A 108755-nucleotide genomic window follows, 5' to 3' on the forward strand; every position below is an offset into this window, starting at 1 on the left:
CTGACAGCAACCCGATCGCGGCGAACTCCGACGCCTGCGCCAGGCGCAGCTGGCGGCGACTGCCACCGATGGCGCGCATCACGCCGCCTTCCAGCAAACGCTCGTCCTGGCTGGCGCTGACCGCGGCCATCAGCACCAGCAGGCCTGCGGCCAGCGAGAACACGAACACCACCTCGACCACCGTCGACACCTGGTCGGCGGTGCTGCGCACCTGCTTGAGCACGGCATCGATGTCGATCACCGACAGGTTCGGGAAACGCCCGACCAGATCGGCGGTGAAGCGCGTGCGCGCCGGCGGCACGCTCACGGCGGTGATGTGGCTGGCCGGGAATCCATCGAGCGAACCGGGCGAGGCGACGACGAAGAAGTTCGGCCGGAAGCTTTCCCAGTCGACGCTGCGCAGGCTGGTGATCGTCCCTTCGAACGGTTGTCCGGCGATGTCGAAGGCGATGCGGTCGCCGATCTTCCAGCCCAATCTCTCTGCGAAGTCCTCCTCGACCGACACTTCCGGCTTGGCCGGCTTGCGCTGGCCCCAGAAGGTGCCGGAGGTGATGCGGTTGTCCTCGCGCAGGTGATCGGTGACCGAGAGGTTGAACTCGCGCTCGGCCAGGCGCTGCGCGCGTTCGCCCTGCGCCTCGTAGTCGGCGCCGGTGACGGCCTTGCCGTTGTGCGAGACGAGGCGGCCGCGGATCATCGGGTACAGCGCAGGTTCGGCGATACCCTGCCGGGCGATGAAGGCGCGCACATCGGCGACCTGGTCGTCCTGGACGTTGATGATGAAACGATTGGGCGCATCGGCCGACAGCGCCACCTGCCAGCGGTCGAGCAGATCGGTGCGGACGAAGGTCAGCAGCAGCAGGGCCATCAACCCCAGTCCCAGCGCCGACACCTGGGCGATACTGGCGCCGGCACGCCGGCTGACATTGGCCAACCCGTAACGCAGGCTTCCACGCAGGCGCGAGCGCACGCGGCGAACGACCAGGATCATCAACCACGCCAGCAGCGCGAGCACGACCAGCGTCGCCGCGATGCCGAGCAGCATCGACAGCCCCAGCGCTGCAGAACCTGCCTTCCACCACAGCAATGCGGCGAGGCCGGCGAATCCGGCAATGGTCACCAGCCACGCACTCGGCTCGGTCGGGTCGAGGTCGCGCCGCAGCACGCGCAATGCCGGCACCCGGCGCAGCGCCAGCACCGGCGGTGCACCGAAGGCGAGCAGCACGATCAGGCCGACACCGTAGCCCTGCAACGCCGGCAGCAGGCCCGCGGGCGGAATCGACAGCTTCAGCGCCTGCTCGAGCCAGCCACCGATCAGCCATTGCAGACCGAAGGCGAGCAGCACGCCGACCGTGCTGGCGATCAGGCCCAGCATCACCAGCTCGCCGACCTGGATCACGACCAGCGTGCGCTGGCTGGCGCCCAGGCAACGCATCACCGCGGTGCCGGACAGGTGACGCTCGCTATGCCGCCGCGCCGCCATCGCCACCGCGACCGCCGCCAGCACCACCGATACCAGCGCGGCCAGGCCGAGGAAGCGACCGGCGCGATCGAGCGCGGAACGAATCTCCGGGCGCGCATCGGCGATGGTCTCCAGGCGCTGGCCGCGACCGAGTGCCGGGCGCGCGCGCGCGACGAAACGCTCGACCGCCGCGGCAGGACCGGCGATGACAAGCCGGTAGCGGATGCGGCTGCCTTCCTGCACCAAACCGGTCGACGGCACGTCAGCCAGATTGAGGAACACCTTGGGCGCGACGTTGAAGTAATCCAGCGCGGCGTCGGGCTCCTGCATCACCAGCGCAGCCAGCCTGAATTGCGCATCGCCAATGGCGATCTCGTCGCCGAGGCGGGCACCGAGCGTGTCGGCGCCGGCTCGGCTCATCCAGATGGTGCCCTTGGCGGGCACCGCGCCGGCATCGCGTTCGACGCCACTGGCGTCGGCGATGCGGAAGCTGCCACGCAGGGGAAAGCCCTCTCCGAGACCGCGCAGGTCGCCGAGCTGCAGACGCTCGCCGACGCGGATCATCGTCTGCAGCTCCTGCGTCTGGGTCTGCTGCAGCTGCGGGTCGTTGGCCGCCTCGCGCACGACGCCGGTGATCGGCGTGTCGGCGCGCACCACGGCGTCGCCGCCGAGCAGCCGGTTGGCTTCGATGGCCAACGCGCGTTCTGCGCGGTCGGTGACGAAGCCCACCGCGGTCACCGCCAGCACCGCCAGCACGAGCGCGGCGATCAGGATGCGGACATCGCCGGCGGCGAGGTCGCGGCGCAGTTGCCGCCAGGCCAGCCCGATCTGTCTCATGACGCCACCAGGCGGCCGCTGTCGAGGCGCAGCATGCGGCTGCAGCGCGAGGCCAGGTGTTCGTCGTGGGTCACCAGCACCAGCGTGGTGCCGGCATCGGCATTGAGCTCGAACAGCAGCTCGATGATCGCCTGGCCGGTATGGGTATCGAGGTTGCCGGTGGGCTCGTCGGCGAACAGCAGGCCGGGACGGGTCACGAACGCGCGCGCCAGTGCGACGCGCTGCTGCTCGCCGCCGGACAGCTGTCGCGGGTAGTGTCCCAGGCGCTGGGCCAGGCCGACCTTTTCCAGGATCGTGCGCGCGGCCGACTCGACTTCGCGATCGCCGCGCAGCTCCAGCGGCAGCATCACGTTCTCGATCGCGGTCAGCGACGGCAGCAGCTGGAAGTTCTGGAAGACGAAGCCGACCTTCTCGCCGCGCACGCGCGCACGGCCGTCCTCGTCGAGCGTCGACAGCACTTCACCGTCCAGCGCCACGCGGCCCGTGCTGGGGGTATCGAGCCCGGCGAGCAGCGACAACAACGTGCTCTTGCCCGAACCGGAGGCGCCCACGATCGCCACCGTGTCGCCCCGCGCGATCTCGAAGCCGACGTCCTCGAGGATGACGAGCTCGCCCGAGGGCAGCATCACGCGCTTGCCCAGGCCTTCGACCTGAAGCGTGGCCGAAGTCGTGGCCGGTGGCGTGGCGCGCAGTTCCATTGAATCGGCCATGATCGTCTCTATGCTTGAAGGGGAAATCACTTTTTCAGCCGGAGCCCGGGTCACGATGTTCACCAAGTCATTCGCTGCCATGAACGAAGGATATGCGGCATCGCGGCGGCGCGTTCAATGTGCCATCGGATGGGGTGTCGCCCTCATGCTGGCGCTCGCCCTCGCAACGCCAGCATTGGCACAGTCGACCGCGCGCGCCACGCCCGCGGCGGCACCGGCGCGCACGGTGCTGGTCATGGGCGATTCACTCTCGGCCGGCTATGGCCTGGCCGCATCGCAGGGTTGGGTGGCGCTGACCGCCGACCGCGTCGCCAAGGATCGACCGGGCTGGCGCGTCGTCAATGCCAGCATCAGCGGCGAGACCACGGCAGGCGGTGCGGCCCGCATCGGCAGCGAGATCAAACGCACCAGGCCGGCGGTGGTGGTGATCGAGCTGGGCGCCAATGACGGCCTGCGCGGCCTGCCGCTTGCGCAGTCGCGCGCGAACCTTGAGCGCATGGTGCGAGCATCGAAGGACGCCGGTGCCAAGGTGCTGCTGATCGGCATGCGCATGCCGCCAAACCTCGGTCGCGAGTACACGCAGGGTTTCGCCGACAACTACAGTTCGCTGGCGAAGCAGTACGACGTGTCGCTGCTGCCGTTCCTGCTGGAACCGATCGCACTGGACCGCAATGCGTTCCAGGCCGACAACCTGCATCCGGTGGCGAGCGCACAGCCGAAGCTTCGCGATCATGTGTGGACGCAGCTGGGGCCGTTGTTGAAGTAGGCCCGTCTTCACGGCGCAGGTACGGACCAGGCCCGCGGTGCTTCACTACCCTCACCGTCATCCCGGCGTTCGCCGGGATGACGGTGATTGGGTGATGACGCCGCTCGCGGCATGACCGCTCGTCTTCCCCGACCAGCGGTATTGCATTCATTCAATCACCGGCGTAACGTGCGCGCCCTTCGCTCCCTGCGAGCGTTCTTCCGATCATCGCCTCGTCATGAAATCCAATTTCGACATTGCAAAGCGTCACGCGCTGCGGCCATACGGCCACGGCCTGTGCGCGCTCGCGCTGTCGCCGCGAATTGGCGACGAAACCGGTCCCATCGACTGACCTCCTGACACATGGGAGATCGGTCACCCCGATCTCCCGAGGCAAGCGAACGCCCTCGGGTTCCAGCACCCGGGGGCGTTTTTTTTGCCGTTCGCAAAGTGGTTCAAGCGAAAGGAGACACGGTTAACGCGGTGCATCGCGTCCCGAAGCATCCGGACATGCTGGTCCGAGGAAGGGAACACTGCTCAGGCGCAACAGCGCTGTGCCGGGATGCTTCGGCACGGGTGGTGGGGATGCATTGCCAATGAATTGGCGCCTGGCGACAGGCGGCAATGCGAAGCGTCGACGAATGGATTTCCAGCGGTACGGGTTCGCGGCTTGAAGGTCGCACCCGTCCGGTGCGCGCGGCTGTGCCGTGGCGTATGCCGGGAACCAGGAGACGGCGCTTCGAGCGGACGGTAGCTCAGAGGGAGAGTAGCGGCGCCATGCCGTTGGCCACCGGTTCGATTCCGGTTCGTCCACCACTGGATAGCTCAGATGGGTAGAGCATCAGCTTAGGGAGCTGAGAGTCGCGGGTTCGAATCCCGCTCCAAAACGACCTGTTACGTCGTTCACACCGGGCGCAAGCCCAACCAGGAAACGCCCCGTGCGGTGTTCCGCCAGGCGTCGCGCCACGTGCGCGGCGTGCAACGAACGCCGCAGCGGTGGTGTCGCCGGGCCCACGTCCTCGAGACGGGCCAGTCGCCGGTCACACCGTGCAGCGTGCTGCATGCGCGACCTGCGACCACCCCGTGGACAGCGCGCGGGCTTCGCGGCATCGGCGTCAAGGGGCGCTTCCAACTTGTTCCATGACGCCGCGAGAACCGATCCATCGCGCGTGCCATCAAAGCGGATCGGACCACCAGAGCCAACAAGGAGAGACACCCATGTTCTGGACCAAGAGGGTCGTGATCGGAGACGGCGAGCGCGGCCTGGTGTATCGCAACCGTCAGTTTGAAGGCGTGCTCACGCCGGGCGTGTACCGCTGGTTCGACCCGTTAGCGCGGGTCGAGGTCAACGTGCACAACATCGCCCGCAGCGAGTACGGCGGCAATGACACCGACGTGCTGGTCGCAGCGCTCGGCGACAGGCTGTCGGCGCACTTCGTCCTGGCCAACCTCGGCATGAACGAGGTCGGCCTGGTGCTGAAGAACGGCAAGCTCGAGGACGTGCTCGCACCGGGCAGCCGCAAGCTGTACTGGAAGGGCCTGGTCGCGATCGAAGTGCAGGCAGTGTCGATCGACGAAAGCCTGCAGGTCGATGCCGGCGTCGCCAGGCGCCTGCGTCAGCTCGGCTCGCTCGAGCGCGTCGCGGTGTCGCTGGTCGTGCCGGAAGAGTCGGCCGGCCTGGTGTTCGTCGACGGCCGTCTGCAGCGCACGCTGGGCGCCGGTGCCTACGCCTTCTGGAACTTCCAGAAGAACGTCGGCGTCGAGACCATCGAGCTGCGCGTGCAGTCGCTGGAAGTGTCGGGCCAGGAGTTGCTGACCCGCGACAAGGTCAGCCTGCGCGTGAACCTCGCCGCCAGCGTCCGCGTCACCGATCCGGTGGCCGCGCGTACCAAGGTGGCCAAGTACGGCGACTACGTGTACCGCGAGCTGCAGTACGGCCTGCGCAAGGCGATTTCGGCCAAGACGCTGGACGAACTGCTCGGCGACAAGGCCTCGCTCGACGCCGACATCTTCGGCTACGTGCGCGGCCAGGTCGGCGAGCTCGGTGTCGAGGTGCTCGGTGTCGGCGTCAAGGACGTGATCCTGCCGGGCGAGATGAAGGACATCCTCAACTCGGTCGTGCAGGCGGAAAAGTCGGCCCAGGCCAACGTGATCCGTCGTCGCGAGGAGGCGAACGCCACGCGTTCCCTGCTCAACACCGCGCGCCTGATCGAGGAGAGCCCGGTGCTGATGCGCCTGAAGGAGCTCGAAGCGCTGGAGAAGGTGACCGAGAAGGTCGACAAGCTGACGGTGTTCGGTGGCCTGGATGGCGTGCTGAAGCAGTTGGTCAGCATCAAGCAGTAAGCTCCATGCGGGCGGAAGGATCCGCCCGCATGGATCCCGGAAAGTCTGGATACACAGGAAGGAACCATGAACACGCAACACGATTACGAACTGCTGCACGCGCCCGGATCGGCCACGCCGATCAAGGGCTGGGTGCGAGGCGTGCCGGTCGAGGACCAGGCGCGCCAGCAACTGCGCAACATCGCCACCCTGCCCTTCGTCGGGCCGTGGGTCGCGGTGATGCCCGACGTCCACCTGGGCATCGGCGCCACCGTCGGCTCGGTCGTGCCCACGCGCGGCGCCATCATCCCGGCCGCGGTCGGCGTCGACATCGGCTGCGGCATGGCCGCGGTGCGGACCACGCTGCGCGCCGACGACCTGCCCGACGATCTTGCCCAGCTGCGCAGCTCGATCGAACGCGGCGTCCCGGTCGGCAACGGTCCCGGTGGCGAGCACCGCCGCCTGCCCGACAGCATCGAGAGCAAGCTGGTGCAGTCGCAGCTGATGGCGCGGCTGGCGCGGATCCGCGAGCGTCATCCGAAGATCCGTCCCGACAAGGTCGAGCGCCAGACCGGCACGCTCGGCGGCGGCAACCACTTCATCGAGATCTGCCTGGACGAGTCCGATCGGGTGTGGGTGATGCTGCACTCCGGCTCGCGCGGCACCGGCAACCTGGTCGGCACGTACTTCATCGAGCTGGCACGCCGCCAGCTGGAGAAGCGCGTGCTGGGCTTCCACTTGCCAGACCGCGACCTGGCGTTCTTCCTCGAGGGCGAGCCGCTGTTCGACGACTACGTCGAGGCGGTGTCGTGGGCGCAGGACTACGCCCGCGCCAACCGCGAGGCGATGATGGCGCGGGTGCTGCACGAGATGCGCCATCGCCTGCCGAAGTTCCAGCTCGATGCGCAGGCGGTCAACTGCCACCACAACTACGTGCAGCGCGAGCAGCACCACGGCGAGTCGCTATTGGTGACCCGCAAGGGTGCGGTCAGCGCGCGCGAGGGCGAGCTGGGGATCATTCCCGGCAGCATGGGCGCGCGCAGCTTCATTGTCCGCGGCAAGGGCAATGCCGACAGCTTCCACAGCTGCAGCCACGGCGCCGGTCGCGTCATGAGCCGTACCGCGGCGCGTGCGCAGATCACCCTCAAGCAGCACCGCGAGGCGACCGCGCACGTGGAGTGCCGCAAGGACGCGGGCGTGATCGACGAGTCGCCGGCCGCCTACAAGGACATCGAGGCGGTGATGGCGGCGCAGGGAGCGCTGGTGGAGGTGGTGCACACGTTGCGGCAGGTGGTGTGCGTGAAGGGGTAAAGGCTCCCTCCCCTGCGAATGCAGGGGAGGGTTGGGGAGGGGTGACGTTGCTGCTCGCAACTCGGCCTTCGGCCTCGCCCCCTCCCAACCTCCCCCCGCAAGCAGGGAGAGGGGCAGAATCATCAGAGCTTCAGCACGCCCTTCTCGACGATGGGCTTGCCATCCAGCGTGACCGTGCTGCCGGGCAGGAAGGCGATGACGCCGTACGGCACCGAGTTGTCGCCGCCGGCCCAGGTGTTGCTGCCCGTGCCCACCGTGACCGCACCGGCCGGCACCCACGTGCCGATCGTGCTGTTGGCGGGCAGCGTGACGTTCGGGTTGATGCCGAAGTCGACGAAGGCGAACTGGTCCTTGCGCGGATCTTCGACCGCGTCGTACTCGGCCTTGAAACCGGCATAGCCCGGGCCGTCGCCGGTCATCGAGGTGATCTTGCCGCCCTCGACGGTCAGGGTCAGGTTGTCGATGGGCTTGCCGCGGAAGTAGGTGCGGGTGTGCACGACCTTGCCCGCCGCCGTGCCCGGCACCGGCGTGGTGTACACCTCGCCCGCCGGCAGGAACGCCGCCAACGACGGGCCGCCCGCCTTCTGGTCGTCAGGCGAAATGATGCCGTCGCTGACCAGGACTCGGCGATTTTTCACCTGCATCGTCAGGTCGGTGCCATTGGGATTGGTGATGTGGATTTCGTTGCCGGCCGCTATCGCCGCCTTGATCTGCTCGCCGCGGGTCTGCAGCTGCGCATAGTCGATGTTGAGCCCCTTCCAGAACGCGTCAGCCAATTGCGCTTCGGTCATGCCGTAGCGTTCGGCGCGCCATGGTGTCGGATAGAGGTTGTTGCCCACTTCCACTATCCGCACGCCTTCGTTGAGGAAGGCCTGGCTGACCGCCTCGTCGGCCTTGCCGCGGGCCGCCATCCGCTTGGGATCGGCGCCTTCGAACAGGTTCTCGCTGGTGCCGTTGTTGAGGCCGATGGCGACATCGGCGATGTCGGCCAACTCCAGGCCGAGCTTGTCGGTCTGCGCGTCGAACTTGTCCGACACGTCGAAGAACAACCGCCGCGACATGCGGTCGCTGCCATAGGTCACCAGCGGGAAGGCACCCAACTTGCGCACCTGCACGGCGATGTTCTCGATCAGTTCGGCATCCTGCGAGCGGCCGCTGATGAGCACGACTTCGCCTTCCTTGACCGCGGCCGATTGCGTGACGAGGCGCTCGGCGAGCTGTTCGAGCTCGGTCGCCGAAGGCTTGGGCACGGCCGCCGCCGCAGCGGCGGGTGCCGCGGCGTCTCCAGCGGGAGCGGAGGCTGCCGGGGCGGCCGGCGCATTGGCCGCCTCCTCCGGGGGCTGCTTCTGGCAGGCCGCAAGCGCGGTGCAGACAGCGACCGCGAGCGCGGCCGTGACGAGGAAACGGTTCATGGCGAGCCTCGCATTCCCGGGTGAAGGCCGGGCTGGGAGAGCCAACGCCAACCGCCGGGTTCAACGGTCACCGTACGTCGGCCACCGTCTGTCGGCAACGGCCGTCAGGCAGGGTGTCCATGGTCGTGGTGCAGCAGACGCCCACCCCATTTCTGCCAAGCGAGCGACAGCCCCAGGCAGCCCAGCAGCAGGCCCGCCCAGCCGGTCGCCTGCGGCGACGGCTGCGGCCACAGGGCGACGAAGGCCGATACCCAGCCTGCCCCGTAGATCGCAACGGCACCGACGGCCACCACCGCCAGGACCGCGATGAGGATCCGCAGCAGCCAGCCCTCGACGCGCTCGCCCAGCGTCTGCGCGGCCTCGACACGACGCAATATCTGCTCGGCCAGGTCGAAGGGCACCGGCTCCATCGCCGGGGCACGCAGCGCGCGGGCGATCAGGCGGTACTCGCCGACGCGTGGGTCGGCCGGATCGAGCGGCACGCCGCGGCGCTCCTGCTCCATGGCGCGCTCCTGTGCCTGCCACTCGCGCTCCAGGCGCTGGGCGTCGGCTGGCTGCTTGCCGGGGGAGGTGCGGTCGTCGGGTGTGTTCATGCGATGGCTCCCATCCGGGCCTGCAGGCGCTCACGCAGGCGCGCCCGGCTCCGGAACAGATGGCTCTTGATCGTGCCTTCGGCGAGACCGGTGATGCGGGCGATCTCGACGATGGGTACTTCATCCAGGTGATACAGCGTCAGCAAGGTCCGCTGCAAGGGCGGCAGCGCCTCGATTTCCTCGTGCAGGCCGGCGGCGATCTCGGCGTCGGCGCAGGCGCCCTCCAGGTCGAAGCCGTCGCTGACCTGGTCCAGCAGCGACAGGCCGTCCTCATCGTCGCCGCTGTCGGCGATGGCGATGCGGCGCTTCTCCAGGTGGCGCTTGGCCACCGAATAGGCGACCTGGCCGATCCACGACTTCAGCGCGCTCTCGCCGCGGTACTGGTGCAGGCACTGGTGCACGCGCAGGAACGCCTCCTGACACAGCTCGCGGGTGTCCTCGGGCTGGCGGACCATGCGCTGGATGATGTGCCAGCACAGACCCTGGTACTCGCGCACGAGCCGTTCGAACGCGCCGGGCACGTTGCCCAGCACGTCCTCGACCAGCTTGCGGTCGTCCGGTGTCACAGCGATCCATCCGTCATGGCTATGTGGATACGCGCAGGGCCGGGATGGTTGCAATCGACTACGCGCGGGCCGGTGCAACCGGTCCTGGCCTGGCCGTATCTGATGGCCTGAACCCGGAGCATTTCCCGGACCACCGAGCCAAGAGAGCCGCCATGAACTTCGAGCTGCTGATCCCGATCACCCTGTTCATCTGCATCACCTACGCCATCAAGGTCGTGGTCGACGCCCGCACCCGCGCCAAGCTGATCGCCGGCAACGGCTCGGAAGAGCTGATCCGCTCGCTGGTGCAGGCCGAAGCGCAGCAGCGCCGCCACGCCTCGCTGCGCTGGGGCATCCTGTTCGTCGCCCTGGGCCTGGGCTTTGCCCTGATCGAAGCCTTCGGCTGGCGCGAGATCACCCCCGGCGTGGTCGCCGTGCTGCTGGGCATGACCGGCCTGGGCAACCTGCTGTCGTATGCGGCGGCGCGCAAGCTGGGTTGATCGCAACGTCGCCAGGTGCCGTAGGAGCGAGCTTGCTCGCGAGCGGCTGCGGACGGGGTGATCGCGAGCAAGCTCGCTCCTACGGGCTGCCCTCACCCTGGCCCTCTCCCGCAAGCGGGAGAGGGGACAAGGCGCTTGCTTACTTGCGCTTGCTTACTTGCGGTCGTTTGCGGTCGCGTCACGCGCCGCGCGGAACTCCGATGCGGAATCCCAGTTCGGCCAGCGGTCCGAGTCGGCGAGGTCGTGGCCGACCGTGTACAGCAGTTGCAGGTCGCGGGCCATGCCGGTGAAGGTCCAGCTCGCTTCCCACTGGTCGGCCGGCTGGTGGTAGCGGTCGGCGACGTAGGCGTCTTCGATCTTCTTGCCAGCTTCCAGGCCACCGTCGACCAGGTCGTTGCCGGAACCGAACGAGATCGCCGGCACGCCGCGCTTGGCGAACGGGAAATGATCGGAGCGGAAGAAGTGGCCGGCTTCCGGCTTCGGATCGGTCACGTAGGCCAGGTTCCACTGCTGGGCCGTGGTCACCAGTTCGTCCAGCAGCTCCTGTTTGGCGCTGCCGGAAGTGGTGAAGTTGCGCGCCGGGCCGTGCGGGTCGAGCGCGTCCATGTTGATCACGGCCACGGTCTTGCCGAGCGGGTACAGCGGCTTGGAGGCGTAGTACTCCGAACCCAGCAGGCCCTTCTCTTCGGCGGTCACGGCCAGGAACACGATCGAGCGGTCCGGCGCCGGTGCCTTGGCGAAGCCGCGCGCGAGTTCGAGCATTGCCGCTATACCGGTGGCGTTGTCGACCGCGCCGTTGTAGATGCGGTCGCCCTTGGCATCGGGCTGGCCGACGCCGAGGTGGTCCCAGTGGCCGCTGTAGATCACCGTCTCGTCCGGACGCTTGGCGCCGTCGATGCGACCAACGATGTTGTGCGAGGTGATGACTTCGCGGTTGACGTCGTACCTGGCCGACAGCGTCGCGCCCTTGAGCTCGACCGGCTTGAAATCTCGCGTGGCGGCCTGTGCCTTGAGCGCGTCGAAGTCCTGGCCGGCGCCCTTGAACAACGCGGCGGCGAAGTCGCGCTGGATCCAGCCTTCCATGGTCGGATGGACCGAGGCCGGGTCGTCGCGGACGACGTCGAACATGGTGTTGGTGTTGGAGTTCTTCACCGTTGCCCAGCCGTAGGAGGCCGGCGCGGTCTCGTGGACGATCAGCAGGCCGAGGGCGCCCTGGCGCGCGGCCTCCTCGTACTTGTAGGTCCAGCGGCCGTAGTAGGTCATGGCCTTGCCGCCGAAATCCCCCTGGCCGCTTTCGAAGTCCGGATCGTTGATCAGGACCACGGCGATCTTGCCCTTGAGGTCGACGCCCTTGAAGTCGTCCCAGTTGCGCTCCGGCGCCTTGACGCCGTAGCCGACGAACACCAGCGGTGCATTGGCGATATCGATGGCGGTGGCGCCGTTCTGCGCGGCGCGCACGGCGATCTGCTCGCCCTGGGTCAGCGCCTGCGCCTTGCCGGCGACGTTCACCGACAGCTGAGGCGTACCTGTGATCTCCGCGCGTGCCAGCGGCACGGCCTGGGTCCATTCGCGCTGGCCGTCCTTGAAGTCGCCACCGGGCTCGAGGCCGGCTGCCTTCATCTGCGCGATCACGTAATCGACGGTCTTGACCTCGCCTTCGGTGGCGGGGCCGCGGCCTTCAAACGCGTCGGAGGACAGCACCTTGACGTCGTTGGACAGACGCTTGGGATCGAAGGTCGGGGCGGTCGGCTTGGCCGCCGACGCGGGCTGGACTGCCAGCGCCAACGTCAGGGTGACCGACAGCGCCAGCAGGGAAACGGCAGGAAACTTCATGGACGCTCAACCAGATGGAGTCCGCCGATCTTAGGCAGGGCGGGCGGTTACGGCCAGCATGACCAACGGCCCGGGCGCTGGGCTGGCGCTTGGGCCTTGCCTCGGCTCCACTCGCCTTCGGCTTCGCACCCCCTCCCAACCTCCCCCTGCCAGCCGGGGGAGGAGCTCAGTGCGCGTGCAACGTTGCCGGATGTGTCGACATGCTTCGCAGCGCCCGTGTCGATGCGGGTCGCGATTACCATGGAACCCAGCGTTGCCCGATCGCGGCTGGTTTCGCCCGCAGGCGGCGCGCACACTTTCATTGCCACGGCTGTCCCTTCGCCGCTGTCCCTTCGCCACTGTCCCTTAGTTCCGGGGGACCTCGCATTCCTCCCCCGCCTGTCGTCGCAGGCACGAACAGGTGCTCCACGTGACTGCTTACTCCGCCGTATTGCCGATCGCGCGCCCGCTGTGGCGCGACCGCACGCTGGTGCTCGCCGGCATCGTGCTGTCGGCGTTCAACCTGCGCACGGCGGTGACCTCGCTGACGCCACTGCTCGACACCCTCGGGCAGACGCTTGGCTTTGGATCTACCATGACCGGCGTGCTCGGCATGGTGCCGACCGCGGCATTCGCGGTGTTCGGCGTGGCAACGCCCGGCATCGCCCACCGCCTCGGCCTGGAGCGCACCGCGCTGCTGGCGATGGTGCTGGCGACGCTGGGCCTGCTCGCGCGCGCCTTCGTCGGCGATACCTGGATGCTGCTGCTGACCTCGGCCGTGGCGCTGTCGGGCATGGGCATGGGCAACGTGGTGCTGCCGCCGCTGGTGAAGCGCTATTTCGCCGACCGCGTCGGCACGGTCAGCACCTTCTACATCACGGTACTGCAGTTGGGCACGATCCTGCCGGCGCTGCTGGCCGTGCCGCTGGCGCAAAGCGTGGGCTGGCGCGCCTCGCTGGGCGGCTGGTCGCTGGTCGCGGCAGCAGCGTCGTTGCCGTGGATCGCGGTGCTGTGGATGGAGCGCTATGGCCATTCGCGCCAGGCACAGGCTCTGGCGCATGCGCACGACTGCGCGGTGAAGGTCGGCGACGAAGCGCCCGAGTTGGCCGAGCCTGCCGCACCGGGCCGGGTGTCGCGCTCGCCGGTGGCATGGGGGCTGGCGCTGATGTTCGGCATGACCTCGCTGATCACCTATTCGATGTTCACCTGGTTGCCGAAGCTGCTGGTCGAGGCCGGCGGTAGCCCGGCACTGGGCGGCAGCATGGTCGCGCTGTTCTCGACGCTCGGACTGATCAGCGCTTTGGTGTTGCCGGCGGTGGCGGTGCGGGTGAGCAATCCCTATCCGATCGTGATCGCGTGCGCCGTCGCCTACGTCGCCGCATTCGCCGGCCTGCTGCTGGCGCCGATGGCGGCGCCGCTGCTGTGGGTCGCGCTGCTGGGCCTGGGACCGAGCACGTTCCCGCTGTCGCTGACGCTGATCAACCTGCGCACGCGTTCGCAGGTCGGCTCGGCCAAGCTGTCGGGTTTCATGCAGGGCGTGGGTTACAGCCTCAGCTGCCTGGGTCCGTTGCTGTTCGGCCTGCTGCACGAGATGACGCACGGCTGGGCGTGGCCATTCGCCTTCCTGCTGGTCTGCCTGGCGGTGCTGCTGACCGGGGGCTGGCTCGCCTGCCGCCCGCGCATGCTCGAAGACACCTGGTAAGGCATCCGACGCCAAGACCTTGGGTTGCAGGTAACCTGTCGCGGCTTTTCATTGGCCGTGCCCATGTCCCTGCGTTCCATCACTGCCGCCCGCTACGTCACGCCGCTGCGCGAAGGCGGGTCGCTGCCTGCCGTCATCGAGGGTGACGACGACGGCCTGTATGTATTGAAGTTCCGCGGTGCCGGGCAAGGGCCCAAGGCGCTGGTCGCCGAGCTCGTCGCCGGCGAGATCGCGCGCGCGCTGGGGCTGCCGATTCCGGAGCTGGTGTTCGTCGATCTCGATCCGGAGCTGGCCCGCACCGAGCCCGATCCCGAGATCCAGCAGCTGATCCGCGACAGCGCCGGACTCAATCTCGCCCTCGATTATCTGCCCGGCTCGATCAACTTCGATCCCGTCGCCGAGCAGGTCGATGGCGCCCTGGCCTCTGAGGTGGTCTGGTTCGATGCCTTCGTCAGCAATGTCGACCGAAGCTTCCGCAATCCCAACCTGCTGATCTGGCACCGCAAGCCGTGGCTGATCGACCACGGCGCGGCGCTGTACTTCCATCACGGCTGGGACGGCTCGCCGAGCCATGCCGGCAGCGCGTTCCCGATGATCCGCGAGCACGTGCTGCTGGCCCGCGCCGACGACATCGCCGGCGCCGACGCGCGGCTGGCCCCGAAGCTGGCGCGCGAGGACTTCGCCGCGATCATGGCGATGGTGCCCGATGCCTGGCTGGTGGGTGCCGACACCCCGGCCGACCCGGCCGAGCACCGAGCTGCCTACGTCGAACACTTCATGCAACGCCTGGCGCAGCGCCAGCGCTTCGTCGAGGAGGCCGTCAATGCACGCGCCTGACCCGCAACGCCACGACACCTACGACTACGCGGTGATCCGCGTGGTCCCGCGCGTGGAGCGCGAGGAGTTCGTCAACGTCGGCATCATCCTGTCGTGCGCCGGCGCGAAGTTCCTGGAAGCGCGCATCGAACTGGACGAAGCACGCCTGCTCGCAATCGATCCGCAGGTGGACCTGGAAACCGTGCGTCGCCACCTGGCCGCGATCGAGGTGATCTGCGCCGGCGGCCCCGGCAGCGGCCCCATCGGCCAGCTGCCGCAGCGCGCGCGCTTCCACTGGCTCACCGCCAAGCGCAGCTCGATCATCCAGACCTCGCCGGTGCACATGGGCCGCTGCCCTGCGGTCGGTTCGGCGATCGACCATCTGATGGCGAAGATGGTGCGGGTGGCCAGGTCCTGAGCACGCGCGTGAGCCGCAAGGTGCTTTTCATCTGCAGCCAGAACCGGCTGCGCAGCCCGACGGCCGAACAGGTCTTTGCCGACTGGCCTGGCATCGAGACGTCTTCGGCCGGGCTGAACCACGGCGCGGAGAATCCGCTGACGCCGGAACTGCTGGAGTGGGCGGACATCATCTTCGTGATGGAGCGCGCGCATCGCAGCAAGCTTGCGGCCACCTTCAAGCGCCACCTGGCCAACAAGCGGGTGATCTGCCTGGAGATCCCGGACAACTACGAGTTCATGGATCCAGACCTGATCCGCATACTCCGGGACAAGGTCCCACGCCACCTGCCCTCTCGCTAGCCACCGTAGAGGATCGGGTCCGCCACCTTCGGACAACTCACGATTCCGTGGCGCGTGTACGCGCGCGGCCATTTCGTCGGCAATAGCGCCGTTTCTGCCTGGGCGGAAGCCGCACGCCCGTGTCTGAGAAATTCCCGGGCTCGCGCAGCAAAAGCGATCGTCGCCTTTCGCATCTGGATGGCACTGGGGCGCTGGAGCCGTCTCTGGAATCGTTGTTGCGCGCCCACTCTTGGGGAAGACAGGCGATGCCGACGGCTGAGGGACAGCCGCGACAGGGAACTCCACACAACTCTCCATCCGTGCGTCGTGCATCCACGGCGACGCTGACGTTGTCGTTCACTGAAATGGGAACTCCTGCATGTCGAAACGACTGATTCCATGGTCGATAGGTGCAGCCGTGTGCGGTCTGGCTGCCTTCGTGGCGACCGCACTGGGCGCCACATCCGCCAGTACATCCAATAGCGGCATCGAACACGCGCCACGCAGGTTCATCGTGGTGTATCGCGATGCGCCCCTGGCCAGCTACAAGGGCGAGTTGCAGGGCTTGCCGGCGCCATCGCGCCTGCAACGTCGCACACCGACCGGCGCCGCGCAGACGGGCGCTCGCATGGACGTTGGCGGCAGCGCTGCCAAGGCGTACGTGCGCCACCTGGAAAGCCAGCAGAGCCAGAACGAATCGCGCATCTTCGCCAGCATCGGGCATCGCCTGGACGTGGAGAGGCGCATGACGCACGCACTCAACGGCGTGGTGGCGCGGATGACCGACGCCGAAGCGGCAACCGTCCGCGCGCTGCCCGAAGTGCGGCTGGTCGAGGAATACCGCGAGTACGAGCAGGACACGGACGTAGGCCCGACCCTGATCGGCGCGTCGCAACTGTGGAACGCGCCGTCCAGCCCGGTGAAGGGCGAAGGCATCGTGTTCGGCATCATCGACTCGGGCATCAACTTCGGCAGCCCATCGTTCGCCGCCACTGACGAAACCGGCTACACCCACGTCAATCCGCGCGGCAACGGCAACTACCTTGGTAGCTGCACCGCCGACGGCGTGGACAAGGGGCGCTGCAACAGCAAGCTGATCGGCGGCTACGACTTCGTCTGCCAGACGCCCGGAGACGCCTGCGCCAATCCCGGCTACCGCGAGGAGCCCGGATTCGGCGACACCAGCGGTCACGGCAGCCATACCGCATCAACCGCGGCCGGCAACGTCCGCACGGTGCAGTTCCGCGGCCGCGAGGTGAAGATCTCCGGCGTCGCGCCTCGGGCCAACATCGTCGCCTACGACGTGTGCTACACCAATATCGCCACCGGTCGCGGCCTGTGCCCGAACGTGTCGTCGGTGGCCGCGGTCGACCAGGCCATCGGCGATGGCGTGGACGTCATCAACTTCTCCATCGGCGGCGGTTCGCAGCCGTGGAGCGAGGCCGTGTCGCTGGCCTTCCTCAGCGCCACCGACGCGGGCATCTACGTGGCAACCTCGGCCGGCAACAGCGGCCCGGCCGCCAACTCGCTGGGTCACCTGGAGCCGTGGACGGGTTCGACCGCCGCCGCGCAACACGGGCGTGGCGACTATGGTTTCCTGTTGCAGGTCACGGGACCCGGGAAAGTCGTCGAAGCACTGCGCATCGTGCCACTGACCGAAGGCACCGGCGGCACCGAGTTCGTGCAGGCGCTGCCGAACTCGACGCCGTTGCGCATCAGCGACCGCATCGACGGCAGCGACGACGGCTGCGCGGCCTTCCCGGCCGACGCCTTACGTGGCGCCATCGCGGTGGTTCGCCGCGGCGGGTGTCCGTTCACGATCAAGGGCACCAACGCCGCCGCGGCAGGGGCGGTGGCGGTGATCATCGCCAACGATCGCGTCGGCAAACTCACGCCGTCGGTTCCTGGCGTGACGATTCCCGCGTTCGCAATGAGTCAGGGTGACGCGGATGCCGTGCGCGACTTCGCACGCGGCAATGCCAATGCCGCCACCGCGGGTATCGGCTACCCGCCCGTGCCGATCCCGAACCTGCACGATGTCCTGGGCGATTTCAGCTCGCGTGGGCCGGCCGGCACGTTCGACCTGGTCAAGCCTGACGTGACCGCGCCGGGCGTGAGCGTCCTGGCGGCCTACTCGGGCACGACGATCACCGGATTCGAAGACGTCGTGGCCGTGATCAACGGCACCTCGATGGCATCGCCCCACCACGCCGGCGCAGCCGGTCTGCTGCGTCAGGCACGGCCGACATGGAAGGTGCCCGAGATCAAGTCGGCGCTGCTCATGACGGCCTCCCAGGAGGTCTACAAGGAGGATTCGGTCACGCCGGGTACGCCGTTCGACCGGGGCGGCGGGCGCATCCAGGTCGACCAGGCACTGCGTGCGGGCCTGGTGCTCAACGAGACCACCGCCAATTTCCTCAATGCCAACCCGGCTCAACGCGGTGACGTCTCCGCGCTGAACCTGCCCAGCCTGGCCAAGGCCGCGTGCGTGGAGCGTTGCGTGTTCACCCGCGTGTTCCGCAGCACGCAATCGGTTCGCCAAGCCTGGACGGTGAAGCTGCAGGGCATTGCCGGAACCGCATCGCCAGCGTTGTTCACGATCCGCCCGGGCGAGTCGAAGGCGGTGAAGATCACCATCAACGCCACGTCGCTGCCGGCCAACGGCTCGTGGAACTTCGGCACCGTGGTGCTCACGCCGCAGTCGGTCGGTACGGCCAACCAGCCGACCCTGCGGTTGCCCGTGGCCGTGTCGGCTCCGCCGCCACGCATCGCACTTGCTCCGGCACGGGTCTCGCTGAGTGTTCCCGCCGGCAGCAACACCATGGCGAAGCTGCGCATAAGCAGCATCGGCGGCGCGCGCCTGCAGTTCCAGCTGGACAACACCGGCAGCGGTTCGTCGACGATCCACGACGCCGCAGCAGGCGAAGTGACCAGCGGTTTTCGTTCCACGTTCTACACCGACCCTGTGACGGCGGGACGTCCTGGCCAGTTCGCATCCGACAACTTCACGGTCAGCGCCAACAACACTCGGATCACGCGCCTGTCCAGTGAAGGGTTCGCCGTCAGTGGTCAGTTGGCAACGACGGCAAGTCACCTCACCTGGCAGGTCTACCGCGATGCCGGCGGCAGACCGGAGGGCAATCCGCAAACCTCGCCGCAGCTGGCGCTATGGAGCTACACCGCCACACCCACTGCACCTGGCGTCGCGATCGATGACGGCAACGTCACCCTCGATCTTGCCGCTGCAGGCCAGGATGTCTCGCTCGCGCCCGGACGCTACTGGCTGGTGGTGTACGCGCGTACCTCCTTCGCCAATCGCTGGGTCTGGTATGGCTCCAATACCGGCGACAACGTGTCCGGCTCCATCAGCCCGGGCAACGATGGCACTGGCACCTGGGAAGCAGGTACCGGCGTCGCTGGCCTGGCCTGGTCGATGACCGCCGCCCAGCAATGCGGCGCGGCGTGGATCGGCGCACCGACAGTGGCACTTGGCACGCTCACACCCGGAAAGAGCCAGGACGTACAGGTGCAGCTCAACACTTCGGCGCTCGCAGCCGGCAGCCATGCCGGTCACGTCTGCGTGGCCAGCAACGACCCGGCACAGCCGAAGGTCGCCGTCGGCATCCAACTCACGGTCACGCCGTAATCCATTGCCATTGAAGACGACGGACCCGCATGGGTCCGTCGCATTAGAACCAATCAGGGGAAACAGATGAAGATCTCGAACAAATCCTTGCTGTCGGCAGCGCTGTCGATGGGTTTGGCCGTTTCGGCCTCGGCATGGGCTGGCGACAGCTGCGTGCTCGACGACGGACTCGGTGCCACCGGCACCGGCGGGGCCTCGGCATCGGGAAGCGCCGCCACGGCGTGCGGCACCGGCGCAAGCGCCGGCGGCGATGACGCCGTCGCGGTAGGGGCCAATGCCAGCGCGGCCGGCATCAGCGCCACGGCGCTGGGCGCGGGCAGCGTCGCCAATGGCGAGCAGTCCGTGGCCGTGGGCTCAGGCAGCCAGGCTACAGGACAGGGGGCAAGTGCGATGGGCAGCGGCGCCATCGCCTCGGGCGCGTTCGCCAGCGCGGGAGGCAATGCGGCCGAAGCCAGCGCGGACTTTTCCACGGCTTTTGGCGCCGGCGCCGTGGCGGACGAAGCCAACGCTGTAGCCATTGGCACCTTCAGCAGCGCCCACGCCACCGGCGCAACCGCCTTCGGTTTCGGCGCAATCGCCGGTGGTACCGGCGCCATCGCGTTCGGACAGAACTCGGCCGCATCCGCAAACCGGTCGATCGCCATCGGCGACAACGCGCACGCGACTGCGGCCAATGCCGTGGCACTGGGTGGCGGTTCGATTGGCGACCGCGCCAGTTCCGTTTCGGTGGGCGCCGCCGGCAACGAGCGTCAGATCGTCAACGTGGCCGCTGGCACGCAGACAGCGGATGCGGTGAACCTGGGCCAGTTGCAGGCAACCAACACGGCAACCTTGGCCACGGCCAACGCCCATGCCGACGCCGGTGATGCCGCAACGCTCAGCGCCGCCAACGCGCACGCAGATGCAGGTGACGCGGCGACGCTGGGCGCCGCCAACAGATACACCGACAGCCGCATCGAAGGCGTGGGATCGGCGACACTGGGCCTGGCACAAGCGCGTGCCGACGCCGGCGACGCCGCCACCCTCTCCACTGCTACGGCCCACGCCGACTCGGGCGACATCGCCACGCGCGAAGCGGCCTACGCGCATGCCGACGCCGGCGACTCGCGCACGCTGGCCTCCGCCAACGGCTACACCGATGCCCGCGTCAACCAGGCGCTTGCCGTCCCGATGGCCGCCATCGACGACCTGCGCGCGGACACGAACCAAGGCTTCAACCGGCTTGACCGCCGCGTCGACCGTGCCGGCGCGATGACCGCCGCGATGGTTCAGATGGCTTCATCCGCGGCCGGCGTCCATACCCGCAACCGGGTCGCCGTCGGTGCCGGCGTCCAGGGCAACGAGCAGGCGCTGGCGCTCGGCTACCAACGCGCGCTCAACTCCCGCGCGACACTTTCGCTAGGCGGAGCTTTCAGCGACTCGGAAAGCTCCGCGGGCGTTGGCCTGGGCTTTGGTTGGTAGGCCGCCAGGGCCATGGACCGTTGTGGCGTGAAACGCGCCACAGCGGTAAACCCATCGTCCAACCCCTGCATCCCAGCTGGCGCCGCATGAAACCGCGCGGCCATCCCACGGAGGCAGGAAGCATGTCCAACGAACCGCGCAGGACCCGCATCACGAGAGCCGGCGCCACGCTGCTGGCAATGGTTGGCTCGGCTACGACCGGTGCGCAGGCCTTCGCGGCCAAAGGCGCGCCACCGCTTCCGCCATTCGCCGCGGTCATCGAGCGCGAAGTGCCGGCGATCATGAAGTCCGCCAACGTCAAAGGTGTCGCCGTCGGACTGCTCGTCGATGGCGAACTGGTATACGCGAAGGGATTCGGTTATGCCGACCACGACGGCAACGTGGCGGTCACGCCCGATACCGTCTTTTCCGCGGCCTCGTTGTCGAAGCCGGTGGCGGCCTGGGTGGCGATGCGCCTGGTCGATGAGGATGTGATCGCACTCGACGAGCCAGTCGCCGACACGCTGTCGTCGTGGCCGCTTGCCGCCAGCGCGTTCGACTACCACGCCATCACCTTCCGCCACCTGCTCTCGCACACCGCCGGAACCACGCTCGGCGGTTACCAGGGCTGGCTCGACTTCAAGGAGTTGCCGACGCTGGAAGCATCCCTGGCCGGCAAGACCAACGGGCGCGGAGCGGTGGAGCTGTTCGCGCCGGCAGGCGACCGCTTCCAGTACTCCGGCGGCGGTTACACGTTGATGCAGCTGGCGATCGAACGCACCACCAAGCGCAGGTACTCCGCACTTGCCGATGAACTGGTGTTCCAGCCACTGCACATGAGCCACACCAGCGTGGCGATGACACCGGCGATCATGGCCCATGCGGCGCAGGGCCATGGCGACGACGGCAATCCGGTGCCGGTGCGCTACTACGTCGAGCAGGCGCCATCGACGCTGACCACCACCGTCAACGACTTCGCGAAATGGATGATCGCCGGGATGGTTGACGACGATGGCGAATCGAATGGCCCGCTATCTGGCGAAGAACTGGCGCAGCTGCGCGAACCGGCGGTTCTCACCACGCAGCGCGCGCCGGACGACGCCGTTTACGGGCTGGGTCATTTCATCGAGCGGCTGGGCGATGGCAGCACCGCGGTGGGTCACGATGGTCGCAACCAGGCCGGATTCCGGGCCCGGTTCCTGATGCGGCCGGAGCAACGCGACGGAATCGTCTTCCTCAGCAATTCCCGCTCGGGCCTGGCGCTGGACCGCATAGTCTGTCCGTGGGGCGCCGATGCGGCGCATGTCGACGCTGCGGCGACCTGCAAGGATCCTGGGTGACCCGGGGCAGAGTCACTGGGTTCCCGCCTTCGCGGGAATGACGGGCATGGAGCAACGACACTGGGTCCCCGCCTTCGCGGGGATGACGGTCTTTCAGTAACTGTGGGAGCCCCTCTCCCGCTTGCGGGAGAGGGGTTGGGGTGAGGGCCGCCGAAGACCATGCAACGACACGCCGAAGCGTCGTCCGCCGGGCCGAAGCCCGACACGAGCGCAAAAAAAAACCCGGCCGAAGCCGGGTTTTTCCTTCGTCAGCGCGTTAGCGCCGCGACGATGTCAGACTCAGACCGCCTGCACGGCGTCGGCCTGCAGGCCCTTCTGGCCCTGGACGACGGTGAAGGTGACCTTCTGGCCTTCCTGCAGGGACTTGAAGCCCGAGCCCTGGATCGAACGGAAGTGGACGAACACGTCCTCGCCGTTCTCGCGGCTGATGAAGCCGAAGCCCTTGGCATCGTTGAACCACTTGACGGTACCGGTTTCACGGTTCGACATTTTGTTTACTCCTTGGAACATGGTGAATTGCCGCTTTCGCGGCGTGAGGCTGGTTGCAAGGAGAAAACGAGGTGCAACGATGGAGTGAATCTTGATCTACATCGGGCCACATTCACGGTGACCCTTGGCTAACTCAGCGCGGCAAACGTTAGACGCTATTGCCCCGCAAAGCAATGGCATGGATGCAATTTTGTTCAGATAGCCCCCGAGCCCGCCCCCCAGAGGCCCCAGATGACCCCGGATTGCCTGCCATGACCGTCTACGTGGACGACGCTGTTCATCTTTGGCGCGGCCGGCGCTGGGCGCACCTGATGGCCGACACCCTGGACGAGCTGCACGCCATGGCCGCCCAACTCGACATCCCCAGGCGAGCGTTCCAGGACAAGACCTCCGGGGCCCATTACGACGTCCCGGCCGAGCTGCGCGAGCGCGCCATCGCCCTGGGCGCCGTCGCCATCTCCCGCCACACCGACCGCGACAAGGTCCGCGCCGTCATCCACGTGGCCAAGCTGCAGGGCCGCGGCGAGCATCCGTGACACTCTTGCGCGAGCTTCACGGCGCCTCATCGGCGCTTGGGCATACTCCGCCCGTCCCGTCCGGAGTCCCCCCGATGACCGCCCTGAGGAAAGTCCACGCCCTGGCCTGCCTGGTCCTCACAGCCGTGTTGATCCCGGCGCTGGCGCAGCAGGCTGCCCCACGCGCGGCAGCCGCGCGTGACATCGACCCCAACAGCCTGGCCACCGCCGCGATCCAGGCAGCGCAACTGATCGACGCCGGCCGCGCCGGCGAGGTCTGGGACGGCGCTTCGACCGTGGCCAAGCGCAGCGTCGACCGCAAGAAGTTCAGCGACTCCCTCGCCGCCCAGCGCAAGCCCCTGGGAGCGACGACAGCGCGACGCTGGACCCTGGTGAGCCGCCATTCGACCGCCGGCACCGAGCAGCTCCCGGCCGGCACCTACGCCAACGTCGAGTTCGACACCCAGTTCTCGGGCAACCGCACCGGGCACGAGCTGATCTCGTTCCGGCAGGACGAGGACGGGACCTGGCGCCTGGCCGGCTACGTCCTCAAATAGCTGTAGGAGCGAGCTTGCTCGCGATATCCCCCAATCGACTCGGCCAGGCCAGGTTCGCGAGCAAGCTCGCTCCTACCCGGTATCCTTGTGGCCCCGCGGCGCCAGGTCGCCGCGGCAGCAGCCATTACCGAGCACGACGACACCATGACCGACACCACCCCGCCCGACCGCCTCTCCAACGACCCGCGCAGCCCGCACTACAACGAAGCCCTGCTCGAGCGCGGCGTCGGCATCAAAGTCAACGGCGTGGAGCGCACCAATGTCGAGGAGTACTGCATCAGCGAAGGCTGGGTGCGGCTGCCGGTCGGCAAATCGCTCGACCGCCACGGCAATCCGATGACGATGAAGATGAAGGGCGCGATCGAGGCCTGGTTCCTGACCTGAACTGATCTGGTCCGGCACGACCTTCGACCTTCAGAAACCGCCGCTGTACGACCTCCGCGCCGCCCATGGCGGCTGCACAGGGGCAGGCGGACAATGGGCTCGTACCAGACCGGTACCCCTCCGGAGCCTGCCATGAACCTGCGGCCCGCCCTCATCGCCATCGCGCTGGCAATCGTCAGCGCAAGCGCGCCCGTCGATGCGCGCACACGCAACGTCACCGACCCCGATGCGCCGCGCGCCCTGCCCGAGCAGGGCCCGGTCAGCGTGCGCTGGGAAGATCCGTCCAAGTTCAGCGACATCCGCTACAGCGCCAATCGCTACGAAGCCCGTCGCGGCAACTGGGTCGAACAACTGGCCGAGCACATGCGCAAGAGCGCCGAGAAGCGCCTGCTGCCTGGCCAGCGCCTGGAGGTCGACATCCTCGACATCCGCCGGGCCGGTTCCTACGAGCCCTGGCACGGCCCGGACCTCGACGACACGCGCATCATCCGCGACTACTATCCGCCTCGGATGAAGGTGACCTTCCGCCATACCGACGCCGACGGCCGGGTGATTGCCGAAGGCGAGCGCAAGATCAGCGACACCGGATTCATGATGGGCTCCAGCCCGGTCTCGGACAGCGACTATCTGCGCTACGAGAAGAGCATGATCGACAGCTGGCTCAGGCGTGAGATCGGGTCTCCGCGGACCTAGGCCTCCAATGTCGTCCCGAGCGCAGCGAGGGACCTGCTGTTGCGCCGCGGAAAACAGATCCCTCGCTACGCTCGGGATGACAAAGCATGGCGTCCTAGTTCTTCAGTTTCCAGCCGGTGCGGAAGATCCACCACACGATCGCCAGGCACAGCGCCAGGAAGCCCAGGATCGCCGCCGCGCTGATGCCGACGTTGACGTCGGAGATGCCGTAGAAGCTCCAGCGGAAACCGCTGACCAGGTACACGACCGGGTTGAACAGCGCGATCTTCTGCCAGATCGGCGGCAGCATGTTGATCGAATAGAACGCGCCGCCGAGGAAGGTCAGCGGGGTGACGATCATCAGCGGCACGAGCTGCAACCGCTGGAAGCTGTCTGCCCACAGGCCGATGATGAAACCGAACAGGCTGAAGGTCACCGCGGTCAGCAGTAGGAAGCACAGCATCCACAAGGGATGGGCGATCTCGTAGGGAACGAAGAAGCGCGCGGTCACCAGGATCAGCGTACCCAGCATCAGCGACTTGGTCGCCGCCGCACCGACATAGCCGATGATTATCTCGAACGCCGACACCGGCGCCGACAGCAGCTCGTAGATGGTCCCGGCCCACTTGGGCATGTAGATGCCGAAGGACGCATTGGAAATGCTCTCGCTCAACAGCGACAGCATGATCAGGCCCGGGATGATGAAGGCGCCGTAGCTGACGCCGTCGACCTCGCCCATGCGCGCGCCGATCGCCGCGCCGAACACGACGAAGTAAAGGGAGGTCGACAGCACCGGCGAGACGATGCTCTCCATCAGCGTGCGGAAGGTGCGGGCCATCTCGAAGCGGTAGATGGCGCGGATCGCATGGAAGTTCATGCCCGTGCCTCCCGGCCCTGGCGCACCAGGCTGACGAAGATCTCCTCCAGCGAACTCTCGCTCGAATGCAGGTCGCGGAAGTCGATGCCCTGGTCGTGCAGGCGTCGCAACAGCGCGGCGATGCCGGTCTCCTGTGCCTGCACGTCGAAGGTGTAGACCAGCGTGGTGCCGTCGGCGGACAGTTCCAGCGGGTAGGACGACAGCGTTTCCGGGATCGTCTCCAGCGGCGCCTGCAACTGCAGCGTCAGCTGCTTCTTGCCGAGCTTGCGCATCAGCGTGGCCTTGTCCTCGACCAGGACCAGCTCGCCGTGGTTGATCACGCCGATGCGATCGGCCATGTCCTCGGCCTCTTCGATGTAGTGCGTGGTGAGGATGACGGTGGTGCCGTTCTCGCGCAGGCGCCGCACCATCTGCCACATGTCGTGGCGCAGCTCGACGTCGACGCCGGCGGTGGGCTCATCGAGGAACAGGATCTGCGGCTCGTGCGCCAATGCCTTGGCGATCAGCACGCGGCGCTTCATGCCGCCCGACAGCGCCATGATCTTGCTGTCCTTCTTGTCCCACAGCGACAGGTCGCGCAGCACCTTTTCCAGGTAGGCAGGATCGGGCGCCTTGCCGAACAGGCCGCGGCTGAACTTCACCGTCGCCCAGACGCTCTCGAACGCGTCGGTCGACAGCTCCTGCGGCACCAGGCCGATCTTGCTGCGCGCCAGGCGGTACTCGCGCACGATGTCATGGCCGTCGGCCAGCACCGTGCCGGAGCTGGCGTTGACGATGCCGCAGATGATGCTGATCAGCGTGGTCTTGCCGGCGCCGTTGGGCCCGAGCAGGGCGAAGATCTCGCCGCGGCGGATCTGCAGGTCGATGCCCTTGAGCGCCTGGTAACCCGACGCGTAGGTCTTGGTGAGGTTGCGGACATCGATGACCGGCGGCACGCGTGGATCCTTTTGCACGGATGGCAGCGCCGCATCGTAACCGAGGGCGCTGGCGTCCGAGCCGCCTTCAATGGTGCGATCGGCCCGGTTCAGCCCATCGCTCCGAAGCTGCGCACGGGCGCAGTGGCCAGCGCGCGGACCATGCGCGAAACCAGCGATGACAACCAGCTGACGAAAGCGGGGCGGACGAATGCGGGGCGGGCATTGGCGGGCGTCGACATTGGGGGGCGCTCGGTCGGGGGGTGTGGACAGAGTAGGCAGAGACTGCTGCCGCGATAAGTCACTGATCCGGGGAAGAATCATCCCGTGAGCGGGCGAATCACGCGTCTGTCGCCTTTGGCACATGAGACGGCGCTGCAATCGGCCACAATGCCGGTTCCGACGATCCAACCCCTGCCAGGAGGCCCCAGTGAAGTTTCTGCTGATGGTGTACATCGACCCCAAGCTGATGGATGCACTGCCGGAGGGCGAGTTCGACCGCATGATGCGCGGCTGCCTGCACAAGGCCGACGAACTGCGTGCCCGCGGCACCCTGCTCGATGCACAGCAGCTGGAGGCGCCGGTCACGGCCAAGTCGCTGCGCGCGCGCAACGGCAACACCACGATTTTCGACGGCCCGTTCGCCGAGGCCAAGGAAGTGTTCGCCGGGTTCAACCTGATCGAAGCCAGGGACATCGAGGAAGCGCTCGAGATCGCCCACTCGTTTCCGTGGATCCGCGTCGGCTCGATCGAAGTGCGGCCGGTACGCGACATGGAAGCAGTACGCGAGCGCGTGGGCGCCTGACAAAAGACTCGTCGGGCCATGCGCGTTGGCACCGGACGGGTCGTCTCGCCTGGTGCGACGGCCGCGGCCGACACTGGCCGCCTCCTCGTCAGGGAGATAGCGGGGCGGCGTGCGGACTGGGCCCTGCCCGCCGCCCCGGCTTTCAGCTGCGCTGAAAGCGCTTACCTAAAGGCCGTATGAAGGGAATCGCCAGCAAACAGCGACGGCGGTCATGGTTCGTGAATGGAGGCACTTGCCGCCGCCCGCAGCGACGTAGGATCGCAGCGCACCGGCACTCCACAAGTGCAATCTGCAATCCACAGGGGAACCCATGAAGCGTCTGCTGTCCGTCCTGATTATAGGTTTCGTGTTCCTGGCGCCGGTGGCGGCTTCCGCCCATGGCAAGAACAAACACGGCGACGACCATCACCACCACGACGATCACGACCGTGATGACCACCACGACCGTGGCCGCCACCGTGGTCACCACAAGCAGGAATACCGCCGTGGCGTGGTCTACGTCGAGCGTCGCGTCTACGTCGACGACTACCCGCGCTACCACCTGCACGAGCCGCCGCACGGCCACCGCTGGGTGCGCAGCGACGACGGCAAGTACGTGCTGATTGCGGTGGCCACCGGCATCATCGCCGACGTGCTGCTGCACCACTGACGCCGGTCGACCCGTGCGCGCAGGAAGCCCCGCTCCGGCGGGGCTTTTTGTTTTCCGGACGTGGCACCGCCGTCCGGCGCCGGGCACCGCGGGCATACCCGGCCTTCACTTGCCCCTGCTCAGACTGAATCGGGGCGCCCTGCTGCACGGCACATCGCCGACCGGCCCATCCGGTCGCCGCCAGCCACGGCCGTCCCCTCACGCTGTCCGGCAGCGCTCCTGCGGATCGCATCGTCAAGGCAATCAATGGAGACCGTAGTGAAGACATCCTCCCTGTCGCGCGCCCTTCCCCTGGCCCTCGCTCTGGCAATGGCCACCGCCTGCTCGACCACCACCCCCGCCGACACCGGTCCGCGCGAGACGGTCGCGATGAGCGTGCAAGCCACCGGCAAGATCGTGAACATCGACTCGCCCTCGCGCCTGCTCACCATCGAGAACGAAGACGGCACGCAGGTCGAAGTGCACGCCGACGAGACCGTGCGCAACTTCGATCAGGTCCGTGTCGGCGACGTGGTCCAGATCGACTACGTCAACGCGGTGACCGTCGACATCCAGCCAGCCGGCAGCGCCGAGCCGGGCGCCTACATCAAGGAAGACCAGGACGTCGCCAAGACCGGTGAAAAGCCGCGTTATGGCGAGTCGCAGGTGGTCACGGTGCTGGCCCCGATCGAGGCGATCGACACCGTCAACAACACGATCACGGTGAAAGGTCCGCGCGGCAACGTGGTCACCCTCGACGTCAAGAAGCCCGAGCACCAGGCCCGGCTGAAGACCCTGAAGATCGGCGACATGCTGCGCATCGCCTTCACCGAAGCGGCAGCGGTGTCGATCAATCCGAGGAAGTGAAGCCTGCGGGCATCCCTCACCCATGAAGACGGGCGGCCCTGTGCCGCCCTTTTTTTGCGGTTCTTCTCCCAAGTGACTTTTGCGTGCGTGGTGCGGGGGAATGACGGCTTTCAGAGCAACGGCACTGGGTCCCCGCCTTCGCGGGGATGACGGTCTTCCAGCGACGATGGAAGCCCCTCTCCCGCTTGCGGGAGAGGGGTTGGGGTGAGGGTCACCGAAGTCCATGCAACGAAATGCCAGCGCGTCGTCCGCCGGGCCGGGGATTGCGCAGCAGTGGGCCATGGATGGCCCACGCCCCGCATTCGGACAGGACGTCCGACCAAGGGGCGGAGCAATCCCCGGCCCGGCGGACGACGCCGGGCCGGGGACCGAAACCTAAAGCGCACCCTCACCGCGTCTCAGCCGCTTACCGGGTAAGGCCCGTCGGCAAAGACCGTGTCGTGATAGCCCTTGCTGCCGACCGCTTCGGCCAGCGCGCTGCGGAACTCTCCGCCACTGCCCAACGCCGCCAGCACGCCGCGGAAGTCGTAGCCCGGTTGCCAACCCAGCTCTGACCTGGCGCGCGTGTTGACGTAGACGCGATCGAGTTGCGGGAACATCCGCCAGCCGCGTGCCGCGTACAGCGATGCGGCCTCGGGGAACAACCGGTGGACCACGGCGGGTGCATCGCGCCGAAGCTCGTCCAGATCCGCTTCGGTGAAAGGCGTCGTCGCCGAAACGATGTAGCGGCCAAACCCGATCTCGGGCGCACGTTCGACCGCGAGCAGATGCGCGTCGACCGCGTCCTCGATGTCGAGCCTGCGATACAGCAGTTCGTTGGCCTGGGCATTGGCGGTGACATAGCCGCTGCGCATGTCGATGCTGTCATCCGGCTCCGGGAAGAAGCGCGAGGTGCGCAGCACCACCACCGGCAAGCGCCGCTTGCGGAAGAACAGCTGGCACAGGTGCTCGGCCGACAGCTTGGTCACGCCGTAGATGTTCTTGGGAATCGGCGCGACGTCCTCGGTGATCCACGCCGCCGGCATACCCGGCGCCGGCGTCAATGCCGCGCCGAACGTGCTGGTGGTGCTGGTGAACACGAACGAGGCGACGCCCGCGGCCACGGCTTCTTCCAGCAGCACCAGGGTGCCGCTGATGTTGGTGTCGATGAAGTCCTGGTGCGGGTGCGTGGCCACGTGCGGCTTGTGCAGCGTGGCGGTGTGGATGATCGCCTGCACATGCGGCATGCGCCGGCGGACGAAGTCGCGATCGTTGATCGACCCGACATGGTCGGTGAACGGCGACGGCTTGATGTCGATGCCGACGGCGGGCCGGCCGGCCGCGCGCAGTTTGCGCATCAGGGCTTCGCCGAGGTGGCCGGCGCTCCCGGTCACGAGAATCGTCATGCGTGCGCTCCTGTGGCTGGATGCCTTGGTCGAGAGTATGCGGTCCGGGGCCGAGTCCGGACTCCAAAACGGCAATCGGCTACCTCCCTCCCGCATCCGATTGGCCCTGCCGACATGGCAATTATTGGCTCTCGCATGGGTCCGCCTGCGCTCCTATCGTCGATCGCGCTCCCCCAACCCATGGAGAGGTCGACGATGAATACCCGGAATACCCGAACCGGCCGCGTACTGCGTCCCCTGGCAACGGCAGTCCTGGCCCTGGCGGCCCTTTCGCTGGCACCGGCGGTGCTGGCAGGCGGCCACGGCCATGGCAATGCCCGCGGCTGCGCCCGCCAGTTCGAACTGGCCCAGCGGATCGACATGGAGTCCTTCCGTGACTACGACGAAGAGACCTTCCGTGCCGTCCACGACGATCGCGCGGTCACCATTTTCGGCAGCGGCGCGGTGCGCTTTGGCATCGACGCGATCATGGCGGCGCTGGCCAGCCACTTCGCCGGACGCGAAGCGGTGTGGACCTGGACCGAGAAGTACCGCGTGGTCGATGGCTGCAATTCGGCCTTCATCCTGTACGAGACGATGTACGAGATCCCGCGCATCGGCTTTCGCCAGCGCGCGCTGACCGGCGTGACCTACAGCCATGACGGCCACCGCTGGCTGGCGATTGCCGACCAGGGCACGCCGCTGCCCCTGCCGTAACCGGATTCCGGCCGCAGCGGGGGATTGGTCAGATCCCTCGCTGCGCTCGGGATGACTGCGGTAGGAATTGTGCGGACATCGTCGTAGGCCATGCCCGCGACTGGCGGCTTTCATCGCTGCGCGCAGATGCAGCTGTGCAACGATCCGGCCGACCCAGACACGGACGTACGCTCGATGACCCAGGGACGGGACGAGCCCACGCAGCGGCACCCTCGTCGGCTGCCCAGCCAGCTTCTCGACCTGCTTGAACGCATGCCACGGGTCGAACTTTCCGAGGACGGACACGCCGCGGTCACCATCGTCGCGCGCCACCTGTTCCTGCTGATCTTCTTCATGGCGTCGGTGCACACCGTCCAGGGTGTGCTGCGCGACTACCGACATGCCAGGTCAATCCTCAAGGATCACGGCGTCGCCATCGCGGTACCGGCCAAGGCCGACACCGCGCTGGATCGACTCCTGCCGACGGCGCGAACGGACTCGGACCTTTACACCTTCACCGTCGACGGGACCTCCTACTCCGCCAGCTTCGCCACCGACGACCGGTCAGTGCAGGTGGCCTACGCAAAGGCCCAACCCGGCCGCTTCGATCGGCTGGAGGCGCTCGAGTACCAGGGCAGCGCCGTGCACGTCGTGATGGGCACCGTGGTCGCGGTGCCGGCGTTCGCGATGGCCTGCTGGGCATCGCTCGCATTCCTGATGCGGTTCGTGTTCCGGATTGGCCGCTGGTCGGATTTCTACGGGCGCGGCTGAGGCCGGCTGGAGACCAGGTCCGGTCGCCCGCACTTTGTCCTCCCGAGCGCAGCGAGGGATCTGCTTCGCGCCGCCGCCTCGACAACAGGTCCCTCGCTGCGCTCGGGACGACATGCGGCCTAGCTTATTCGCTGCCGGCCGACAGATACGCCGCCTGCGGCGAGGACAGGCTGCCCTTGACCTGCCTGCTGGTCTCATCGGCCAGGACTTCCTCGCTGCCGTCCTGCAGCGCGCGCACGATCTGCTCGGCGACCTCCTTCGGCGCGATCTTCGGTGCATCGAACCCGGCGGTCATGTCGGTATCCATCAGTCCCAGGTGGACGCCGACCACCTGCGTGCCCTGGCCGCGCAGTTCGTTGCGCAGACCGTTCGTGAGCGACCAGGCCGCGGCCTTGGAGATGCAGTAGGTCGCCGTGCCCGGCAAGCTGATCCAGCTCAGCACCGACAGCACGTTGACCAGCGCTCCGCCGCCGTTGCGCGCCAGCGTCGGCGCGAAGGCCTGGGTGACCCGCCAGGGGCCCCAGAAGTTGGTGTCCATTTCCTCGCGCGCCAACTGCTCGCCTGTCTCCGACAGCAGCTCGCCACTGCGGGCGATGCCGGCGTTGTTGATCACGACGTTGACGTCCGGGCAGGCCTTGGCGGCCGCGGCGATGCTGTCGGGGGATGTCACGTCCAGCGCGATCGGCGTGACGCCCTGGGCGTCGATCGAAGCAGGGTTGCGCGCGCCGGCATAGACTTTGGCCGCGCCGGCCTGCTTGAGTGCCTCGACCAGGGCGCGGCCGAGACCGCGGTTGGCGCCAGTGACCAGTACAACGGCATTTCTGATGTCCATCGTGCACCTCTGTGGGGGAGTGTGGCGTTCGGGGAGTGGCGGTTACTGCGTACGTTCGATTGCGATGGCGGTGGCTTCGCCGCCGCCGATGCACAGCGCGGCCACGCCGCGGGAAAGGCCGCGGCGCTGCAGTGCATGCAGCAGGGTGACGATCAGGCGCGCGCCAGTGGCGCCGATGGGATGCCCCAGCGCGCAGGCGCCGCCGTTGACGTTGAGGCGGTCGCGGTCGATGCCCAGGTCCTGGGCCGCGGCCATCGCTACGACGGCGAAGGCCTCGTTGATCTCGAACAGGTCGACGTCGTCGACGCTCCAGCCAACCTTGGCGAGCAGCTTGCGGATCGCGGGAATCGGCGCGGTGGTGTACCAGGCCGGTGCCTGGCTGTGGGTGGCATGGGCGCGGATTTCGGCGAGGATCGGCAGGCCCTCGCGCTGCGCCAGCGACTTGCGCGTCAGCACCAGCGCGGCGGCGCCGTCGGCGTTGGCCGATGCGCTGGCGGCAGTGATGGTGCCGTCGCTGGCGAAGGCCGGCTTGAGCGACGGGATCTTCTCCGGCGACACCTTCAGCGGATGCTCGTCGGTGTCGACGATGCGCTCGCCGCCCTTGACCGGCACAGGCACGGACACGATCTCGTCGGCGAACGCGCCGCTTTCGATCGCGTCGCGGGCGCGGTTCAAGGTCGCCACCGCGTACGCGTCCTGGTCGGCGCGGCTGACGCCGTACTTGGCGACCGCGGCTTCGCCGAACTCGCCCATTGCGCGACCGGGTTCGTAAGCGTCTTCGAGGCCGTCGAGCATCATGTGGTCGAAGATGCGGTCGTGGCCGACGCGATAGCCGCTACGCGCCTTCGACAGCAGGTACGGGGCGTTCGACATCGATTCCATTCCGCCGGCAACGACCAGGTCGACCGATCCGGCCAGGAGCAGGTCGTGGGCGATCATCGTCGCCTTCATGCCGGAGCCGCAGACCTTGTTGACGGTGGTCGCGCCCACGGCGTCGGGCAAACCGGCCGCGCGCGCCGCCTGCCGTGCCGGAGCCTGGCCTTGTCCTGCCGGCAGCACACAGCCCATGAGCACTTCGTCGATGCGTTCGGGTGCGAGGCCGGCGCGATCGAGCGCCGCGGAGATGGCGTGCGCACCTAGTTGCGGGGCGGTCACGGGCGAGAGGTCGCCGAGGAAACGTCCCAGCGGCGTGCGAACGGCGGAGACGATGACGATGGGGTCGTGGGCAGGGGACATGGGCAACTCTCGGGGGATGTTGGAGCGAGCTTGCTCGCGATAGGGGCGACGGAGAGGCTGATCGCGAGCAAGCTCGCTCCTACGCGGGAGCGCGGTCGATCACCAGCAAGGTGGACGTCGCCGTGGCGTAGAGCCGTCCGTCGGCACCGGTCAGGCGTGCTTCGGCGAATGCCGCGCGGCGCCCGATCGAGACGACCTTGCCCTCGGCGCGCAGCAAGCCCGAATCGCGCGTCACCGCCTTGTGATACGCGACCTTGAGTTCAAGCGTGGTGTAGGCCTGCTGCGCGCTGAGCTGCGAATGCACGGCGCAGCCGCAGGCGGAGTCGAGCAGGGTCGCGGCGTAGCCGCCATGGACCATGCCGATTGGGTTGTAGGCATGGTCGCCGGGCGTGCCGGCGAACACCGCTCGCCCGGGCTCGACCTCGATGAAGTCGAAGTCCAGCGAGTGCAGGATTCCCGGCTTGCGGCCGGACGCGATCAGCGCGCGCAGCTGCGACAGGCCATCGAGCCCGGCGCCGATTTCATCGACCATGCTCATGCATCAATCTCCAGGTTGAGACGTCGGCCCAGTTGCCGGCGCGACGCCGCCAGCAGGGAATCGGAACGGGCGCGATCGCGTTCGCACCGCGCCATTGCCAGGGCGCCGACCAGTTCGGCCAGCACCGATGCGGCCAATGCTGGCGCGTCGTCGTGTCCGAGACGTTGAAGCGAGGCTGCCAGTGCGTCCTGCAACCGGCGCGAGCCGTCGCTGAACGCGTCGCGGGCGGCCGTGTCCAGTCGCGGTACCTCGCCGGCCAGGGCTGCAATCGGGCAGCCCTGCCCCGGCGCATCACGATGCGCCGCAGACAGATAGACACGCAAATGGGCGGCCAGACCGTCCGCATCGCCCTTGCCGCCGTGCGCGTGATGCCAGAGCGAGATGGAGTCTTCGAACATCTGCGCGATCGCGGCGGCGACGAGCTCGTCCTTCGACTGGAAGTGGGCGTAGAAACCGCCATGGGTCAGGCCGGCCTCGCGCATGACGCCGGCAACGCCGACGCCGGTCGGGCCGTCGCTGCGGATGGCCCGCGCGGCTACCCGCAGCACGCGCTGGCGGGTCTGGAACTTGTGGTCGGAGTCATAGCGCATGGAGCGTTATATGACGCCTATCATATTAAGTTCAAGGGGGGCCTGGGGCCGGGCTCTGCGTGGTCAAACCTTGGCGTAGCGCACGAAGGCGTGGATCGCCGGCAGGGTCTGGTAGTGCAGTTCAGCCAACTGCTCGCGCTCGGCCTTGCTCAGCGGCTCCAGCGGTTCGGTGTACAGGTCGCTGTAGCTGCGGCGCCACCCCAGCACCAGGGCCGCATCCATCGGGACATCCGTGAAGTCGCCGTACGGGCGCCGCGGGGCGATGTAGGGCAATGGCGAGAACACCTGGCGGGTGCGCCACGAGGCGGCCTTGAGCAGCTTCAGGTGCTCCGGGGTGAAGCGGAAGCAGTCGCCATGCATCCCCGACCTGGGGGCGTCGAGGAATTCGGCGATGTCGCGCGGCAGGTGGTAGTCGCCTGACACGAGGCTGGCCTTCTCGATGAACTCCGGCAGCGCGAATGCGGCCTCCAGGAAGGCGCGCAGGCGCTCGCCTTCGTCCGGCAACGCGGTCATGCGCCGCAGGGACGCGAAGCCGTCTTCGTCCAGGTGCAGGGGCGTGACCGGATTGACGCAGGGGGCGCCGGTGTCGGTCGGCATCCAGTCGAAGCGGATTTCTCGGATCAGGTCGACATGGTTGTCGAGCAGCGGCACCGGCACGAACCCTTTGAAGCCGCACAACGCGTCGTAGAAACGTTCCCGCTCGCCCATGACCTGCAACAACACTTCTGACTGGACGAGAAGTTGAACGCAGTGATCGCCGCGTCCCCATCAGATTCGTCTGAATGTGCGCCGGAACCACTCGTCTCAAGCGCTATTCTTGCCGCTAGCGCGTTGCTGTTTCGGAGGCCCGCATGGCCGCATTCCGATCCTTGGGCCTGTCGGCTGCGATGCCGGCTCTGATGGCATTAGCGCTGGCCAATGGCCAGGCGCACGCCCAGGCCGTGATCGAGTTGAGCCACGTGACGCTCGCCGATGCCAAGCTCGCCGATACCCGCCTCGGCAGCGGCGCGGAGCTGGGTGGACGCGAGGACGGCCTGCTGCTGCGCACGCCGAAGTTCGACGTAGCTGGCGGCGGCTTCGATATTGCCGCCGACTACACCTACACGCATTACGACTACAGCGGCCTGGCCACGCGTGATCGCGACCTGCATCGGCTGGAACTGCCACTGACCTGGACCGGGGCCTCGACCACCCATGCCCGGATCGCAGTGATTCCGACCGCGGCGGCATCCTCGAACGTTTTCAAGGACCTGTTCTCGCGGGGCGGCAGTGACGACTTCTCGCTGTACGGCAACGCCAGCGTCGAACGCCTCCCTTCCCCCGGCTGGGGCTGGCGGGCGGGAGCGGGCTACGACGATTCGTTCGGCGACGAGCGCGCCTATCCCCTGCTCGCGCTGTTGCGCGAAGGCGACGCGGTCACCCTCGAACTGGGCTGGCCACGCACGCGCATCGACTGGCATGTGCGTCCCAGCGTCGACCTCGGCCTCGACATCGCCCCGGCCGGTGGGCGCTGGCATGTGGTCAGCGACGAGCGCGACGGTGCCGAATTCTTCTACGTCACCAAGGCCTGGCGCGCGCAGTTGCTTGCCCAGTGGGCGATCACCCCGCACTGGCAGCTCGACGCGACCGTCGGCTACGAGTTCGATCGCAGCCACGAGTTCGAGGACGACAACGGCCTGCGCATCGACGAAGACGTCGATTCGACGGTCCTGTACGGCGTGAACTTCGCGTACCGGTTCTAGTCGACGCCCTCGAGCGTCTGCTTCATCGCCTCCAGGCCCTGCTCGATCAGACCGCCGACCGGCGCTTCCAGGGCGTCGGGCAGCAGGTCGGCGATCCAGACCAGGCGCGTGCCGCCGTCACCGGACTCGAAGGCCTGCACGGAGGCGTTGTGATGAGCGAACGGGTCACCTAATGCCGACCAGACCACCCGACGCTCGCCGTCGTCGACATCGATGATGCGCTCGCGCACCGACATGCCATTGGCGAACGTGATCGTGCGTATGTCGCCTTCGAGGTCGCACCGGGTGACGAAGCCGCGCACCAGCCGCTCATGAATGCGGCCCACGTCGCGCAGCGCATCCCAGGCCTGGGCGGGCGGTACCGCGACCTGGATCTCCCTGCGGATCGATGCCATGCCACCACCTCCGGTCGAATGCGCGTGAAGACGGCAAGCTTCTTGCCTTGCCTGCGCGGAAGATAGCCCGCCGGCGTGCATCTCGATGTGAGGCGCCTGACGTGAGGCGTGGAGTTCACCGATCTCAGCGCGATGCGTTCGATCGCCGTATCCTGTCAGCCTGGCCAATCGGCGGAGGCCGCCATGAGCACCCACACCGAATACGACCCCGACGACAACTTCGCCCGTTCATTCAGCGCGGACGCCGACATCGACGAGGAAGCGGCGCTGGAAGCGGTGGCGTGGCAACTGCTGCTGCTGATCAACCCCGGCGACGAGGACGCGGCGATGCAGCAGTTCCAGGCATGCCGCGATTCGCTCGACGAAGGCGAGGATCCGGTGGAACTGATCCGCGACGTGATCGACTGGAAGTCAGGCTTCCATGTCGAGGACACCGACCCGGCCGGGCTGATCGAGGTGCTGGACGAACTGGCGTCGCGTTTCAACCTGCGCATCGAATGGGGCGTGGAAGACCCGACCGACGAGGACTTCCTGTCCGACGCCGAGGTCCCGTCGCTGATCAACGTCGCCTACGACCGCCTGCGCGAACACCACTACACCCTGTGGACCTGGGAAACCGGGCACGACACGCACGCCGGTTTCATGACCCTGCAGCGTGACGACGAAGCGTTGCGGACCGTTGCCGGCGCGCTGGGATTCCACGTGCGTCCCGGCGCGGGGTGATGCGTCCGGTGGCCGTTACTTCGCGGCCATCTGCGCAAGTTTCGCCACGGTATTGAGGTTGCGCGCCGTGCCGGCTTTCGCCGCCGGGATCACCAGCTTCGAACTGGCCATGCCGTCGCCGTAATGCACGTAGATCTCGCGCTTGCCCAGCGCGATGTCCTCGTCGCTGCGATGGCGCACGGTGACCAGTGTGTCGGCCGGCGGTGCCGCGTCGAGGAAGATGGCCAGCGCGCGGTTCGGCGCTGCTTCCGGGAAGGGGTTGTCTGCCAGCACCTGCGCCATCTCCGCCGCGGTGCGGATCGCCACGCCCACCGGCTTGCCGGCGTAACGTTCCAGCGCCGCCTCGAGCGCCGACTTGGCCTTGGCCGCGGTGCCCGGCGTGTCGAAGACGACATTGCCGCTGGCGATGTAGGTGCGCACGTTCTTGAAGCCGGTGGCTTCGCACATGGCGCGCAAGTCGGCCATCGGCAGTTTGCCGGTACCGCCGACGTTGACGGCGCGGAGCAGGGCGATGTAGGTGGCCATGGACGGCAAGGATAGCGGTGCGGGCTACCGTCGCACTCATGCGCATCAGCCTCCAAACCGTCGTCCCGACGAACGCCGGGACCCAGGCCCGCACCCCCGCCACCCACATCACGTCGTCCCGGCGAACGCCGGGACCCAGGCCCTCACCCCGGCACCCACATCACGTCATCCCGGCGGAAGCCGGGATCCATGTTGCTCCTGCTGCAAGAGCAACGTCCCTGGATCCCCGCCTTCGCGGGGATGACGGTGAGATGGATCCCCACCTTCGCGCGGATGAAGGTGAGTGCCCTGCATCGCATCCCGCCGCGCCCACGCGTAGATCAGCAACCCCAGCACCGCCGTGATCGCACCGACCACGCCGGTCGAGGTCCAGCCGTAGCCGGCCGTGATCGCCATGCCGCCGAGCCACGGCCCCAGCGCGTTGGCCATGTTGAACGCCGAGTGGTTGGAGGCAGCGGCGAGCGTCTGTGCCTCGGCGGCGACGTCCATCAGGTGCGCCTGCAATATCGTCGCCAGCGCACCCATCGTCCCGACCGCGACCACCACCGGCAGCACCGTCCACACCGACTTGGCGGCCAGCGGGAACAACAGCAGCACCAGCGTCGACCACACCAGCACCACCGGCGCCGCACGGAACTGCAGGCGATCGAACAGCCAACCGCCGGCCACCGTGCCGATGATGCCGCCGATGCCGAAGGCGACCAGGCCGAACGGGATGAAGCTCTCAGGCACGCCGGTGACGTTGACCAGCGTCGGCGCGAGGTAGCTGAAGACGCAGAACATGCCGGCAAAGCCAATCGCGCCGATGCCCAGCGCCAGCCACACCGGCTTGCGGTTGAAGTCGCGCAACTCGCGCAGCGCATCCGGGCGCGGTGCGTTCATGCCGCGCGGCAGTACGCGCAGGGTCATCGCCACGGTCGCCAGTGCGATCACCGACACCAGCGCGAACGCCCAGCGCCAGCCGAACGCCTGGCCGAGCCACGTCGCCAGCGGATTGCCGACCAGCAACGCGATCGACAGGCCCAGCATCACCCGGCCGACTGCGGCGCCGCGTTGCTCCGGCCGGCTGATGCGCGCGGCGACCAGCGCGGCGATGCCGAAGTAGGCACCGTGCGGCAGGCCGGCGACGAAGCGGGCCAGCATCAGCGTGTGGTAGTCCGGCGCCATCGCACTGGCGAGGTTGCCGAAGGCATAGAAGCCCATCAGCGCCAGCAGCAAGCTGCGGCGGGACAGCTTCGAACCGAGGATGGCCAGCAGCGGCGCACCGACGACCACGCCCAGCGCATAGGCGCTGATCACGTGGCCGACCTGCGGCTCGCTGACGCCCATGCTGCGGGCGATCTCGTTGATCAGCCCCATCACCACGAACTCGCTGGTGCCGATGGCGAACCCGCCCATGGCCAGGGCGAACAGGATCAGCGCGACCTGGCGCGGCGAAAGAACGGGCGACGGCGCCGCGGCGGGCGCGGCGTGGGGGAGAGGTGCAGGCATGGGGTCATTATGCTGCATCGCAGCATGTGACGGGGCCGTGCCGGCGGGCCACAGCGTTGCGGCTGTTGGCGGTAACGCGAACCGGGATCGCGGTCGTCCTGAGGGCTACCCGGGAAGGCAACGTCGCTGGGTCCCCGCCTTCGCGGGGATGACGGGTTGCGGTGATTGCGCGGGGCGAGCGTACAACTCCCCCGATTCGGACGACCCCACACCTCCGGACGACCAACCTCACGCCTCCCAGACCCCGGAGGCAAGCAATGAATCGCAGTTGGCAACGTTTCGGATCGCGGGCACTGCGCTGGGCGCTCGCCCTGCTGTTCCTGCTGCTTTGCGTGGCCGTATCGGCCTACGCCTTCTCTTATATGTATCGCTACCACGGACCCGGCGACTTCATGTCGGCCAAGTTCTCCCTCTCCGGCCTCGACGTGCCGGCGCATTTCATGGGCGCCGGCCTGGCGCTGCTGCTGGCGCCGCTGCAACTGAGCGCGACGATTCGCCGGCGCGTGCCCCGCCTGCACCGGCTCAGCGGCGGTCTCTACACCGCAGGCGTGCTGATTGGCGGCCTGGGCGGGCTGTCGCTGTCGGCACATGCGACCGGCGGTGCCGCGTCCGGGATCGCCTTCGCCCTGCTCGCGATCTTATGGATGAGCGTGACCGGCATCGGCATACGCCATGCGATCGCCGGCGACCTCGTCCTGCACCGTCGCTGGATGGTCCGCAGCATTGCCCTCACCGCCTCGGCCATCACCCTGCGGCTCACGCTCGGCATCGGCCAGGGCGTCCTGCACCTGCCCTTCGTTCCGGTTTACATCTTCGCGGCGTGGAGTTGCTGGACGGTCAACCTGGCGCTGTGCGAGCTGGGGCTGCGCTGGCCGTCGATCCGCGCGAGGTGGACATCACCCCGCGCGCTGTCGGGGGCCGGTATCGGCCACGGTTGACGCCTGCGCCTGGCGATACGTGCTCGGCGTCACCGCCAGCTGGCGTTTGAACGCGGCGTTGAAGGTCGACTTGGAGGTGAAACCGCAGGCGTAGGCGATGTCGAGGATGGTGCGGGCGTCGCCGGCATCGGCCAGGCAGGCGCGCGCCGCCTCGATGCGCTGGCGGTTGATGTAGTCCCAGAAGTTGCCGGCGAAGCGTCGGTTGATCACCGCCGACACCAGGTACTCCGGGTATCCGCTGCGTTTTGCCAGCTGGCCGATGGTCAGGGCCGGCTCGCGGTAGAGGTGCTCGCGTTCCATCAACTGGGTCAGGCGTGCTTCGACTTCGGCGAAGCGCGGATCGTCGACGGTCGGCATCTCTGCGGAGGGCTCGCCTGCCGGCGGCACCTGCACTGCAACCGCCACCTGGCTCAGGCTGAGATAGCCGACCACGAACACCCATGCCACGACCGCACCGTAGATCAGCGGATAGTCGATCCACGGGATGCGCAGCTGCCATTGCGCCACGGCAATGCACCAGATCACGATCTGCGACACCGCCATTGCATCGATCCAGTGCAGCGACATGCGATCGGCATCGGAGCGGCGCCGTAGCAGCTCGCGCCGGTAACGGCGCACCCGGACCAGGCCGGCAACCACGTACGAAAGGCTGTAGCCGAACAGCCCGATATCCAGCCAGGGCGCACCCGGCCAATATCCGCCTGCCGCCAGGTCCGCCAGAAAGGCCTGCGTCTGCGTGCGATCCATCAGGAACCACTGCGCGTTGACCGCCAGCGCAGCGACGAAGCCCGACAGATGCACACCATCGCGCAAACCCGGCGCGCGGCCCTGGGTCAGCGTGCGGACGTAGAGGTAGAACGCACTGCCATACAGGAATGGAAACAGCCCGACGAAGCGATACAGCTTGAGCAGGTCGATCGGGGATTCGTGGAAGTACAGCGCCTTCACCGCCAGGTCGAAGCCGATCAAAGCGATCCACGCCGCCAGCACCCGGTTGGCCTGCGCATTGACCGGCCGCCGCCACAACGCCAGCGCCAGCAGCGCGGCCTGCGCGGCGCCGATCAGGAAGACAAGGCTCCAGAAGTTCATCGGTCAGCCAGTGGCGTCGCCGCGATCGCACCGAGCACGGCATCGACGACCGCCTGCGGCTGATCCAGCTGGATATCGTGCGAGGTCCCGGCGACGTCCACATGGCGTCCGCGCGTGGAAGCGGCGACCAGACGCCCATGGGTCTGGTCGCGCGCGTCCACCAGGACCTTGCGCACATCGTCCGGCACGCCCGGGTAGTCGTTGCCCGACGACAGCACGACGACCGGCATCGCGCCGAAGGTCAGATCCGCTGGCACGGAGGCAGCGAAGATGGCGACGTTCTCGTCCAGCTCCGAGCGCAGCGTTTGCCAATAGGAAGGCTTGCGCTTGTATGCGCGCGTCGCGGCGGCGACTGCCGGGCTTTGCCATGCCGGCGGCGCACGCAGGCACGCCTTCAACGGGCCCTCGGCCGCATCCAGAGTGCCGGCAACCGCGGCCTGCGTGCAGGCGTCGAGAAACTCATTGCGCTGCACCTGACTGGCCTCGTCATCGCGCTGCCATTGCTCCGGCATACGGGCCCGGGCGCCCTGCTCCGGCGGATCTACCAGCACCAGCCCCGCCACTTCGTCGCGATGCTGCTGCGCATAACCGCGCACGATGTTGCTGCCGAGCGAATGCCCCACCAGCAGCACAGGCGTCTTCAGTTTCGCGGCCTTCATCAGCGCATGCAGGTCGTCGACGTCACCCTGCAGACTGCGCGGCATCGGACCCTCGTCGCTGAAGCCATAACCGGCGCGATCGTACGAACACACGCGCGTGCTGGCAGAGAGCAGCGACTGCACGCGAAACCACGTGCTCGAATCGGCATTGCCACCGGCCTCGAGCACGACGGTCTGCGGGCCGGTGCCGGTGCAGCGAAGATTGAGCGCGCGGCCGGGCGCGATGGTGACGCGCTCGCCGGGCCGGGCGTACGTGTCCGAAGTCTGCTGCGGGGCATCGGGTGCGGCGTGGAGCGTCCCGCTTGCGAGCAGGAGGATGGACGCGACGGTGCAGTGCTTCACCTTCATGATCGTCTCCATGATGGAAGGTCGAGGCCGAAAGCCTGACAGGCCATGCCTGCAACTCGCAACCGTGTGCGGCCGCGTCCGGCGAGGGATGAGACTTTCCGACGGGACCGGTAGAGTCCGGTGCCATGCAATCCCTGTCACCCTCCGCCGCGGCCCTGCTGGCCGACGCCATCCTCGTGCTCCACGTCGGCATCGTCGCCTTCGTCGTGCTGGGCGCCGTGGCGGTGCTGATCGGCGGCCTGTGCGGATGGCGCTGGGTCCGCGGCTTCCGCTGGCGGTTGGCGCACGTGCTGTTGATGGTTTTCATCGCCGCGCAGACATGGCTCGGCGCGCTGTGCCCGCTGACCCTCTGGGAGCAGGCGCTGCGCGAACACGCGGGGCAAGCGGTCTACCGCGAATCGTTCATCGCCCACTGGCTGTCGCGGGTGATCTTCTTCGAAGCGCCGTGGTGGGCGTTCGTCGTAGCGTATTCTGCGTTTGCCATGCTGGTGGTGCTGGAGTGGCTGGTAGTTCCGCCGCAGCGGCCCGCCCGATGACAGCGCTGACCCCCTCGCCCGGGTCCTTGCGTTGACCCGTAATGTCGGCCCGGATTCCGCCCGCGGCCGCCCCCGGAGCTTCCATGACCATCACCAACCGCGAGTCAGGCACCAACGTCCACGAGATCGCCGAGCACATCTACCGGATCAACACGCCGGTGGCGCTGCCGGGGAACACGCCGTTCTCGTTCAACCAGTACCTGGTCGTCGACGACGAGCCGTTGCTGTTCCACACCGGGCTGCGCGGGCTGTTCCCGATGGTGGCCGAGGCGGTGGCCAGCGTGATGCCGCTGGAGCGGCTGCGGCACGTGGCGTTCTCGCATGTCGAGGCGGATGAATGCGGCTCGATGAACCAGTGGCTCGCGGTGGCGCCGCAAGCCGCTCCGCTGTGCGGGACGATCGCCGCGATGGTGTCGATGAACGACCTCGCCGACCGCCCGCCGCGCGCCCTCGCGGATGGCGAAGCGATATCCCTCGGTCGCCACCGCGTTCGCTGGTTCGATGCGCCACACCTGCCGCACGGCTGGGAGTGCGGGTACCTGATGGAAGAACACACTTCCACGCTGTTCTGCGGTGATCTGTTCACCCAGCCCGGCACCGGGCACCTGTCATTGACCGAGACGGATGTGCTCGGGCCCAGCGAGGCGTTCCGCCACCAGATGGACTACTACGCGCACGCGACCAACAGCGGCGCGATCCTGGAGAAGCTGGCGCAGGCGAACCCGCACACGCTGGCGTGCATGCATGGGAGTGCATGGCGTGGAGACGGTGCAGCCTTGCTGCGGGCGCTGTCGGCGGAGCTGGGGCGCTAGTCAGCGGGATCGTCAGCGGACGGCGAATTCTCCCTGCCCGAGGATGTCGTCCTTGAGCCGCACTTCAATCTGGTAACGCCCTGGCTTCCAACCACCGGCCTGCATGCCGGACAGGACGAAACGCTTGCGTCCGCCTTCCTGCAGCGGCGAAGTCTGTTCGTGGTGGACCACCGGATGACCGGCATCGTCCAGGTAGATCCAGCGGACGCTCAGCGACTCGCCCACCGCGTCCGGAGACGTCAGCACGTACTCGACGACCGCGCTCACCTTGTCGCTCGGCGCGAACATCGGCGTGAACATGGCCGCACCCGTGTCGCTGCCTTCTGCTCCGAGCAGCGTATAGGTGGTCAGGACGCGCACGCCGCGGCTGCAGTACGGCCATTCCGCTGGAGCGGCGAAGTCCACCGGGACGCGCGCCCTGGAGCGAACGGGAACGCCGTACTCGAATGCCGGCCTGAACTTCCATTCCATGCCTGCGGCGTATGCAGCGCTGTCCAGGGACGGATGTCCGCTGGACTTCTCGACGACCGCGTCCTCCACCGTTCCCGCCGGAGAGATGGTCAGCACCAGCTTGGCCATTCCCGTCAGCTGCCGGCACAGCGCCTCTTCCGGGAACTTGGGCGGCTGGTTGGTCAGCTTGAAGGGCGGAACGTAGGAAGGCAGCCGCAAGGACTGCGCGGGATCCGAAGCGGGCGGCGGTGGCGGTGGCGGAAGCGGCGGCGGACTTGCGATCGGCGGCGGCGGCGTCACTACCGGGTCCACGGCAAGGCAGCTTCCGGCCAGCGGAAGGGCAATGGCGACCGCGATCCACGCGACAGCGTTGCGTGCTTTCAAGAGATCCCCCAGCTGGGCCCCGTGGCCCCTGCAGCTGCGCGGCCTCCCCAGGCTTCGCGTCAGCCCTGCGAGTTTCGCACGGCCCGGGGCCTGCCAGCAGGCGGCACGGAGGCGCGGCGCCTCCGTACCGCCGAACGGTCAGCGTGGGAGCGGTAACTCCATGGTGGCGACCACCTCGAGAAGCCAGAACGCGGTCAACAGTGCCAGTCCGAATGCGTTGTGAACGGCATGGATCTTCGCCGACTCCACCAACGTTGCCGGATGACGCAACCGGCTTGCCACGGCAAACTGGGTGGCGCCAGGGGATTCGCGCCGGAGCGGTGACGCGGGCGCAAGGCGAACTCGCCCGATCACGACGATAAGGATGCAAGCATGGACCGACGCCAGTTCCTGGCTACCAGCAGCTTGGCCGTTGCCACGCCGACCTTCGCGCTTTCCGCTGGCGGCAAGGCGGCCAGCGGAGCCGGAGGGGAGCTGTTCAAGCGCATCGACCTCATCTCCGACGGGCTCGCGCTCAGCCCACGCGAGTACGCCGCGCTGTTGCAGGAGGCGACCGCGTCCAGCGCGCTGGCAGCCGATTACTACTCCAACGGCGGGCTCGTCGAGCAGGTTGAGCGGAAGTTCGCGCAACTGCTGGGCAAGCAAGCCGCGATGTTCGTGCCGACCGGCACGCTGGCCAACCACCTCGCGATCCGCAAGCTCGCCGGCAATGACCGCCGCGTGCTGGTACAGGCCGAGAGCCATTTCTACAACGACAGCGGCGATTGCGCCGAGACCTTGAGCGGCCTGAACCTGATCCCGCTCGCCGCCGGCCGCAGCACGCTGGAGCTGGCGGACGTGAAGCACTGGGTCGAACGCTCGGCCGGTGGCCGCGTCGCGATGAAGGCCGGCGTGATCTCGATCGAGTCGCCGGTGCGCCGCAAGGACCACGAAATGGTCGACTTCGCCGAGATGGAGCGGGTGTGCCGCTACGCCCGCGAACAGGGCATCCGCCTGCACCTGGACGGCGCGCGGCTGTTCAACCTTCCGCTGCACTCGGGCAAGAGCGTGCGCGAGTACGCCGCCCTGTTCGACACCGTGTTCGTCTCGCTGTGGAAGCACTTCAACGGCAGCTATGGCGCCATCCTCGCCGGCGATGCCGACTTCATCGAAGGGCTGTACCACACGCGCCGCATGTTCGGCGGCTCGCTGCCGCAGGCATGGCCAGGCGTCGCCGTGGTCATGAAGTACGCGGACCGCTACGAAGACGACTACGCCAAGTCATGGCGCGTCGCGGACCGGTTGATCGCGCTGCTGGAGGCGGATGGCCGGTTCAAGGCGGAGAAGCTCGCCAATGGCACCTGCAAGTTCTACCTGACCGCCACGGGCGTGGCGCCGGAGGTCCTGTCCGAACGCCTGGGCAAACGCGGCATCACCCTGGCCCGCCCGCGCCCGGGCACCCAGGCGCATCCGGTCCAGGTCAATCCCACGCTGCTGCGCACTTCACCCGAGGCGCTGGCGCGGGCGTTCATCGAATCGATGAAGGGCTGAGCCAAGCGACAGGAAGTCAGTGAAGCGGGACGAAGGCGCACCGGCCTTCGCCCCGCGAACGGTTCAGCGCATGCCGCCGCCGGCGTTCAACAGTTCACCGGTGAGCCAGCCCGAATCGTTGGACGCCAGGAACACCGCGATCGAGGCGATGTCGTCCGGCTGTCCGATCCGACCCAACGGCGTCTGCGCGACAGCGTGGTTATGGAAGTCGGAGCCGATGACGCCCGCCGCATGCGTACCCTCGGTTTCCACCATGCCGGGGTTGATCGAGTTGACGCGGATCTTGCGCGGGCCCAACTCCAGCGACAGCACGCCGGTGATCGCATCGACTGCGCCCTTGGTAGCCGTATAGACCGCCGTGCCCGCTGGCGTGAGGCGGGTGATGAGCGAACCGATGTTGATGACGCTGCCGCCCTCGCCCAGATGCTTTGCTGCCGCCTGCGTTGTCAGCAACAGGCCCAGGACGTTGATGTTGAAGTGACGGTTGAATTCCGCCTCGTCGATTTCCTCGAGCGGGGCGAACTTGTAGACGCCCGAGTTGTTGACCAGGACATCGAGCCGGCCGAACTTGGCGACGGCCGCATCCATGATCGCCGAAGCGTCGGCCTTGTTGGTCACGTCGCCGCGCACGGCGACGGCCTTGCCACCCGCCGCGGTAATGCGTGACACGACTGCGTCGGCCGCCTCCTGGCTGGAAGCGTAGTTGACGACTACCGACGCGCCTTCGGCGGCCAGTGCGGTGGCGATGGCGGCGCCAATGCCTTTGGAGGCGCCGGTTACGACGGCGACCTTGCCTGCAAGCTTGCTCATGTTCTTTTTTCCGGAAGTGGGAGAAAGGCGATGGCGAATGGCCAACGCTCCCCGAAGACTTGGCGCCGGCTCGACCGGAGATAAGTGGGGATTTCAGGGAATGAACATCCCGCGTGCGGGATGGCAACGTCGCCTGTCGTCCCGAGCGCAGCGAGGGACCTGCTGCCTCGCGGAAAGCAGGTCCCTCGCTGCGCTCGGGATGACAAGGGTTTCGACGACCACCACGCAATTGAGACGTTTCTCATGTACCGGGCACTGGCCGCGTCGATAGCGTCGTTCGCGAGCGGACGCCATCCCCTGCCCTCGATCCTGATGCCAAGCGCAAGGACTGCCAACGGCTGCTCCACCCTTTCCACTGCCAAACACATAGGGACATATGTCTGGTTCAAACCTTCGCATCGTCGCGGCGTTGGCCGCGGCTGTCGCCATCCATTGCGTCAACGCCCGCGCCGACACCGGCATCACCATCAGCGGCCGCATCGCCGCCGGCGTCGACTACGTCAACCACATCGCGCAACCCGACGGCAGCGAGCAGTCGCTGTTCCGCGCCGGCGGCAACCAGTGGGGCACCAGCCTGCTCGACATCGGCGGCGAGGTCGCCTTCGGCGACTACACCGATGGCGTCCTGCACGATGCCAAGGGCGTGTTCCTGCTCGAATCGGGCTTCGACGCGACCAAGGGCACCACCAATGGCGATGCACTGTTCAATCGCCGCGCCTATGTCGGCATCAGCAGTCCGTCGTGGGGCACGGTGCTGGTGGGACGCGACCAGTCGATCACCAACGACATCTGGGACATCGACCCGCATTACCAGTCATTCATCAGCACCGCGACACTGGTGCGCGGTCGCAACTGGTTCGGCGCGCCGAGCATGATCGAGTACCGCAGCCGCAAGTTCGGCGGCCTGGAGTTCGGCCTGCAGACGGCGCTCGGCGAACAGCAGGGCTCGAGTTCGGCGCTGCGCAAGGACGGCGTATCGGTGACCTGGTCGAGCCCGACCTGGCTGGTGCGCGGCATCTACGATGTCGCCCGCGACGGGGACGGCGGCTACTCCGACCCCTACCTGTACTCGAAGGAGACGATCCTGGGCGGCGTCGGCACCTTTGGCGCGCTCAAGGTCTATGCCGGCTACAACGGGCTCGAAGCACCGGACGCCGCGCCCGGGTTGCCGTCACGCGTTGACCAGTACTGGCTGGGCGCCCATTACGACGTGACGAAGAAGTTGCAGCTCACCGCGGCCGGCTACTCGGTCGACGCCAACCGCGGCCAGGGCAATGCGCTGCTGCTCAGTGCCGGCATGACCTACAACTTCACCAGCCGCCTGTTCTGGTATGCCATGGTCGGCAACGTGTCGAATGGGGGCCGTGCCGAGTTCTCGGTCGAGGTCACCGACGAGCGTCCACTGCCGGGGAACGCACAGCAGGGCAGTTTCAGCGGGTTGGTGGTCACGTTCTGATGCGGGCGGAATCGCGCCGCAATTTTGGGTAATCGCGCCACAATTCGGGCTAATCGCGCCACTATATTGACTAATCGCGCCGCAATCGGTTAAATCGCGCCACTATTTGGCGCGATTCGAGGCTGGTCGATGGCACGCAGGTTCGCGATTGATCCACAGGCCATAGTGTCGGCGGTGGCCGCCTTCCCGGCGGGCCTGGGCATCGAAGGGCTGGAAGCCGCATTCCCCGGCGTGCCGCGCCGCAACCTGCAACGCCAGGTTGCGGCGCTCACCGCCGAGGGCAGGCTGTTGGCCGAGGGCGGCGGGCGGGCGCGCAGGTACCGCGTGCCTGTCCAGGTGGCCGATTCCCTCACGACTGCGGCGGCAACGGAACCCCTCATTCCCTTGACCGCGGCAGGCGCGCAGGTTCGCGCCGCGGTACGACGGCCGCTCGCACAACGCCGACCCGTGGGTTATCACCGCGAGTTTCTCGAAGGCTACCAACCCAACGCGACCTGCTATCTGCCGCAGGACCTGCGCGATCACCTGCATCGACTCGGTCATTCCCCTGTAGAGGATCGCGCTGCCGGCACGTACGCGCGGCAGGTACTCGATCGCTTGCTGATCGATCTGTCCTGGGCCTCGAGCAGACTGGAAGGCAACACCTACAGCCGGCTGGATACGCAGAACCTCATCCAGTTCGGGCAAGCCGCCGCGGGCAAGGATCAGCTGGAAGCACAGATGATCCTCAACCACAAATCGGCCATCGAAATGCTGGTGGACCAGGCCGAGGAAATCGGCTTCAACCGGTACACCCTGCAGAACCTGCACGCACTTCTGTCCGACAATCTGTTGCCCGACCCGGGCTCGGGCGGGCGGTTGCGGCACATTGAAGTGGCGATCTCCGGTTCGGTGTATCAACCACTGGCAGTTCCCCAGCAGATAGAGGAGCACTTCGACACGTTGCTGGCAAAGGCATCGGCCATCATCGATCCGTTCGAGCAGGCGTTCTTCGCGATGGTGCAGCTGCCTTATCTGCAGCCGTTCGAGGATGTCAACAAGCGCACATCGCGCTTGGCCGCCAACATCCCGCTTATCCGAGGCAACCTGGCACCGCTGTCGTTCGTGGACGTTCCCGAAGACCTCTATGTCGAAGGAACGCTGGGGGTGTACGAGCTCAATCGGGTGGAGCTGCTGCGCGATGTCTTCGCCTGGGCTTACGAGCGTTCGTGCCAGCGCTATACGGTGCTTCGCGATTCGCTTCCGGCGCCGGATCCATTACGCCTGAAGCATCGCGAAGTGGTGCGGGTGCTGGTACCAGAAATTGTCATCCAGGGCATTCGACGCGATGACATCGCCAGCATCCGGCAGCGAGTCGTCACACTGGTCGACCCGGAGGACGTCGACGACGTCGTTGCGCTGACGGTCAACGAGTTGCATCAGCTTCACGAGGGAAACATTGCCCGCTATCGGTTGCGGCCGTCGCAGTTCCGGGAATGGCTGGGAGCACAGTAGCGTTCTTCGCCAGTGGTATCGCGAGACTCGCCTCAATGGCTGAACCTTGCCGCCGGTCGGCTGAAGGCCCTGCCCTGGCCGCCTCGCAGATCGGCAGCCGTTGGCCCCTGTTGCGTACCAGCCACAGGAGGGCACTCTCATGCACGCGTCCGGAAATCCGCGTCCGCACCCATCGGCAATCCGCCACTGCACGCTCGCCTGCCTGCTGCTGTGTATCGCAGTGGCCGCCAGTGGCTGTAAGCGCACGCCCAAGGCGCCGGCAACGGCCTGGGCATCGATCGCGACCGACGACACCCGCACGTTTACGCCAGGCGCGGATCGTGACGGTGACGGCGTCACCGACGACCGCGAACTGGAACTGCGCAGCAAGCCCGACAACCGCGACAGCGATGGCGACGGCTACGACGATGGCTTCGAGGATCGCACGGCCGAGTTCGGCTTCGACCTCGTCCGCGCCGATGCCGATCGCGACCGCGACGGCCTGACCGATGCACGCGAAGCCGAGCTGAAGACCCGCGCGGACTCACCTGACACCGACGGCGACGGCTGGAGCGACTTCGACGAAGTGCTCAACGCGTACTTCGGCTTCGACCCACGCGTGCCCAGTCCCGATACCGACTTCGACGGCCTGACCGATGCGCTGGAAGCGCACCTGGGATCCTCGCCCGACAAGGTGGACAGCAACGGCGACGGCATCAGCGACTTCATGGCGTACTCCAACGACCAGCCGCCCAACGGCCCGCCGCTCAAGGGCGCACTGGGCGACATGATGGGCGTGACCTACAGCCAGGCGATGGGCGATGCGCTGGAACTGATCCGCAAGGGCGGCACGTTCCCTGTGGCGCTCGCCGGCGAACTGCCGTACCCGCAGGTCACCGCTTCGATTCCTGCCGCTGGCCTGCGACCGTCCGCGGCGCTGATGCAGAGCGCGCTGTACAACCCGCACAACTCGCCCGGCATATACCCCACTTACGCGGAAATCGAACAGGCGCTGTTCGCACTCGCGCAGACCTACGATGGCAACCCCGGGAAGGACCTGGTCCGGCTATATCACTGGTCGCAACGCACGGTGGAAAGCTGCGATGGCCGCAAGCCACAGCCAGGACGAAGGATCTATGCAATCAAGGTGTCAGCGCGCCCGGGCGACAACGAGAAGGAGCCCGAGGTCGTCTTCCTGGGCGTCCACCATGCCCGCGAGCTGATCTCGGGGGCGCAGACGATGCGCCTGCTGAAAACGCTGACCGAAGGCTTTGCCAGTGACGCGAACATCCAGGACATCCTCGAAAAGCGCGAGATCTGGGTGATCCCCGTGGTCAACCCGAACGGTTACGACCGGGCGATCGGCAACCAGGTCGACTGGCGCAAGAACACGCGCTGGACAAAGGGACAGAAGCGCTGCGGCACCGACCTCAACCGCAACTACGCGTTCGAGCACGTGTCGATCTTCCCGCCGGCACAGCGCAAGACGCTGCCGGGCGCCTACTACACCGGCGTCGATACGATCACCGGCGATCTGATCATCGATTCGGACCAGTACCCCGGTGAGGCGCCGTTCTCGGAGGTGGAGACGCAGGCCGTGCGCGGGCTGGCGCACAGCCAGTTCGCCACCAAGCGCAAGATGGAAGTAGATGGACTGATCTGCGGCCTGTCCTGGCACAGCTTCACCGGAGTGGTCATGCACCCGATCTCCCACACACCGATCGCGCCCAACACCGGGGTGGACCCAAGCCACGTCGGCATCTTTGCAGGCCTGACCAAGGGCATGGCGATCGCTACCGGGTACAAGGATATTCAGGATGAATTCCCGACTACGGGGAACCTGGACGGCTGCGGGATGCAGGGCTATCCGAGCTATGGCGATGCCAGCGACTGGCTCTACAAGGATCGCGGGACGTTTGCGACCTCGATTGAGTCGTACTCGACGGCGGAGCGGGGTGGCTGCTCGATCCAGAACAGCTGGGCGTACAACTTCTATCCGACGGATGCGGTCAAGCGCGATGCGGTCGCCGATAACAATGTCAGGGCGGCGTTGTCCCTGCTGCGGGAATGTAAGGGGTGGTAGTAAGGCGCGTGCCGGTCAGCCTAGACCCTGAGTCACTGGCAACACTCACCAATCCCCTAGTCCCGCGTAGCGTCCCTTTGGGCGGATCAGAGAAAGGACCGGATCGGCTGAAGTGGTTAACAAGGCAGTAGGCCACTGCCCTGCAGCTCAAGTTGGCCACGGAGACTCCCCAGCCCCCGGCAGTGAACCCGAGGCCTTGGCGGATGGCCCGCACCCGGGTGCTCGCCGGGTCGGAATCCGAGATCTGAACCGGTGAGACGCTGCAGTGCCAGTTTCTGGCAGCAATCCCAAGGTGTGAAAATCATTCAAGCATGGTTGATGCATAGGTATGCACAGTGGTGCACACTAACACCACCAGACACCATCGCTCGATGGATACGGACACCCGAAGAATGACCCGTAGCCCCCTTGCCGCCGACCGAAAGACTGTCCGTACCTCGGTGATTCTCCCAGAGGATGCACACCTACGGATTCAGGCATTGGCCGATGCAAACCACGTCTCCAGCGCGTGGGTAATTCGGATGGCTGTGCAGCGTTTTCTCAATGAGTACCAGGGGCAGTTAGAACTTCCACTGCGCCTGTCGCCCCGACATGGACCTGATTCACAATGAGCAACAGTACCGTCCTTCGTAAGCTCGCCAGGCTGCAGACCGGGGCGAAGCCCCGAATTCTTGACCTGTTTGCAGGCTGCGGTGGCATCTCACTTGGATTTGAGGCAGCAGGCTTTGAGGCGCGTGGTGCAGTCGAGTTCGATCCGGATGCAGCGAGGTCACACGGCCTGAACTTTCATGGCGGCGCCAAGGCGCACAGCGAACCGGTTGATATTACGGAAACTACGCCGGAAGAGCTCTGTCGGAAGCTTCAGCTCGGCCCGGTACAGGATGCTTTCGATGTAGTCGTTGGTGGTCCGCCCTGCCAAGCCTTCGCCCGGGTCGGGCGTTCCAAGCTGCGCGAAATCGAGGAACATCCGGAAGCATTCATCCATGACCCGAGAGCTCAGCTCTACAAGAAGTACCTAGAGTATGTGGATGCGTTTCAGCCGCTGGCCGTGCTTATGGAGAATGTCCCGGACATTCTCAACCATGGTGGTCAGAACATCGCAGAGGAAACCTGCGAGGTTTTGGAAGAGAAAGGCTATGTCTGTGGCTACACGCTGCTGAACGCATCTTTCTACGGCGTACCACAAATGCGCGAGCGCATGTTCCTGATGGCTTACCGACGCGAGCTGAGCGTCAAGGTCTCGTTCCCAAAACCGACACACTGGCTCGTACTTCCTCCGGGATACGAAGGTTCCAGATCGGTGGCGCTGAAGACCTTGCGCAGCCTGATCGACGAGGCCCATTCCTACATTGAGCCACCAGCAGCCAGCACGGACCTGCCTCCCGCGGTGACCGCCGAAGACGCCATCGGGGACCTACCCTCCATTAATGCGCGCGAGCTGCTGGCGACCGGAGCCATCACCCGTGGCGCCCGCCGCTTTGATGTCCCAGTGAGCTACGGACGCAAGAAACCAAGCGACTATGCCGCGCGGATGCGCAGCTGGCCAGGTCATCAGGCGCCGGAAGACGGCCTCAGGGATCATGTGATCCGGTATCTTCCGCGTGACTATGAATTGTTTGCCCGTCTCAACCCGGGTGACCAGTATCCTCAGGCCTATGCACACGCCGTGGCCATGTTCGAGGAGCGTCTAAAGGCCGAGCGCGACAGGGGTTTCAAGATCCCGAAAGGCTCGGCGAAGTACAAGGCATTGTGGGATTCGGTTGTACCTCCCTACGACGCCAGCAAGTTCCCGAACAAATGGCGAAAGATGTGGCGCAATCAGCCTGCCCGCACGTTGATGGCGCATCTGGGGAAGGACAGCTATAGCCACATTCACTACGACAGCAAGCAGGCGCGGACGATCTCGGTACGTGAGGCTGCGCGCTTGCAGTCATTCCCCGACGGATTCCGCTTCAGCGGGACCATGAATCCGGCATTCAAACAGATCGGCAATGCTGTCCCGCCTCTGCTGGCAAAGGCGATCGCGCAGAGCATGATGGTCACATTACTCACCGCTGCGACAACCACAGAAACTACGAGGCGCTATGTCAGCGAGCCAGAGGCAACAACAGTTTGAGCAAGCTATTGCAGCGCAGTCATGGATTGATCCTGGTGCTCGCGTTGCAAAGAATTTCGGATACTCGAACAGCGCACGAGTGATTGAGGGCGGATTGTTCGCCTGCACCAATAACCTCGAAGCCTACTCAGCAAAACTTGCAACAGGCGCGGGCGAGCCGTACAAGCAGTTCGTCTTCCTCTGCGTCCTCACCTTCCCACCCCAGGAGGAGGTGTACTTTGCCGTTGTAGTAAGCCAGGAAGCTGACCGCGTAGACCGGGGCCTGATCAAGCTGTACGAGGAAGGCAGGCTGCGCAATCAGGAAGCAGCAGCGGCTGGCCAGAAAGAGGGAAAGATCAGTAACAACGTCAAGTTCTACATCACTGACGATGGACGCCTCTTCTTTCACAACCATGACTTTCGCGACTCGCTACGCTCTGGCGAAGGTCGAGAACCCATGGATTCTGACTGCACTGCACGCATCGACGCCATCCATTTTGCTACCTGGCCCCCAGCCGTGTCCGCGCACCGTAGCCTGCTGGCACGCGAGTTCGTTGGCTATCTCGGCAAGCTGATCGGTCGGGAAAGGGTGCATGAACTGCGAGTTTGGGACGAGGGTCATGCCCTGAGCGCAGACATGCAACGCATGCCGCAGGCAATCGAAATCGACGAGATAGAAGGCGCCGTCGCACAGCTTGGCGGCCATTACCCAGGGGGCGAAGTACGTCGCTATCACGCGTCGCTCAACTTCCTGCCTCATAAGCACTTCGTCATCCTTTCCGGCGTGTCCGGCACCGGAAAGACGCAGCTAGCCCTTAACTATGCCAGAGCCATCCATGGCATCAACGACAAGAAGGCGACCGATCCGCTTCTGGTAGTGTGCCCTGTGAGGCCAGAGTGGACGGATCCAACTGGCCTGACCGGCTACTACGACGTGCTCTCGAATCGCTATGTCGTTCCGCCGTTCCTCGAGGCCGTCCTACTTGCAACGGCGCACCGTCACTCTCCTGTTTTTGTCGTACTCGACGAGATGAATCTCGCGCGCGTCGAGTACTACCTTTCCGACGTACTTTCTTCGATGGAAGCAGGCGAACCACTACGGTTGCATTCAAGCGGCGTACCGCTCGAGGGTTCCACTGGTATTAGCATCCCCTCCGAACTACCTCTGCCTGGAAATCTTTTCATCACCGGCACGATTAACATCGACGAGACCACTAGCCCTGTCAGCGACAAAGTGCTGGACCGGGCCATGGTGATCGACATGTCCGTCATCGATCTCCCCGGTTTCTTCGAGAAGCTTGGCGCGCGGTTTCCGGAATTGGCACCGCCGCGAGATGCCTGCCGGAACCACCTGCTAGCTGCACATGGTCTGATGGCTTCGCACGGCCTTGGCTTCGGATATCGCGTTGCCGAGGAAGTTATTCGTTATCACGCGTTCTCGACCCGGCACTTCCCTGTACGCGCTCATCGCGTTTCTGACGGATCGGCTACCTATCTGCGCGCAGACATAGGCGACTTGAGCATTTCCGACTCCGTGACGGACGATCTGATGATCCAGAAGATCCTGGTCAAACTCCGCGGCACGGAACGTCAACGCCCGTTGCTGACAGGGCTGAAGAAGGCGTTGCCCAGCCTTCCCAGGTCGCAGGCATTCCTCGATCGGCTACTAAGCGACCTCGATGAGTTCGGCGCCTTCCAGGCTTCGAGGTAGCACCTCATGGCCACCCTGTATCTGATTGATGAGAAGTCGACTCAGTCTTGGCAGGTGTGGCCAGCTGCTCAGATCCCGCCGCCGGGCGCTGTGCATGAACTTGGCAGTTATCTTTTCGAGCTCAGGGACTGTGACGCTGCCGAAAGTACTGACTTGCTACTCGATGAGCAGCGGCTGGAGGCACTGCGCGCGTCGGCGCCGGGCAGCGCCCGATGGCGCTGGCAGCCGGGCTTCCATGCTGGTGTGCTGCTGGCCGAGCTGAAAATCCCCGGCAGCGTCGGCAACCGATTTCAAGTCGTCACCGATCCGGATCTGCACAAGCTGACCCGAGGTCTTTTCGACACGATGGTGCGCGAGATCATCGAGGACACATTCGCACTCTTTTCGCTGAGCAGCTTTCGAAAATCGATAGCTCGAGGGAACGGAGGAAAGCCTCCCGCAATCGCACGCCTCGAGTTCCTGCGGTCCCGGATTGAAGAGCTGGAGAGGGTAGTTGGAGCAATTGCGCGCAATCCGCGTCGGCGCCTGACTGCACAGGAGCAAGCCGTCCCCTACCACCGCGCCAACCACGCTACAGGCGAAGAAGTCCTACGCTCATTTCGCTCTGGTAAGGTGCTGCAGGAGACAGCCTCCCCGTCCCGCCTTCCGCCGACACTGAAAGGTTTTCTGCCGGCGACCATCCGCACGCGTCGCAAGCTCAACTCAACGGATATTCCTGAGCATCGTCAAATCGGGGGCTGCCTGCGATCGTGGGCAGCATGGCTGGCTACCGCTGCCGATCAACTTGAGGCGGCATGCTCCCCCAACGACGGGGAGCATCGACGGGGTGCCGCAATCTGGGCTGCCCGTTGCCGAAACCTTGCCCGGCGGATTGCACGCCTCGCATCTGCACCGTTATTCACTGAAGGGAATTCGGCGACGTCGCAACTCACCATCACTCCGGTGTTCCGAAACGATCCGGTCTACCGTCGCTTCTACCGGCTATGGCAGGACATTAATCGCGGGATCGCAGCAATTTTCGGTGAGTTCCTGGACATGCCGCTCGCGCGGACCTGGGAGCTGTACGAACTCTGGTGCTTCCTCCGATTGCTGCGAGCGGCCGCAGAAGAATTCGGCCCCACAGGTGTTGATGCAAGCCGCCTCTTCAGCACCGATGCTGCAGGCGGCGTGACTCTCGCCGCCCGAGCCGTCACAGTACCTGTAGGGTCTGGGTGGACGCTATGCTTCCAGAAGCAATACCGAGAGTTCTGGATTGAACCAGAGGGTCGCGGCACCTACACCCGCACGATGACGCCGGACATCGTAGCCCTGTGGGAAGATGACGGACAATCAGGCGCCTCGGGACGCCTGATCGTGTTGGACGCGAAGTACCGCATCGACGAAGGCCTCAATGACGCGATCAGCTCGATCCACACCTACCGTGACGCATTGGTCAGGGAATCTGCTGGGAACATCCATGGCGTCGTTAGTTCTGCGTACCTTCTGACTCCGCACTTCGCACTCCAACCAGCAGATGAAAGCTATCGCCAGTCACAGATGCCTGGGCGCTTGTTCCGGCCGGACTATCATTCAGCATTCCGGATTGGCGCGGTCACATTGAAGCCCGGTATGTCGCCCGCAGACATAGCCACGACTTTGAGGCATATCGTGGCAGATGCACGAACACCGTCGGTACCGACCCGTGGACGTCCTGACACCTGAGCAACGTCGCCTCAACATGAGCCGCATCCGGGGTCGCGATACGAAGCCCGAGATGCTACTTCGACGTGGATTGCATGCGCGCGGGCTGCGCTTTCGGCTGCATGCCCGTGACCTTCCTGGTCGGCCGGATCTCGTATTTCCGCGATACCACGCCGTGATCCTGGTACATGGTTGTTTCTGGCACGGGCACAACTGCCCGATGTTCCGATTGCCGGGGAGCCGAGCGGACTTCTGGAAAGCCAAGATTGAGGCCAACCGTACCCGCGACAAAAAAGTGCATGCTGCGCTAATGGAGCTAGGCTGGCGCGTTGCGAATGTCTGGGAATGCAGCCTGAAAGGCCCCGCGCGCTTGCCACAGAATTGCGTCCTTCAGACGTGCTTTGATTTCATCCGCGGAAGCGATCTGCAAGTTTCCGTCAACGGGAAGTGGCCCCCTCTAAACCGCCCACCTGCTTCACCCGTTTAGGCCGCAGCGGCCTACGTCTCGTACTTTCTTACCAACGAACTGAGGGTCAAAAGACCAAGGAAGTTGCAGAAGACTCCGTTAATGATCGAGAAAAATTCGTCGGCATCGTGGAGATCCCGACTTGAGATGTTTCGCTGACCATCACCACTCCTTAAGTGAAAGAATCGATTTCTGACCATAACAAACAGGTCAAGGACTGAGCGGTACCGGACTGTGACCTGAAGCCTCGTCGGATCTTGCGAATCGAAGGCACAAAATCTGGTGACAACCGTCTTATAGAATCGCTCACCGTTTAATCCAGATCGTGAGAAATCTATCTCCAAGGCTGTATCCAGAATCGATGCCTCAATCAGCCTACCCTGACCGATGAACTTTTTGAGAAGCCCCAGCTCTCCGGCCCCACTCTCCTTGAATAGCTCTTTCAAATCGTTGAACGTCCCCACAAAATCTGTCGAGCTCGCGCAATAAAGAAGCGGAACACTGAACGACAATCGCTCCAGCGCTCTGTACAGGTGCACAAAGGCCGATGCATGCGATCCGCGCGCAGTGGCTACAAAGTAGTTCGAGAACTCGGAAAGGATGTCCTGAAAGAGCCGTCGATTGTCGGCAATTGTGACTTTCACGAAGGAATCAGTGGTGCGCCCCATGTCGCTTGCCAGGAAATCTCGCACGCAAGCAGCGCCTGACTTTGTCTGAACCACGCTCGGCCAATGAGATAGGTCTTCATTTTGCTTATGCAGGACGCCACCTCGACCAACCTCAGTGGCACCCAACAGTAGCCTCAGTAGCAAGAACTGTGATGATTTTTCGGCATTCCTCGGCAAGCGGCTTGAGAAGGCATAGTCAATCCCGTCAATCGAGAATCGCATCGTTCAGATCCAGTCGGAGAATCGGTCCAGAAGTTCAAATTCATCGACTTCTTTCAGAGAATCGAACTGCTCAATGAACCGCGACACCAACTCTCGACGGGCTCGCCCCAAGTTGACCTTGCTAACATTGATCGACGTGAAGGCCAGCTCAAACCCTTGAATCGCGCGCTCCATTTCATCATTCTGAGCAGCGGAAAGCGCAGCCATTGACTTCTTGGCGCCGACGCAGAAGCCAATGAAGTTATTCTGAACCCTGATCCAATCTCTCAGGTAATCAGACGCGCTCATTCGGTTAATCAACCCAACAACATCCGAAAACTCAATTCGCCTCGTTGGGATATCTGATTCGATGATCCTCGATGCAATCAGTTCATCCATCTTTTCCTCGATGATCTTCTGATTGTCGACATTCACAGTCTCACTCAAATAGGCGATGTAGCCCTTGATGAAATCCGACTTCTTGAACGCATCAGGAGCGCGAACGCGCGACTTGCCTTTTTCTGCAACTAGCTTGAGATCAACCTCGTCAAAGTCAAAGAACGAATCCGCCAGCACCTCGATCTGGTGTCGCGCAGACATTGGCCTCTGGCCGTTGTTGAGCGTGATCATCCGATAGAGCAGCCTGTCCCTGGATCGGGCAATTACAAAATTGACATGCAATGGGCGCTGATCGTCAAAGTCTGTATGCTGTGAGGCGCGCGCAAGAGTGTTGAGCCGCTGAATTCCATCAAGCACAAAGCCAGCGTCGATATTGGACTGAATATGTTCGAATATCTCACTTGGTGCTGCCTTTTGTGGAAAGTCTCGAACAAGCGCGATGGTAATAGGTGGCATTACACAGCCGAGCACGATGTCCTTCTCCAAACGCGCATAGAACTTTGTTTTTAGCGTGTCACGTTGGATGTTCAAACGCCCTATCAGCGGAGCCACATGGTCAAGCGCATATCGATAGGTCGTTACCCCTCCGACCACAAACCCCTCAACCACCCGATCCTCATCTAGCGTGAAGAATTCCATTGCGCCCTCGCCCAATCAAAGTGTCATCGCCCATTCTGGACCTGTCAGCAGCGCTGGCTGCTACGCGTAAGTTCCTTGTCACACCTTCGAGTGTACCCAAAGAAAAGGGGCGGCTTGGCCGCCCCCCCCTTTTAATCAATCGGAAACAGATCAAACCCCCACGGGGTTTGGCTTCTCCCCATCAATCTTGTAAGTCTTGATGGCCCGCGCCACATCCTTCCCCGTCATCTTCCCTTCCGCCGCCAGCGCCGCGATCGCAGCGTGCGCGATGTAGTACCGGTCAACCTCGAAGTGGCGACGCAGGTTCGCTCGCGTATCGCTGCGGCCGAAGCCATCCGTGCCCAGCACCGTGTAATGCATCGGCACGAACGCACGGATCTGGTCAGCGTAGGCGCGCACATAGTCGGTCGCGACGATCGCCGGGCCCTGGCGGCCTTCCAGCAGCTCGGTCACGTACGGCTTGCGCAGCGTCTTCGCTTCCGGATTCATGCGGTTCCAACGCTCGGCATCGAAACCATCACGACGCAGCTCGTTGAAGCTCGGGCACGACCAGATGTCGGCGGTCACGCCGAAGTCCTTGTCCAGCAGTTCCGCCGCGGCAATCGCTTCGCGCAGGATCGTGCCGCTGCCCATCAGCTGTACGCGCAGGTCGCCCTTCTTCGGCTTGCCGGCATCGGTCAGCAGGTACATGCCCTTGATGATGCCGTCGGCCGCGCCTTCCGGCATGTCCGGGTGGCCGTAGTTCTCGTTCATCAGGGTGATGTAGTAGTACTCGTCCTGCTGCTCGGTGAGCATGCGCTGCATGCCGTGCTGGACGATCACCGCCACTTCGAAACCGAAGGTCGGGTCGTACGCGCGGCAGTTCGGGATCGCGCCGGCGAGCAGGTGGCTGTGGCCGTCTTCGTGCTGCAGGCCTTCACCGTTCAGCGTGGTGCGGCCGGCCGTTGCGCCGAGCAGGAAGCCGCGCGCGCGCATGTCGGCCGCCTGCCAGGCGGCGTCGCCGATGCGCTGGAAGCCGAACATCGAGTAGTAGATGTAGAACGGCAGCATCGGCAGGTCGTTGGTGCTGTAGCTGGTGGCCGCGGCCATCCAGCTGGCGAACGCGCCGGCTTCGGTGATGCCTTCTTCCAGCACCTGGCCGGCCGCGTCTTCGCGGTAGTACATCAGCTGGTCGCGGTCTACCGGCTTGTACTTCTGGCCGTGCGGGGCGTAGATGCCGATCTGGCGGAACAGGCCTTCCATGCCGAAGGTGCGCGCTTCGTCGGCGACGATGGGCACCACGCGCGGGCCGACCTGCTTGTCGCGCAGGATGATGTTGAGCGCCTGCACGAACGCCATCGTGGTGCTGATCTCGCGCTCGCCGGTGCTCTTGAGCAGGCGGTCGAAGCCTTCCAGCTTCGGCGCTTCCAGCGACTGGCTCGACTTGCGCCGGCGCTGCGGCAGGAAGCCGCCGAGCGACTTGCGGCGCTCCATCATGTATTCCACTTCCGGCGAGTTCTCGCCCGGATGGAAGAACGGCACCTTGCCGTCGGCCAGCTGCGCATCCGTCACCGGGATGTTGAAGCGGTCGCGGAACACGCGCACAGCGTCGTCGTCGAGCTTCTTGGTCTGGTGGGTCGGGTTGAGCGACTCGCCGGCCGCGCCCATGCCGTAGCCCTTGACCGTCTTGGCCAGGATCACGGTCGGCATGCCCTTGGTGTTCACCGCTTCGTGGTACGCCGCATAGACCTTGTGCGGATCGTGGCCGCCGCGGTTGAGACGCCAGATGTCGTCGTCGCTGAGGCTGGCGACGAGCTGGGCGGTCTCGGGGTACTTGCCGAAGAAGTGCTCGCGCGTGTACTTGCCGCCGAACGCCTTGCAGTTCTGGTACTCGCCGTCGACGGTTTCCATCATCAGCTGGCGCAGCTTGCCGGTGGTGTCGCGCGCCAGGAGCGGATCCCAGTAGCTGCCCCACACGGTCTTGATGACGTTCCAGCCGGCGCCGCGGAACTGGCCTTCCAGTTCCTGGATGATCTTGCCGTTGCCGCGTACCGGGCCATCGAGGCGCTGCAGGTTGCAGTTGATGACGAAGACCAGGTTGTCGAGGCCTTCGCGGCCGGCAACCGAGATCGCGCCGAGCGATTCGGGTTCGTCGGTCTCGCCGTCGCCGAGGAACGCCCAGACCTTGCGGTCGGACTTGGGCATCAGGCCGCGGCCTTCCAGGTACTTCCAGTTGCGCGCCTGGTAGATGGCGGCCAGCGGGCCCAGGCCCATCGACACGGTCGGCACCTGCCAGTAGTCCGGCATCAGCCATGGATGCGGGTAGGAGCTGATGCCGCGGCCGTCGACTTCCATGCGGAAGTGGTCGAGCTGCGATTCGCTGATGCGGCCTTCCAGGAACGAACGGGCGTAGATGCCCGGCGAGCTGTGGCCCTGGACGCCGATCACGTCGCCCGGGTGGTCGGCGCTGGGTGCGCGCCAGAAATGGTTGAAACCGACGTCGTAGAGCGTGGCCGCCGAAGCGAAGCTGGCGATGTGGCCGCCGAGGTCGCCGGGCTTGCGGTTGGCGCGCACGACCATCGCCAGCGCGTTCCAGCGGATGATCGAACGGATGCGCCATTCCATCGCGTGGTCACCGGGGCTCTTGGCCTCCAAGTGGGCGGGGATGGTGTTGATGTATTCGGTGGTCGGCGAGAACGGCAGGTGTGCGCCGGCGCGACGGGTGACTTCGACCATGCCTTCGAGCAGCTGATGGGCACGCTCGGCGCCCTCGCGCTCGATGACGGCCTGGACGGACTCGATCCACTCGCGGGTCTCGGTCGGGTCCGGGTCGTTCTGGAGGATGTCGGAAATCGCGGCGTGGAGAGAAGTCATGCGTATCGCGGCCCCTATTGGCCGCGCCTCGTGTGGGGCGGGGGTTTAGAGTCCGGATTCTAACAGGGCGACACCGGTGGACCAGCCTGCTGCAATGGGCCGGAGCGTTGCGACGAAAGGGGGATTGAAAGCTTGAGATCCCTACGGGCGCGAATGGCGATGACGAGGCGTTACGGCTTCGTTACCTCTCAGCCGTCATCCCCGCGCAGGCGGGGATCCATGGACATTGCTGTCCCGGTGGGACACGAAAGACGCTGGGTCCCCGCCTTCGCGGGGATGACGGCGCCCCTTCCTCGTCATCCCGGCGAAAGCCGGGATCCATTTGCTTTTGCTCCTGCAAGGAAGGGCCACGTCCATGGATTCCCGCTTTCGCGGGAATGACGGGGGTTTTCGTTGTTTTGGGCGGTCTACCTGCTCGGCGGCGCGATCGGCACGCCCAGCACTTCGCGCTGGAAGTTGAGCATCTCCTCGCGGGTCACGCGTTCGTCGTGGTTGGCGTCCATGTGCTCGAACAGCGAGCGGGCGCCGGCAGCGTGCTCCATTGCGGTGACCACGCCGTCGCCATCCAGGTCCATGGGCAGCGGGTCGCTCGGCGGCGGCGGTGCGGCGACCGCAACGGGGGCCGGTGCGGGAGTCGGCGTCGGCGTCGGGGTCGTTTGCGCCCAGAGCCAGGCGGGTACGGCGACAATGGTCAGCATCAGCGCTATCCGGACTGCGGCTTTCATGATCCGACCTCCCAGGGACGACGGCACGGCACAAGGTATCCACCCGCCTGTATGCAGGTCTTCACGCCGCGCCGTTCGGCCGTCGGCCATCGCCGTGGCCTGCCTGCTCGCCCTGCACCCGGCCATGGCGCAGCAGGCGCCACCGCCGGCCACGACCCTGGACTCGGTCGAAGTGCTCGGCGCGCGCCATGAGCTCTCCGACTTTCCCGGTTCGGTCACCGTCATCGATGGCGACACGCTGCGTGCCGGACAGCGTCAGGTCTCGCTGTCGGAGGCGCTGGTGCGGGCGCCAGGCATCACCGTGCTCGATCGCCAGAACTATGCGCAGGACTTGCAGGTGCAAAGCCGCGGCTTTGGCGCGCGCTCGACGTTCGGGATTCGCGGGATCAAGTTGATCGTCGATGGCATTCCCTCGTCGGCGCTCGATGGCCAAGGCCAGGCGGCGAACTTTCCGCTGAGCGCGCTCGATCGCATCCAGGTGCTGCGCGGGCCGCTGGCCTTGCAGTACGGCAATGCCGCCGGCGGTGCGATCGTCGGCGAAACGGTGCTCGATGGCGAGCACAGCGCGGATGTCGACACCTGGGCCGGGTCGAATACCAGTGACCGGCTCGCCACCGGCATTGAAGGCGCCAGCGATGACGATGCATGGCGCTGGCAGGCGCTGGGCAGCTACTTCACCACCGACGGCGATCGTCCGCACAGCTCGGCCGAGCGTGCGCAACTCGATGCGATCGCGCAGTGGGTGCCAGGCGAAGGCCAGCGGCTGCGGCTGGTCGCGGGCGGCTTGCATCAGCCTTACACCGACGATCCGCTCGGACTCACCCGCGCGCAATGGCAGCGCGATCCGCATGGGACCGATCCGGTTGCCGAGCTGTTCGACACGCGCAAGCGCATCGACAACGGGCAAGCCGGTGCGCGCTGGGAGGATGCATATGCAGCGGGGCGCGAGTACTGGCTGGGTGGCTATGGCGTGACTCGTGACGTCGTGCAGTTCCTGGCGATCCCGATCGCGGCGCAGCGCGCGCCGACCAGCGCCGGTGGCGTCATCGATCTGGGCCGGCAGTCGTCCGGCGTCGAAGCCGGGCATCGCTGGGACGGCGAGCATGGCGCACTGACCCTCGGCGCCGAAGCCGGCTGGCTGCACGAGCAACGGCGCGGCTACGAGAACTTCGTCGGTACGCAGCTCGGCGTGCGCGGGCAGTTGCGCCGCGATGAGGACAACCGCATCCGCAGCAACGAGGCGTACGTGTTGGGCGATCTGCGGCCGGCCGACGGCTGGACGGTGCTGGGCGCGGTGCGTCATGCGCGACTGCACTTCTCCTCCGACGATCACTACATCGCGCCGGGCAATGGCGACGACAGCGGCAGCCTCGACTACAGCGAGACTGCGGCTTCGCTCGGTGTGGCGCGTGCGTTCGCGCAGGGCGAGGTGTTCGCCAGCATCGGCCGCGGGTTCGAGACGCCGACGGTGACCGAACTGGCGTATCGGCCCGACGGCGGCGCCGGTTTGAACTTCGACCTGCAGCCGGCGCACTTCGACAGTGCCGAGGTCGGGGCGCGTTGGCGCTTGCGTTCCGGCGACGCCAGCATCGCGGCCTATCGCATCGACGGCGAGGATGAGATCGTGCCGGCAGACAACCGCGGCGGTCGCGCCAGCTTCGCCAACGCCGGACTGACGCAACGCGAAGGCGTGGAGGCGGGCATCGAGGCGCGTTTGCACTCGCGATGGTCCTACGTGCTGACGGTCAATTGGTTGCGGGCACGCTTCACCGAGCCTTTCAGCTATCTCGTGGTCAACGGTGGCGTCGAACAGGCGCAAGAGGTGGAGGCGGGCAATCGCATTCCTGGCATTCCGCAGGCCGATGGGTACGCGGAGGTGGCCTGGAACGATGCCAGTGGCCGGATCATCGCGGCGCTGGAGGCGCGCGCCAGCGATCGCATCGCCACTGACGACCGCAATACGGATTACGCGCCGGGCTATGCGCAGTTCGCGCTGCGGTTGCAGTGGCGTGCGGCGGCTTCGGGGTGGCGGGCGTTCATGCGCGTGGACAATGTGTTCGATCGCGAGTTCGCGGGGTCAGTGATCGTCAACGAGGGCAATGCGCGGTACTTCGAGCCGGGGGCGGGGCGTGGGGTGACGGTGGGGGTTGGGTGGGGGGCCGTCGTCAATGAAGGGCCCCTTGTCGGTACTGACCTGTCATCCGTAGCGACCCGTCATCCATAGCGGGCCGTCATCAATAGTGACCCGTCATTCCCGCGAAGGCGGGAACCCAGGGACGTTGCTCTGGCATTTGGAACGGCTGTGGCCAAGGGCGACGTCCATGGATTCGCCTGCGCGGGAATGACGAGGGGTTGCGTGCGGGGGTGGAGGAAGCAACGACGCTGGGTTCCCGCCTTCGCGGGAATGACGGGTGGAGGGCGGGAATGACGGGTGCCCGTTAGCACCGGCATCACATCCCGGCGCTATGCTGCGGCCAAGGGGCTCCCCATCCGGTATCGCCATGACCCAGCTCATTGCCGAGTTGCCTGCGTCCGGTCGCGCGGTGCCCTGGTATCGGAGCCTGCGCACGCGGCTGGTGCTGTGGATCGGCGTTGGCTGCGTGGCCGTACTGCTGGCGGCGACGCTGATCGTGCAGGCGTGCTCGGCGCGGTTGCTGACCGCCCAGAGCGAACGCGAGATCCGCACGCTCGCCGAACAGACTGGGCTGGGCCTGCACGCCACCCTGGAGTCGGTCGAAGTCGGCGCCAACACGCTCGGCGAGGCCGTGCGCGGCGTCGGCCGTGATCCGCACACGCTCGATGCCCTGCTCCGCGCCACCGTTGCCGGCGACGACGACATCGCCGGGGCGATGCTGGTGCTGGAACCCGGCGCGCTCGACGACGGTGATGCCGCCTACAGCTGGTACGTGCGCCGCGAGGGCAAGGGTTTCTACACCCAGCCGATGCGCTCGCGCGGCTACGACTACCACGACCAGCCGTGGTGGAAGCGCACGATCGACGAAGGTCGCCCCTGGTGGTCGGAGCCCTACCGCAATGCCGCCACCGGCGAGCAGATGTTCGTCACCTACAACCGGCCGATCCGGCGCGATCGCGACGACCGGACGTCCAAGCCGGTCGGCATGGTCAGCCTCGACGTGCCGGTCAGCCGCCTGCGGACCCTGATCGGCCAGCAGACGCCCGACTCGCCGGTGCAGCGCGTGGTACTGAGCCCGGAACACCTGTACGTCGTGCACCCTTCGCCGGCACTGGAGCTGAAGGTGCGCCTGGACGACCGCGTACGCCAGGTCGAGGGCCGCATGCTGCAGCCGTTGCTGGACGCCGTGCGCGAGCGCCGCAGTGCCGACGTCACCTACCTCGACCCGACCACCGGCACGCGCCGCATCGGCCTGGTGCAACCGGTGCCCGACAGCCTCTGGACCGTCGCGGTCTCGGTCTCCGAGCAGTACGCGCAGGAGCAGCTGCGCAGCACGACGCGGGCGGTCATCGCCGGTGGCCTGCTCGCCGTGCTGGTCCTGGTACTGGTGTTGTGGCTGATCGCGCGACCGATCACGCGACCGCTGCTGGCGTTGACCTCGTCGGCCGGCCACTTCGCCGCCGGCGAGTTCGACTGGCCGTTGCCGCACACCACGCGGCGCGACGAAGTCGGCCTGCTCGCACGCGCCTACGACCGCGCGCGAAGCTCGATCAAGTCGCAATTGGCGGAAATCGAACGCATGGCGCGCAGCCGGCAGAAGCTCGAGAGCGAGCTGTCGATCGCGCGCGACATCCAGCTGGCGATGCTGCCGCCGGCGCCGACGCTGCGCGCCGACGGCCATTGCCTGCAGACGCATGCATTGCTGGAACCGGCCAAGGCGGTCGGCGGCGACTTCTATACGTTCTTCGTGCGCGACGAGCGCGTGTTGTGGTTCGTGATCGGCGATGTCTCCGACAAGGGCGTGCCGGCGGCGTTGTTCATGGCGCGGGCGATGACGGTGCTCGAAGTCGCCACCAGCCTGGGTGGCACGCCGGACAAGGCCTTGCGCGTGGCCGCCTCGCGGCTGGTCGAAGGCAACGACACCTGCATGTTCGCCACCGTGCTGTGCGGGGCGATCGATGCCGGCACGGGCGAGATGGTCCTGGCCAGCGCCGGTCACGAGGCGCCGGTGCTGCTGCACGCCGATGGCCGTCGCGAGTACCTCGACGTGCCGACCGGTCCGCCGCTGGGCGTCGACATCGCCGACAGCTACCCGCTCTGGCGCGGCCGGCTGCAACCTGGCGATGCGTTGGTGGCCTATACCGACGGCATCAGCGAGGCGCTCGATGGGGGACAGAATGCCTTCGGCAGCGAGCGCCTGCTGTCGGCGCTGCCTGGCGGGGCCGATGCACGGGGCCTGTGCGAGACGCTGGTGGCGGCCGCGCACAGGTTCGCCAATGGTGCCGCGCAGTCCGACGACATCACCGTAGTGGCGCTAAGCTTCGATCCATCGACCGGGGGGAATGCCTGATGCGACTGCGCCTGCAGATCCCGTGCGAACGCACGCAGCTGGGCCTGCTGCTCGATTCGATCGAGCAGTCGTTGCTTGAACATGGCATCGTCAGGGAACTGCGCGACGACATGCGCCTCATCGCCGAGGAAGTGGTCTGCAACGCGATCGAGTACGGCGGCGACGGCGGCGAACCCACGCCGCGCCGGATCGCGGTAGACATCGCCCGCGACGACGACGGGCTGCATGTGGAGTTCCGTGACAACGGCAGGCCGTTCGATCCGCTCGACCAGGAGCCGCCGGAGCTGGACGCCGACATCATCGACCGTTCGATCGGTGGGCTGGGCGTGCACCTGGTGCGCGAACTGGCGCGCAGCGTGCGCTATGTCCGCGAGGAACCGTACAACGTGCTGCACGTCGTGCTGCGTGCACGCTGATTAGAAGCCCGCTGATTGGAAGCCCGCTGATTGCAAGGCAAGTCCCCCACACGAGGTTGCCCATGGAACTCCAGATCCACATCGATCCGCCCAGCAACGGTTCGCAGCGCGTCGCCCTCGGCGGCCGCCTCGACACCCACAGCTACGCCGAGTTCGACCGCCAGCTTGAACCGCTGCTGGCCGGCATGCAGTCGTTGCTGCTCGACCTGAGCGAGCTGGTGTACATCAGCTCGGCCGGGATCCGCTCGATCTTCCGCGCGCGCAAGGCGCTGGCGGGGCATTCGGGCAAGGTGCTGGTGCTCAACCCGCAGCCGCAGATCCAGAAGGTGTTCGACGTGGTGAAGGCGGTGCCGTTGAACGAGATCTTCTCGTCGGCGGCGGAGGCCGATGCGTATCTGGATGCGATGCAGAGGAAGGTGTTGCGGGGGGATGAGGAGGATGAGCTTTAGGAGCTGCCCTCATCAGGAGCTGCCCTCATCCGCCCTTCGGGCACCTTCTCCCGCAAGCGGGAGAAGGGAATCAAAGCTTCCTCCCGCCTTACGGGAGAAGGGAACTAAAGCCCCTCTCCCGCTTGCGGGAGAGGGGTTGGGGTGAGGGCAGCCCTCAGCCCTGCTGCCCCAGCGACGCCCGAATCTGCGCATCCACCGCCGCGATCGCCGTCATGTTCACCACCCTGCGCGGCGTCGATGCCGGCGTCAGGATGTGCGCCGGCTTGTCCAGGCCCATCAGGATCGGCCCGATCGCCACGCCCTCGGTCATCACCCGCACCATGTTGTAGGTGATGTTGGCCGCGTCCAGGTTGGGCATCACGAACAGGTTGGCGCGGCCCTTGAGCAGCGTGTTCGGGAAGATGCGGTGGCGCAACTCCTCGTCCCACGCGGTGTCGGCCTGCATCTCGCCGTCCATCTCCAGCTTCGGCACGCGCTGCTTGATCAGCTGGTAGACCTTGCGCATCTTCGCCGCCGAGGCGTTGTCGTGGCTGCCGAAGTTGGAATGCGACAGCAGCGCCACCTTCGGCTCGATGCCGAACAGCTTCAGGCGGAAGCTCGCCTGCAGGGTCGCTTCGGCGATCTGCTCGGCGGTCGGGTCGCACTGCACGTGGGTGTCGAGGAAGAACCACACGCCCAGGTCGTTGATCACGCCGGTCATCGCCGCCGTGCCGGTCACGCCCGGGTCGAAGTTGAAGATGCTGCGCATGTAGCCCAGCTTCTTGTGGAAGCGGCCGACCAGGCCGCAGATCATCGCGTCGGCTTCGCCGCGCTCGACCATCAGCGCCGCGATCAGGGTCGGGCGCGAGCGCAGCAGGTTCTTCGCCGCCGCCGGCGTCACGCCGCGACGCTCGGTCAGGGCGTGGTAGGTCTGCCAGTAGTCGTTGAAGCGCGGGTCGTCGTTGATGTTGGTCAGTTCGAAATCGACGCCGGCGCGCATGCGCAGGCCCATGCGCTGGATGCGCGTGTCGATCACGTCCGGACGACCGATCAGGATCGGGTAGGCCAGGCCGTCGTCGATCACCGTCTGCACGGCACGCAGCACGGTCTCTTCCTCGCCTTCGGCGTAGACCACGCGCTTGCGGTCGCTGCGGGCGCGGTCGTAGACCGGCTTCATCACCAGGCCGGTGCGGTAGATGAAGGTACCGAGCTTTTCCTCGTAGGCGCGCATGTCCTCGATCGGACGGTTGGCGATGCCCGACTCCATCGCGGCCTTGGCCACGGCCGGGGCCAGCATCACCAGCAGGCGCGGGTCGAACGGACGCGGGATCAGGTATTCGGCGCCGAAGGTCGGCACATCACCGCCGTAGGCACTGCCCAGGTCGGACGATTCCATCCGCGCCAGCTGCGCGATCGCGCGCACGCAGGCGAGCTTCATCGCCTCGTTGATGCCGGTCGCGCCGACGTCGAGCGCGCCGCGGAAGATGTAGGGGAAGCACAGCGCGTTGTTGACCTGGTTCGGGTAGTCCGAACGGCCGGTGGCGATGATGCAGTCCGGGCGGACCTTTTTGGCGTCCTCCGGCAGGATCTCCGGATAGGGGTTGGCCAGCGCCAGGATGATGGGCTTGTCGGCCATCCTGGCCACCATCTCCGGCTTGAGGATGCCGCCGGCGGACAGGCCCAGGAAGATGTCGGCGCCTTCGACGATTTCAGCCAGGGTGCGGTGCGCGGTGTCGCGCGCGTAGCGGGCCTTGTCCGGGTCGAGGTGGTCGCGGCCGGTGTAGATCACGCCCTCGCGGTCGAAGGCGGTGATGTTCTCTTTCTTCACGCCCAGCGCGACCAGCATGTCGAGGCAGGCGATGCCGGCGGCGCCGGCGCCGGTGGTGGCGACCTTGATGCTGCCGATGTCCTTGCCGACCACTTCCAGCGCGTTGATCACCGCCGCGCCGACGATGATCGCGGTGCCGTGCTGGTCGTCGTGGAACACCGGGATCTTCATCCGCTCGCGCAGCTTGCGCTCGACGATGAAGCACTCCGGGGCCTTGATGTCTTCCAGGTTGATGCCGCCGAAGGTCGGCTCCAGGCTGGCGATGATGTCGACCAGCTTGTCCGGGTCGCGCTCGTCGACCTCGATGTCGAACACGTCGATGCCGGCGAACTTCTGGAACAGCACGCCCTTGCCTTCCATGACCGGTTTACCGGCGAGGGGACCGATGTCGCCCAGGCCGAGCACGGCGGTGCCGTTGCTGATCACCGCCACCAGATTGCCGCGCGCGGTCAGTTCGCTGGCGCAGTTGGGGTCGGCGACGATCGCCTCGCAGGCGAAGGCCACGCCCGGCGAGTAGGCCAGGGCCAGGTCGCGCTGGGTGACCATCGGCTTGGTCGCGCTGACCTTGATCTTGCCGGGCGGGCTCAGGCGGTGATAGTCCAGCGCGGCTTGCTTGAGGTCGTTGGCGGGCGAGTTGTCGGACATCAGATGGAAACCACGGGCGGGCCGTCGATTCTAGCCGCTTCCGGTGAAAGCCGAGGACGGCACGGTATGGCGCGGTTGCCGGCCGTTGCGCACAATGCCCGCTTCAAAGGGAAGCGATGGACATCATGGACGCAGGGAACGGGCGGCAATGGCGGTTCTGGCTGGCGATCCTGGCCGCGGTACTGCTGGTGCAGGCGCCACTGGTCTTCAATCCCGGCTATTTCAGCCATGACGAGCTGCAATGGGCGGCCTTTGCCGGGCAAGACGCCAACCTGATCTCGCGCAGCTATCTGTGGACTGGACTGGACAGTTTCCAGTACCGGCCGCTGACCTTCAGCCTGTGGCTGTGGCTGTCGCAGCACCTGTTCGACCACCCGTACCTCTTTCACGGCGTCATGGTTGCCTGGGGCGGCCTCAATGCGGTGATGCTGGCGCTGCTGCTGCGCCGCTTCGAGGTCCCGGCCAGGGCCGCCTTCGCCGGCGCGCTGGTGTTCGCCCTGTCCCCCTATGCCATGCAGACCCATGGCTGGGCCGGCACCATCGGCGACCTTCTCTGGGTCGGCTGTGCCCTGGCGACCGGACTGCTGGCACAGCGCGGACGGTCACCATGGTGGGTTGCCGCCGGTGCCGCGGCGCTGACCGCGATCGGCCTGCTGTCGAAGGAGTCGGCGATCGTCATTCCGGCCCTGGCCGCAATCGCCTGGCTGCTGCTCGGCCGTCCGCGCAGCTGGCTGTACGCGACCGGTGGCGCGCTGGTGCCGGTGGCGATCTACCTGTCGCTGCGGCTGGGTGTGATCCTGTTCTCGCCGCGCGAAGCTGCCAACTATGGCTGGAGCCTGGCCTTCATCCCGCTGCGCTGGCTCGAGTACCAGGTGTTCCCGCCGATCGCGACCCGCCTGGGCATCACCGGACTGCTGCCTGCAGGCTTCTCCGATGCGCGGATGTGGGTGGGCCTGGGCGTCTGGCTGGCGCTGGCCTGGACGTTCTGGCGCGCCGGTGCGCGCTGGCTGCTGGCCTTCCTCCTGCTTGGCGCGGCGGCACTGGGCCCGGTCATGATCCTGGCCGAATCGGCCAACCAGTACGGCTACGGCTACGCCGCTGCGATCGCCGGCCTGGGCGCCGCCGCGTGGGCGCGGGTCGGTCGCGGCGGTCGCATCGTGCTGGTGCTGGCGGCGCTGCTGAGCACCTGGCACGGCGTCAATGTCATGCGCCGCATGCACCAGATCGGCGAGTTGCAGTCACTCTTCTCGCCGTCGCTGGCACGCGCGGTTGCCGCCTCCGGCAACAAGCCCGTGCGGATCCGCGCAATGGACCCGGGCCAGCACTGGATATACCTCCGCCTGAGCCATGAGATCCCGAGCTACGCCGGCGTGCCGATCGGCGACCGCGTGGTGCTGGTCGCCAGCGATGCGCCGGCCGACTACGTGATCGGCAAGGACGGCGCGCTGTCGCCGCTGCGCTGAGCTGAGTCCGCGCGGCTGCCGGGCTCGATCCGGTAGCCGACGCCGCGCACGGTGACGATGCTCAGCCGTGCCGCCGCCAGCTTGCGGCGCAGGCGGCCGATGTAGGTCTCGATCGCATTGGGCCCGGCCTCGTCGTCGAAGCCGAACAGGCCATTGCCGATCTCGCCCTTGCTGACGACGCGGCCGACGCGGCCGATCAGGATCTCGAGCAGGCGGAATTCGCGGTTCGGCAGATCGACGACGGTGCCGTCGAGGGTGACCCTGCGTGCGGCGTTGTCGAATTCCAGCCCACCGATCCTGACCCGGTCCGACGCCTGCCCGCGGCTGCGCCGCAGCAGTGCGCGGCAGCGTGCATCGAGCTCACGCAGGTCGAAGGGTTTGCCGAGCAGATCGTCGGCACCGGCATCGAGCGCTTTGATGCGGTCTTCGATGCCATTGCTGGCGGTGAGCACCAGTACTGGCGTCGCATCACCGCGATTGCGCAGGCCCGCGATCAGTTCGAGCCCGTTCAAGCGCGGCAACCCGATGTCGAGAACGACCAGGTCGAAACGCTGGTAGCGAAGCACGCGCGCCGCGGAAAACCCTTCTCGCTGCCAGTCGAGCGCGTGTCCATCGCGCCGTAATCGGCAGACGATCATGTGGGCGAGATCGACATGGTCCTCCACCAGAAGAATGCGCATCGAACAGGGCCTCCTTGCACGCTGCTCCTGTCGTCCGTGTGGCGATCGCCATGACAGGTCAATGACAGGTTCGCATGTCTAGCCTGCGTCCAGCCAACGGTTTCCGAACGCGGAACCGCAGCAGACCAGGAGAAACCGCTCCATGCGAAAGGATCGCAACCGTCGATGCGCGGGCAGACTGCCCACGTTGTTGTTGCTGGCTTTGGCCGCCCCCATTGCGAATGCAGGCGACGGCGATGTGACCGGAGAGTTGGGTGGACGGCTGCACTGGGATTTCGCCGAATTCCATAACGACGACCGCGGCAACCCGAATCCGGATGGCAGCGAGTTCCGCAGGTTGTGGCTGGACCTGTCAGGCAAGTTCTACGGACTGGGCTACAAGGTCGAAGCCGACTTCGCCAACCTGCAGGACGACTTTTCCGTCAATGCGATCGAAGCCAAGGATGTCTACGTCAGCAAGGGGTTCGACGCCGGCAAGTTGACCGTCGGCCAGTTCAAGCAGCACTTCAGCCTCGACGACCGCATCAGCTCCAACTACGGCACCTTCCTCGAGCGCGGCATGTTCGCGCAGACGCATGCACCACTGTATCGCCTGGGTGCGGCCTGGCTGCACTCGGGCGACACATACACCACGGCCGCCAACGTCTACAGCCTGGAGAGCATCGACGCCTGGCAGGTCAAGGGCCGTGCCTTCGGTGGTCGCGGCACGTGGACACCGCGGATCGATGACGGCGACGTCGTGCACCTGGGCCTGTCGGCCGCGCGCGAGTACTACGACCATCCCGGCCGCGACGGTGCACCGGCATTGCGGATTCGCCCGCGCCCGGCCGGTCATCTCTCCGATGAAAGCCGCGCCACGCTGATCAACTTCGGCAACGGTCGCGACACCGACGTGACCAAGAGCTCGCTGGAGTTCGCCACCGTTCGCGGGCCGGTGCACGTGCAGGCCGAGATTGGCGATGCGCGCTATGAGGACGGGGCCCAGAGCGGTCGCGTCGATTCCGCCTATGGGCTGGTCGGCTGGTGGCTGACCGGCGAATCGGTGCCGTACGACAAAGCGGGCGGGCGCCTGGGTCGGGTCAAGCCAAAGGGCAGCCATGGCGCCTGGCAGCTGGCGTTGCGCTACGACACCATCCGCGGCCGCCAGAACCGCAACGGCAGCGGCAATAACAACGGCAATATCAGCGACATCGCGATGGACGCGACCACCGTCGGCGTCAACTGGCACCTGCGCTCGAACCTGCGCTTCCTGCTCGACTGGACCGCCAGCGACAACTACGACCACCTGCGCGCGCAGACGCTCGATCGGACCAAGGCCGTGACCGGCCGCTTCCAGTACGACTTCTGATTGCCGCCCCCGTCCAAGTGTCCGGCCGGCTTGCGCCGGTCATCCCATTGGCGCCAACCGAGACCCGACATGCCCCTGCTCCGCTCGCTGTTTTCCGCCGTCGCCGTGCTGTCGCTGCTGTTCGCAGGGCCGGCCACTGCCGATCCGTCCCGTCCCGAGTGCATCGCCCCGGCTTCGCCTGGCGGCGGCTTCGACCTGACCTGCAAACTGGCGCAGGCGGCGCTGGTCGAGGCCAAGGCGCTGTCGCGCCCGATGCGCGTGACCTACATGCCCGGTGGCGTCGGCGCGGTCGCCTACAACACCATCGTCGCGCAGCGACCGGCTGACGGTAACGTCATCACCGCCTTCTCCAGCGGTTCGCTGCTCAACATCGCCCAGGGCAAGTTCGGTCGCTACGACGAGAACGCGGTGCGATGGCTGGCGGCGGTGGGCACCAGTTACGGCGCCATCGCAGTGCGCAGCGACTCGCCTTACAAGGCGCTGGGCGATCTGATGGCCGCCCTGAAGAAGGACCCCGGCAAGGTCGTCATCGGTTCCGGCGGTTCGGTCGGCAGCCAGGACTGGATGCAGACCGCGATGCTCGCCAAGGCGGCCGGCATCAGCCCCAGGCAGTTGCGCTACGTCGCGCTGGAAGGCGGTGGCGACATCACCACCGCGCTACTGGGCGGACACATCCAGGTCGGCAGCACCGACATCGCCGACTCCATGCCGCAGGTGAAGGCCGGCAAGATGCGCATCCTCGCGGTGCTGTCGGACAAGCGCTTGAATCGACCCGGCATGACGTCGATCCCGACGGCGAAGGAGCAGGGCTACGACGTTGTCTGGCAGGTCGCGCGCGGCTTCTATGTCGGCCCCAAGGTCAGCGCGCAGGACTACGCCTACTGGAAGTCGTCTTTCGACAAGCTGCTGGCCTCGAAGGAGTTCGACCGCCTTCGCGAGCAACGTGATCTGTTCCCGCTGGCGCTGACTGGGCCGCAACTGGATGCCTACGTCAAACAGGAAGTCGGTCGTTACCGCAAGCTCGCGCGCGAGTTCGGCCTGGCCAAGCCCTGACTACAGGCACGGGAGCTTCCATGACGACTCGACACGGTGCGCTGGTGCAGCGGCTGTTCGCCGGTGCCTGGCTGCTGGCCTGCATCGCCTTTGCGCTGATCGGCTGGAATTACCAGGCGCAGTACTCGTACGAACCGGTCGGCCCGCGCGCGTATCCGCTGCTCTGCCTGGGCCTGATGGCAGCGGGCCTGGCTTGGCTGATCGTGCGACCGCCCGCACTGGAACCCGGCGAGGACGGTGCACGGATGGAGGGCGCGCTGTTGCGCAAGGCGGCGCTGTGCATCGCGCTGCTGCTGGCCTATGCCGGGCTGTTCGAACCGCTCGGCTTCATCCTCGCCAGCGCGCTGGCCGGCAGCTTCATCGCCCTGCTGTACGGCGGTCGTCCCGTGCCCAGCGCGATTACCTGCTCGCTGCTGAGCGTCGCCCTGTACCTGCTGTTCGACCGCCTGCTTGAAGTGCCGCTGCCGCTGGGCGTGTTCGAGCAACTTTCCTTCTGACGGGCCTCGACGACACTCCATGGAAACTCTCAACCATCTCGGCCAGGGCTTCGGCGTGGCCCTGAGCCCGTACAACCTGATCACCGCATTGCTCGGCACGCTGATCGGAACCGTGGTCGGCCTGTTGCCCGGCATCGGACCGATCAACGGCGTGGCCCTGCTGATTCCGGTGGCGTATGCGCTGGGCATGCCGCCGGAGTCGGCGCTGATCCTGCTGGCCGCGGTCTACCTGGGCTGCGAGTACGGCGGCCGAATTTCCTCGATCCTGCTCAACATCCCCGGCGAGGCCTCGACGGTGATGACCACGCTCGACGGCTACCCGATGGCGCGCCAGGGCCTGGCCGGCGTGGCGTTGTCGCTGTCGGCGTGGAGTTCGTTCATCGGTGCCTTCATCGCCACCTGCGGCATGGTGCTGTTCGCGCCGCTGCTGGCGCGGTGGGCGATCGCCTTCGGGCCGGCCGAGTACTTCGTGCTGATGGTGCTGGCGATCGTCGCCCTCGGTGGCCTGGCCAACGAGCGACCACTGAAGACGCTGCTGGCGGCGCTGCTGGGCCTGTTCCTGTCGAGCGTCGGCATCGATGCCAACAGCGGCGTCTACCGCTTCACCTTCGACAGCCTGCACGTCGCCGACGGCATCCAGTTCGTGGTGCTGGTGCTGGGCCTGTTCTCCATCAGCGAGATCCTGCTGCTGCTGGAGAAGACCCACAGCGGCCACCGCATGGTCGAAGCCACCGGACGGATGCTGTTCAACGCGCGCGAAGCGGCGTCGGTGTTCTGGGTCAACCTGCGCTGCGGCGTGCTCGGATTCTTCATGGGCGTGCTGCCCGGTGCCGGCGCGACGCTGGCGAGCGCGGTGGCGTACATGTCCGAGAAGCGGCTGGCCGGCGGCAGCGGCCGGTTCGGCCAGGGCGACCTGCGCGGGCTGGCCGCGCCGGAAACGGCGATCGGCGGTGCCGCCTGCGGGGCCATGGTGCCGATGCTGACGCTCGGCGTGCCGGGTTCGGGTACGACGGCGGTGATGATCGGCGCGTTGAGCCTCTACAACATCACGCCCGGCCCGCTGCTGTTCCAGGAGCAGCCGCAGGTGGTGTGGGGGCTGATCGCCTCGCTGTTCGTCGCCAACGTCATGCTGATCATCCTCAACGTGCCGATGGTGCGCGTGTTCACCCGCATCCTGGCCGTGCCGAACTGGGCGCTGGTGCCGGCGATCGCGATCATCACCTCGATCGGCGTGTATGCGGTGCACGCGACCACCTTCGACCTGGTGCTGATGGTCACCATCGGCGTGCTGGGTTACATCCTGCGCAAGCTCGACTTTCCACTGTCGCCGGTGTTGCTGGGCTTCATCCTGGGCGGATTGATGGAGCAGAACCTGCGGCGGGCGCTGTCGATCTCGAACGGGGAGCTGGGGATCCTGTGGTCGAGCCCGATCACGATGGCGACCTGGGGGCTGGTGGCGGTGATGCTGGCGTTGCCGGTGTGGCGGGCCTGGCGCAGGCGGTGACCGCTATCGACTGTCGTCCCGAGCGCAGCGAGGGACCTGCTGTCTCGCCGCGCAAAGCAGATCCCTCGCTACGCTCGGGATGACAAAGCGTTAGAGCTCCGGCGCCTTCCCGTCCACCACGATCTTGTCCAACCGGATCCGGTTAGCGAACAGCGAGAACGCCAGCATCCCGGCCAGCCCGTTGGCTCGCGCCACCCAGTGCGGCAACCAGCGCGCCGGCTTGATCACCCCGTCGGCAAACAGCGGCTCGAAGCGCTGCACGTCGGTCAACGTCATCTTGCCGGCGAACAACCAGCGGCACAGCTGCAGCTTTCCGTCGCGCAACGCCCAGCGGAAGAACGTGTGCACGCCGACCAGGCCACGCAGGTACACGGTGTCCTTGGTGAAGGCGTGACCGCCGCTGGTCGGGACGCCGCGGAACACGCGCTGCGCCGAGGCGAAGCTGTCCTCCGGCGTTTGCCCGGCCGCGAGGAAATAGCGGAACACTTCGATGAAGTCGGCGCCGGACAGCGCCATCGCCACCGCCTCGATGCGCAGGCTGATGCGTTTCATGCGGCCGATGTCGATGCTGCCGGTGATCTGCTCGGCGAAGGTCGCCAGGCCTTCCTGGGTGGCGGTGATGCGCGGTGACGACAAGGCCAGGCTCGGTAGCACCGGCTGCTCGCGGCCGTTGAGCGCGGTCAACGAATGCACGAAGGCTTCGTGCTGCAGCAACTGGTGGCGGTCGTAGTCGCTGAAGGCGGCGCCGTGGCGCAGGCGGATGCGGGTGGCGCCGGCGGCGGCCTTGGCGATCAGGTCGGGGTCGAGTTCGACCGAGATGATGCGCCCGTCGAAGTAGTCGTCGAGTTCGCGCTGCAACTGCAGCTGCAACGCGGTCGCGGAGATGGTGACGTGTTCGGCCGGCGACATCAGCTCGCGGTCGAGCTCGTCGGCGATCGAGATGAAGTGCTGCGCCGCTTCGCGGGTGGTCGGGCCGTCGCCCGGCAGGGGCTCGTCGGGGCGGCCGAACAGCTGGATCGAGTGCTCGCAGACCGCGGCCGTGCCGAGCGACTCGCACAGTGCCGCGGCCTGCGACCAGCTGCGCGCCGAATCGATCAGGTACTGGCCCAGCGGGTGGTCCGGATCGGCCGCGTCGGCGATCGCCTCCATCTCGGCGCGCGTGGCGCTGAAATCCAGGCTCGGGTATTGGATCTGCGGCAGCTTGACCACGCCGCGCGCGAAGTCGGCCAGGAACGCGACCTCCTGGCCCGCTGGCCAACTGACCAGGGCCAGCAACCGCACATCCTTGGCCGCGGCGACCATGCGCGCATCGAGCGCGGCGTGATGGGCGATCTCGGGCGCGTGGTCGGTCATGCAACTTCCATCATCCCCGCGAAGGCGGGACCCAGTGGCTTGCACGGTGGTCACGCAGGACGACGCTGGGTTCCCGCCTTCGCGGGAATGACGGAAGAGGCGCGGTCCTGCCGTCAATGCTTCCCATACTTCTCGTCAAGCCGCTTGTTGAGCGACTTGCCCGCCACTTTTTCGTCCGCCTTCTGCGCGCGCCGGTGGGCCAGGCGGTTGGCGGCGCCGGCGACTTCGTCGCTGAGCTTGAGGTAGTTGGCGAAGCGTTGCGGGTCGAGCTTGCCGGCCTCGATGGCTTCGCGCACCGCGCAGCCGGGTTCGCGCGCGTGCTTGCAGTCGCGGAAGCGGCACTTCTCGGCCAGGGCTTCGACGTCGCTGAAGTTCTCTGCGACGTCTTCCTCGCCGGTTGGCTTGAGCTCGCGCATGCCAGGGGTGTCGATCAGGCAGGCGCCGGTCGGCAACGGGATCAGCGCGCGATGGGTGGTGGTGTGGCGGCCGCGCGAATCGCTCTCGCGTACTTCGCCGGTCTTCATCCGCTCGCTGCCGAGCAGAGTGTTGGTCAGGGTTGACTTGCCGGCGCCGGAGCTGCCGACCAGCACCGCGGTGCAGCCGGGCTGCAGCCACGGATTCAAGGCGGCGACACTTTCGGCGTCGCGGGCGTTGACCGCGCGCACGGCCACGCCCTGCGCGGCCAGCTCGACCAGCGCCGCCATCGCGCCGGGCAGCACTTCGGCGTCGGCCGCTTCGGCCTGGTCGGCCTTGGTCAGCACGACCACGGGCTCGACACCGCCACCACGGACCAACAGCAGGTAGCGCTCGATCCGGCGCGGGTTGAAGTCGGCATCCAGGCCGCAGACCACGAACACGGTGTCGACGTTGGCCGCGATCAGCTGTTGCTGGTAGTGCTCGCCGGCGGCGCCGCGCTTGATCGCGCTGCGGCGTGGCAGCAGGGCCACCGCCTTGCGGCCTTCCACCAGCAGCCAGTCGCCGACGCCCGGGCGCTGGTCGATGGTGACCGTGCCCTTGCGGTAGCCGGGCGGGCGCTGCCATTCGGGCAGGGACTCGACCGGGAAGCCGTGATCGGGGCCGTCGGAGACGATGTAGCCGCTGCGGTGTTGCTCGATGACCCGCGCCGGCCGCGCCTTGGGGAGTTCGGCCATCAGGTCGAGCCAGGACTGGTCTTGCTGGGAAATGCCGACAGGAACCGGCGAACTGGCCTTCAAAGGCCAGCCGATGGCCTGCAGGGCGTCGAAACCGGGGATCAAGACTTTGCGGCGGCTGGGTGCATGCCGGGATTCTAGCCGTCATCCCGAGTGCAGCGGCCAAGTGTCTTCCCGAGTGCAGCGAGGGAACTGCTGGCGGGGCGCCCAGGTTCGAGCACAAGCAGGTCCCCCGCTGCGCTCGGGACGACAGGTCGGTTACCGCTCACACCGTCGAAGTTGCGCCCAGATGCGCCGCATATGGGCCATTTCCGCTGCCGTTCGCGCCAGTTTCGGCTAGTCTGGCTTTCCGACCCCCAACTTGCCTTCAGCAATGTCCCAGTCCCCCGTGAAGACCCGCGAACGCCTGTCCGAAGTCCGCTACGAAATCCGCGGTGAACTGGCCCGGCGAGCCCGCGAACTGGAGGGCCAGGGGCGCAAGCTGATCAAGCTCAATATCGGCAATCCGGGCGCGTTCGGTTTCCGTGCTCCCGAGCACCTGCAGCGCGCGATCGCCGACCACATCAGCGACACCGACCCCTACACCCACCAGCAGGGCCTGCCGGCTGCGCGCGAAGCCATCGCCAGCTTCCACAAGCAGCGCGGCACGCCCAATGCGAGCCCGGAGCGCGTGTTCGTCGGCAACGGTGTCAGCGAACTGATCGACTTGTCGTTGCGCGCCTTGCTGAACCCGGGCGACGAAGTGCTGCTGCCCTCGCCCGATTACCCGCTGTGGTCGGCGGCGACCATCCTCAACGACGGTCGCCCGGTCTACTACCGCTGCCTGCCCGAGAACGGCTTCCTGCCCGACCCGGACGAGATCGCCTCGCTGGTGTCCAGCCGCACCCGCGCGATCGTGCTGATCAACCCCAACAACCCGACCGGCGCCGCCTACCCGCGCGAGCTGATCGAGAAGATCGTCGCGATCGCCGCGCGCCACAAGCTGCTGGTGATGTGCGACGAGATCTATGACTCCATTCTCTATGACGGCAACCAGTTCACCCCGATCGCGCCGATCGCCGGTGACCTGCCGTGCCTGTCGTTCGGCGGCCTGAGCAAGGTCCATCGCGCCTGCGGCTGGCGCGTGGGCTGGGCAGTGCTGTCGGGCGACCCGGTCGCCAGCGGCAACCTGCACCACGCCATGGACCTGCTCGGCGCGTTGCGCCTGTGCGCCAATGTGCCCGGGCAGTTCGCGATCGAGGCGGCGCTGCACGGCGAGGACACCATCGCGCCGCTGTGCGCGCCGGGCGGGCGTTTGTTCGAGGCACGCCGCGCGGTCATCGACAGCATCGCCGACAGCCGCCACCTGCAGCTGGTCGAACCGGCCGGTGCGCTGTATGCGTTCCCGGCGGTGACCGGTGCGGCGGCGCAGGGCTTCGACGATCACCGTTTCGCCCTGGAGCTGCTCGAAACCGAGGACGTGCTGGTGGTGCCCGGCTCCAGCTTCAACGTGCCCTACCGCAACCATTTCCGCGTCACCCTGCTGCCGCCGCCCGACGACCTGCGCGAAGTGTTCCGCCGCATCGAGCGCCTGCTCGACCGTTACGCGGACAGCGAGGCCGGGCAGGCGCAGGCGGCCGTGGCCTGATCGCAATGACCACCAGCGTTCCCGCCACCGCACTGTCCTACCTGGCGCTCGGCGACAGCTACACCATCGGTGAAGGTGTCGCCGCGGACGGTCGCTGGCCGCACCAGCTCGCGCATGCGCTGCGCGAGGAAGGCATCGCCCTGGCCGACCCGCGCATCATCGCCACCACCGGCTGGACCACCGACGAGCTGGCCTGGGGCATCGATGGCGCCGAACCGCTGGGCGAATGGGATTTCGTCAGCCTGCTGATCGGCGTCAACAACCAGTACCGCGGACGCAGCGCGGTCGAGTACCGCGGCGAGTTCGCGACCCTGCTCAAGCGCGCGATCGCGTTCGCCCGCGGCCGCGCCGACCGCGTGCTGGTGCTGTCGATCCCGGACTGGGGCGTGACCCCGTTCGTGAAGACCACCCAGGCCACGCCGGCCACCATTGCCGCCGAGCTCGACACGTTCAACGCCGCCGCGCAGGTGGTGTGCGAGGCGCACTGCGTGGCCTTCGTCGACATCACGCCGGTGTCGCGCGAGCGCGGCGGCGACGCGGAGATGCTCGCCGACGACGGGCTGCATCCGTCAGCGGCGATGTACGCGCAGTGGACGGCGCTGGCACTGCCGGTAGCGCGCGAGCTGCTGGCGCGATGAACGATTCCGGCGGCGCGACGACGCACGCTGCGACGGCGCCGCTGCCGGGCAAGCAGGCGCGTGCACTGGCCTCGGCCTTCCTGCCGCGCGAGCACTGGTACGGCCGCCGCGACTACTACTACGCCTGGAGCAAGTTCGGCACCGACCCGCTGTATCCCGGCGTCTGCGAGGCACTGCGCGGCACGCAGGCGCCCCTGCTCGATCTGGGCTGCGGGCTGGGCCTGCTCGCCCATGCGCTGCGCGCAGACGGCCAGCGCATGCCCTACCGCGGCTACGACAACGACGTCGGCAAGATCCTGCGCGCACGCAAGGCCGCGGCCCGCTGCGACCTGGGCGATGTGGCGTTCGAGACCGCCGACCTGGCGCAGGGCGTGCCCGCGCATCGTGGCAGCGTGGCCGTGCTCGACGTGCTGCAGTTCGTGCCGGTCGCGGCGCAGATGCACGCGATCGACCAGGCCATCGCGATGCTCACACCGGGTGCGAAGCTGGTGATCCGCACCGGACTGGCCGACGGCAGCCATCGCGCCCACGTCACGCGCTTCGTCGATGTCTTCGCCAAGGTCGTCGGCTGGATGAATGCCGCGCCGTTGAATTATCCGGATGCGGATGCCGTGCGTGCGCGCCTGGCCGAAGCGGGATTGAAAGCGACCTTCACCTCGCTGCGCGGGCGGACGCCATTCAACAACTGGCTGATCATCGCCGGCTGATTGCGCCGCCAAGGCTGTAGGAGCGAGCTTGCTCGCGATCGCCCTGGCGGTTCGCGAGCAAGCTCGCTCCTACCTCTGCGATTCCAGGTGCTCCGGCAGGACGGTGCGGTAGCCGCGCTGGTCCAGGCGGTCCAGCACCGCCGCCAGCGTCTCGACGTTGCGTCCATGACGTGCTCCTTCATGCAGCAGCACGATCGCGCCGGGTGCGAGGTCGCGTTCGATGCGCGCGGCCACGCCGGCCGGCTCCTGCATCACCGCGTCGAAGCCACGCGCCGACCAGGCCACGCGTGCCAGTCCATGCCGCTTGAGGGCGGCGGCCACAAACGGATTGGCCATGCCGACCACGGCGCGGAACCAGCGCGGCGGCGCGCCGGCCAGTTGCGTCAGCGCGGCCTGGGCGTCGTCGATCTGTGCCCGCATCGCCATCGGCGGCAGCGCCCAGAAGCGCGCCTGCGGATGGGTGTGGCTGTGCTGGCCGATGCCGTGGCCGCGGCGCGCGATTTCGCCAACCAGCTCCGGACGCGCCTGCGCGCGGTCGCCGACCAGGAAGAAGGTCGCGCGTGCGTTGCGGGCATCGAGCAGGTCGAGGATCGCCCGGGTGTCGTCGGAGGGGCCGTCATCGATGGTCAGCCAGACCACCGGCTCGGCCGTCGGCAGCCGCGTCAGCACCGGACTGAGCAGGCGCGACTGCGGCTTCAACGTGGCCCAGACCAGGGTCAGGTGACTGACCAGCAGTGCCGCCAGGCCGGGCTGCCAGCCCCATCGCCACCAGACCGCGACCACCGCCAGCTGCGAGGCAGCGAACAACCACGCCCAGGCGTGCGGGTGGCGGGGCGGGCGATGGAAGGAAGTCATCGCCCGATGGTAACGACCGAGGCCCTTGTGTAGGAGCGAGCTTGCTCGCGAAGGTTCTCGCGATAGCCGGACAGGGCTTTCGCGAGCAAGCTCGCTCCTACATCCGCCTGCAGCGGACTTGCCTCTCGCGGCCGCCGCCCCCACATGCACCACATCCCCTCAAGGCCAGACCCCATGTCCCTCGATCCCGCCCTGCGTTCGCGCATCGAAACCCTGCTGCAGTCCAACCGCGTCGTCCTGTTCATGAAGGGCGCGCCGCAGGCACCACAGTGCGGCTTCTCGGCCAAGGCGGTCGGCGTGCTCAACGCACTGCTGCCGCAGGGCTATGCCCACGTCGACGTGCTGTCGGACGCGGAAATCCGCGAGGGCATCAAGCAGTACGGCAACTGGCCGACGATTCCGCAGCTCTACATCGACGGCGAACTCATTGGCGGCAGCGACATCGTCGAGCAACTGGCCGGCAGCGGCGAGTTGCACGGCGTGCTCGGCCTGCCGGTGCCGGACCGCAGCCCGCCGCGTCTGACCATCACTCCTGCCGCAGTCGAGATGCTGCGCGGCGCCATCGCCAATGCCGGTGACGGCTACGCCGTCCAGCTCGACATCGACGCGCGCCACAACGCTCGTCTGCAGCTGGCGCCGGTGGATGCCAATGCGGTGGCGGTCGAACTCGATGGCGTACGCGTGCAGACCGACTGGCTGCAGGCGCGCCGCGCCGACGGCATCACCATCGACTGGGTCGATGACGAGCGTGGTCGTGGCCTGGTCGTGCACAACCCGCATGCGCCGCCGGCGGTGCAGTCGATCGCACCGGCCGAAGTGGCCGCCCGCGTCGCCGCAGGCACGCTGCGCCTGGTCGACGTGCGCCCGGCGCCGGAGCGCCAGCTGGCCAGCGTCGCGGTCGCCTTCGACAGCTTCGACAACGGCCTGGAGGCCCTCGAGGCCCTGCCCAAGGACACCGCGCTGGCGTTCCTGTGCCACCACGGTGGTCGCAGCCAGCAGGCGGCCGAGCATTTCCGCGACCTGGGCTTCCGCGAGGTCTACAACGTCGTCGGCGGCATCGACGCGTGGGCGGACATCGACGCGAGCGTGTCGAAGTACTGATCTGCCTGCTGCAATGTAGGAGCGAGCTTGCTCGCGATCACGCGCCGTAAAGGTCGGACGCGGCGATCGCGAGCAAGCTCGCTCCTACGCCGGTGGTTCAGGCGAAGCCGCCTCCTGCATCCAGGTAGGCCTGTTCTTCCGCCGTACTCGTCCGGCCCAGCTCGCGGTTGCGGTGTGGGAAGCGGCCGAAGCGCGCGATCACGTCGCGATGGCGACGCGCGTAGTCGAGGTAGTTCTGGCCCGACTCGCCGCCCATCGCTGACGTCAGCTCGACCGACCGCTCCTGGTCGGCGATCGCCTCGGAGTGTTCGAAGGGCATGTAGAAGAAAACGCGCAGCGCGGGATCGACCTGATGGTCGAAACCGCGTTCGATCGCGCGCGCGCTGTAGTGGCGCGCCAACGGATCGGTGGCGTAGGCATGACCGCTGCCGCGGAAGACATTGCGCGGGATCTGGTCGAGCAGGATCGTCAGCGCCAGCGCGCCCTCCGGCGTTTCCATCCAGTCTTCGAGTTCACGGCGTGCGGCGCGATGGTGCGCCGGCAGCCATTCCTCGCGGCAGCGCGCGTCGAAGGCCTCGTCGCGGGCGAACCAGCGCTCGTAACCTGATTGCTGCCAAAAGGCGAGGATGTCGTCGGGATAGATGTGCATGACTACACCGACTCGTCTGCCAACTGCGTTTCCAACTCGTTGATCCACAGTTCGGTCACGCTCTCCAGCGTCACCGCGTGGATCAGCGGGCGGATCGATCCGCCCGAGTACGACTGCGAGACGAAGCGCGCGTAACGGTCGCGGAACGCCAGCCAGCTGCGGTGGGCTTCGTCGAACACGGCCAGCGATTCGCCGTCGAGCTGCCGTCGCAGGTGCGCGACCACCGTGGCCAGGCGTGCCTCGACACGCTGCAACTCGCTGGCTGCCTGCTCGTTCATGTCGGACTGGGTCACGGCGGCATCGTCGCTCTGGCGGGCGACCTCCTCGGCCTTGGTGAAGTAGTTGTCGGCGATGCGCGCGGCGGTCTCGGCCTTGCCGATCAGGCGCTGCTCGAACTGGCGCAGGTCGTCCAGGTTGGTGTTGGTGCTGTCCAGGCCCTGCTTGAGGTCCAGCAGCTTCTGGTTGCGCTCGATCGCCTCGACCGCGCCACGGCGCTCGACGCGGCGCTGGACGAAGTAGAACAGCCAGGTCAGCGCCGCACCCACGAACAGATAGATGAATTTCTCCATGCCCCCTCCCCAGCCTCCAGTCGAACTTCCAGGTCGATAGTGTGCCCGCGGGGCGTCGCAGGTTCTGCGATGCCCGGCAGCCAGACTCCCGGACGCGGCTCCACTACACGGCCTTCACAGGGCCTGCACAAGAGTGAACGCCCCCGCCGGACGCTCAGGCGCCCGTCACCCGGCCACCGCCGTGTTTCCACGACCATGCTTTCACCGCGTACGTCACCTCCAGAGGGAACAACCATGAAGCAGTCTGTTGTCGCAGCCCTGTTGCTTGTTGGCCTGCTCGCTCCGCATGCCACCGGTGCGCAGAGCATCCAGTGCGTCCTGATCTGCAATCCGCCCCGTATGTTCTGCTTTCCGGCCGGAACGCTGCCGCCGATAAAGAAGGTCTGCCCGCAGATCAATTCCGAGACGCCGGCCCCGCAATCGGTGCTGACCGCGCCGGCACAGTCGACGGCCGCCAAGAGCGCCTGTTCGGCCGTGTCGGTGTTCAACGAGGAAACGCAGAGCTACGAATGGGAGATGGATTGCAGCTGATCGCGCCGCGGTTCGTGCACATGAAGAAGGCCGGCGCGATGCCGGCCTTTTTTATGGAGCAACGTCCATGGGTTCCCGCCTTTGCGGGAATGACGAGCATCAGAGCAACGTCGCTGGGTCCCCGCCTTCGCGGGGATGACGGTTTTCTTGAGCCCCTCTCCCGCGTGCGGGAGAGGGGTTGGGGTGAGGGCCACCGAAGACCGGGAAACAAAGCATCGAAGCGTCGTCCGCAGACGAAGAAGGCCCGCGACTGTTACTCGTCGAATCGCAGATGCCGCACCGACTTGCCATTGCGACGGATCAGCCGCAATGCCTCGATGCCGACATTGATGTGGTTGTCGACGTAGTCGGAACTCACGCGCGCATCGGAGGCCTCGGTCTTGACGCCTTCCGGGATCATCGGCTGGTCGGAAACCAGCAGCAGCGCGCCGCAGGGAATGCGGTTGGCGAAACCGGCGGCGAAGATCGTCGCCGTCTCCATGTCGATGGCCATGCATCGCATGGTGCGCAGGCGCTCCTTGAAGGCCTCGTCGTGCTCCCAGACACGACGGTTGGTGGTGAACACCGTGCCGGTCCAGTAATCGTGGCCGAGATCGCGGATCATCGTCGAGACCGCACGCTGCAGCGCGAACGCCGGCAGCGCCGGCACCTGCGGCGGCAGGTAGTCGTCGCTGGTGCCTTCGCCGCGGATCGCCGCGATCGGCAGTATCAGGTCGCCGAGCTGGTTCTTCCGCTTCAGTCCACCGCACTTGCCCAGGAACAGCACCGCCTTGGGCATGATCGCGCTGAGCAGGTCCATCATCGTCGCCGCGTTCGGGCTGCCCATGCCGAAGTTGATCATGGTGATGCCGTCGGCGGTGGCACTGGGCATCGGCCGGTCCAGGCCGATCACTTCGGCCCCGGTCAGGCGGGCGAAGGTGTGCAGGTAGCCGCCGAAGTTGGTCAGCAGGATGTGCTCGCCGAACTGGTCCAGGGGCACGCCGGTGTAGCGCGGCAACCAGTTGTCTACGATCTGTTCCTTGTCTTTCACGTACGTGTTCCTCGCGTTGTCTCTTGCCGGGGCCAGCGTGCTGGCACGTATGACAAGCTCCAACGCCCGGTCGCCAGCCTTGCTGGCGCCTACCAGGGCGGGGCTGCCTGGAGCTGCATTCTCTCACGCCCGGGCATGACCTTCGTCGGGTTTGCACGAAAGGTCGGCCGCGGCTAGGGTGCGGATTCGTTGTCCGTGCCACCTCCGGGGAAAACCATGTTCCGACCTCTGGCCGCCGCGCTCGCCGCGGTGCTTTCCGTCGGCGTCGCCCAAGCGGCCTCGCCTGACGCGCCCGCTTCCAAGCCGTCGTCCTCACGATCGCGCTTCGTCGAAGACCCCTACCCCAGCACCTACCGCGCGATCGCGGCCGGCCCGGTCCTGATCGAGCACGCCACGGTGCTGACCGGCACCGGCCAGCGCCTCGACAACGCCGACGTGCTGCTGCAGGACGGCAAGGTGGTCGCGGTCGGCGGCGCGCTGCAGGCGCCAGCCAACGCCACCCGCGTCGACGGCAACGGCAAGTGGGTGACGCCGGGCATCATCGACGTGCATTCGCACCTTGGCGTGTACCCCGCCCCGGGTGTGAGCGCGCACAGCGACGGCAACGAAATGACCGGCGCGGTCACCGCCAACGTCTGGGCCGAGCATTCGATCTGGCCACAGGATCCCGGATTCGCCGCGGCACTGGCCGGCGGCATCACCTCGCTGCAGGTGCTGCCGGGCTCGGCCAACCTGGTCGGCGGCCGCGGTGTGACGCTGAAGAACGTCGCCGCCACCACCTATCAGGCGATGAAGTTTCCCGACGCGCCGTGGGGCCTGAAGATGGCCTGCGGCGAGAACCCCAAGCGTGTCTACGGCCAGAAGAGCGGCCCGGCCACGCGCATGGGCAATGTCGCCGGCTATCGCGCCGCCTTCATCGACGCCAGCGAATACCTCCGCAAGAGCGGCGGCGGCAAGAAGAACGACGAGGCGGCGAAGAAGAAGCACTGGTGGCAGTCGGGCAACGGCAACGGCGCCGACAGCGAAAAGGACACCGGCGGCAAACGCGACCTCAAGCTCGACACGCTGGCCGGCGCCATCAACGGCGACATCCGCGTGCACATCCACTGCTACCGCGCCGACGAGATGGCGATCATGCTCGACCTGGCCAAGGAGTTCGGCTTCAAGGTCGCCGCGTTCCACCATGGCGTGGAGGCCTACAAGCTGGCCGACCGCCTCGCCAGCGAAGGCGTCTGCGCGGCGCTGTGGGCCGACTGGTGGGGCTTCAAGATGGAAGCCTTCGACGGCATCCAGGAGAACATCGCCATCGTCGACCGCCCGGCCAACAGCTGCGCGATCGTCCACTCCGATTCCGACGAGGGCATCCAGCGCCTCAATCAGGAGGCGGCCAAGGTGATGGCGCACGCCAGGCTCGCCGGCATGGACATCGCGCCCGAGCGCGCGATCGGCTGGCTGACCCGCAACGCCGCACAGGCGCTGGGCATCCTCGAGCAGACCGGCACGCTGGAGCCGGGCAAGATGGCCGACGTGGTGGTCTGGAACGGCAATCCCTTCAGCGTGTATGCGCACGCCGAGCAGGTCTACATCGACGGAGCGCGCGTGTTCGATCGCAATGACCGCAACCGCCAGCCGGTGTCGGATTTCATGCTGGGACAGGGCGCCGCGGCGCAGGGAGGTGTGCTGTGAGGACGAGTCGTCATTCCCGCGCAGGCGGGAACCCAGTGCCTTGCGCACTGCATGCAACTCCAAAGCAACGCCGCTGGGTCCCCGCCTTCGCGGGGATGACGGGTAGAGCGGTGCTGACGGGGATGACGGGTAGGGCAGTGCTGACGATCGGCCTGGGCATTTCCTCGCTCGGCGCATCCGCCCAGGACCTGCTGATCCGCAACGCCACCGTCCACACCGCGTCCGCTCAGGGCACGCTGAGCAACGCCGACGTGCTGGTCAGCGGCGGCACCATCCGCGCCGTCGGCACCGGCCTGGCCGCGCCCGCCGGCGCGCAGGTGATCGATGCCCAGGGCAAGCCGCTGACGCCGACGCTGTTCGGCGGCATCACCGAGATCGGCCTGGAAGAGGTGTCGGGCGAGAAGGCGACCAACGATGAGACCCTGACCCTCGGCGCCGAAACCAAGCAGATGACGGTGCGCCCGGAGTTCGACGTGACCCTGGCCTACAACCCCGACTCGGTGCTGGTGCCGGTGACGCGGATCGAAGGCATCGGCTGGACATTGCTCGGTGCCGGCACCGGCGCCGGTGGTTCGATTGTGGCCGGCCAGGGCGGCGTGGTGCGACTGGACGGCAGCGCCGACCCGGTCGGGCCGCGCGAACTGTTCCTGCGCATCGGTGGCGACGCGATCGGCCTGAGCGGCAACTCGCGTGCCGCGCAATGGATGATCCTCGACCAGCTGATCGACGAAGTGCGCGGGCGCATCCCGGCCGACGCCAACGCCGCGCTGCTGACGCCGGCCGGACGCTCGACGCTGGCGCGCTACATCGGCGGCGGTGGTCGCGTGGTGGTCGCGGTCGATCGCGCCGCCGACATCCGCCAGTTGCTGCGCTGGTCGGCCCGCCACAATGTCCGCATCGCCATCGCCGGCGGTGCCGAGGCCTGGCGCATGGCACCGCAGCTGGCCGCAGCCAAGGTGCCGGTGTTCGTCAACCCGCTCGGCAACCTGCCCTACGATTTCGACCAGATCGGCGCGACCATGCTCAACGCCGCGCGCCTGCGTGCCGCCGGCGTCGCGGTGGGCTTCTCGCAGTCAGGCGATGCCTCGCACAACGCGCGCAAGATCCGCCAGCTGGCCGGCAATGCCGTTGCCAACGGCCTGCCCTGGGACGATGGCCTGGCCGGCCTGACCCGGGTCCCGGCCGAAGCCTTCGGCGTGGCCGACCGCATGGGCAGCATCGCGCCGGGCAAGCGCGCCGACCTGGTGCTGTGGAGCGGCGACCCGCTCGAAGTCAGCGCGGTGGCCCTGCAGGTGTGGATGGACGGTCGCGCGATCGAGATGCGCAGCCGCCAGACCGAACTGCGCGACCGCTACCTCCACTCGTCCACGCCGGCGGAGAACGGTGGGCTGCCGCGGGCGTATCCGCAGGCAGGACGCTAGCGCTATCAACCGGCATATCCATGCGTAGGAGCGAGCTTGCTCGCGATGAGGCGTATCCAGGCCTGGGTGCGCTTTCGCGAGCAAGCTCGCTCCTACAAACGATAGGCGGAGCGGTATGCTGCCGGTAATCGCGACAACACGAAGGACGCCATGACCCTGCCCCAAGTCGACTTCAACTGGCTGGCGGTGATCGCCGCGGCCGTCTCCGCCTTCGTCCTGGGCGGGATCTGGTACGGGCCGTTGTTCAAGCAGGCCTGGTGCCGCGAGGCCGGCATCGACCCCAACAGCGCTCCGCCGCATCCGAGGCTGACCTTCGCCACCGCCTTCGGCTGCAGCCTGCTGGCGGCGCTGATGTTCGCCATTGCCCTGCCGCCGGAAGCCGGTCCGGCCGATGGTTTCGGCGCCGGCTTCGTGGTCGGCCTGTTCTTCGTTGCCATGAGCTTCGGCATCAACTACGCCTTCGCCCAGCGCAGCGTCAAGATGTGGATGATCGACGCCGGTTACCACATCGCGCAGTTCAGCCTGTACGGGCTGATCCTCGGCGCCTGGCACTGAGCCACGACCATGAGCGCGACACCGCTGGTCTGGTATTTCGACTTCATCTCGCCGTTCTCTTACCTGCAGTGGCAGAAGCTCAAGCCGCTGCTGCGCGAGTTCGAGCGCGAGGGGACGCCGGTGCAGCTGGTGCCGATCGTGTTCGCCGCGGTGCTCGACGCCTGCGGCCAGAAGGGTCCGGCCGAGATCCCGGGCAAGCGTGAATTCACCTACCGCCACGTGCTGTGGCTGGCGCGCCAGCAGGGCGTGCCGTTGCGGTTTCCGCCGGCGCATCCGTTCAATCCGCTGGCGGCACTGCGCCTGAGCATCGCCGCGGGCAATACGCCCGAAGCGGTCGATTCGATCTACGACTGGCTGTGGGCGCAGGGCCGCGCCGGCGACAGCATGGAAGCGCTGGTGCCGCTGATGGCGGTGCTCGACGTCCCCGCCGAGGAACTCGACGCGGCGCCGACCAAGGCGGCACTGCGTGCCAACACCGATGCGGCCATCGCCGCCGGCGTCTACGGCGTGCCGACCCTGGCCGTACGCGGCGAGCTGTTCTGGGGCAATGACGCGCACGAGTTCGCCCTGGCGACGCTGCGCGAACCGGCGGTCCTCGACGACGCCGAAATGCAGCGGGTGTCGCAGCTGCCGGTCGGGTTGCAGCGCCGGCGCTGAGCCGGTTTGTCGTTGTCGTCCCGAGCGCAGCGAGGGATCTGTTTTCCGGGGCGCAACAGCAGGTCCCTCGCTGCGCTCGGGACGACAGTCGGGTCACCCGTTCAGATTTCGCCGAAGCGCCTTTCGCGCAGTTCTTTGCTGCACCCGCAGCGAGACGCAAGCCGCGAAGCAGGTATGCTGCCTGTCACAATTCGATGCCAGCGCTGCAATTGGGGAGGAAACATGCGCATTGGACTCGTGGTCGATTCGGCCTGCGATCTGCCGTTGGAGTACCTGGAGCAACACGACGTCGATGTGTTGCCGATCACCGTGCGCATCGGCGAGGCCGTGCTTGCCGACCGTCGCAACGAACAGGCGACGCTGGAGTTCCTGCACGCCCACGTCGCCGAGCGCGGCCATGAAGCGCAGACCACGCCGTTCACCGTGCAGCAGATCCAGGACCTGTTCCTGAGCCGGCTGGTGATCGACTACGACTACGTGTTCTGCATGACGATCACCAAGACGCGCAGCCCGATCTTCGACAACGCGCAGCAGGCCAGCTTCGCGATCCTGAGTGACTACAAGGCCGCGCGTTCGGCCGCCGGCAACAACACGCCGTTCGCGCTGCGCGTGGTCGACAGCCAGAACCTGTTCGCCGCCCAGGGCATCGGCGCGGTCGAGGCGGTGCGCCTGCGCGAGGCCGGTGAAGGCGCGCCGAAGATCCGTGCGCGCCTGGAGCACCTGGCGCTGCATACCCAGGGCTACATGGTTCCGCCGGATCTCTATTACCTGCGCAACCGCGCCCGCACCAAGGGCGACCGCAGCGTCAGCTTCATCAGCGCCGCGCTCGGCAGCGCGCTCGACATCAAGCCGGTGCTGCACTGCAATCGCGGCGAGACCGCCCCGGTCGCCAAGATCAAGGGTTTCGAGCCGGCGGTGGAGAAGCTGTTCGAACACGCCGCGCAGCGGGTCGAGGCCGGCGAACTGCTGACCCCGACGATGTGCCTGAGCTACGGCGGCGAACTCGACGACATGCGCAAGCTGCCCGGTTACGAGCGCCTGCGCCATGCCTGCGCCAACAACAACATCGAACTGTTCGAGTCAGTGATGAGCCTGACCGGCATGGTCAACGTCGGCAAGGGCGCGGTGGTGGTCGGCTTCGCTGCCGAGGGACAGAAGTTCCACGGCTAGTCACAGCCGTCACGGACGGGGCGTAATGTGTGTAGGAGCGAGCTTGCTCGCGAAAGCGTTTCCGCGACGGACGCGCGTGATCGCGAGCAAGCTCGCTCCAACAAGACCCCACACCGGAACCTTTGCATGGCTACCCGTTTCTACATCCGCCTTCCCGATGCGACGCGTGCGCGCGGCAGCGATGCCGCGTTTTCCTTCAGTGCCGTCAGCGCCGAAGGTTTCGCCGAACAGTTGCAGGCGGCATTGCGCGACAGCGGGCTGTTCGACCGCTGGAAGGCGCGCCAGGACGATCCCGACGCAGTCGATCCGGCGCTCGGCGCCACCGACGCCGCTGCCACCGTGCACGGTGAGCAGGAAGACCTGCACGTCGACCTGGTCGTGACTTCGACCATCTCCGGCACGGTGCTCAAGCACCGCCTGCGCCTGTTGGCCGGCAGCAGCTGGGAGCTGCGAGACGTGACCTCGGCATGAGCCAGCGGTTGTTGTCGTGGAGTGGTGGCAAGGACGCGGCCTGGACCCTGTACACCCTGCGCCAGCGCGACGATGTCGAGGTCGTGGCGCTACTGACCACGGTCACCAGCGGCTACGAGCGCGTTGCCATGCATGGCATCCGCCGCGACATCCTGCACGCGCAGGCCGATTCGGCGGGACTGCCGCTGATCGAAGCGGTGATCCCACCGCAGTGCGACAACGCCAGCTACGAGGCCGCGTTCGCGCAGGCGCTGGAGCAGGCGCGCGGACGCTGGCCGGAGCTGGACTGCATCGCCTTCGGCGACCTGTACCTGGCCGACGTGCGCGCTTGGCGCGAAGCCTCGTGCGCGCGCCTTGGCTGGCAGATCGACACGCCGCTGTTCGGCGCCGACACCGCGAAGCTTGCGCGCGAAATGATCGCAGGCGGACTGCAGGCGCAGCTGTGCTGTGTCGATACGCAGCAGCTGGCGGCGGACTTCAGCGGACACGCGTTCGACGAAACCCTGCTGGCCGCGCTGCCGCCGTCGTGCGACCCGTGTGGCGAGAACGGCGAGTTCCACACGCTGGTGCATGCCGGGCCGATGCTGCGCCGGCCGATTGCATTGCAGGCGGGCGAGAAGGTACTGCGCGATGAGCGGTTCGCGTATGCCGACTTCCTGCTGGCCTGAAAACCGCGGCGTAGGAGCGAGCTTGCTCGCGAACCAGGCATGACCGTGGCTGCAGCGCGGATCGCGAGCAAGCTCGCTCCTACCTGCCGCGACGGTCAGTCGTTCAGCGCCCGCGCGTGGTAGGCGATGTGCTCGCCGATGAACGTGGCGATGAAGTAGTAGCTGTGGTCGTATCCCGGCCGCATGCGCAACTCGAGCGGATGGCCCACGGCGTCGCACGCGTCCTGCAACAGCAGCGGCCGCAACTGCGTCACCAGGAACTCGTCCGCCTCGCCCTGGTCGACCAGCAGCGGTAGCCGCTCGCTCGCACTGGACACCAGTTCGCTCGCATCCCACGTGTTCCAGGTCTTGCGGTCATCGCCCAGGTAGGCCGAGAACGCCTTCTGCCCCCATGGCACCTGGCTCGGCGCGACGATCGGCGAGAACGCCGACACGCTGCGATAGCGCCCCGGATTGCGCAGCGCCGCCACCAGCGCGCCGTGCCCGCCCATTGAATGGCCGCTGATCGCACGCGCGTCGCTGGCCCGGAAGTGCGCCTCGACCAGCGCCGGCAGTTCGCCGGTGACGTAGTCGTGCATGCGGTAGTGCGGGGCCCACGGCGCCTGTGTCGCATCGACGTAGAAGCCGGCGCCCTGGCCCAGGTCGTAGCCGTCGGCGTCGGCGATGCCCGGACCGCGCGGGCTGGTGTCGGGCGCGACGAGGATCACGCCGTGCTCGGCGGCGTAGCGCTGGGCGCCGGCCTTGGTGATGAAGTTCTGCTCGTTGCAGGTCAGGCCGCTGAGCCAGTAAAGCACCGGCAACCGCCGCTGCGTCACCTGCGGTGGCAGGTAGACGCCCAGCCGCATCTCGCAGCCCAATGAGGTCGAGGCGTGCTTCCACACTTCCTGCTGCCCGCCGAAGCAGGCATGCCGTTCGATCCGTTCCATCGTTCTCCTTTCTGTTCAGGCCTTGAGCACGCCGGACTTTTTCGCCGCGTGCGTGGAAAGTGCATCCATCAGGGTCGGCGACAGGCAGTCGTACGGCTCCAGCCCAAGTTCGCGCAGGCGGGCGCGCACCGCCTCCATGCCGGACGGGGCATATCCCGACTCGATGATCGAGGACACGAACGCGGCGAAGCCGGGCGCCGACCAGCCCGTCTCCTTCGACAGCTCGGTGTGGACGAAATCGAGTCCGTGGAAGGCGTGCTCCTTGTTCTCGATGCGGCCGAACATGTGGACGCCACAGCCCTTGCAGGCGTGGCGCTGGATCGTCGCCTTGTCGTCGACCACGGCCAGCTTGTCGCCGTTCTCGAGCACCTCGAGCTTGTCGCGCGGCACCGCGGCGATCATCGAGAACACCGAGCCCTCGGGTTTCCAGCACTTGGTGCAGCCGCACACATGGTTATGCGCGGTCTGCGCGGAGATCCGGACCTTGACCGGTTTGTCGGCGCACTTGCACTGCAGGGTGCCGCCGGCGAAGTCGGCTGTGCCGCCCTTGCTCACGCCCTGGTCGACGGACGGGTGGATGGCCACTGCACTGTTCATGGTTCACCTCCAATCGTGGCGTCGCAGGTTCGCAGCGACGCGTGTGCGCCCCCGTGCATGACCTGCCTCAGAAATGGATCACGGTGCGGATCGACTTGCCTTCGTGCATCAGGTCGAAGGCCTCGTTGATCTGCTCCAGCGGCAGGTTGTGGGTGATGAAGGGATCGAGCTGGATTTCGCCCTTCATCGCCTGCTCGACCATGCCCGGCAGCTGCGTGCGGCCCTTGACGCCACCGAATGCCGAGCCGCGCCAGACGCGGCCGGTGACCAACTGGAACGGGCGCGTGCGGATTTCCTGGCCGGCACCGGCGACGCCGATGATCACGCTCTCGCCCCAGCCCTTGTGGCAGCACTCCAGCGCGGCGCGCATGACATCGACGTTGCCGATGCATTCGAAGCTGAAGTCGACGCCGCCGTCGGTCAGCTCGACGATGACCTCCTGGATCGGCTTGTCGTGGTCCTTCGGGTTGATGCAGTCGGTCGCGCCCATGCTGCGCGCCAGGTCGAACTTGCCCGGGTTGGTGTCGATGGCGACGATGCGCCCGGCCTTGGCCTGCACCGCGCCCTGGATCACCGCCAGGCCGATACCGCCAAGGCCGAACACGGCAACGCTGTCGCCGGCCTTGACCTTGGCGGTGTTGTGGACCGCGCCGATGCCGGTGGTGACGCCGCAGCCGAGCAGGCAGACCTTCTCCAGCGGCGCCTGCGGGTTGACCACGGCCAGCGAGACTTCCGCCACCACCGTGTACTCGCTGAAGGTGCTGGTGCCCATGTAGTGGTAGATCGGCTGGCCGTTGTAGGAGAAGCGCGTGGTGCCGTCGGGCATCAGGCCCTTGCCCTGGGTGGCGCGCACCGCCTGGCACAGGTTGGTCTTGCCCGACAGGCAGAACTTGCACTTGCGGCATTCGGCCGTGTACAGCGGGATCACGTGGTCGCCGGGCTTGACGCTGGTGACGCCTTCGCCGACTTCGATGACGATGCCGCCACCTTCGTGGCCGAGCACGCTGGGGAAGATGCCTTCCGGGTCGTCGCCGCTGAGCGTGAACGCGTCGGTGTGGCAGACGCCGGTGTGGGTGATCTTCACCAGCACTTCGCCGGCCTTGGGCGGGGCGACGTCGATCTCGACGATCTGCAACGGCTGGCCCGGGGCGAAGGCGACGGCGGCACGGCTTTTCATGGGAGGCGGATCCGGAGCGGGAACAGCCGATGATTCTAGGCCCCGGGTGTAAAGCTGGTGTTTCCGGTGTTGGCGCGTGAGCTCCTCCCCCCTGCTTGCAGGGGGGTGAAGAAGCACGCTTGCGCGCCACTGGCGCGCGTGCTGATGAACGCACGAGCGCCGCGCGCTCGGGCCGGTCCTGGCTGGCGAAGCCAGACAGGTTGGGAGGGGGTCGAGGCCGAAGGCCGAGGTCGCTATGCAAGCCTCAAAAGCTTTACCCCTCCCCAGCCCTCCCCTGCTTTGCAGGGGAGGGAGCAATCAGCCGGTGTTCTGGATGCCCGCCGATATGCCGTTGACCGTCGCCACCAGTGCCTGCAGCAGTTCGTCGTCGGGGCGGCCGGCGGCGCGCCAGCGGGCCAGCAGGTCGACCTGCAGCAGGCTGATCGGATCGACATAGGGGTTGCGCAGGCGGATCGACAGGCGCAGGCGGTAGTCGCCCGCCAGCAGCTCGTCGCTGCCCTTGATCGCCAGCACCGCCGCGCGGGTGCGCTCGAATTCTGCAGCGATGCCCGGATGGAAGCGCTCGTGCAGGTCGCCGGCGAGCAGCGAGTACTGTTCGAAGATGGCCGGGTCGGACTTGGCCAGCATCATCTCCAGGTCGTCGACCAGGGTGCCGAAGAACGGCCAGTCACGCGCCATCTCCGCCATCGTGTCGCGACCGTGCGTCTCCAGCGCCTGCGTCAGCGCGCTGCCGACGCCGTACCAGGCGGTCAGGCCGGCGCGGTTCTGCGACCACGCGAACACCCACGGGATCGCCCGCAACGACGACACGTCGCCGTCGCCGGCGCGCTTGCTCGGGCGCGAGCCGATGCGCAGGCGCTCGATCACGTCGATGGGCGTGGCGGCGCGGAAGTACGCCGGGAAGTCCGGGTGCTCGTGCACCAGCGCGCGATAGTGGCTGCGCGCGCTGGCCGACAGTTCATTGGCGATCGCGCGCCAGCTGGCCTCGCGCGGCTCCGGCGGACGCGGCCGCAAGGTCGCGCGCAGCACCGCGCCGGTGGCCTGCTCGAGGTTGCGCAGCGCGATCGCGCGGATGCCGTACTTGCGGTGGATCACCTCGCCCTGCTCGGTCAGGCGCAGGTAACCGTCGACCGAACCGCGCGGCGCGGCGATGACGGCGCGTTCGGTCTTGCCGCCACCGCGGCTGATCGAGCCACCGCGGCCATGGAAGAAGGCGATGCGCACGCCGCTCTCCTGCGCCAGCGCGGCCAGCGCGATCTGGGTGCGTTGCAGCGCCCAGCGCGAGGCCAGCATGCCGCCGTCCTTGGCGCTGTCGGAGTAGCCCAGCATCACCACCTGGCGATTGCCGCGCGCTGCGAGATGAGTGCGATAGACCGGATCGGCAAACAGCGCGCGCAGCGTGTCGGGCGCGGCGTCGAGGTCGTCGACGGTTTCGAACAGCGGTGCGACATCGAGCGGCACGCGGCCATCGCCATCGATGCAGCCGGCGATGCGCGCCAGCGCCAGCACGGCCAGCGCATCGGCGGCGCTGCGGCTCATGCTGACGATGTACGGGCCGAAGGCACGCGGGCCGTAGCGCGGGCGCAGTCGCGCCACCGCGCGGAACACGTCCAGGGTCGACCGCGCCCGGCCGTTGCCGATCGTCGGCGCCGGTGCGCTGCCATCGAGCAGTGCGTGCAGGCGTTGCGCGCGCTGTTCGCGGCTGTGCGACTCCCAGTCCGGATCGGCGAGCAGCTCGGCCAGCGCCGCGTCGTGCGTGGCCGAGTCCTGGCGCAGGTCGAGGGTGGCGAGGTGGAAGCCGAAGCATTCGATCCGTCGACGCAGGCGGCGCACGGCGAATCCGCCGGCGTGTTCGCCCTGGTGCGCGTCGAGGCTGCGCTCGATCATTGCGATGTCGGCCAGGAACGTGGCTGCATCCGGGTAACCGTGGACATGGTCCTCGGCGGTGGCACGCAGGCGTGCACCGGCCAGTGCCAGCAGGTTGCGGTAGGGCATGTCGGCATGGCGCGGGCGCAGCGCCGCCGCGGCCTTGGGCAGCAGGTAGCGGTATTCCTCGATACGCGCCATGACCTCGTCGGCGACACTGACGCGGCCCAGCGACTGGCTCAACAGCTCGCCGAGCGCAGCCACTTCCTGGCGGTACGCGCCCAGCACCAGCTTGCGCTGGCCTGCCAGGCTGGCGGCGATGGTGTCGGCGCCGACATTCGGGTTGCCGTCCATGTCGCCGCCGACCCAGGTGCCGAAACCGAGCACGTCCGGGGCAGGCGTGGCTTCGCCGTAGGCCTCGCGAAGGGCGTCCTCGAACACCTCGTAGAACACCGGCAACACGCGATACAGCACGTCGGACAGATAGAAACCGACGTGCTCGAACTCGTCGGCGACGCTCGGCTTCACCGGCGAGGCTTCGGCGGTCTGCCAGCCGGCGGTCAGCGCCAGGCGCATGCGTTCGAGGTCGGCGCGGTGTTCGTACGGCGTGCGGCTGCGGTCGATGTCGTCGATCAGGCAGGTGACGATCTGCCGTTCCTTTTCCAGCAGTGCACGCCGCACCGCCTCGGTCGGGTGCGCAGTGAAGACCGGTTCGATACGCAGGCGCGAGAGCAGGGCGACCACTTCGTCCAGGCTCACACCCTGCGCCGCCAGCGAGGCCAGCACTTCGCGCAGGCTGCCCGGTTGTGCACTTGCACCGCGCCGCTCGTAATCGCGGCGGCGGCGGATGCGGTGCACGCGCTCGGCCACGTTGACGGCCTGGAAGTAGGTGGCGAAGGCGCGCACCAGGTCGCCGGCGCGGGCCAGTTCGGTGCCGGCCAATGCCTGCGTCAGCTCGGCCACGGGTGCATGGCTTTCGCGGCGACGGATTGCGGCGCGTCGCAGGCGCTCGACCTCGGCCAGGAACTGCGGGCCGCGCTGCTCGGCCAGGATCTCGCCGACGAGGGCGCCGACGGTTTTGACGTCCTCGCGCAGGAGGGCGTCGGAGGAGGCGAACTCGACGATTCGCAGGGGTTCTTCGGCGGGCTCCGCTACGGACTCGGAGGCGGACTCGACGGCGCGGCTCATGGTCATCCGCCGAGCCTACCGCACTGCAACATTTGACGGCGACGGTTTCAGCCGCAACGGATGGGTCGAGCCGGTCCGGGAGCCTGTTCATCGCGCCGACCGACCTGATCAGGCCGCGGCTGGCGTTCAATACGCAGGACTCGCGCCTTTAGCCCCTCTCCCGCTTGCGGGAGAGGGGTTGGGGTGAGGGCAGCTTTCGTGGCACCGCCGAAGCGCCCTCATCCGCCCTTCGGGCACCTTCTCCCGCCCGCGGGAGAAGGGAGCCTCCCCAAACCTTGGTGACCACCATGACTCGACCGCTAGTGCTGTTGCTGTGCTGTTTCGCCCTGCTCTCGTGCGAAGCCCCGACCACCCGCGACGAACAGGCCGCGACGGCACCGCCGTTGTTCGACACCTTCGGCCAGTTGCACCGCGACATCGGCACGCGTGTGCCCGAAGCGCAGCGCTATTTCGACCAGGGCCTGCGCCTGGCCTACGGCTTCAACCACGAAGCGGCGGGCCGTGCGTTCGCCGAAGCCGAACGTCTCGATCCCAAGTGCGCGATGTGCGTGTGGGGCCAGGCGCTGGTGCTGGGCCCCAACATCAATCTGCCAATGCCCCCGGAGCTTGCCGCCGACGCGACGTTGCTGGCCACGCGCGCGCAGGACCTGGCCAAGGGTGCCAAGCCGGCCGACCGCGCCCTGATCGCGGCACTGGCCAAGCGCTACACCGCGCCCGCGCCCGACGACCGCAAGCCGCTGGACGAGGCCTATGCGAAGGCGATGGGCGAAGCAGCGGCGCAGTTCCCCGATGACGATGACATCGCCACGCTCTACGCCGAATCGTTGATGGACCTGTCGCCGTGGGCGTACTGGGACCGCGGCGGCCAGCCGGGCCTGCACACCGGGACCATGGTCGCCATGCTGGAGAAAGTGCTGCAGCGCAATCCCGATCACATCGGCGCGGCCCACTACTACATCCATGCCGTCGAAGCCTCGCACGACCCCAAGCGTGCCGAAGGCCATGCCGACAAGCTCGCTTCGCTGGCACCGGGTTCCGGTCATCTGGTGCACATGCCGGCGCACGTCTACATCCGCATCGGCCGCTACCACGACGCCACCCTGAGCAACTTCGCCGCCAGCACCGCCGACAAGGAATTTCTTGCCGTGTGCCGGGGCAGCAATGGCGCGTACCCGCTGGGTTACGTGCCGCACAACTGGCACTTCGCGGCGATGTCCGCGGCGCTGCACGGCTCGCGCACGCTGGCGCTGCAGGCGGCCGAGCAGACCGCCAAGCGGGTCGATCCGCCGCAGATGGAAGCGATGAGCTTCATGCAGCAGTTCCTGGTCACGCCACTGTTTGCACAGGTCCGCTTCGGTGAGTGGAATGCGATCCTGGCGACGGAAGAGGCACCGGCGGCCCTGCCGTTCCCGCGCGGGGTCTGGCATTTCGCCCGCGGCATGGCACTGGTGCGCACCGGCAAGCCGGCTGCCGCGCTCAAGGAACTGCGCGCGTTGAAGACGATCGCCGCCGACCCGGAACTGGCGAAGGTGGCGCTGTTCGGCATGAACAATGCCGACCGCGTGCTGGCCGTGGCCGAGCCGATGCTGCGCGGCGAGATCGCGCTGGCGCAGCGCCAGCGCAAGCCCGGACTGGCGGCGTTGCGCGAAGCCGTCGCCGCCGAGGACAAGCTCAACTACAACGAGCCACCGGACTGGCCGCTGCCGGTGCGTCCGTACCTGGGTGCGGCGTTGCTCGATGCCGGGCGCGCCAAGGAAGCGGTGGCGGTGTATGAGGAAGATCTCAAGACGTTCCCGGAGAACGGCTGGTCGCTGTATGGCCTGGCGCAGGCGCAGAAGAAGCTCAAGCTCGATGCGAGCGAGACCGAGCGCAGGTATGCGGCGGCGTGGGAGTGGGCGGACGTGAAGCTGGCAGCATCGCGCTTCTGACCGGTTTGGTAGGAGCGAGCTTGCTCGCGATCAGCCTGTCGGCCACGGAAGCGCCTGATCGCGAGCAAGCTCGCTCCTACCTTGGTGCAGGGTCATTTGACCTGTTTGCCGTGCTTGATGACAACGTCGACCCGCTGCAGCAGCGCCACCTGTTTCAACACATCGCCCTTCACCGCGATGATGTCCGCGTACTTGCCCTCGACCACGCTGCCGTAATCCTTGTCGGCCTTCATCGCCACCGCCGGCCAGTAAGTGGCGGCACGGATCGCGTCGACCGCCGGCACACCAAGCTGGTTGACCCACACGTCCAGCTCGTTCCAGGTGCTGCCGCTGTGGAACTTCATCGGGATGCCCGAGTCGGTGCCGACCAGCATCACCACGCCCGATTCGCGCAGTTGCTGGAACTTGCGCTTCAGCGTCGGCCAGCGCTGCAGGGTCTGCTGGAAATAGGCGATGCGCTCGGGATGCTCGAGTGAGTGCCGGATGTCGGCGACGATGTCGGGCGGCAGGCCTTCGTGCCAGGCGTCGCCGTCGATGAACTCGTGGTTGCGCACGGTGTAGGGGAAATTGAACAGCCCTTCGATCGTCGGCGTCCAGAACATCGGCCCGGCCGCCATGTTGCCGGTGCGCTCTCGCAGCGCGGCCATGACGTCTTCGGGATACTCCGGCGATGCGCCCAGCCCGGTGTGCTCGAAGCAGTCGACGCCGGCCTTCAGTCCGCGACGGATCTCTTCCGGGCGATGGGCGTGCGCCACCACCGGCAGCTTGTGCTTGTGTGCTTCGTCGACGATGGCCTGGACTTCGGCCTCGCTCATCTGGTCCTGGTCGATCAGCTTGACCACGTCGACGCCGGCCTCGGCCAGACGGCGCACCTTGCGGCGCGCATCCGACGGCGAGTCGACGCCCCAGCGGAACTGCTCGGTACCCGCATAGGGCTGCTTCTGGATGAAGGGGCCGGATACGAACAGCGTCGGGCCGGGGATCGTGCCTGCGTTGATCGCATCGCGCACCGCGATGCTGTCCTCGAGCGGGCCGCCAAGATCGCGCGCGCCGGTCACGCCGGCCAGCAGCAACTGCTTGGCCGAGGCCGGCATGATCACGTCGCGGAAGCGGTCCGGGTAGGTCTTGTCCCAATGCCCGTAATCGGCATGGCCGTTGATCATCAGGTGCACGTGCATGTCCCACAGCCCGGGCAGCACGGTCATGCCTTCGGTCGAGATCACGCGCGTGCCGGCCGGTATCGGCAATGTGTCGACGCTGCCGACGGCGGTGATGCGCTCGCCGTCGATCAGCACCACGCTGTCCTGGATCTGTTCGCGCAGCGTGCCGTCGACAAGGGTGCCTCCGACCAGGGCAATACGCTCGGTGGCATCGGCCGCGCCGGTCAACAACAGCAGCGCCAGCCACCAGCCACGTCGGAATCCGTGCATTGCAGCCACCCCGGTCAACGGTCAGTGGCGCCTAGCCTACCTTGCGGCGTGTAGGAGCGAGCTTGCTCGCGATCGGGCCTGTCGGCTACGGAAGCGCTGATCGCGAGCAAGCTCGCTCCTACAGGGCTAGTAGGCGAACTCGGTGAACACCGGATCGACGTTGCCGCCCCATGGGCCATGGAACAACTCGAGCTTGCGCTCGGCCGGGGTGATGCCGGCTTCGGCGAACTCCATCATCGGATCCAGGTAGATCGACTCGTCGGCGCCGTTGCGGTTGAGGCGCGCGCGCCTGGCCAGGCCGTGCGCGGAAATCTCCAGCGCCTTGCGCGCGAGGTCGAGCACCGTGCCGCCACGGCCTTTACCGATTCGAGCCGGCAGTTTCAACGCATGACGCGGCACGCCGTCGCGCAGGGCATGACGCTCTTCCAGGGTGAAATCCTTGACCAGGTCCCAGGCGGCGTCGAGGGCGGCATCGTCGTAGAGCAGGCCGATCCAGAACGCGGGCAGTGCGCAGATGCGGTTCCACGGACCGGAGTCGGCACCGCGCATCTCCAGGTACTTCTTCAACCGCACTTCCGGGAAGGCGGTGGTGCTGTGGTCGGCCCAGTCGCGCAGCAGCGGGCGCTGGCCCGGGTAGGCCGGCAGCTTGCCGTCGAGGTAATCGCGGAACGACTGGCCGGACGCGTCGATGTACTCGCCGTCGCGGTAGACGAAATACATCGGCACATCGAGCAGGTAGTCGACGTAACGCTCGTAACCGAAGCCGTCCTCGAAGACGAAATCGAGCAGGCCGGTGCGGCCGGCATCGGTGTCGGTCCAGATGTGCGAGCGGTAGCTGAGGTAGCCGTTGGGCTTGCCCTCGGTGAAGGGCGAGTCGGCGAACAGCGCCGTGGCGATCGGCTGCAGCGCGAGCGAGACGCGGAACTTCTTGACCATGTCGGCTTCGGAGCCAACATCGAGGTTGACCTGCACGGTGCAGGTGCGCGTCATCATGTCCAGGCCGAGCGAGCCGACCTTGGGCATGTACTCGCGCATGATCTTGTAGCGGCCCTTGGGCATCCACGGCATCTCGTCGCGGCGCCACTTGGGCTGGAAGCCCATGCCGAGGAAGCCCAGGCCCATCGGCTCGGCGACCGCGCGCACTTCCTTGAGGTGGCTGGAGGTCTCGCTGCAGGTCTGGTGCAGGTTTTCCAGCGGTGCCCCGGACAGCTCGAGCTGGCCGGCCGGTTCCAATGACACCGAGGCCTGGTCGCGGGTGAGCGCGATGACGCGGCCGTGCTCCTCGACCGGCTGCCAGCCGAAACGGGTCAGGCCCTTGAGCAGTGCCTCGATGCCGCGCTCGCCGTCGAACGTCGGCGGACGCAGGTCATCGGTGCGGAAGCCGAACTTCTCGTGCTCTGTGCCGATCTTCCAGTCCTCGCGCGGGCGCGCGCCGGAGCTGAGGAACTCGACCAGGTCGGCCCGGCCCTCAATGGCTACTTCCTTGACATGACTGGGACCGGACACGTGCACCTCGCGGGGGGAAATCCATCTCTGCAGGACAGATGTCCTGCGCATCTGCAGGGCCGATGCCCTGCTCGCGCGATGTGGCCAAAGCGCGGAACGGCGGTGCAGTGTCGCGATTGCTCCCGCAACCGGCGACGTGAAGGCACCCACCTGACCTGCATGGTGGGGACGTACCCCGTGATAGCAAGCCTTGCGCAGTGTAGCGGTGGGCGCCGCAGGAACAATGCCGGCGCTGCAACGCTGTAGTGGCAGGAACCAGCTTGCCGGCGGCCCATCACTCGGGTGGGGGCCCCGACGCCCTGCCGTAGGAGCGAGCTTGCTCGCGATCAGGCCTTCCCGGGGCCGGACACGCTGATCGCGAGCAAGCTCGCTCCTACCAGGCACGATGCCGCGCTGCGGCATGCCTTGCGGGACAACGCTGCCTACACTGGTGGAATGTCCCAGTTGCAGTTCGTCGGTCGCAGCAAGAAGACCAAGACCACCTCGCTCGACATCGCCCACCGGGCCGGTGTCTCGCAGGCGACGGTATCGCGCGTGCTTCGCGGCAGCCCGCTGGTCAATGCCGAGACCCGGCGTCGGGTCGAGGATGCGGTGCGCGAGCTCAACTACAAGGTCGACCGCCACGCCTCCAGCCTGCGCACGCAACGCTCGGGCACCCTGGCGCTGCTGCTGTTCGAGGACCCGACCCCGGACGAGTCGCACATCAACCCGTTCTTCCTGTCGATGGTCGGTTCGATCACCCGCGCCTGCGCGCGCGAGGGCCAGGACCTGCTGATCTCGTTCCAGCAGCTGTCCGACGACTGGCACGCCGACTACGAGGACAGCATGAAGGCCGACGGCCTGATCCTGCTCGGCTACGGCGACTACCTGGCCTACCAGGGCAAGCTCGAGAAGCTGGTCGAACAGGGCACGCGCTTCGTCCGCTGGGGCGCGGTGCTGCCGGACCAGCCGGGGCAGTCGATCGGCTGCGACAACTTCAACGGCGGCCGCCTGGCCGGCGAGCATCTGGTCGGACAGGGGCGTCGCCGCATCGCCTTCCTGGGCGGCGCTTCCAGCCATTGCCCGGAATTCTTCGACCGCTTCCGCGGCTGCGATGCCGCGCTGCGCGAAGTCGGCGCGGCCATGGAAGCAATCCTGCAGGTGGATGCGGAAAGCTCGGAAGAGGATGGCTACAACGCCGCCGCCGAACTGCTCGCGCGCGGCGGCGCGTTCGATGCGGTGTTCGCCGCCAGCGACCTGATCGCCATCGGCGCGATGCGGGCACTGGCCGATGCCGGCCTGCGCGTGCCGGAAGACGTCGCCGTGGTCGGCTTCGACGACATCCCGATGGCGCGCTTCGCCACGCCCCCGCTGACCACGATATTCCAGGACACCAAGCGCGCCGGCGAACTGCTGGTGGAGACGCTGATGCGCCAGGTGCACGGCGAGGCGACGCAGAGCATCACGCTTCCGGCGTCACTGGTGGTGCGCAAGTCGAGCGGGGCGTGATTAGCCTCCCAACTTCAACAGCAACAGCAAAAGCCCCCTCTTCCGCCCTTCGGGCACCTTCTCCCACAAGGGGAGAAGGAAGCGCAAAACCCTCTCCCCTTGTGGGAGAGGGACAGGCCGCGCAGCGGCCAGGGAGAGGGGTCGGCCTGGTTACTGCGGACGCTTCGTCCGCATCGCCGTGTCGAGCTCGCGCCGGAGGTCGGCGCGCTCCACCGGTGCATTCAGCAGATACACCTCGACGCCATGCCCCGGCACAGTTGCCGCCAGCGCCTTCCCTTCAGCGACGTTGAACTCGCCACCGCCGATCGCCGCCTTCCACAGCCCCGCCTGCAACCAGCGCTTTATCTCGAACTGCGCCGGCTGGTCACCCTTGTTGAGCAGCACCAGCGCGATCTGCGATGCGCCCTCGTGCTGGTAGATGCGATAGAACGCGGCGCGATCACCCTTGAGCTCCACATCCAGCTGCACGCCACGTTGCAATGCCGGCGACGCGGCGCGGACCTTGGCTATCCGCTTGAGGTTCTCGCGGATCGGATTGCCGACCGCGGCATCGACCCGCTCCTGCCCGAAGTAGTTGCGGTTTCCGGCATGCTCGGCGCGGCCGCGCATGAAGCCGACTTCCGAGCCGTAATAGACCACCGGAATGCCGCGCGCGGTGAACAGCCAGTTGTTCGCGTCGATGAAACCCTCGTCGCTGGCATCCAGGCGCGGCATGTCGTGGTTGTCGTAGAACATCATCAACTCGTACGGGTTGGCGTACGGCCCGCCCTGCAGGTACAGGCGCGGCTGCAGGTTCTCGAAGCCGTGCGACTTGTCGCCGCGGCCGAACACCTGCGCCATGCGTTCCTTCATCGGGAAGTCGAGCACGCTGATCGCGCCGTTCTTCGCCCAGGTGTGCGGGGCGATCTTGGCCGGGTCGTACTCGAAGTTCTCGCCGAACATGAAAAGCCCCGGCCGCTGCGCGCGCATGCGGTCGGCGAACTGTTTCCAGAACTCGTGCGGCATCCAGCCGATGGTGTCGATGCGCAACGCATCGGCGCCCTGCCCCAGCCATTGCAGGTAAGCGCCGGATAGGTAGTCGAGCACGGCCGGATTGCCGTCGTTGAAGCTGGCCAGTTCGGCGATCTCGGCCGGCGAGCGGTAGAAGGCATGCAGCGGGTTGTGCTCGGGGTCGAGTTTCTCCGGCGGCAGGTTCTGGTGATCGGCGAGCAGCTTGCCGTCGCGATCGTAGACCTTGCCGAACTCCGCCTGGCTGCGCGGCATCGAGAACGCCGGCGAAGCGTGGTTACCGACGATGTCGAGCACGACCTTCATTTGCTCGCCGTGCATCGCCTTGGTGAAGCCGGCGAAGTCCAGACCCGGGCTGGGCAGGTGCTCGTCGAGCTTGTAGAAGTTCACGCCCCAGTAGCCGTGGTAGCCGGTCTTGCCCTGGTCGGTCCAGAAGCTGCCCCAGCTGACCGGCTTGCCGCCGGTGAAGGCGGCATCGGGCTGGTCGACGATCGGGGTGATCCACACGGCGGTGAAGCCCATGTCGCGGATGTAGCCGACGTTGTCGAGCACGCCTTTGAAGTCGCCGCCGAGGTAGCCGATGTTGTCGCTTTCGCCATCGGGGCCAGGCACCGGCCGATCGAAGCTGCGCGTGGCCGGATCGGGCCCGCCCTGGTCGCGGTAGTCGTTGCCGGTGTCGCCGTTGACGAAGCGGTCAGTGACGACGAAGTACACCGCCTCGCTGGCGAACGGCTCGAGCGTGCCGTAGTAGTCCGGCGCTGCGTCGGCAGCCACGGCTTGTGCGGAGAGGACGGCCAGCAAAGTGGCGGCAAGCAGTCGGAACTTCGGCATCGGCATCGGCATCGGCATCGGCATCGGCATCGGCATCGGCATCGGCATCGGCATCGGCATCGGCATCGGCATCGGCCGGGA

At 66.8% G+C, this 108755-nt stretch carries 98 protein-coding genes, 2 tRNA genes and 1 pseudogene (1 of these 101 only partly in view); 59 read left to right on the top strand and 42 right to left on the bottom strand.

The features are described 5' to 3' along the window. Together AC3A3X_RS03535 and AC3A3X_RS03540 are read right to left on the bottom strand one after the other, a co-directional pair. A protein-coding gene (locus AC3A3X_RS03535) for an ABC transporter permease (RefSeq protein ID WP_487581674.1) crosses the window boundary here: on the bottom strand, positions 1–2296 show its 5' portion. Its footprint begins 203 nt before the window's first position; only the first 2296 of its 2499 coding nucleotides appear in the window; it begins with the start codon at positions 2294–2296; its stop codon lies beyond the left edge, outside the window. Continuing rightward, positions 2293–3006, bottom strand: coding sequence for an ABC transporter ATP-binding protein (locus AC3A3X_RS03540; RefSeq protein ID WP_487581675.1), 714 nt, complete (start codon positions 3004–3006; stop codon positions 2293–2295). The genes AC3A3X_RS03535 and AC3A3X_RS03540 overlap by 4 nt, the downstream gene beginning before the upstream one ends. Positions 3007–3151: 145 nt before the next feature. Between AC3A3X_RS03540 and AC3A3X_RS03545 the strand changes: the two genes are divergently transcribed. From AC3A3X_RS03545 to AC3A3X_RS03565, 5 genes are all read left to right on the top strand, one after another. Further along, on the top strand, positions 3152–3772 hold the full coding sequence (locus tag AC3A3X_RS03545) for an arylesterase (RefSeq protein ID WP_487581676.1): 621 nt from the start codon (positions 3152–3154) through the stop codon (positions 3770–3772). A gap of 724 nt (positions 3773–4496) precedes the next feature. Then, positions 4497–4567 (top strand) — tRNA-Trp (locus tag AC3A3X_RS03550). 2 nt (positions 4568–4569) lie between these two features. Then, a tRNA-Pro gene (locus AC3A3X_RS03555) sits at positions 4570–4635 on the top strand. Positions 4636–4969: 334 nt separating this feature from the next. Beyond that, entirely contained in the window at positions 4970–6094 is a 1125-nt protein-coding gene (locus tag AC3A3X_RS03560; RefSeq protein WP_487581677.1) for a slipin family protein, read from the top strand. A gap of 66 nt (positions 6095–6160) precedes the next feature. Next, on the top strand, positions 6161–7384 hold the full coding sequence (locus tag AC3A3X_RS03565; RefSeq protein ID WP_487581678.1) for an RtcB family protein: 1224 nt from the start codon (positions 6161–6163) through the stop codon (positions 7382–7384). Positions 7385–7506: 122 nt separating this feature from the next. Here the strand turns inward: AC3A3X_RS03565 and AC3A3X_RS03570 are convergent, their stop codons facing one another. From AC3A3X_RS03570 to AC3A3X_RS03580, 3 genes are all read right to left on the bottom strand, one after another. Beyond that, positions 7507–8796: an aminopeptidase gene (locus tag AC3A3X_RS03570; protein ID WP_487581679.1), complete on the bottom strand. Its 1290-nt coding sequence runs from the start codon at positions 8794–8796 to the stop codon at positions 7507–7509. Between the two features lie 104 nt (positions 8797–8900). Then, positions 8901–9389 carry an LptE family protein gene (locus AC3A3X_RS03575; protein WP_487581680.1) on the bottom strand — a complete coding sequence of 163 codons (489 nt, stop codon included), beginning with the start codon at positions 9387–9389 and terminating at the stop codon, positions 8901–8903. After that, entirely contained in the window at positions 9386–9955 is a 570-nt protein-coding gene (locus AC3A3X_RS03580) for an RNA polymerase sigma factor (RefSeq protein ID WP_245156839.1), read from the bottom strand. Before AC3A3X_RS03580 ends, AC3A3X_RS03575 begins: the two co-directional genes overlap by 4 nt. A gap of 152 nt (positions 9956–10107) precedes the next feature. Here AC3A3X_RS03580 and AC3A3X_RS03585 point away from each other — a divergent pair, with 152 nt between their 5' ends. Then, positions 10108–10434 (top strand): DUF6249 domain-containing protein, encoded by a 327-nt coding sequence (locus tag AC3A3X_RS03585; protein ID WP_487581681.1) that lies wholly within the window; start codon positions 10108–10110, stop codon positions 10432–10434. Between the two features lie 153 nt (positions 10435–10587). Here the strand turns inward: AC3A3X_RS03585 and AC3A3X_RS03590 are convergent, their stop codons facing one another. Continuing rightward, the gene (locus AC3A3X_RS03590; protein ID WP_487581682.1) at positions 10588–12267 is read right to left on the bottom strand and encodes a M28 family metallopeptidase; all 1680 of its coding nucleotides are present in this window, start codon (positions 12265–12267) and stop codon (positions 10588–10590) included. A 409-nt stretch (positions 12268–12676) separates the two neighbouring features. Between AC3A3X_RS03590 and AC3A3X_RS03595 the strand changes: the two genes are divergently transcribed. The 7 genes from AC3A3X_RS03595 to AC3A3X_RS03625 all read left to right on the top strand — a co-directional run bounded on the left by AC3A3X_RS03595 (position 12677) and on the right by AC3A3X_RS03625 (position 21928). Continuing rightward, positions 12677–13948 (top strand): CynX/NimT family MFS transporter, encoded by a 1272-nt coding sequence (locus tag AC3A3X_RS03595; RefSeq protein WP_487581683.1) that lies wholly within the window; start codon positions 12677–12679, stop codon positions 13946–13948. Between the two features lie 69 nt (positions 13949–14017). Beyond that, positions 14018–14785, top strand: a complete 768-nt coding sequence (locus tag AC3A3X_RS03600; RefSeq protein ID WP_487581815.1) for a HipA family kinase — start codon at positions 14018–14020, stop codon at positions 14783–14785. Continuing rightward, on the top strand, positions 14772–15182 hold the full coding sequence (locus AC3A3X_RS03605; RefSeq protein WP_487581684.1) for a DUF3037 domain-containing protein: 411 nt from the start codon (positions 14772–14774) through the stop codon (positions 15180–15182). The genes AC3A3X_RS03600 and AC3A3X_RS03605 overlap by 14 nt, the downstream gene beginning before the upstream one ends. Positions 15183–15190: 8 nt before the next feature. After that, entirely contained in the window at positions 15191–15523 is a 333-nt protein-coding gene (locus tag AC3A3X_RS03610) for a low molecular weight protein tyrosine phosphatase family protein (RefSeq protein ID WP_487581685.1), read from the top strand. 358 nt (positions 15524–15881) lie between these two features. Continuing rightward, a complete protein-coding gene (locus AC3A3X_RS03615; protein ID WP_487581686.1) occupies positions 15882–19148 on the top strand; it encodes a S8 family serine peptidase in 3267 nt (1088 codons plus the stop codon). Between the two features lie 66 nt (positions 19149–19214). Further along, positions 19215–20609 carry a YadA-like family protein gene (locus AC3A3X_RS03620; RefSeq protein WP_487581687.1) on the top strand — a complete coding sequence of 465 codons (1395 nt, stop codon included), beginning with the start codon at positions 19215–19217 and terminating at the stop codon, positions 20607–20609. A gap of 122 nt (positions 20610–20731) precedes the next feature. Continuing rightward, complete coding sequence (locus AC3A3X_RS03625) at positions 20732–21928, top strand: serine hydrolase domain-containing protein (protein WP_487581688.1); 1197 nt, start codon at positions 20732–20734, stop codon at positions 21926–21928. A 279-nt stretch (positions 21929–22207) separates the two neighbouring features. Here the strand turns inward: AC3A3X_RS03625 and AC3A3X_RS03630 are convergent, their stop codons facing one another. Beyond that, positions 22208–22417, bottom strand: coding sequence for a cold-shock protein (locus AC3A3X_RS03630; protein ID WP_158732419.1), 210 nt, complete (start codon positions 22415–22417; stop codon positions 22208–22210). A 251-nt stretch (positions 22418–22668) separates the two neighbouring features. On the opposite strand from AC3A3X_RS03630, the gene AC3A3X_RS03635 reads away from it, so the two are divergent. The 4 genes from AC3A3X_RS03635 to AC3A3X_RS03650 all read left to right on the top strand — a co-directional run bounded on the left by AC3A3X_RS03635 (position 22669) and on the right by AC3A3X_RS03650 (position 24566). Next, positions 22669–22953: a DUF4031 domain-containing protein gene (locus tag AC3A3X_RS03635; protein WP_487581689.1), complete on the top strand. Its 285-nt coding sequence runs from the start codon at positions 22669–22671 to the stop codon at positions 22951–22953. Positions 22954–23027: 74 nt separating this feature from the next. Further along, positions 23028–23489 carry a DUF4019 domain-containing protein gene (locus AC3A3X_RS03640; RefSeq protein WP_487581690.1) on the top strand — a complete coding sequence of 154 codons (462 nt, stop codon included), beginning with the start codon at positions 23028–23030 and terminating at the stop codon, positions 23487–23489. Between the two features lie 144 nt (positions 23490–23633). Then, positions 23634–23873 carry a DUF3297 family protein gene (locus AC3A3X_RS03645; protein WP_487581691.1) on the top strand — a complete coding sequence of 80 codons (240 nt, stop codon included), beginning with the start codon at positions 23634–23636 and terminating at the stop codon, positions 23871–23873. 132 nt (positions 23874–24005) lie between these two features. Then, on the top strand, positions 24006–24566 hold the full coding sequence (locus AC3A3X_RS03650; RefSeq protein ID WP_487581692.1) for a DUF3016 domain-containing protein: 561 nt from the start codon (positions 24006–24008) through the stop codon (positions 24564–24566). A gap of 94 nt (positions 24567–24660) precedes the next feature. Here AC3A3X_RS03650 and AC3A3X_RS03655 read toward each other — a convergent pair whose 3' ends face one another. From AC3A3X_RS03655 to AC3A3X_RS03665, 3 genes are all read right to left on the bottom strand, one after another. Continuing rightward, positions 24661–25422: an ABC transporter permease gene (locus AC3A3X_RS03655; protein ID WP_487581693.1), complete on the bottom strand. Its 762-nt coding sequence runs from the start codon at positions 25420–25422 to the stop codon at positions 24661–24663. Continuing rightward, the gene (locus tag AC3A3X_RS03660; RefSeq protein WP_487581694.1) at positions 25419–26357 is read right to left on the bottom strand and encodes an ABC transporter ATP-binding protein; all 939 of its coding nucleotides are present in this window, start codon (positions 26355–26357) and stop codon (positions 25419–25421) included. The genes AC3A3X_RS03655 and AC3A3X_RS03660 overlap by 4 nt, the downstream gene beginning before the upstream one ends. Positions 26358–26446: 89 nt before the next feature. Beyond that, complete coding sequence (locus tag AC3A3X_RS03665; protein ID WP_487581695.1) at positions 26447–26578, bottom strand: hypothetical protein; 132 nt, start codon at positions 26576–26578, stop codon at positions 26447–26449. Between the two features lie 188 nt (positions 26579–26766). Here AC3A3X_RS03665 and AC3A3X_RS03670 point away from each other — a divergent pair, with 188 nt between their 5' ends. From AC3A3X_RS03670 to AC3A3X_RS03680, 3 genes are all read left to right on the top strand, one after another. Beyond that, complete coding sequence (locus tag AC3A3X_RS03670) at positions 26767–27141, top strand: YciI family protein (RefSeq protein ID WP_487581696.1); 375 nt, start codon at positions 26767–26769, stop codon at positions 27139–27141. 310 nt (positions 27142–27451) lie between these two features. Next, a complete protein-coding gene (locus tag AC3A3X_RS03675) occupies positions 27452–27790 on the top strand; it encodes an RcnB family protein (RefSeq protein WP_487581697.1) in 339 nt (112 codons plus the stop codon). 258 nt (positions 27791–28048) lie between these two features. Next, positions 28049–28636: a hypothetical protein gene (locus AC3A3X_RS03680; protein WP_487581698.1), complete on the top strand. Its 588-nt coding sequence runs from the start codon at positions 28049–28051 to the stop codon at positions 28634–28636. Positions 28637–29034: 398 nt separating this feature from the next. Here AC3A3X_RS03680 and AC3A3X_RS03685 read toward each other — a convergent pair whose 3' ends face one another. After that, positions 29035–30021 carry an NAD-dependent epimerase/dehydratase family protein gene (locus tag AC3A3X_RS03685; RefSeq protein WP_487581699.1) on the bottom strand — a complete coding sequence of 329 codons (987 nt, stop codon included), beginning with the start codon at positions 30019–30021 and terminating at the stop codon, positions 29035–29037. A gap of 195 nt (positions 30022–30216) precedes the next feature. On the opposite strand from AC3A3X_RS03685, the gene AC3A3X_RS03690 reads away from it, so the two are divergent. Continuing rightward, positions 30217–30717, top strand: coding sequence for a hypothetical protein (locus tag AC3A3X_RS03690; RefSeq protein ID WP_487581700.1), 501 nt, complete (start codon positions 30217–30219; stop codon positions 30715–30717). 90 nt (positions 30718–30807) lie between these two features. Beyond that, on the top strand, positions 30808–31467 hold the full coding sequence (locus AC3A3X_RS03695) for a hypothetical protein (protein ID WP_487581701.1): 660 nt from the start codon (positions 30808–30810) through the stop codon (positions 31465–31467). Between the two features lie 124 nt (positions 31468–31591). Here AC3A3X_RS03695 and AC3A3X_RS03700 read toward each other — a convergent pair whose 3' ends face one another. The 5 genes from AC3A3X_RS03700 to AC3A3X_RS03720 form a co-directional block, all read right to left on the bottom strand. Then, positions 31592–32299, bottom strand: coding sequence for an SDR family oxidoreductase (locus AC3A3X_RS03700; protein WP_487581702.1), 708 nt, complete (start codon positions 32297–32299; stop codon positions 31592–31594). 42 nt (positions 32300–32341) lie between these two features. Continuing rightward, positions 32342–33535, bottom strand: a complete 1194-nt coding sequence (locus AC3A3X_RS03705) for an acetyl-CoA C-acyltransferase (protein WP_487581703.1) — start codon at positions 33533–33535, stop codon at positions 32342–32344. A 79-nt stretch (positions 33536–33614) separates the two neighbouring features. After that, on the bottom strand, positions 33615–34073 hold the full coding sequence (locus AC3A3X_RS03710; RefSeq protein WP_487581704.1) for a PaaI family thioesterase: 459 nt from the start codon (positions 34071–34073) through the stop codon (positions 33615–33617). Next, positions 34070–34663: a TetR/AcrR family transcriptional regulator gene (locus AC3A3X_RS03715; RefSeq protein ID WP_487581705.1), complete on the bottom strand. Its 594-nt coding sequence runs from the start codon at positions 34661–34663 to the stop codon at positions 34070–34072. The genes AC3A3X_RS03710 and AC3A3X_RS03715 overlap by 4 nt, the downstream gene beginning before the upstream one ends. Before the next feature lie 63 nt (positions 34664–34726). After that, entirely contained in the window at positions 34727–35386 is a 660-nt protein-coding gene (locus tag AC3A3X_RS03720; protein WP_487581706.1) for a hypothetical protein, read from the bottom strand. Positions 35387–35514: 128 nt separating this feature from the next. On the opposite strand from AC3A3X_RS03720, the gene AC3A3X_RS03725 reads away from it, so the two are divergent. After that, positions 35515–36405, top strand: a complete 891-nt coding sequence (locus AC3A3X_RS03725; protein ID WP_487581707.1) for a ShlB/FhaC/HecB family protein — start codon at positions 35515–35517, stop codon at positions 36403–36405. Here AC3A3X_RS03725 and AC3A3X_RS03730 read toward each other — a convergent pair. Continuing rightward, complete coding sequence (locus tag AC3A3X_RS03730; RefSeq protein ID WP_487581708.1) at positions 36402–36800, bottom strand: SRPBCC family protein; 399 nt, start codon at positions 36798–36800, stop codon at positions 36402–36404. The genes AC3A3X_RS03725 and AC3A3X_RS03730 overlap by 4 nt on opposite strands. Positions 36801–36983: 183 nt before the next feature. Here AC3A3X_RS03730 and AC3A3X_RS03735 point away from each other — a divergent pair, with 183 nt between their 5' ends. Continuing rightward, positions 36984–37523 carry a DUF6630 family protein gene (locus tag AC3A3X_RS03735; protein ID WP_487581709.1) on the top strand — a complete coding sequence of 180 codons (540 nt, stop codon included), beginning with the start codon at positions 36984–36986 and terminating at the stop codon, positions 37521–37523. Between the two features lie 15 nt (positions 37524–37538). Here the strand turns inward: AC3A3X_RS03735 and AC3A3X_RS03740 are convergent, their stop codons facing one another. Together AC3A3X_RS03740 and AC3A3X_RS03745 are read right to left on the bottom strand one after the other, a co-directional pair. Next, a complete protein-coding gene (locus AC3A3X_RS03740) occupies positions 37539–38048 on the bottom strand; it encodes a DUF1697 domain-containing protein (RefSeq protein ID WP_487581710.1) in 510 nt (169 codons plus the stop codon). A 306-nt stretch (positions 38049–38354) separates the two neighbouring features. Beyond that, positions 38355–39539, bottom strand: a pseudogene (locus AC3A3X_RS03745) (MFS transporter); the annotation flags it as partial. Positions 39540–39796: 257 nt separating this feature from the next. Here AC3A3X_RS03745 and AC3A3X_RS03750 point away from each other — a divergent pair. Beyond that, on the top strand, positions 39797–40477 hold the full coding sequence (locus AC3A3X_RS03750; RefSeq protein ID WP_487581711.1) for a DUF2306 domain-containing protein: 681 nt from the start codon (positions 39797–39799) through the stop codon (positions 40475–40477). Here AC3A3X_RS03750 and AC3A3X_RS03755 read toward each other — a convergent pair. Together AC3A3X_RS03755 and AC3A3X_RS03760 are read right to left on the bottom strand one after the other, a co-directional pair. Next, complete coding sequence (locus AC3A3X_RS03755; protein WP_487581712.1) at positions 40436–41566, bottom strand: helix-turn-helix domain-containing protein; 1131 nt, start codon at positions 41564–41566, stop codon at positions 40436–40438. The two genes, AC3A3X_RS03750 and AC3A3X_RS03755, sit on opposite strands and share 42 nt — an antisense overlap. Further along, positions 41563–42573 carry an alpha/beta fold hydrolase gene (locus AC3A3X_RS03760; protein WP_487581713.1) on the bottom strand — a complete coding sequence of 337 codons (1011 nt, stop codon included), beginning with the start codon at positions 42571–42573 and terminating at the stop codon, positions 41563–41565. Before AC3A3X_RS03760 ends, AC3A3X_RS03755 begins: the two co-directional genes overlap by 4 nt. A gap of 125 nt (positions 42574–42698) precedes the next feature. Between AC3A3X_RS03760 and AC3A3X_RS03765 the strand changes: the two genes are divergently transcribed. Together AC3A3X_RS03765 and AC3A3X_RS03770 are read left to right on the top strand one after the other, a co-directional pair. Next, a complete protein-coding gene (locus AC3A3X_RS03765) occupies positions 42699–43109 on the top strand; it encodes a DUF2784 domain-containing protein (RefSeq protein ID WP_487581714.1) in 411 nt (136 codons plus the stop codon). Positions 43110–43192: 83 nt separating this feature from the next. After that, positions 43193–43921 (top strand): oxygen-binding di-iron domain-containing protein, encoded by a 729-nt coding sequence (locus AC3A3X_RS03770; protein ID WP_487581715.1) that lies wholly within the window; start codon positions 43193–43195, stop codon positions 43919–43921. Positions 43922–43933: 12 nt separating this feature from the next. On the opposite strand, the gene AC3A3X_RS03775 is transcribed toward AC3A3X_RS03770, so the two are convergent. Next, positions 43934–44755, bottom strand: coding sequence for an energy transducer TonB (locus AC3A3X_RS03775; protein WP_487581716.1), 822 nt, complete (start codon positions 44753–44755; stop codon positions 43934–43936). Between the two features lie 372 nt (positions 44756–45127). On the opposite strand from AC3A3X_RS03775, the gene AC3A3X_RS03780 reads away from it, so the two are divergent. Then, positions 45128–46285: a threonine aldolase family protein gene (locus tag AC3A3X_RS03780; protein WP_487581717.1), complete on the top strand. Its 1158-nt coding sequence runs from the start codon at positions 45128–45130 to the stop codon at positions 46283–46285. Positions 46286–46348: 63 nt separating this feature from the next. Here the strand turns inward: AC3A3X_RS03780 and AC3A3X_RS03785 are convergent, their stop codons facing one another. Then, entirely contained in the window at positions 46349–47095 is a 747-nt protein-coding gene (locus tag AC3A3X_RS03785; RefSeq protein WP_487581718.1) for a glucose 1-dehydrogenase, read from the bottom strand. 376 nt (positions 47096–47471) lie between these two features. Here AC3A3X_RS03785 and AC3A3X_RS03790 point away from each other — a divergent pair, with 376 nt between their 5' ends. The 8 genes from AC3A3X_RS03790 to AC3A3X_RS03825 all read left to right on the top strand — a co-directional run bounded on the left by AC3A3X_RS03790 (position 47472) and on the right by AC3A3X_RS03825 (position 58080). After that, positions 47472–48551: a porin gene (locus tag AC3A3X_RS03790; RefSeq protein WP_487581719.1), complete on the top strand. Its 1080-nt coding sequence runs from the start codon at positions 47472–47474 to the stop codon at positions 48549–48551. A gap of 129 nt (positions 48552–48680) precedes the next feature. Then, positions 48681–50045 carry a Fic family protein gene (locus tag AC3A3X_RS03795; protein WP_487581720.1) on the top strand — a complete coding sequence of 455 codons (1365 nt, stop codon included), beginning with the start codon at positions 48681–48683 and terminating at the stop codon, positions 50043–50045. Positions 50046–50184: 139 nt separating this feature from the next. Next, on the top strand, positions 50185–52107 hold the full coding sequence (locus AC3A3X_RS03800; protein ID WP_487581721.1) for a M14 family zinc carboxypeptidase: 1923 nt from the start codon (positions 50185–50187) through the stop codon (positions 52105–52107). 392 nt (positions 52108–52499) lie between these two features. Continuing rightward, positions 52500–52718 (top strand): ribbon-helix-helix domain-containing protein, encoded by a 219-nt coding sequence (locus tag AC3A3X_RS03805; protein ID WP_487581816.1) that lies wholly within the window; start codon positions 52500–52502, stop codon positions 52716–52718. Then, positions 52715–54223 carry a DNA cytosine methyltransferase gene (locus AC3A3X_RS03810; RefSeq protein ID WP_487581722.1) on the top strand — a complete coding sequence of 503 codons (1509 nt, stop codon included), beginning with the start codon at positions 52715–52717 and terminating at the stop codon, positions 54221–54223. Before AC3A3X_RS03805 ends, AC3A3X_RS03810 begins: the two co-directional genes overlap by 4 nt. Further along, complete coding sequence (locus tag AC3A3X_RS03815; protein ID WP_487581723.1) at positions 54192–55913, top strand: McrB family protein; 1722 nt, start codon at positions 54192–54194, stop codon at positions 55911–55913. Before AC3A3X_RS03810 ends, AC3A3X_RS03815 begins: the two co-directional genes overlap by 32 nt. Positions 55914–55919: 6 nt before the next feature. Then, positions 55920–57614 (top strand): DUF2357 domain-containing protein, encoded by a 1695-nt coding sequence (locus tag AC3A3X_RS03820; RefSeq protein ID WP_487581724.1) that lies wholly within the window; start codon positions 55920–55922, stop codon positions 57612–57614. Positions 57615–57630: 16 nt separating this feature from the next. Beyond that, on the top strand, positions 57631–58080 hold the full coding sequence (locus tag AC3A3X_RS03825; protein ID WP_487581817.1) for a very short patch repair endonuclease: 450 nt from the start codon (positions 57631–57633) through the stop codon (positions 58078–58080). An 11-nt stretch (positions 58081–58091) separates the two neighbouring features. Here the strand turns inward: AC3A3X_RS03825 and AC3A3X_RS03830 are convergent, their stop codons facing one another. The 4 genes from AC3A3X_RS03830 to AC3A3X_RS03845 form a co-directional block, all read right to left on the bottom strand. Further along, a complete protein-coding gene (locus AC3A3X_RS03830) occupies positions 58092–58949 on the bottom strand; it encodes a hypothetical protein (RefSeq protein WP_487581725.1) in 858 nt (285 codons plus the stop codon). A gap of 3 nt (positions 58950–58952) precedes the next feature. After that, positions 58953–59966, bottom strand: coding sequence for a hypothetical protein (locus AC3A3X_RS03835; protein ID WP_487581726.1), 1014 nt, complete (start codon positions 59964–59966; stop codon positions 58953–58955). Between the two features lie 150 nt (positions 59967–60116). Continuing rightward, positions 60117–62819: a pyruvate dehydrogenase (acetyl-transferring), homodimeric type gene (gene aceE, locus AC3A3X_RS03840; RefSeq protein ID WP_487581727.1), complete on the bottom strand. Its 2703-nt coding sequence runs from the start codon at positions 62817–62819 to the stop codon at positions 60117–60119. A gap of 407 nt (positions 62820–63226) precedes the next feature. Then, the gene (locus tag AC3A3X_RS03845) at positions 63227–63544 is read right to left on the bottom strand and encodes a hypothetical protein (protein ID WP_487581728.1); all 318 of its coding nucleotides are present in this window, start codon (positions 63542–63544) and stop codon (positions 63227–63229) included. Between AC3A3X_RS03845 and AC3A3X_RS03850 the strand changes: the two genes are divergently transcribed. The 4 genes from AC3A3X_RS03850 (at position 63543) to AC3A3X_RS03865 (ending at position 68893) form a co-directional block, all read left to right on the top strand. Continuing rightward, complete coding sequence (locus AC3A3X_RS03850; RefSeq protein WP_487581729.1) at positions 63543–65768, top strand: TonB-dependent receptor family protein; 2226 nt, start codon at positions 63543–63545, stop codon at positions 65766–65768. The genes AC3A3X_RS03845 and AC3A3X_RS03850 overlap by 2 nt on opposite strands. A gap of 277 nt (positions 65769–66045) precedes the next feature. Further along, entirely contained in the window at positions 66046–68028 is a 1983-nt protein-coding gene (locus AC3A3X_RS03855) for a SpoIIE family protein phosphatase (protein WP_487581730.1), read from the top strand. Then, a complete protein-coding gene (locus AC3A3X_RS03860) occupies positions 68028–68444 on the top strand; it encodes an ATP-binding protein (RefSeq protein ID WP_487581731.1) in 417 nt (138 codons plus the stop codon). Before AC3A3X_RS03855 ends, AC3A3X_RS03860 begins: the two co-directional genes overlap by 1 nt. Positions 68445–68506: 62 nt before the next feature. After that, positions 68507–68893, top strand: a complete 387-nt coding sequence (locus tag AC3A3X_RS03865) for an STAS domain-containing protein (protein WP_487581732.1) — start codon at positions 68507–68509, stop codon at positions 68891–68893. Positions 68894–69047: 154 nt separating this feature from the next. Here the strand turns inward: AC3A3X_RS03865 and AC3A3X_RS03870 are convergent, their stop codons facing one another. Continuing rightward, a complete protein-coding gene (locus AC3A3X_RS03870; RefSeq protein ID WP_487581733.1) occupies positions 69048–71345 on the bottom strand; it encodes an NADP-dependent malic enzyme in 2298 nt (765 codons plus the stop codon). 125 nt (positions 71346–71470) lie between these two features. Here AC3A3X_RS03870 and AC3A3X_RS03875 point away from each other — a divergent pair, with 125 nt between their 5' ends. Next, positions 71471–72808 carry a hypothetical protein gene (locus tag AC3A3X_RS03875; RefSeq protein ID WP_487581734.1) on the top strand — a complete coding sequence of 446 codons (1338 nt, stop codon included), beginning with the start codon at positions 71471–71473 and terminating at the stop codon, positions 72806–72808. Here the strand turns inward: AC3A3X_RS03875 and AC3A3X_RS03880 are convergent. Continuing rightward, on the bottom strand, positions 72766–73488 hold the full coding sequence (locus tag AC3A3X_RS03880; protein ID WP_487581735.1) for a response regulator: 723 nt from the start codon (positions 73486–73488) through the stop codon (positions 72766–72768). The two genes, AC3A3X_RS03875 and AC3A3X_RS03880, sit on opposite strands and share 43 nt — an antisense overlap. 142 nt (positions 73489–73630) lie before the next feature. On the opposite strand from AC3A3X_RS03880, the gene AC3A3X_RS03885 reads away from it, so the two are divergent. The 4 genes from AC3A3X_RS03885 (at position 73631) to AC3A3X_RS03900 (ending at position 77890) form a co-directional block, all read left to right on the top strand. Further along, positions 73631–74836, top strand: coding sequence for an OprO/OprP family phosphate-selective porin (locus AC3A3X_RS03885; protein ID WP_487581736.1), 1206 nt, complete (start codon positions 73631–73633; stop codon positions 74834–74836). A 69-nt stretch (positions 74837–74905) separates the two neighbouring features. Next, positions 74906–75889: a Bug family tripartite tricarboxylate transporter substrate binding protein gene (locus AC3A3X_RS03890; RefSeq protein WP_487581737.1), complete on the top strand. Its 984-nt coding sequence runs from the start codon at positions 74906–74908 to the stop codon at positions 75887–75889. Between the two features lie 20 nt (positions 75890–75909). Next, the gene (locus AC3A3X_RS03895; RefSeq protein ID WP_487581738.1) at positions 75910–76386 is read left to right on the top strand and encodes a tripartite tricarboxylate transporter TctB family protein; all 477 of its coding nucleotides are present in this window, start codon (positions 75910–75912) and stop codon (positions 76384–76386) included. Between the two features lie 19 nt (positions 76387–76405). Further along, positions 76406–77890 carry a tripartite tricarboxylate transporter permease gene (locus AC3A3X_RS03900; protein WP_487581739.1) on the top strand — a complete coding sequence of 495 codons (1485 nt, stop codon included), beginning with the start codon at positions 76406–76408 and terminating at the stop codon, positions 77888–77890. Between the two features lie 90 nt (positions 77891–77980). On the opposite strand, the gene AC3A3X_RS03905 is transcribed toward AC3A3X_RS03900, so the two are convergent. Then, the gene (locus AC3A3X_RS03905; RefSeq protein WP_487581740.1) at positions 77981–79243 is read right to left on the bottom strand and encodes a flavohemoglobin expression-modulating QEGLA motif protein; all 1263 of its coding nucleotides are present in this window, start codon (positions 79241–79243) and stop codon (positions 77981–77983) included. A 113-nt stretch (positions 79244–79356) separates the two neighbouring features. Beyond that, positions 79357–80499 (bottom strand): ribosome small subunit-dependent GTPase A, encoded by a 1143-nt coding sequence (gene rsgA, locus AC3A3X_RS03910; RefSeq protein ID WP_487581741.1) that lies wholly within the window; start codon positions 80497–80499, stop codon positions 79357–79359. Positions 80500–80767: 268 nt separating this feature from the next. Between rsgA and AC3A3X_RS03915 the strand changes: the two genes are divergently transcribed. Genes AC3A3X_RS03915 through AC3A3X_RS03925 form a run of 3 tightly spaced genes read left to right on the top strand, consistent with a single transcriptional unit; the run spans position 80768 to position 83366 of the window. After that, positions 80768–82021, top strand: a complete 1254-nt coding sequence (locus AC3A3X_RS03915) for an aminotransferase class I/II-fold pyridoxal phosphate-dependent enzyme (protein ID WP_487581742.1) — start codon at positions 80768–80770, stop codon at positions 82019–82021. Between the two features lie 5 nt (positions 82022–82026). Beyond that, the gene (locus AC3A3X_RS03920) at positions 82027–82659 is read left to right on the top strand and encodes an SGNH/GDSL hydrolase family protein (protein ID WP_487581743.1); all 633 of its coding nucleotides are present in this window, start codon (positions 82027–82029) and stop codon (positions 82657–82659) included. Next, positions 82656–83366, top strand: a complete 711-nt coding sequence (locus AC3A3X_RS03925; protein ID WP_487581744.1) for a methyltransferase domain-containing protein — start codon at positions 82656–82658, stop codon at positions 83364–83366. Before AC3A3X_RS03920 ends, AC3A3X_RS03925 begins: the two co-directional genes overlap by 4 nt. 69 nt (positions 83367–83435) lie before the next feature. On the opposite strand, the gene AC3A3X_RS03930 is transcribed toward AC3A3X_RS03925, so the two are convergent. Beyond that, positions 83436–84221 carry a polysaccharide deacetylase family protein gene (locus AC3A3X_RS03930; RefSeq protein WP_487581745.1) on the bottom strand — a complete coding sequence of 262 codons (786 nt, stop codon included), beginning with the start codon at positions 84219–84221 and terminating at the stop codon, positions 83436–83438. 174 nt (positions 84222–84395) lie between these two features. Here AC3A3X_RS03930 and grxD point away from each other — a divergent pair, with 174 nt between their 5' ends. After that, positions 84396–85322 (top strand): Grx4 family monothiol glutaredoxin, encoded by a 927-nt coding sequence (grxD, locus tag AC3A3X_RS03935; RefSeq protein ID WP_487581746.1) that lies wholly within the window; start codon positions 84396–84398, stop codon positions 85320–85322. Between the two features lie 97 nt (positions 85323–85419). Here grxD and AC3A3X_RS03940 read toward each other — a convergent pair whose 3' ends face one another. Both AC3A3X_RS03940 and AC3A3X_RS03945 read right to left on the bottom strand, forming a co-directional pair. After that, the gene (locus tag AC3A3X_RS03940) at positions 85420–85971 is read right to left on the bottom strand and encodes a DUF924 family protein (RefSeq protein WP_487581747.1); all 552 of its coding nucleotides are present in this window, start codon (positions 85969–85971) and stop codon (positions 85420–85422) included. 2 nt (positions 85972–85973) lie between these two features. Continuing rightward, complete coding sequence (locus tag AC3A3X_RS03945; RefSeq protein ID WP_487581748.1) at positions 85974–86540, bottom strand: lysozyme inhibitor LprI family protein; 567 nt, start codon at positions 86538–86540, stop codon at positions 85974–85976. A gap of 234 nt (positions 86541–86774) precedes the next feature. Here AC3A3X_RS03945 and AC3A3X_RS03950 point away from each other — a divergent pair, with 234 nt between their 5' ends. Beyond that, a complete protein-coding gene (locus tag AC3A3X_RS03950) occupies positions 86775–87071 on the top strand; it encodes a hypothetical protein (protein WP_487581749.1) in 297 nt (98 codons plus the stop codon). 253 nt (positions 87072–87324) lie between these two features. Here the strand turns inward: AC3A3X_RS03950 and AC3A3X_RS03955 are convergent, their stop codons facing one another. Further along, positions 87325–88101: an AMP nucleosidase gene (locus AC3A3X_RS03955; protein WP_487581750.1), complete on the bottom strand. Its 777-nt coding sequence runs from the start codon at positions 88099–88101 to the stop codon at positions 87325–87327. Positions 88102–88317: 216 nt separating this feature from the next. Here AC3A3X_RS03955 and AC3A3X_RS03960 point away from each other — a divergent pair, with 216 nt between their 5' ends. From AC3A3X_RS03960 to AC3A3X_RS03990, 7 genes are all read left to right on the top strand, one after another. After that, on the top strand, positions 88318–89787 hold the full coding sequence (locus tag AC3A3X_RS03960; RefSeq protein ID WP_487581751.1) for an amidohydrolase: 1470 nt from the start codon (positions 88318–88320) through the stop codon (positions 89785–89787). 122 nt (positions 89788–89909) lie between these two features. Next, positions 89910–91208: an amidohydrolase family protein gene (locus AC3A3X_RS03965; protein ID WP_487581752.1), complete on the top strand. Its 1299-nt coding sequence runs from the start codon at positions 89910–89912 to the stop codon at positions 91206–91208. 150 nt (positions 91209–91358) lie between these two features. After that, positions 91359–91763 (top strand): DUF1761 domain-containing protein, encoded by a 405-nt coding sequence (locus AC3A3X_RS03970; protein ID WP_487581753.1) that lies wholly within the window; start codon positions 91359–91361, stop codon positions 91761–91763. A gap of 9 nt (positions 91764–91772) precedes the next feature. Continuing rightward, positions 91773–92420 carry a DsbA family protein gene (locus AC3A3X_RS03975; protein WP_487581754.1) on the top strand — a complete coding sequence of 216 codons (648 nt, stop codon included), beginning with the start codon at positions 91773–91775 and terminating at the stop codon, positions 92418–92420. Positions 92421–92642: 222 nt separating this feature from the next. Further along, positions 92643–93590, top strand: a complete 948-nt coding sequence (locus AC3A3X_RS03980) for a DegV family protein (protein ID WP_487581755.1) — start codon at positions 92643–92645, stop codon at positions 93588–93590. 126 nt (positions 93591–93716) lie between these two features. Then, the gene (locus AC3A3X_RS03985; protein ID WP_487581756.1) at positions 93717–94061 is read left to right on the top strand and encodes a hypothetical protein; all 345 of its coding nucleotides are present in this window, start codon (positions 93717–93719) and stop codon (positions 94059–94061) included. Continuing rightward, complete coding sequence (locus AC3A3X_RS03990) at positions 94058–94729, top strand: Dph6-related ATP pyrophosphatase (RefSeq protein ID WP_487581757.1); 672 nt, start codon at positions 94058–94060, stop codon at positions 94727–94729. The genes AC3A3X_RS03985 and AC3A3X_RS03990 overlap by 4 nt, the downstream gene beginning before the upstream one ends. Positions 94730–94824: 95 nt before the next feature. Here the strand turns inward: AC3A3X_RS03990 and fghA are convergent, their stop codons facing one another. The 4 genes from fghA to ppc form a co-directional block, all read right to left on the bottom strand. Beyond that, on the bottom strand, positions 94825–95655 hold the full coding sequence (fghA, locus tag AC3A3X_RS03995; RefSeq protein ID WP_487581758.1) for an S-formylglutathione hydrolase: 831 nt from the start codon (positions 95653–95655) through the stop codon (positions 94825–94827). Between the two features lie 15 nt (positions 95656–95670). Beyond that, positions 95671–96252: an S-(hydroxymethyl)glutathione synthase gene (gene gfa / locus AC3A3X_RS04000; protein ID WP_487581759.1), complete on the bottom strand. Its 582-nt coding sequence runs from the start codon at positions 96250–96252 to the stop codon at positions 95671–95673. Between the two features lie 67 nt (positions 96253–96319). After that, positions 96320–97429 carry an S-(hydroxymethyl)glutathione dehydrogenase/class III alcohol dehydrogenase gene (locus AC3A3X_RS04005; protein ID WP_487581760.1) on the bottom strand — a complete coding sequence of 370 codons (1110 nt, stop codon included), beginning with the start codon at positions 97427–97429 and terminating at the stop codon, positions 96320–96322. A 297-nt stretch (positions 97430–97726) separates the two neighbouring features. Next, positions 97727–100483: a phosphoenolpyruvate carboxylase gene (gene ppc / locus AC3A3X_RS04010; RefSeq protein ID WP_487581761.1), complete on the bottom strand. Its 2757-nt coding sequence runs from the start codon at positions 100481–100483 to the stop codon at positions 97727–97729. Between the two features lie 287 nt (positions 100484–100770). Between ppc and AC3A3X_RS04015 the strand changes: the two genes are divergently transcribed. Continuing rightward, positions 100771–102411 (top strand): hypothetical protein, encoded by a 1641-nt coding sequence (locus AC3A3X_RS04015; RefSeq protein ID WP_487581762.1) that lies wholly within the window; start codon positions 100771–100773, stop codon positions 102409–102411. Positions 102412–102503: 92 nt separating this feature from the next. On the opposite strand, the gene AC3A3X_RS04020 is transcribed toward AC3A3X_RS04015, so the two are convergent. After that, complete coding sequence (locus tag AC3A3X_RS04020) at positions 102504–103841, bottom strand: amidohydrolase family protein (protein WP_487581763.1); 1338 nt, start codon at positions 103839–103841, stop codon at positions 102504–102506. 126 nt (positions 103842–103967) lie between these two features. Further along, a complete protein-coding gene (locus tag AC3A3X_RS04025) occupies positions 103968–105347 on the bottom strand; it encodes a glutamate--cysteine ligase (protein WP_487581764.1) in 1380 nt (459 codons plus the stop codon). Positions 105348–105782: 435 nt separating this feature from the next. Between AC3A3X_RS04025 and AC3A3X_RS04030 the strand changes: the two genes are divergently transcribed. Then, positions 105783–106835, top strand: coding sequence for a LacI family DNA-binding transcriptional regulator (locus AC3A3X_RS04030; protein ID WP_487581765.1), 1053 nt, complete (start codon positions 105783–105785; stop codon positions 106833–106835). Between the two features lie 150 nt (positions 106836–106985). Here the strand turns inward: AC3A3X_RS04030 and AC3A3X_RS04035 are convergent, their stop codons facing one another. Beyond that, positions 106986–108617 (bottom strand): alpha-amylase family glycosyl hydrolase, encoded by a 1632-nt coding sequence (locus AC3A3X_RS04035; RefSeq protein ID WP_487581766.1) that lies wholly within the window; start codon positions 108615–108617, stop codon positions 106986–106988. Positions 108618–108755 lie beyond the last annotated feature (138 nt).

This window comes from Lysobacter sp. Soil_N_23, from assembly GCF_057656135.1.

Excerpts from the sequence above, each read along its gene's own strand:
- AC3A3X_RS03885 (WP_487581736.1), top strand. The coding sequence starts at position 73,631 with ATGCGAAAGGATCGCAACCGTCGATGCGCGGGCAGACTGCCCACGTTG.
- AC3A3X_RS03880 (WP_487581735.1), bottom strand. The coding sequence starts at position 73,488 with ATGCGCATTCTTCTGGTGGAGGACCATGTCGATCTCGCCCACATGATC.
- AC3A3X_RS03825 (WP_487581817.1), top strand. The coding sequence starts at position 57,631 with ATGAGCCGCATCCGGGGTCGCGATACGAAGCCCGAGATGCTACTTCGA.
- AC3A3X_RS03730 (WP_487581708.1), bottom strand. The coding sequence starts at position 36,800 with ATGGCATCGATCCGCAGGGAGATCCAGGTCGCGGTACCGCCCGCCCAG.
- AC3A3X_RS03665 (WP_487581695.1), bottom strand. The coding sequence starts at position 26,578 with ATGTCGACGCCCGCCAATGCCCGCCCCGCATTCGTCCGCCCCGCTTTC.
- ppc (WP_487581761.1), bottom strand. The coding sequence starts at position 100,483 with ATGAGCCGCGCCGTCGAGTCCGCCTCCGAGTCCGTAGCGGAGCCCGCC.
- AC3A3X_RS03715 (WP_487581705.1), bottom strand. The coding sequence starts at position 34,663 with ATGCGCTATGACTCCGACCACAAGTTCCAGACCCGCCAGCGCGTGCTG.
- AC3A3X_RS03750 (WP_487581711.1), top strand. The coding sequence starts at position 39,797 with ATGAATCGCAGTTGGCAACGTTTCGGATCGCGGGCACTGCGCTGGGCG.
- AC3A3X_RS03985 (WP_487581756.1), top strand. The coding sequence starts at position 93,717 with ATGGCTACCCGTTTCTACATCCGCCTTCCCGATGCGACGCGTGCGCGC.
- AC3A3X_RS04020 (WP_487581763.1), bottom strand. The coding sequence starts at position 103,841 with ATGCACGGATTCCGACGTGGCTGGTGGCTGGCGCTGCTGTTGTTGACC.
- fghA (WP_487581758.1), bottom strand. The coding sequence starts at position 95,655 with ATGGAACGGATCGAACGGCATGCCTGCTTCGGCGGGCAGCAGGAAGTG.
- AC3A3X_RS03655 (WP_487581693.1), bottom strand. The coding sequence starts at position 25,422 with ATGAACTTCCATGCGATCCGCGCCATCTACCGCTTCGAGATGGCCCGC.
- AC3A3X_RS03620 (WP_487581687.1), top strand. The coding sequence starts at position 19,215 with ATGAAGATCTCGAACAAATCCTTGCTGTCGGCAGCGCTGTCGATGGGT.
- AC3A3X_RS03950 (WP_487581749.1), top strand. The coding sequence starts at position 86,775 with ATGAAGCAGTCTGTTGTCGCAGCCCTGTTGCTTGTTGGCCTGCTCGCT.
- AC3A3X_RS03605 (WP_487581684.1), top strand. The coding sequence starts at position 14,772 with ATGCACGCGCCTGACCCGCAACGCCACGACACCTACGACTACGCGGTG.
- AC3A3X_RS03725 (WP_487581707.1), top strand. The coding sequence starts at position 35,515 with ATGGCCGCATTCCGATCCTTGGGCCTGTCGGCTGCGATGCCGGCTCTG.
- AC3A3X_RS03710 (WP_487581704.1), bottom strand. The coding sequence starts at position 34,073 with ATGAGCATGGTCGATGAAATCGGCGCCGGGCTCGATGGCCTGTCGCAG.
- AC3A3X_RS03945 (WP_487581748.1), bottom strand. The coding sequence starts at position 86,540 with ATGGAGAAATTCATCTATCTGTTCGTGGGTGCGGCGCTGACCTGGCTG.
- AC3A3X_RS03705 (WP_487581703.1), bottom strand. The coding sequence starts at position 33,535 with ATGTCCCCTGCCCACGACCCCATCGTCATCGTCTCCGCCGTTCGCACG.
- AC3A3X_RS03615 (WP_487581686.1), top strand. The coding sequence starts at position 15,882 with ATGTCGAAACGACTGATTCCATGGTCGATAGGTGCAGCCGTGTGCGGT.
- AC3A3X_RS03770 (WP_487581715.1), top strand. The coding sequence starts at position 43,193 with ATGACCATCACCAACCGCGAGTCAGGCACCAACGTCCACGAGATCGCC.
- AC3A3X_RS03755 (WP_487581712.1), bottom strand. The coding sequence starts at position 41,566 with ATGAACTTCTGGAGCCTTGTCTTCCTGATCGGCGCCGCGCAGGCCGCG.
- aceE (WP_487581727.1), bottom strand. The coding sequence starts at position 62,819 with ATGACTTCTCTCCACGCCGCGATTTCCGACATCCTCCAGAACGACCCG.
- AC3A3X_RS03905 (WP_487581740.1), bottom strand. The coding sequence starts at position 79,243 with ATGACCGACCACGCGCCCGAGATCGCCCATCACGCCGCGCTCGATGCG.
- AC3A3X_RS03940 (WP_487581747.1), bottom strand. The coding sequence starts at position 85,971 with ATGCACATCTATCCCGACGACATCCTCGCCTTTTGGCAGCAATCAGGT.
- AC3A3X_RS03695 (WP_487581701.1), top strand. The coding sequence starts at position 30,808 with ATGCCCGCGACTGGCGGCTTTCATCGCTGCGCGCAGATGCAGCTGTGC.
- AC3A3X_RS03975 (WP_487581754.1), top strand. The coding sequence starts at position 91,773 with ATGAGCGCGACACCGCTGGTCTGGTATTTCGACTTCATCTCGCCGTTC.
- AC3A3X_RS03760 (WP_487581713.1), bottom strand. The coding sequence starts at position 42,573 with ATGAAGGTGAAGCACTGCACCGTCGCGTCCATCCTCCTGCTCGCAAGC.
- AC3A3X_RS03830 (WP_487581725.1), bottom strand. The coding sequence starts at position 58,949 with ATGCGATTCTCGATTGACGGGATTGACTATGCCTTCTCAAGCCGCTTG.
- AC3A3X_RS04030 (WP_487581765.1), top strand. The coding sequence starts at position 105,783 with ATGTCCCAGTTGCAGTTCGTCGGTCGCAGCAAGAAGACCAAGACCACC.
- AC3A3X_RS03930 (WP_487581745.1), bottom strand. The coding sequence starts at position 84,221 with ATGACTTCCTTCCATCGCCCGCCCCGCCACCCGCACGCCTGGGCGTGG.
- AC3A3X_RS03890 (WP_487581737.1), top strand. The coding sequence starts at position 74,906 with ATGCCCCTGCTCCGCTCGCTGTTTTCCGCCGTCGCCGTGCTGTCGCTG.
- AC3A3X_RS04005 (WP_487581760.1), bottom strand. The coding sequence starts at position 97,429 with ATGAAAAGCCGTGCCGCCGTCGCCTTCGCCCCGGGCCAGCCGTTGCAG.
- AC3A3X_RS03915 (WP_487581742.1), top strand. The coding sequence starts at position 80,768 with ATGTCCCAGTCCCCCGTGAAGACCCGCGAACGCCTGTCCGAAGTCCGC.
- AC3A3X_RS03865 (WP_487581732.1), top strand. The coding sequence starts at position 68,507 with ATGGAACTCCAGATCCACATCGATCCGCCCAGCAACGGTTCGCAGCGC.
- AC3A3X_RS03900 (WP_487581739.1), top strand. The coding sequence starts at position 76,406 with ATGGAAACTCTCAACCATCTCGGCCAGGGCTTCGGCGTGGCCCTGAGC.
- AC3A3X_RS03645 (WP_487581691.1), top strand. The coding sequence starts at position 23,634 with ATGACCGACACCACCCCGCCCGACCGCCTCTCCAACGACCCGCGCAGC.
- AC3A3X_RS03855 (WP_487581730.1), top strand. The coding sequence starts at position 66,046 with ATGACCCAGCTCATTGCCGAGTTGCCTGCGTCCGGTCGCGCGGTGCCC.
- AC3A3X_RS03685 (WP_487581699.1), bottom strand. The coding sequence starts at position 30,021 with ATGACGATTCTCGTGACCGGGAGCGCCGGCCACCTCGGCGAAGCCCTG.
- AC3A3X_RS03540 (WP_487581675.1), bottom strand. The coding sequence starts at position 3,006 with ATGGCCGATTCAATGGAACTGCGCGCCACGCCACCGGCCACGACTTCG.
- AC3A3X_RS03650 (WP_487581692.1), top strand. The coding sequence starts at position 24,006 with ATGAACCTGCGGCCCGCCCTCATCGCCATCGCGCTGGCAATCGTCAGC.
- AC3A3X_RS03765 (WP_487581714.1), top strand. The coding sequence starts at position 42,699 with ATGCAATCCCTGTCACCCTCCGCCGCGGCCCTGCTGGCCGACGCCATC.
- AC3A3X_RS03590 (WP_487581682.1), bottom strand. The coding sequence starts at position 12,267 with ATGAAGTTTCCTGCCGTTTCCCTGCTGGCGCTGTCGGTCACCCTGACG.
- AC3A3X_RS03925 (WP_487581744.1), top strand. The coding sequence starts at position 82,656 with ATGAACGATTCCGGCGGCGCGACGACGCACGCTGCGACGGCGCCGCTG.
- AC3A3X_RS03690 (WP_487581700.1), top strand. The coding sequence starts at position 30,217 with ATGAATACCCGGAATACCCGAACCGGCCGCGTACTGCGTCCCCTGGCA.
- AC3A3X_RS03790 (WP_487581719.1), top strand. The coding sequence starts at position 47,472 with ATGTCTGGTTCAAACCTTCGCATCGTCGCGGCGTTGGCCGCGGCTGTC.
- AC3A3X_RS03850 (WP_487581729.1), top strand. The coding sequence starts at position 63,543 with ATGATCCGACCTCCCAGGGACGACGGCACGGCACAAGGTATCCACCCG.
- AC3A3X_RS03845 (WP_487581728.1), bottom strand. The coding sequence starts at position 63,544 with ATGAAAGCCGCAGTCCGGATAGCGCTGATGCTGACCATTGTCGCCGTA.
- AC3A3X_RS03875 (WP_487581734.1), top strand. The coding sequence starts at position 71,471 with ATGGACGCAGGGAACGGGCGGCAATGGCGGTTCTGGCTGGCGATCCTG.
- gfa (WP_487581759.1), bottom strand. The coding sequence starts at position 96,252 with ATGAACAGTGCAGTGGCCATCCACCCGTCCGTCGACCAGGGCGTGAGC.
- AC3A3X_RS03545 (WP_487581676.1), top strand. The coding sequence starts at position 3,152 with ATGCTGGCGCTCGCCCTCGCAACGCCAGCATTGGCACAGTCGACCGCG.
- AC3A3X_RS03810 (WP_487581722.1), top strand. The coding sequence starts at position 52,715 with ATGAGCAACAGTACCGTCCTTCGTAAGCTCGCCAGGCTGCAGACCGGG.
- AC3A3X_RS03980 (WP_487581755.1), top strand. The coding sequence starts at position 92,643 with ATGCGCATTGGACTCGTGGTCGATTCGGCCTGCGATCTGCCGTTGGAG.
- AC3A3X_RS03740 (WP_487581710.1), bottom strand. The coding sequence starts at position 38,048 with ATGGCCACCTACATCGCCCTGCTCCGCGCCGTCAACGTCGGCGGTACC.
- AC3A3X_RS03785 (WP_487581718.1), bottom strand. The coding sequence starts at position 47,095 with ATGAGCAAGCTTGCAGGCAAGGTCGCCGTCGTAACCGGCGCCTCCAAA.
- AC3A3X_RS03570 (WP_487581679.1), bottom strand. The coding sequence starts at position 8,796 with ATGAACCGTTTCCTCGTCACGGCCGCGCTCGCGGTCGCTGTCTGCACC.
- AC3A3X_RS04015 (WP_487581762.1), top strand. The coding sequence starts at position 100,771 with ATGACTCGACCGCTAGTGCTGTTGCTGTGCTGTTTCGCCCTGCTCTCG.
- AC3A3X_RS03860 (WP_487581731.1), top strand. The coding sequence starts at position 68,028 with ATGCGACTGCGCCTGCAGATCCCGTGCGAACGCACGCAGCTGGGCCTG.
- AC3A3X_RS03920 (WP_487581743.1), top strand. The coding sequence starts at position 82,027 with ATGACCACCAGCGTTCCCGCCACCGCACTGTCCTACCTGGCGCTCGGC.
- AC3A3X_RS03625 (WP_487581688.1), top strand. The coding sequence starts at position 20,732 with ATGTCCAACGAACCGCGCAGGACCCGCATCACGAGAGCCGGCGCCACG.
- AC3A3X_RS03640 (WP_487581690.1), top strand. The coding sequence starts at position 23,028 with ATGACCGCCCTGAGGAAAGTCCACGCCCTGGCCTGCCTGGTCCTCACA.
- AC3A3X_RS03960 (WP_487581751.1), top strand. The coding sequence starts at position 88,318 with ATGTTCCGACCTCTGGCCGCCGCGCTCGCCGCGGTGCTTTCCGTCGGC.
- AC3A3X_RS03895 (WP_487581738.1), top strand. The coding sequence starts at position 75,910 with ATGACGACTCGACACGGTGCGCTGGTGCAGCGGCTGTTCGCCGGTGCC.
- AC3A3X_RS03965 (WP_487581752.1), top strand. The coding sequence starts at position 89,910 with ATGACGGGTAGGGCAGTGCTGACGATCGGCCTGGGCATTTCCTCGCTC.
- AC3A3X_RS03870 (WP_487581733.1), bottom strand. The coding sequence starts at position 71,345 with ATGTCCGACAACTCGCCCGCCAACGACCTCAAGCAAGCCGCGCTGGAC.
- AC3A3X_RS03630 (WP_158732419.1), bottom strand. The coding sequence starts at position 22,417 with ATGTCGAACCGTGAAACCGGTACCGTCAAGTGGTTCAACGATGCCAAG.
- AC3A3X_RS03805 (WP_487581816.1), top strand. The coding sequence starts at position 52,500 with ATGACCCGTAGCCCCCTTGCCGCCGACCGAAAGACTGTCCGTACCTCG.
- AC3A3X_RS03835 (WP_487581726.1), bottom strand. The coding sequence starts at position 59,966 with ATGGAATTCTTCACGCTAGATGAGGATCGGGTGGTTGAGGGGTTTGTG.
- AC3A3X_RS03585 (WP_487581681.1), top strand. The coding sequence starts at position 10,108 with ATGAACTTCGAGCTGCTGATCCCGATCACCCTGTTCATCTGCATCACC.
- AC3A3X_RS03560 (WP_487581677.1), top strand. The coding sequence starts at position 4,970 with ATGTTCTGGACCAAGAGGGTCGTGATCGGAGACGGCGAGCGCGGCCTG.
- AC3A3X_RS03970 (WP_487581753.1), top strand. The coding sequence starts at position 91,359 with ATGACCCTGCCCCAAGTCGACTTCAACTGGCTGGCGGTGATCGCCGCG.
- AC3A3X_RS03675 (WP_487581697.1), top strand. The coding sequence starts at position 27,452 with ATGAAGCGTCTGCTGTCCGTCCTGATTATAGGTTTCGTGTTCCTGGCG.
- AC3A3X_RS03800 (WP_487581721.1), top strand. The coding sequence starts at position 50,185 with ATGCACGCGTCCGGAAATCCGCGTCCGCACCCATCGGCAATCCGCCAC.
- AC3A3X_RS03575 (WP_487581680.1), bottom strand. The coding sequence starts at position 9,389 with ATGAACACACCCGACGACCGCACCTCCCCCGGCAAGCAGCCAGCCGAC.
- AC3A3X_RS03815 (WP_487581723.1), top strand. The coding sequence starts at position 54,192 with ATGTCAGCGAGCCAGAGGCAACAACAGTTTGAGCAAGCTATTGCAGCG.
- AC3A3X_RS03700 (WP_487581702.1), bottom strand. The coding sequence starts at position 32,299 with ATGGACATCAGAAATGCCGTTGTACTGGTCACTGGCGCCAACCGCGGT.
- AC3A3X_RS03795 (WP_487581720.1), top strand. The coding sequence starts at position 48,681 with ATGGCACGCAGGTTCGCGATTGATCCACAGGCCATAGTGTCGGCGGTG.
- AC3A3X_RS03990 (WP_487581757.1), top strand. The coding sequence starts at position 94,058 with ATGAGCCAGCGGTTGTTGTCGTGGAGTGGTGGCAAGGACGCGGCCTGG.
- AC3A3X_RS03780 (WP_487581717.1), top strand. The coding sequence starts at position 45,128 with ATGGACCGACGCCAGTTCCTGGCTACCAGCAGCTTGGCCGTTGCCACG.
- AC3A3X_RS03565 (WP_487581678.1), top strand. The coding sequence starts at position 6,161 with ATGAACACGCAACACGATTACGAACTGCTGCACGCGCCCGGATCGGCC.
- AC3A3X_RS03735 (WP_487581709.1), top strand. The coding sequence starts at position 36,984 with ATGAGCACCCACACCGAATACGACCCCGACGACAACTTCGCCCGTTCA.
- grxD (WP_487581746.1), top strand. The coding sequence starts at position 84,396 with ATGTCCCTCGATCCCGCCCTGCGTTCGCGCATCGAAACCCTGCTGCAG.
- AC3A3X_RS03820 (WP_487581724.1), top strand. The coding sequence starts at position 55,920 with ATGGCCACCCTGTATCTGATTGATGAGAAGTCGACTCAGTCTTGGCAG.
- AC3A3X_RS03635 (WP_487581689.1), top strand. The coding sequence starts at position 22,669 with ATGACCGTCTACGTGGACGACGCTGTTCATCTTTGGCGCGGCCGGCGC.